This is a genomic window from Rossellomorea sp. KS-H15a, assembly GCF_024195245.1.
Taxonomy (GTDB): Bacteria; Bacillota; Bacilli; order Bacillales; family Bacillaceae_B; genus Rossellomorea; species Rossellomorea vietnamensis.
Map to the genome: position 1 here is coordinate 2319042 of NZ_CP096886.1, position 115343 is coordinate 2434384.

At 44.1% G+C, this 115343-nt stretch carries 110 protein-coding genes and 1 pseudogene (2 of these 111 cut by a window edge); 109 read left to right on the plus strand and 2 right to left on the minus strand.

The window, feature by feature from the left end:
- From M1J35_RS11895 to pyrE, 9 genes are all read left to right on the plus strand, one after another.
- Positions 1–995: the 3' portion of a solute carrier family 23 protein gene (locus M1J35_RS11895; RefSeq protein ID WP_254651301.1), read on the plus strand. Its footprint begins 334 nt before the window's first position; 995 of the gene's 1329 nt are visible here — the last part of the coding sequence; the start codon falls outside the window, past its left edge; the stop codon is at positions 993–995.
- A gap of 165 nt (positions 996–1160) precedes the next feature.
- Positions 1161–2039 carry an aspartate carbamoyltransferase catalytic subunit gene (locus tag M1J35_RS11900; RefSeq protein WP_254653745.1) on the plus strand — a complete coding sequence of 293 codons (879 nt, stop codon included), beginning with the start codon at positions 1161–1163 and terminating at the stop codon, positions 2037–2039.
- Between the two features lie 16 nt (positions 2040–2055).
- A complete protein-coding gene (locus M1J35_RS11905) occupies positions 2056–3342 on the plus strand; it encodes a dihydroorotase (protein ID WP_254651302.1) in 1287 nt (428 codons plus the stop codon).
- Positions 3339–4430, plus strand: a complete 1092-nt coding sequence (locus M1J35_RS11910; protein WP_254651303.1) for a carbamoyl phosphate synthase small subunit — start codon at positions 3339–3341, stop codon at positions 4428–4430. Before M1J35_RS11905 ends, M1J35_RS11910 begins: the two co-directional genes overlap by 4 nt.
- A complete protein-coding gene (gene carB / locus M1J35_RS11915; protein ID WP_159361850.1) occupies positions 4423–7635 on the plus strand; it encodes a carbamoyl-phosphate synthase large subunit in 3213 nt (1070 codons plus the stop codon). The genes M1J35_RS11910 and carB overlap by 8 nt, the downstream gene beginning before the upstream one ends.
- Complete coding sequence (locus tag M1J35_RS11920; protein ID WP_254651304.1) at positions 7632–8405, plus strand: dihydroorotate dehydrogenase electron transfer subunit; 774 nt, start codon at positions 7632–7634, stop codon at positions 8403–8405. The genes carB and M1J35_RS11920 overlap by 4 nt, the downstream gene beginning before the upstream one ends.
- On the plus strand, positions 8402–9343 hold the full coding sequence (locus tag M1J35_RS11925; protein ID WP_224520299.1) for a dihydroorotate dehydrogenase: 942 nt from the start codon (positions 8402–8404) through the stop codon (positions 9341–9343). The genes M1J35_RS11920 and M1J35_RS11925 overlap by 4 nt, the downstream gene beginning before the upstream one ends.
- The gene (pyrF, locus tag M1J35_RS11930; protein WP_159363243.1) at positions 9315–10025 is read left to right on the plus strand and encodes an orotidine-5'-phosphate decarboxylase; all 711 of its coding nucleotides are present in this window, start codon (positions 9315–9317) and stop codon (positions 10023–10025) included. The genes M1J35_RS11925 and pyrF overlap by 29 nt, the downstream gene beginning before the upstream one ends.
- The gene (pyrE, locus tag M1J35_RS11935; RefSeq protein ID WP_061809819.1) at positions 10022–10645 is read left to right on the plus strand and encodes an orotate phosphoribosyltransferase; all 624 of its coding nucleotides are present in this window, start codon (positions 10022–10024) and stop codon (positions 10643–10645) included. The genes pyrF and pyrE overlap by 4 nt, the downstream gene beginning before the upstream one ends.
- 103 nt (positions 10646–10748) lie before the next feature.
- Here the strand turns inward: pyrE and M1J35_RS11940 are convergent, their stop codons facing one another.
- The gene (locus M1J35_RS11940; protein ID WP_254651305.1) at positions 10749–12452 is read right to left on the minus strand and encodes an Rqc2 family fibronectin-binding protein; all 1704 of its coding nucleotides are present in this window, start codon (positions 12450–12452) and stop codon (positions 10749–10751) included.
- Between the two features lie 214 nt (positions 12453–12666).
- Here M1J35_RS11940 and M1J35_RS11945 point away from each other — a divergent pair, with 214 nt between their 5' ends.
- The 52 genes from M1J35_RS11945 to codY all read left to right on the plus strand — a co-directional run bounded on the left by M1J35_RS11945 (position 12667) and on the right by codY (position 66565).
- A complete protein-coding gene (locus M1J35_RS11945; protein ID WP_224520297.1) occupies positions 12667–15348 on the plus strand; it encodes a calcium-translocating P-type ATPase, SERCA-type in 2682 nt (893 codons plus the stop codon).
- A gap of 170 nt (positions 15349–15518) precedes the next feature.
- Positions 15519–16394, plus strand: coding sequence for a YicC/YloC family endoribonuclease (locus M1J35_RS11950; RefSeq protein WP_159363244.1), 876 nt, complete (start codon positions 15519–15521; stop codon positions 16392–16394).
- 56 nt (positions 16395–16450) lie between these two features.
- The gene (gene remA, locus M1J35_RS11955) at positions 16451–16723 is read left to right on the plus strand and encodes an extracellular matrix/biofilm regulator RemA (protein ID WP_034755776.1); all 273 of its coding nucleotides are present in this window, start codon (positions 16451–16453) and stop codon (positions 16721–16723) included.
- A complete protein-coding gene (gene gmk / locus M1J35_RS11960; protein ID WP_034755774.1) occupies positions 16724–17338 on the plus strand; it encodes a guanylate kinase in 615 nt (204 codons plus the stop codon).
- Positions 17339–17560 carry a DNA-directed RNA polymerase subunit omega gene (gene rpoZ, locus M1J35_RS11965; RefSeq protein ID WP_034755771.1) on the plus strand — a complete coding sequence of 74 codons (222 nt, stop codon included), beginning with the start codon at positions 17339–17341 and terminating at the stop codon, positions 17558–17560.
- A 134-nt stretch (positions 17561–17694) separates the two neighbouring features.
- A complete protein-coding gene (gene coaBC, locus M1J35_RS11970; RefSeq protein WP_254653746.1) occupies positions 17695–18924 on the plus strand; it encodes a bifunctional phosphopantothenoylcysteine decarboxylase/phosphopantothenate--cysteine ligase CoaBC in 1230 nt (409 codons plus the stop codon).
- Positions 18911–21334: a primosomal protein N' gene (gene priA / locus M1J35_RS11975; RefSeq protein ID WP_254651306.1), complete on the plus strand. Its 2424-nt coding sequence runs from the start codon at positions 18911–18913 to the stop codon at positions 21332–21334. Before coaBC ends, priA begins: the two co-directional genes overlap by 14 nt.
- A gap of 31 nt (positions 21335–21365) precedes the next feature.
- The gene (gene def, locus M1J35_RS11980) at positions 21366–21848 is read left to right on the plus strand and encodes a peptide deformylase (protein ID WP_254651307.1); all 483 of its coding nucleotides are present in this window, start codon (positions 21366–21368) and stop codon (positions 21846–21848) included.
- Positions 21848–22798: a methionyl-tRNA formyltransferase gene (gene fmt / locus M1J35_RS11985; protein ID WP_254651308.1), complete on the plus strand. Its 951-nt coding sequence runs from the start codon at positions 21848–21850 to the stop codon at positions 22796–22798. The genes def and fmt overlap by 1 nt, the downstream gene beginning before the upstream one ends.
- A complete protein-coding gene (gene rsmB / locus M1J35_RS11990; protein ID WP_061809814.1) occupies positions 22791–24128 on the plus strand; it encodes a 16S rRNA (cytosine(967)-C(5))-methyltransferase RsmB in 1338 nt (445 codons plus the stop codon). The genes fmt and rsmB overlap by 8 nt, the downstream gene beginning before the upstream one ends.
- A 138-nt stretch (positions 24129–24266) precedes the next feature.
- On the plus strand, positions 24267–25016 hold the full coding sequence (locus tag M1J35_RS11995; protein WP_034755754.1) for a Stp1/IreP family PP2C-type Ser/Thr phosphatase: 750 nt from the start codon (positions 24267–24269) through the stop codon (positions 25014–25016).
- A 4-nt stretch (positions 25017–25020) separates the two neighbouring features.
- Positions 25021–27033, plus strand: coding sequence for a Stk1 family PASTA domain-containing Ser/Thr kinase (gene pknB / locus M1J35_RS12000; RefSeq protein ID WP_254651309.1), 2013 nt, complete (start codon positions 25021–25023; stop codon positions 27031–27033).
- 128 nt (positions 27034–27161) lie between these two features.
- Positions 27162–28043: a ribosome small subunit-dependent GTPase A gene (gene rsgA / locus M1J35_RS12005; protein ID WP_034755749.1), complete on the plus strand. Its 882-nt coding sequence runs from the start codon at positions 27162–27164 to the stop codon at positions 28041–28043.
- A gap of 2 nt (positions 28044–28045) precedes the next feature.
- Positions 28046–28696 (plus strand): ribulose-phosphate 3-epimerase, encoded by a 651-nt coding sequence (rpe, locus tag M1J35_RS12010; RefSeq protein ID WP_159361859.1) that lies wholly within the window; start codon positions 28046–28048, stop codon positions 28694–28696.
- A gap of 57 nt (positions 28697–28753) precedes the next feature.
- On the plus strand, positions 28754–29413 hold the full coding sequence (locus M1J35_RS12015) for a thiamine diphosphokinase (RefSeq protein WP_254651310.1): 660 nt from the start codon (positions 28754–28756) through the stop codon (positions 29411–29413).
- Between the two features lie 101 nt (positions 29414–29514).
- Positions 29515–29595: a stage V sporulation protein SpoVM gene (spoVM, locus tag M1J35_RS12020; RefSeq protein WP_032088878.1), complete on the plus strand. Its 81-nt coding sequence runs from the start codon at positions 29515–29517 to the stop codon at positions 29593–29595.
- 1119 nt (positions 29596–30714) lie between these two features.
- Positions 30715–30903: a 50S ribosomal protein L28 gene (gene rpmB, locus M1J35_RS12025; RefSeq protein ID WP_034755741.1), complete on the plus strand. Its 189-nt coding sequence runs from the start codon at positions 30715–30717 to the stop codon at positions 30901–30903.
- A 223-nt stretch (positions 30904–31126) separates the two neighbouring features.
- Positions 31127–31489 (plus strand): Asp23/Gls24 family envelope stress response protein, encoded by a 363-nt coding sequence (locus tag M1J35_RS12030; RefSeq protein ID WP_034755738.1) that lies wholly within the window; start codon positions 31127–31129, stop codon positions 31487–31489.
- A 15-nt stretch (positions 31490–31504) separates the two neighbouring features.
- Positions 31505–33169 (plus strand): DAK2 domain-containing protein, encoded by a 1665-nt coding sequence (locus M1J35_RS12035; RefSeq protein WP_224520289.1) that lies wholly within the window; start codon positions 31505–31507, stop codon positions 33167–33169.
- Between the two features lie 96 nt (positions 33170–33265).
- Positions 33266–33928: an L-serine ammonia-lyase, iron-sulfur-dependent subunit beta gene (gene sdaAB / locus M1J35_RS12040; RefSeq protein WP_079531476.1), complete on the plus strand. Its 663-nt coding sequence runs from the start codon at positions 33266–33268 to the stop codon at positions 33926–33928.
- A gap of 46 nt (positions 33929–33974) precedes the next feature.
- Positions 33975–34868 (plus strand): L-serine ammonia-lyase, iron-sulfur-dependent, subunit alpha, encoded by an 894-nt coding sequence (gene sdaAA / locus M1J35_RS12045; RefSeq protein ID WP_034755730.1) that lies wholly within the window; start codon positions 33975–33977, stop codon positions 34866–34868.
- Entirely contained in the window at positions 34855–36906 is a 2052-nt protein-coding gene (recG, locus tag M1J35_RS12050) for an ATP-dependent DNA helicase RecG (RefSeq protein ID WP_371928664.1), read from the plus strand. Before sdaAA ends, recG begins: the two co-directional genes overlap by 14 nt.
- A 92-nt stretch (positions 36907–36998) precedes the next feature.
- Positions 36999–37580, plus strand: coding sequence for a transcription factor FapR (gene fapR, locus M1J35_RS12055; RefSeq protein WP_254651311.1), 582 nt, complete (start codon positions 36999–37001; stop codon positions 37578–37580).
- Positions 37581–38570 (plus strand): phosphate acyltransferase PlsX, encoded by a 990-nt coding sequence (plsX, locus tag M1J35_RS12060; protein ID WP_254651312.1) that lies wholly within the window; start codon positions 37581–37583, stop codon positions 38568–38570. It begins immediately after the preceding gene.
- Position 38571: 1 nt separating this feature from the next.
- On the plus strand, positions 38572–39516 hold the full coding sequence (gene fabD / locus M1J35_RS12065) for an ACP S-malonyltransferase (protein WP_254651313.1): 945 nt from the start codon (positions 38572–38574) through the stop codon (positions 39514–39516).
- Complete coding sequence (gene fabG, locus M1J35_RS12070) at positions 39517–40260, plus strand: 3-oxoacyl-[acyl-carrier-protein] reductase (RefSeq protein ID WP_224520284.1); 744 nt, start codon at positions 39517–39519, stop codon at positions 40258–40260.
- A gap of 94 nt (positions 40261–40354) precedes the next feature.
- Positions 40355–40588, plus strand: coding sequence for an acyl carrier protein (gene acpP / locus M1J35_RS12075; RefSeq protein ID WP_034755712.1), 234 nt, complete (start codon positions 40355–40357; stop codon positions 40586–40588).
- Positions 40589–40779: 191 nt separating this feature from the next.
- On the plus strand, positions 40780–41526 hold the full coding sequence (gene rnc, locus M1J35_RS12080; protein WP_254651314.1) for a ribonuclease III: 747 nt from the start codon (positions 40780–40782) through the stop codon (positions 41524–41526).
- Positions 41527–41537: 11 nt separating this feature from the next.
- Positions 41538–45104 (plus strand): chromosome segregation protein SMC, encoded by a 3567-nt coding sequence (gene smc / locus M1J35_RS12085; protein ID WP_224520283.1) that lies wholly within the window; start codon positions 41538–41540, stop codon positions 45102–45104.
- Between the two features lie 16 nt (positions 45105–45120).
- Positions 45121–46107: a signal recognition particle-docking protein FtsY gene (gene ftsY / locus M1J35_RS12090; RefSeq protein ID WP_159361863.1), complete on the plus strand. Its 987-nt coding sequence runs from the start codon at positions 45121–45123 to the stop codon at positions 46105–46107.
- 177 nt (positions 46108–46284) lie between these two features.
- Positions 46285–46596, plus strand: coding sequence for a putative DNA-binding protein (locus tag M1J35_RS12095; RefSeq protein ID WP_371928757.1), 312 nt, complete (start codon positions 46285–46287; stop codon positions 46594–46596).
- Positions 46597–46608: 12 nt separating this feature from the next.
- Positions 46609–47952: a signal recognition particle protein gene (gene ffh, locus M1J35_RS12100; RefSeq protein WP_254651315.1), complete on the plus strand. Its 1344-nt coding sequence runs from the start codon at positions 46609–46611 to the stop codon at positions 47950–47952.
- 118 nt (positions 47953–48070) lie between these two features.
- The gene (gene rpsP / locus M1J35_RS12105) at positions 48071–48343 is read left to right on the plus strand and encodes a 30S ribosomal protein S16 (protein WP_034755689.1); all 273 of its coding nucleotides are present in this window, start codon (positions 48071–48073) and stop codon (positions 48341–48343) included.
- 12 nt (positions 48344–48355) lie between these two features.
- Positions 48356–48589, plus strand: a complete 234-nt coding sequence (locus M1J35_RS12110; RefSeq protein WP_034755686.1) for a KH domain-containing protein — start codon at positions 48356–48358, stop codon at positions 48587–48589.
- Between the two features lie 231 nt (positions 48590–48820).
- Positions 48821–49207, plus strand: coding sequence for a YlqD family protein (locus M1J35_RS12115; RefSeq protein ID WP_224520281.1), 387 nt, complete (start codon positions 48821–48823; stop codon positions 49205–49207).
- A 17-nt stretch (positions 49208–49224) separates the two neighbouring features.
- Positions 49225–49740 carry a ribosome maturation factor RimM gene (rimM, locus tag M1J35_RS12120; RefSeq protein ID WP_224520280.1) on the plus strand — a complete coding sequence of 172 codons (516 nt, stop codon included), beginning with the start codon at positions 49225–49227 and terminating at the stop codon, positions 49738–49740.
- Positions 49740–50474, plus strand: a complete 735-nt coding sequence (trmD, locus tag M1J35_RS12125; RefSeq protein WP_254653748.1) for a tRNA (guanosine(37)-N1)-methyltransferase TrmD — start codon at positions 49740–49742, stop codon at positions 50472–50474. Before rimM ends, trmD begins: the two co-directional genes overlap by 1 nt.
- A 136-nt stretch (positions 50475–50610) precedes the next feature.
- A complete protein-coding gene (gene rplS / locus M1J35_RS12130; RefSeq protein ID WP_032088854.1) occupies positions 50611–50955 on the plus strand; it encodes a 50S ribosomal protein L19 in 345 nt (114 codons plus the stop codon).
- Between the two features lie 175 nt (positions 50956–51130).
- Complete coding sequence (gene lepB / locus M1J35_RS12135) at positions 51131–51670, plus strand: signal peptidase I (RefSeq protein WP_034755663.1); 540 nt, start codon at positions 51131–51133, stop codon at positions 51668–51670.
- A 27-nt stretch (positions 51671–51697) separates the two neighbouring features.
- Positions 51698–52564 carry a ribosome biogenesis GTPase YlqF gene (gene ylqF / locus M1J35_RS12140; protein WP_224520278.1) on the plus strand — a complete coding sequence of 289 codons (867 nt, stop codon included), beginning with the start codon at positions 51698–51700 and terminating at the stop codon, positions 52562–52564.
- 90 nt (positions 52565–52654) lie between these two features.
- Entirely contained in the window at positions 52655–53437 is a 783-nt protein-coding gene (locus tag M1J35_RS12145) for a ribonuclease HII (RefSeq protein WP_254651316.1), read from the plus strand.
- A 50-nt stretch (positions 53438–53487) separates the two neighbouring features.
- On the plus strand, positions 53488–55233 hold the full coding sequence (locus tag M1J35_RS12150; protein WP_254651317.1) for a hypothetical protein: 1746 nt from the start codon (positions 53488–53490) through the stop codon (positions 55231–55233).
- Positions 55230–55511, plus strand: a complete 282-nt coding sequence (locus tag M1J35_RS12155; protein WP_224520275.1) for an EscU/YscU/HrcU family type III secretion system export apparatus switch protein — start codon at positions 55230–55232, stop codon at positions 55509–55511. Before M1J35_RS12150 ends, M1J35_RS12155 begins: the two co-directional genes overlap by 4 nt.
- A 246-nt stretch (positions 55512–55757) precedes the next feature.
- Positions 55758–56918 (plus strand): ADP-forming succinate--CoA ligase subunit beta, encoded by a 1161-nt coding sequence (sucC, locus tag M1J35_RS12160; RefSeq protein ID WP_034755652.1) that lies wholly within the window; start codon positions 55758–55760, stop codon positions 56916–56918.
- 16 nt (positions 56919–56934) lie between these two features.
- Positions 56935–57837, plus strand: coding sequence for a succinate--CoA ligase subunit alpha (gene sucD, locus M1J35_RS12165; RefSeq protein ID WP_034755649.1), 903 nt, complete (start codon positions 56935–56937; stop codon positions 57835–57837).
- 73 nt (positions 57838–57910) lie between these two features.
- The gene (dprA, locus tag M1J35_RS12170; protein ID WP_254651318.1) at positions 57911–58786 is read left to right on the plus strand and encodes a DNA-processing protein DprA; all 876 of its coding nucleotides are present in this window, start codon (positions 57911–57913) and stop codon (positions 58784–58786) included.
- Positions 58787–59087: 301 nt separating this feature from the next.
- Positions 59088–61163: a type I DNA topoisomerase gene (gene topA / locus M1J35_RS12175; protein WP_034755646.1), complete on the plus strand. Its 2076-nt coding sequence runs from the start codon at positions 59088–59090 to the stop codon at positions 61161–61163.
- A 228-nt stretch (positions 61164–61391) separates the two neighbouring features.
- Positions 61392–62690: an FADH(2)-oxidizing methylenetetrahydrofolate--tRNA-(uracil(54)-C(5))-methyltransferase TrmFO gene (gene trmFO / locus M1J35_RS12180; protein ID WP_254651319.1), complete on the plus strand. Its 1299-nt coding sequence runs from the start codon at positions 61392–61394 to the stop codon at positions 62688–62690.
- A 61-nt stretch (positions 62691–62751) separates the two neighbouring features.
- Positions 62752–63651: a tyrosine recombinase XerC gene (xerC, locus tag M1J35_RS12185; RefSeq protein WP_061809806.1), complete on the plus strand. Its 900-nt coding sequence runs from the start codon at positions 62752–62754 to the stop codon at positions 63649–63651.
- 20 nt (positions 63652–63671) lie between these two features.
- Positions 63672–64214, plus strand: a complete 543-nt coding sequence (gene hslV, locus M1J35_RS12190; protein WP_034755638.1) for an ATP-dependent protease subunit HslV — start codon at positions 63672–63674, stop codon at positions 64212–64214.
- A 62-nt stretch (positions 64215–64276) separates the two neighbouring features.
- Positions 64277–65689 carry an ATP-dependent protease ATPase subunit HslU gene (gene hslU, locus M1J35_RS12195; protein WP_159363246.1) on the plus strand — a complete coding sequence of 471 codons (1413 nt, stop codon included), beginning with the start codon at positions 64277–64279 and terminating at the stop codon, positions 65687–65689.
- Between the two features lie 96 nt (positions 65690–65785).
- Complete coding sequence (gene codY / locus M1J35_RS12200; RefSeq protein WP_034755633.1) at positions 65786–66565, plus strand: GTP-sensing pleiotropic transcriptional regulator CodY; 780 nt, start codon at positions 65786–65788, stop codon at positions 66563–66565.
- 276 nt (positions 66566–66841) lie between these two features.
- Here codY and M1J35_RS12205 read toward each other — a convergent pair.
- A pseudogene (locus M1J35_RS12205) lies at positions 66842–68198 on the minus strand (IS3 family transposase).
- 1080 nt (positions 68199–69278) lie between these two features.
- On the opposite strand from M1J35_RS12205, the gene flgB reads away from it, so the two are divergent.
- From flgB to infB, 48 genes are all read left to right on the plus strand, one after another.
- Entirely contained in the window at positions 69279–69698 is a 420-nt protein-coding gene (gene flgB / locus M1J35_RS12210; RefSeq protein WP_263497557.1) for a flagellar basal body rod protein FlgB, read from the plus strand.
- 2 nt (positions 69699–69700) lie between these two features.
- Positions 69701–70162: a flagellar basal body rod protein FlgC gene (gene flgC / locus M1J35_RS12215; RefSeq protein ID WP_224520271.1), complete on the plus strand. Its 462-nt coding sequence runs from the start codon at positions 69701–69703 to the stop codon at positions 70160–70162.
- Between the two features lie 17 nt (positions 70163–70179).
- Entirely contained in the window at positions 70180–70485 is a 306-nt protein-coding gene (fliE, locus tag M1J35_RS12220) for a flagellar hook-basal body complex protein FliE (RefSeq protein WP_254651320.1), read from the plus strand.
- 33 nt (positions 70486–70518) lie between these two features.
- Positions 70519–72117, plus strand: coding sequence for a flagellar basal-body MS-ring/collar protein FliF (gene fliF, locus M1J35_RS12225; protein ID WP_254651321.1), 1599 nt, complete (start codon positions 70519–70521; stop codon positions 72115–72117).
- Between the two features lie 11 nt (positions 72118–72128).
- The gene (fliG, locus tag M1J35_RS12230; protein WP_224520268.1) at positions 72129–73142 is read left to right on the plus strand and encodes a flagellar motor switch protein FliG; all 1014 of its coding nucleotides are present in this window, start codon (positions 72129–72131) and stop codon (positions 73140–73142) included.
- Positions 73135–73908 carry a flagellar assembly protein FliH gene (gene fliH / locus M1J35_RS12235; RefSeq protein WP_254651322.1) on the plus strand — a complete coding sequence of 258 codons (774 nt, stop codon included), beginning with the start codon at positions 73135–73137 and terminating at the stop codon, positions 73906–73908. The genes fliG and fliH overlap by 8 nt, the downstream gene beginning before the upstream one ends.
- The gene (fliI, locus tag M1J35_RS12240; protein ID WP_254651323.1) at positions 73905–75224 is read left to right on the plus strand and encodes a flagellar protein export ATPase FliI; all 1320 of its coding nucleotides are present in this window, start codon (positions 73905–73907) and stop codon (positions 75222–75224) included. The genes fliH and fliI overlap by 4 nt, the downstream gene beginning before the upstream one ends.
- A gap of 5 nt (positions 75225–75229) precedes the next feature.
- Positions 75230–75676 (plus strand): flagellar export protein FliJ, encoded by a 447-nt coding sequence (gene fliJ, locus M1J35_RS12245; protein WP_254651324.1) that lies wholly within the window; start codon positions 75230–75232, stop codon positions 75674–75676.
- 4 nt (positions 75677–75680) lie between these two features.
- Positions 75681–76271, plus strand: coding sequence for a MotE family protein (locus tag M1J35_RS12250; protein WP_254651325.1), 591 nt, complete (start codon positions 75681–75683; stop codon positions 76269–76271).
- A 31-nt stretch (positions 76272–76302) separates the two neighbouring features.
- Positions 76303–77568 (plus strand): flagellar hook-length control protein FliK, encoded by a 1266-nt coding sequence (locus M1J35_RS12255; protein WP_254651326.1) that lies wholly within the window; start codon positions 76303–76305, stop codon positions 77566–77568.
- An 8-nt stretch (positions 77569–77576) separates the two neighbouring features.
- Positions 77577–78206, plus strand: coding sequence for a flagellar hook assembly protein FlgD (gene flgD / locus M1J35_RS12260; protein ID WP_254651327.1), 630 nt, complete (start codon positions 77577–77579; stop codon positions 78204–78206).
- An 11-nt stretch (positions 78207–78217) separates the two neighbouring features.
- Complete coding sequence (locus M1J35_RS12265) at positions 78218–78607, plus strand: TIGR02530 family flagellar biosynthesis protein (RefSeq protein ID WP_224520261.1); 390 nt, start codon at positions 78218–78220, stop codon at positions 78605–78607.
- A 72-nt stretch (positions 78608–78679) separates the two neighbouring features.
- Complete coding sequence (gene flgF, locus M1J35_RS12270) at positions 78680–79918, plus strand: flagellar basal-body rod protein FlgF (protein ID WP_254651328.1); 1239 nt, start codon at positions 78680–78682, stop codon at positions 79916–79918.
- Positions 79919–79974: 56 nt separating this feature from the next.
- Positions 79975–80190 (plus strand): flagellar FlbD family protein, encoded by a 216-nt coding sequence (locus M1J35_RS12275; RefSeq protein WP_034760220.1) that lies wholly within the window; start codon positions 79975–79977, stop codon positions 80188–80190.
- An 11-nt stretch (positions 80191–80201) separates the two neighbouring features.
- Positions 80202–80612, plus strand: a complete 411-nt coding sequence (gene fliL / locus M1J35_RS12280) for a flagellar basal body-associated protein FliL (RefSeq protein WP_034760815.1) — start codon at positions 80202–80204, stop codon at positions 80610–80612.
- Positions 80613–80640: 28 nt separating this feature from the next.
- Positions 80641–81639, plus strand: a complete 999-nt coding sequence (gene fliM, locus M1J35_RS12285) for a flagellar motor switch protein FliM (RefSeq protein ID WP_254651329.1) — start codon at positions 80641–80643, stop codon at positions 81637–81639.
- Positions 81632–82792 carry a flagellar motor switch phosphatase FliY gene (fliY, locus tag M1J35_RS12290; RefSeq protein WP_254651330.1) on the plus strand — a complete coding sequence of 387 codons (1161 nt, stop codon included), beginning with the start codon at positions 81632–81634 and terminating at the stop codon, positions 82790–82792. Before fliM ends, fliY begins: the two co-directional genes overlap by 8 nt.
- A gap of 38 nt (positions 82793–82830) precedes the next feature.
- Positions 82831–83193: a response regulator gene (locus M1J35_RS12295; RefSeq protein ID WP_034760212.1), complete on the plus strand. Its 363-nt coding sequence runs from the start codon at positions 82831–82833 to the stop codon at positions 83191–83193.
- Between the two features lie 23 nt (positions 83194–83216).
- The gene (locus M1J35_RS12300; RefSeq protein WP_254651331.1) at positions 83217–83855 is read left to right on the plus strand and encodes a flagellar biosynthetic protein FliO; all 639 of its coding nucleotides are present in this window, start codon (positions 83217–83219) and stop codon (positions 83853–83855) included.
- The gene (fliP, locus tag M1J35_RS12305) at positions 83848–84513 is read left to right on the plus strand and encodes a flagellar type III secretion system pore protein FliP (protein WP_254651332.1); all 666 of its coding nucleotides are present in this window, start codon (positions 83848–83850) and stop codon (positions 84511–84513) included. The genes M1J35_RS12300 and fliP overlap by 8 nt, the downstream gene beginning before the upstream one ends.
- 14 nt (positions 84514–84527) lie before the next feature.
- Positions 84528–84797, plus strand: a complete 270-nt coding sequence (gene fliQ / locus M1J35_RS12310; protein ID WP_034760208.1) for a flagellar biosynthesis protein FliQ — start codon at positions 84528–84530, stop codon at positions 84795–84797.
- A gap of 4 nt (positions 84798–84801) precedes the next feature.
- On the plus strand, positions 84802–85578 hold the full coding sequence (gene fliR / locus M1J35_RS12315; protein WP_034760206.1) for a flagellar biosynthetic protein FliR: 777 nt from the start codon (positions 84802–84804) through the stop codon (positions 85576–85578).
- A 1-nt stretch (position 85579) separates the two neighbouring features.
- Positions 85580–86662 carry a flagellar biosynthesis protein FlhB gene (flhB, locus tag M1J35_RS12320; RefSeq protein ID WP_034760205.1) on the plus strand — a complete coding sequence of 361 codons (1083 nt, stop codon included), beginning with the start codon at positions 85580–85582 and terminating at the stop codon, positions 86660–86662.
- An 18-nt stretch (positions 86663–86680) separates the two neighbouring features.
- Positions 86681–88717, plus strand: coding sequence for a flagellar biosynthesis protein FlhA (gene flhA / locus M1J35_RS12325; protein WP_034760203.1), 2037 nt, complete (start codon positions 86681–86683; stop codon positions 88715–88717).
- On the plus strand, positions 88714–89874 hold the full coding sequence (flhF, locus tag M1J35_RS12330; RefSeq protein ID WP_254651333.1) for a flagellar biosynthesis GTPase FlhF: 1161 nt from the start codon (positions 88714–88716) through the stop codon (positions 89872–89874). Before flhA ends, flhF begins: the two co-directional genes overlap by 4 nt.
- Positions 89855–90715: a MinD/ParA family protein gene (locus M1J35_RS12335; RefSeq protein ID WP_254651334.1), complete on the plus strand. Its 861-nt coding sequence runs from the start codon at positions 89855–89857 to the stop codon at positions 90713–90715. Before flhF ends, M1J35_RS12335 begins: the two co-directional genes overlap by 20 nt.
- Before the next feature lie 9 nt (positions 90716–90724).
- Positions 90725–91801 (plus strand): protein-glutamate methylesterase/protein-glutamine glutaminase, encoded by a 1077-nt coding sequence (locus M1J35_RS12340; protein ID WP_254651335.1) that lies wholly within the window; start codon positions 90725–90727, stop codon positions 91799–91801.
- A gap of 15 nt (positions 91802–91816) precedes the next feature.
- Positions 91817–93853, plus strand: coding sequence for a chemotaxis protein CheA (locus M1J35_RS12345; protein WP_254651336.1), 2037 nt, complete (start codon positions 91817–91819; stop codon positions 93851–93853).
- A 12-nt stretch (positions 93854–93865) separates the two neighbouring features.
- Positions 93866–94312: a chemotaxis protein CheW gene (locus tag M1J35_RS12350; protein ID WP_254651337.1), complete on the plus strand. Its 447-nt coding sequence runs from the start codon at positions 93866–93868 to the stop codon at positions 94310–94312.
- 14 nt (positions 94313–94326) lie between these two features.
- Complete coding sequence (locus M1J35_RS12355; RefSeq protein WP_224520251.1) at positions 94327–94962, plus strand: chemotaxis protein CheC; 636 nt, start codon at positions 94327–94329, stop codon at positions 94960–94962.
- Positions 94959–95456 carry a chemotaxis protein CheD gene (locus M1J35_RS12360; RefSeq protein WP_254651339.1) on the plus strand — a complete coding sequence of 166 codons (498 nt, stop codon included), beginning with the start codon at positions 94959–94961 and terminating at the stop codon, positions 95454–95456. Before M1J35_RS12355 ends, M1J35_RS12360 begins: the two co-directional genes overlap by 4 nt.
- A 75-nt stretch (positions 95457–95531) precedes the next feature.
- Positions 95532–96290 carry a FliA/WhiG family RNA polymerase sigma factor gene (locus M1J35_RS12365; protein WP_224520250.1) on the plus strand — a complete coding sequence of 253 codons (759 nt, stop codon included), beginning with the start codon at positions 95532–95534 and terminating at the stop codon, positions 96288–96290.
- Positions 96291–96440: 150 nt separating this feature from the next.
- A complete protein-coding gene (locus M1J35_RS12370) occupies positions 96441–96950 on the plus strand; it encodes a DUF6115 domain-containing protein (protein ID WP_254651340.1) in 510 nt (169 codons plus the stop codon).
- A gap of 160 nt (positions 96951–97110) precedes the next feature.
- Positions 97111–97818, plus strand: coding sequence for a 30S ribosomal protein S2 (gene rpsB, locus M1J35_RS12375; protein WP_034760179.1), 708 nt, complete (start codon positions 97111–97113; stop codon positions 97816–97818).
- 150 nt (positions 97819–97968) lie between these two features.
- Positions 97969–98850 (plus strand): translation elongation factor Ts, encoded by an 882-nt coding sequence (tsf, locus tag M1J35_RS12380; RefSeq protein WP_224520248.1) that lies wholly within the window; start codon positions 97969–97971, stop codon positions 98848–98850.
- 88 nt (positions 98851–98938) lie between these two features.
- Entirely contained in the window at positions 98939–99664 is a 726-nt protein-coding gene (pyrH, locus tag M1J35_RS12385) for a UMP kinase (RefSeq protein ID WP_034760174.1), read from the plus strand.
- A complete protein-coding gene (gene frr / locus M1J35_RS12390) occupies positions 99664–100221 on the plus strand; it encodes a ribosome recycling factor (RefSeq protein WP_034760171.1) in 558 nt (185 codons plus the stop codon). The genes pyrH and frr overlap by 1 nt, the downstream gene beginning before the upstream one ends.
- Positions 100222–100488: 267 nt before the next feature.
- The gene (locus M1J35_RS12395; RefSeq protein WP_224520247.1) at positions 100489–101280 is read left to right on the plus strand and encodes an undecaprenyl pyrophosphate synthase; all 792 of its coding nucleotides are present in this window, start codon (positions 100489–100491) and stop codon (positions 101278–101280) included.
- Positions 101280–102062: a phosphatidate cytidylyltransferase gene (locus M1J35_RS12400; protein WP_079531434.1), complete on the plus strand. Its 783-nt coding sequence runs from the start codon at positions 101280–101282 to the stop codon at positions 102060–102062. Before M1J35_RS12395 ends, M1J35_RS12400 begins: the two co-directional genes overlap by 1 nt.
- A gap of 46 nt (positions 102063–102108) precedes the next feature.
- Positions 102109–103251: a 1-deoxy-D-xylulose-5-phosphate reductoisomerase gene (gene dxr, locus M1J35_RS12405; protein ID WP_254653749.1), complete on the plus strand. Its 1143-nt coding sequence runs from the start codon at positions 102109–102111 to the stop codon at positions 103249–103251.
- Between the two features lie 121 nt (positions 103252–103372).
- On the plus strand, positions 103373–104629 hold the full coding sequence (rseP, locus tag M1J35_RS12410; protein ID WP_224520246.1) for an RIP metalloprotease RseP: 1257 nt from the start codon (positions 103373–103375) through the stop codon (positions 104627–104629).
- Positions 104630–104771: 142 nt separating this feature from the next.
- Complete coding sequence (locus tag M1J35_RS12415; protein ID WP_254651341.1) at positions 104772–106475, plus strand: proline--tRNA ligase; 1704 nt, start codon at positions 104772–104774, stop codon at positions 106473–106475.
- A gap of 100 nt (positions 106476–106575) precedes the next feature.
- Positions 106576–110895 carry a PolC-type DNA polymerase III gene (locus tag M1J35_RS12420; protein ID WP_159361879.1) on the plus strand — a complete coding sequence of 1440 codons (4320 nt, stop codon included), beginning with the start codon at positions 106576–106578 and terminating at the stop codon, positions 110893–110895.
- A gap of 187 nt (positions 110896–111082) precedes the next feature.
- On the plus strand, positions 111083–111553 hold the full coding sequence (rimP, locus tag M1J35_RS12425; RefSeq protein ID WP_034760152.1) for a ribosome maturation factor RimP: 471 nt from the start codon (positions 111083–111085) through the stop codon (positions 111551–111553).
- A 35-nt stretch (positions 111554–111588) separates the two neighbouring features.
- Positions 111589–112722, plus strand: coding sequence for a transcription termination factor NusA (gene nusA, locus M1J35_RS12430; protein WP_061809955.1), 1134 nt, complete (start codon positions 111589–111591; stop codon positions 112720–112722).
- Between the two features lie 12 nt (positions 112723–112734).
- Positions 112735–113004: an RNase P modulator RnpM gene (gene rnpM / locus M1J35_RS12435; RefSeq protein ID WP_034760146.1), complete on the plus strand. Its 270-nt coding sequence runs from the start codon at positions 112735–112737 to the stop codon at positions 113002–113004.
- 10 nt (positions 113005–113014) lie between these two features.
- Positions 113015–113317 carry a YlxQ family RNA-binding protein gene (locus M1J35_RS12440; RefSeq protein WP_061809956.1) on the plus strand — a complete coding sequence of 101 codons (303 nt, stop codon included), beginning with the start codon at positions 113015–113017 and terminating at the stop codon, positions 113315–113317.
- Between the two features lie 20 nt (positions 113318–113337).
- On the plus strand, positions 113338–115343 hold the 5' portion of the coding sequence (gene infB / locus M1J35_RS12445) for a translation initiation factor IF-2 (RefSeq protein ID WP_224520245.1). It continues 172 nt past the right edge of the window; only the first 2006 of its 2178 coding nucleotides appear in the window; the start codon lies at positions 113338–113340; its stop codon lies off the right edge, out of view.

Here is a 115343-nt window from a genome sequence, read left to right on the forward strand (position 1 = left end):
TATCAAAGCTTGGATTGAAATGGCTGATCAGGATCCTCCCTCCGGTTGTGGTAGGGCCCGTCATCATGGTGATCGGATTGGGGCTTGCCGGAACGGCCGTCAATATGGCCATGTATGAAAATCCCGGAGCAGAACAATTGGTTTACAGTAACACGCACTTCATGGTGGCTCTTGCCACATTGGGAATCACGGTCATCTGTTCGATTTACTTCAAAGGATTTCTCGGGATGGTCCCGATTCTTGCAGGTATCATCGGAGGATATGTCATCGCGGTTTTCGCAGGGCTGGTGGATTTTCAACAGGTAATCGATGCTCCATTCTTCCAGATGCCGGACTTCTTTGTACCGTTTGTGGACTACACGCCGAGCTTCTCATGGGAAATCGTATCGATCATGGTGCCTGTTGCACTTGTGACCCTGGCAGAACATACAGGGGACCAGATGGTATTAAGTAAGGTCGTAGGACGAAATTTCATTGAAAAGCCGGGTCTTCACCGCTCCATCCTTGGGGACGGGGTAGCGACTGTGATCGCCTCCATCCTGGGCGGACCGCCAAATACAACGTACGGTGAAAACATCGGGGTGCTTGCCATTACACGGGTGTTCAGCGTATTCGTCATCGGCGGCGCTGCGGTACTTGCCATCATGTTCGGATTTGTCGGCAAGATAACGGCCTTGATCGGTTCGATCCCATCAGCGGTCATGGGTGGGGTATCCATCCTGCTGTTCGGTATCATCGCTTCAAGTGGACTCCGTATGTTGATCGATAACAAAGTAGACTTAGGGAACAAGCGTAATTTAGTCATCTCGAGTGTCATCCTTGTCATCGGAGTCGGAGGAGCATTCGTAAAGATCAACGAGCAGGTTTCCCTATCGGGGATGGCCCTTGCAGCAATCGTTGGGGTGTTCCTGAATCTTGTCCTGCCAGGCAGGGAAGAAAGTGAAGGAAGTACCAACTTATTCGAGGAAGAGAAAGCTAAACAAGATGTTGCATAAATAGAAACACCTTTTAACATGGTCCAGAGAGTCTAGGAAGGGTGAATTTGAACAAGACATGCGGGATTATTCCGCACTGTCACTGTAAGTATGTTCAAAAACACCCTGTCGGTAAGATGACAGGGTGTTTTTTTGGAAGAGAAGAGAGGAAAGGGTTGTCTCATGATGAAGAACTTGTTGACGATGAATGACTTATCAAAAGAAGAAATCATTCACATACTGAATCAGGCGGAACGTTTTCAAAAGGGGGAAACCTGGGAGTCAGGGACCGGAAAATACGCGGCCAATCTTTTCTTCGAAGCAAGCACACGTACGAAATGCAGCTTTGAGATGGCGGAAAGGAAACTTGGTCTTGAAGTCATTCCTTTCGAAGCGCAAACATCAAGCATCCAAAAAGGTGAAAGCCTGTATGATACGGTGAAAACATTAGAGAGCATAGGAGTCGATACGGTCGTCATCCGTCATTCACTTGAACGCTACTTTGATCAACTGGCCCCTCTTAACATAAGTGTGATCAATGGCGGGGATGGGTGTGGAAATCATCCGACTCAATGTCTGTTAGATCTGTTGACCATCCATCAGGAATTTGGCCGATTCGAGGGAATCAAGGTATCCATAATCGGAGATATCGCCCATAGCAGGGTAGCCAGGTCGAATGCGGAAGCACTGACAAAACTCGGGGCAGAGGTCTATTTCTCAGGCCCAAAAGAATGGTTCAAAGCAACAGATCGAAAGCGCTATTTGCCTATAGATGAATGCATAACCGATTCTGATGTCATCATGCTTCTCCGTATCCAGCATGAACGTCACGCGATTACTTCGACCCTGACGAAAGAGGAATACCATGAAAGCTTTGGACTGACGGAATCCAGGAAAGACAGGATGAAACCATCCGCTATCATCCTTCATCCTGCACCTGTCAACCGCGGTGTGGAAATAGCCGACTCATTGGTCGAATGTGAGCAATCAAGGATCTTCAAGCAGATGGAAAATGGAGTATACGTGAGAATGGCCGTTTTAAAAAGAGCACTTGAAATCAACTGACTAGGGGGAATCTGAAATGAATTGGTTAATCCGGAATGCACGAATTGTAACAAAGAATGGTGATCTTGAGACTGTGGATGTAAAGGTGGAGGATAAGAAGATCATCGAGATCGGTTCAGGGCTGAAAGGGAAAGATCATGAGGAGTTTCAAGCAGAAGGGTCAGTGATTTCACCAGGCTTTGTCGACCTGCATGTCCACCTGAGAGAACCGGGCGGAGAACATAAGGAAACCATCGAAACGGGAACGAAATCAGCAGCTAAGGGTGGTTTCACCACCATCGCGGCAATGCCCAATACCCGACCTGTACCCGACTCAGTGGAAACTCTTCAGTCCCTGAATCAGAAGATCTCTGAAACAGCGAGTGTTCGGGTGTTACCGTATGCTGCCATCACGGAAAGACAAATCGGGAATACGCTTAATGACTTACCATCATTAAAAGAAAACGGGGCATTTGCATTCACAGACGACGGGGTAGGGGTACAATCAGCCGACATGATGTATCAAGCCATGAAGATGGCAGCCGGAATCAATGCCTCCATCGTCGCCCATTGTGAAGAGAACACCTTGATTTACGGAGGAGCGGTCCATGATGGGACATTCTCCAGAGAACATAATCTGCCAGGCATTCCTTCCATCTGTGAAGCTGTACATATATCCAGGGATGTGCTATTAGCTGAAGCAGCCGGTGTACACTACCACGTCTGCCATATATCAACAAAAGAATCTGTCCGGGTGGTCAGGGATGCGAAGAGGGCCGGTATCAACGTGACGGCTGAGGTGACACCTCATCATCTTCTGCTCTGTGAAGACGATATCCCGGGGCTTGACCCAAATTTCAAAATGAATCCTCCTCTCAGAAGTAAAGAGGATCGACAGGCTCTTATAGAGGGTCTTCTGGACGGAACGATCGATTTCATCGCCACCGACCATGCGCCCCATACGGAAGCCGAAAAGTCGGAAGGGATGCAGCTCGCTCCGTTCGGAATCGTCGGGTTGGAAACCGCCTTTCCGCTGCTTTATACAAACTTTGTGGAAAAAGGGATCTTCTCTCTGAAGCAGCTTATTGACTGGATGACCGTCAAACCAAGTGAAGCATTTAATCTTCCGTTTGGACTACTTGAAGTAGGAGGAGAAGCAGACTTTACGCTCATCGATTTGCATGAAAAAAAGGAAATCAATCCGGCTGAATTTATGTCCAAAGGGAAAAACACGCCATTCAAAGGATGGGAATGCAAAGGATGGCCGAAAGCAACTTTTTATCAAGGATCTCTTGTATGGAATGAAGGAGGAAACGAACAATGAAAAGACAACTCATTTTAGACGATGGAACGGTTTTCGTGGGAGAAGAATTCGGAGCAAATGAAGAAAGTATAGGTGAAGTGGTATTCAATACGAGCATGACCGGCTACCAGGAAATCCTTTCAGATCCATCCTACTGCGGCCAACTTGTCACCTTGACGTATCCCCTTGTAGGGAACTACGGCATCAACCGGGACGATTTTGAATCGATCACCCCGGCCATCAAAGCGTTCATTGTGAGAGAAGTGGCGGACTTCCCTTCTAACTGGAGAAATGAATCAACATTGGATGAATTATTAAAAATAAAAGGAATTCCCGGAATATCAGGGATCGATACGAGAAAGTTAACCAGGATCATCAGGAAGCATGGAGCCATGAAAGGCATCATTTGTTCAGCTGAACTGGATTCAGGGGCAATGCTTGATAAGCTCCATGGGACAGATTTACGAACAGATCAGGTCAAACAGGTTTCCACGAAGACGGCCTATGCAAGCCCTGGAAGAGGTTACCGTGTAGTGTTGATGGATTTCGGGATGAAGCACGGGATTCTAAGGGAATTGAACAAGCGGGATTGTGATGTGATTGTGGTTCCTTATGATACTTCAGCGGAAGAAATCAGACGCCTGCAGCCTGACGGGATCATGTTATCGAATGGTCCGGGGGATCCGAAAGATGTACCCCAAGCGATTGAAACGATCAAGGAATTGCTTGGTGAAATTCCACTCTTCGGTATTTGCCTCGGACATCAATTATTTGCCCTGGCGTGTGGAGGGGACTCTTTCAAAATGAAATTTGGACATCGTGGCGGCAACCATCCGGTCAAAGATTTAAAATCCGGAAAGGTCGCACTGACTTCACAGAACCACGGCTATGCAGTCGATGAAAAATCTTTAGCCGGGTCGAGATTACAGGTCACTCACCTGGCCATAAATGATGGAACGGTAGAAGGATTGAAACATTTGGACTTTCCGGCCTTTACGGTGCAGTATCACCCTGAAGCTTCTCCGGGACCCGAGGATTCCAACTACTTATTCGATGATTTCCTACAATTGATGAAAGAAGAGAAAAGAAAGGAGCTTCAACATGCCTAAACGTACAGACATTAAAAGCATCTTGGTTATCGGAAGCGGACCTATCATCATTGGACAAGCGGCGGAGTTTGACTACGCAGGAACACAAGCCTGCATCGCATTGAAAGAGGAAGGTTACAGGGTCATCCTCGTAAACTCCAATCCTGCCACGATCATGACAGACGCTGAAATGGCAGATAAAGTATACATCGAACCTTTGACACTTGAATTCGTCAGCAGGATCATCCGTAAAGAACGTCCTGATGCGCTGCTGCCTACATTAGGTGGCCAAACGGGATTAAACATGGCTGTTGAACTTGCCCAGTCCGGGGTCTTGGAAGAATGCGGAGTTGAAATCCTCGGGACGAAGCTTTCAGCCATCGAGAAAGCGGAAGACCGTGATTTGTTCAGGAACTTGATGAATGAAATGGGAGAACCGGTTCCGGACAGTGAAATCATCCATTCCCTGGATGAAGCCTATCAATTTGTGAATGAAATTGGATATCCGGTCATTGTCCGTCCTGCCTACACCTTGGGTGGAACCGGAGGGGGAATCTGTCACAACGAAGACGAATTGGTCGAGATTGTAAGTTCGGGACTGAAATACAGCCCTGTCACACAATGCCTTCTGGAAAAAAGCATTGCAGGCTTCAAAGAGGTAGAATACGAGGTTATGCGGGATGCAGCCGATAACGCAATCGTGGTATGTAATATGGAGAATATAGATCCGGTGGGGATCCATACGGGAGACTCCATCGTGGTAGCACCAAGTCAAACATTAAGCGACCGTGAATATCAAATGCTCCGGAATACAAGTCTGAATATCATCCGCGAGCTGGGAATCGAAGGAGGCTGTAATGTCCAGCTGGCCCTCGACCCTGACAGTTTCCAGTATTACATCATAGAAGTCAATCCCAGGGTGAGCCGTTCATCTGCACTGGCATCCAAAGCGACCGGCTATCCGATTGCAAAACTTGCAGCAAAGATCGCCGTCGGCCTGACATTGGATGAAATGATGAATCCTGTGACGGGTAAAACGTATGCATCATTCGAACCCGCACTGGATTATGTTGTGACGAAGATCCCAAGATGGCCATTTGATAAATTTGAAGCGGCCAAACGAAACCTTGGTACTCAGATGAAAGCAACCGGAGAAGTGATGGCAATCGGCCGGACCTTCGAAGAATCACTACTGAAAGCGATCCGCTCCCTTGAAAGCAATACGTATCATATGGAATTGAGTGACGCGGATCAATTTACGGACGAATGGATTGAGAAAAGGATCAGAAAAGCAGGGGATGAGCGCCTCTTCTATATCGGCGAAGCGCTGAGAAGAGGAGTGACAATCGAGACCATCCATGAATGGAGCAAAATCGACCTCTTCTTCTTATATAAGATGAATAGAATCATAGAGTTTGAAAAAGAACTGGCGTTGAACCCCTTCAACCCTGAGCTTGCACAAAAAGCGAAGCGCATGGGCTTCTCGGATATCACCATGGCACGTTTATGGGAAAGCTCTGAAGCTGATGTCTATACGTGGAGAAAAGAGCAGGACCTTATCCCGGTATATAAAATGGTAGATACCTGTGCAGCAGAGTTCGAATCTGAAACTCCCTACTTCTACGGCACTTATGAAGATGAGAATGAATCAAGGGTAACAGAACGTGAGAGTGTCATCGTCCTCGGTTCGGGACCGATCAGGATCGGACAGGGAGTGGAGTTTGATTATGCGACCGTTCACTCTGTTTGGGCCATTAAGGAAGCGGGTTATGAGGCCATCATCGTGAATAACAATCCCGAAACGGTCTCGACCGACTTCAGTATCTCGGACAAATTATATTTCGAGCCACTGACGGTGGAAGATGTCATGCACATCATCGACCTGGAAAAGCCAAAGGGAGTCGTCGTCCAGTTTGGTGGACAAACGGCCATCAATCTGGCAGATGAGCTGGTGAGAAGAGGCGTCAAGATTCTGGGTACTTCACTTGAGGATCTCGATCGCGCAGAGAATCGCGATAAATTCGAGCATACTCTGAATGAGCTTGGCATTCCTCAACCCGAAGGTAAAACGGCAGTTTCCGTAGAAGGGGCACTTGAAATAGCAAAAAGCATCGGTTACCCGGTATTGGTAAGACCTTCGTACGTACTCGGAGGACGGGCAATGGAGATTGTTTACAGGGAAGAAGAGCTTCTTCAATACATGAAAAATGCAGTAAAGGTCAATCCACAGCACCCGGTATTGATCGACCGTTATCTGATCGGCAAGGAAATCGAGGTGGATGCCATCTCAGACGGATCAGACGTAGTCATCCCGGGGATTATGGAGCATATCGAACGTGCGGGAGTTCATTCAGGGGATTCCATCGCCGTGTATCCTCCTCAGCAACTCACACAGGAGCAGAAACAAACCATTATCGATTATACGACGAGACTGGCAAAAGGGTTGAACATTATTGGATTACTGAACATCCAGTATGTTATTTCAAAAGGCGAAGTATACGTCCTGGAAGTGAATCCCCGTTCCAGCCGGACAGTGCCATTCATCAGTAAAATCACAAATGTCCCAATGGCGAATATTGCAACCAAGTCCATCCTTGGTATATCCCTGAAAGATCAAGGATATGAATCAGGACTGGTTCCTGAAAAACAGGGTGTGTACGTCAAAGTCCCGGTCTTCTCCTTTGCCAAACTTAGACGGGTGGACATAACTCTCGGACCTGAGATGAAATCTACTGGGGAAGTAATGGGAAAAGATCAGACATTGGAAAAGGCACTTTACAAGGGGATGGTCGCTGCAGGGATGCAAATGAAGGAATACGGTTCCGTACTCATGACCGTGGCAGATAAAGACAAGGATGAAGCAGTCCTCCTGGCACAACGGTTTATCGATATCGGCTATCAAATCCTCGCAACGAAGGGTACGGCAGAGCATCTGGCCAAGGCAGGTATCACGGTCCGTGAAGTGGATAAGATCGGATCCAGCGGTCCTACATTATTGGATATCATCCAAAGCGGTGAAACCCAGCTTGTCATCAATACATTGACAAAAGGAAAACAGCCTGCCCGGGATGGATTCAGAATTCGAAGGGAATCGGTCGAAAACGGCATTCCATGTCTTACGTCACTGGATACTGCTGAAGCCATCCTGAGAGTGATTGAATCTATGACTTTCTCAGCAGAGGCACTTGACTCACTACCGAAAGTGAAAGAGGCGGTTTATCAATGATCGTTAACGAAAACATGATTGTGCTTTCTCATGAACGGATAGCTGAAAACATTTATGAACTCGTTCTTCAAGGGAGCCTGGTGGATGAAATAAAGGCCCCGGGACAGTTCGTTCATGTGAAAGTCGGGACGGGAATAGACCCATTACTGAGAAGGCCGATTTCCATCGCCTCCCACGATCCTGAACAACATACCATGACCCTGATCTACCGGGCTGAAGGGAAGGGGACACGACTCCTTTCCCTGGTGGATCGTAGTGATAGGGTCGACGTGTTAGGACCTTTGGGTAATGGTTTCTCCGTGGAAGGCCAACGTAAGACCGCACTGTTAATAGGTGGAGGGATTGGCGTTCCTCCCCTCTACGGTCTTTCCAGGAAGCTTGTAGAAAGCGGTTGGGAAGTGAAGCACATTCTTGGTTTTCAAAATGAATCAGTCAGCTTTTATGAAGATAAGTTCGGGGAACTTGGGCTCACATATGTTGCCACTGTCGACGGCTCCCTTGGTAGTGTTGGATTTGTAACAGATGTCATCTCTGAAGAGAAGCCGGACTTTGATGTGTTTTATTCCTGTGGACCGACACCCATGCTGAAAGCTCTTGAAAGGCAATTGGAGGGCAAACGCGGTTTTATCTCATTAGAAGAGCGGATGGGATGCGGAATCGGGGCTTGTTTCGCCTGCGTATGTCATAAACAGGATGATCCTGAAGGGTCGAGTTACGTAAAGGTTTGCAGTGACGGACCGGTATTTCCAGTAGGGGCGGTGCTTTTATGAAATCATTACAAATCGAATTGCCAGGCTTGTCTTTAAAGAACCCGGTCATGCCGGCATCAGGCTGCTTTGGTTTCGGTCGTGAATATAGTCAGTTTTATGATTTGAGCGAGCTTGGAGCGATCATGATCAAAGCGACGACGGAAGAGGCCCGCTTTGGAAATCCTACACCAAGGGTTGCTGAAACAAACGGGGGTATGCTGAATGCAATCGGGTTACAAAACCCCGGACTCAAAGGTGTGATGGAAAACGAACTTCCATGGCTTTCACAATTTGATGTACCGATCATTGCAAACGTGGCAGGTTCCCAAGTGGAAGATTATGTGGAAGTGGCAAGGGTCATTTCTTCTGCTGAAAATGTAAAGGCACTTGAACTCAATATCTCCTGTCCCAATGTCAAAACGGGAGGAATCGCTTTTGGGACCATCCCTGAAGTGGCTAAGGAGTTGACTGAGAAGGTTAAAGAAGTCTCACAGGTCCCGCTGTATGTGAAATTATCTCCGAATGTCTCCAATATCGTCGACATGGCCAAGGCTGTAGAGGCAGGTGGGGCGGACGGCCTGACCATGATCAATACACTCCTTGGGATGAGACTGGATATGAAGACGGGCAAGCCGGTTCTTGCGAACAAGACCGGCGGATTATCCGGCCCAGCCATCAAACCGGTTGCCATCAGGATGATCTATGAAGTGAGCCAGCAGGTGGATCTCCCGATTATCGGGATGGGGGGAATACAATCAGCTGAAGATGTGATTGAATACTTTTATGCAGGAGCCAGTGCCATTGCAGTCGGGACGGCGAATTTCGTTGACCCATTCGTATGTCAGCGGATCATCAATGAATTACCGCCTCTACTTGAGGAGCTCGGAGTCGAACATATATCCGAATTAACCGGAAGGAGCTGGGGGAAACATGAATCGAGCACCGTTCATAGCACTTGATTTCCCTACATGGGAGATGACTTCAACCTTCCTGGATCAATTTTCAGAAAGTCTGAATGTGAAAGTCGGAATGGAGTTGTACCTTCAAAATGGTCCGGCGATCCTTGAGAAGATATTGAATAAAAATCATCGGATTTTCCTGGACCTAAAGCTTCATGATATCCCTCATACAGTATACGGAGCCATGAAAGGACTTGCAGGATTCGATTTGGAGCTAGTCAACGTCCATGCTGCAGGCGGCAGCATGATGATGGAAAAGGCGCTGGAGGGTCTCCATGCCGGAACCCCTGCCAATCATAAGCGCCCAAATCTGATCGCCGTCACACAACTGACCTCGACAACGGAAGAACAGATGCAAGAAGAACAGCTTATCCACACTACCATCAATGAGTCCGTCCTGCATTATGCCACTCTTGCAAAGCATGCGGGACTTGATGGAGTGGTATGTTCACCCCACGAATCGGGTCTGATAAAAGAACATTGCGGGAATGATTTTTTACGGGTCACTCCCGGGATCAGGTTAGCAGAAGATCACATAGGAGATCAAAAAAGAGTCACTACACCGCAAATGGCTAAAGAAATGGGTTCTTCCTACATCGTCGTTGGAAGAAGCATTACAGGTGCTGCGAATCCGGTCCTTGCTTATGAACGGATCGTACATGAATGGGAGGGCAAAGAATGAAACATGAAATCGCAAAGAAATTACTCGACATCGAAGCCGTATTTTTAAACCCGACGGAGCCATTTACTTGGTCATCCGGCATAAAGTCACCGATTTATTGTGATAATCGACTGACACTTTCGTATCCTTCAGTGCGGGACAGCATTTCAACAGGACTGTCCGAGTTGATCCGAAAGCACTTTCCGGAGGCGGAAGTCATCGCAGGAACAGCGACGGCGGGAATTCCACATGCCGCGTGGGTGAGCGAGAAATTAAATCTTCCCATGTGTTATGTCCGGTCAAAGCCTAAAGCCCATGGAAAAGGAAAGCAGATTGAAGGGATCGCGGCACCGGGACAAAAGGTTGTCGTCGTTGAAGATCTGATCTCCACGGGAGGCAGCTGTATAACTGCGGTTGACGCCTTAAGAGAAGCGGGATGTGACGTATTAGGGGTGGTTGCGATCTTCACATATGAATTGGAAAAAGGGAAAAGAATGCTTGAAGAACAAAACATTACATCCTATGCCCTCTCTGATTATTCAAGCTTACTTGAGGTAGCGGTCCAAAATGAGATCATCCGTGAAAGTGAATGGGAACAATTGAAGCTTTGGAGAAAAGACCCTGAGACATGGGGGATGTAAAGGGGAAAGCAACTCGTTTTTTGAGTTGCTTTTTGTCATTCTTCCAAATAAAAACACTTTCATCCGGTGGAATCATTACTGGATGAAAGTGCATCTTTGCTTATCAATCTTTCAACGATCGGACCAAATCGAGATCCGGTGTCACGTAAACGGTTTGCTGTCCTTCGTATATGACAAATCCGGGTTTGGCACCTTTAGGTTTCTTGACCTGTTTGACTTCGGTAAAATCAACGGGTACGGAGCTGGATTCACGGGCTTTACTGAAGTATGCGGCAATATTGGCCGCTTCCTTGATCGTTTCATCAGTTGGGTTGGAACTCTTGATGACAACGTGAGAACCTGGAATATCCTTCGTATGAAGCCAGACTTCATCTCTTCCAGCAACCCGGTTGGTCAAGTAGTCGTTTTGCTTATTGTTTTTACCGACCAGGATCTGTGTTCCGTCAGTTGACGTGTATTGTTCCAATACGGGCTTCATATTGGCCTTTTTCTTTTTAGTTTGCTTGCGGACCTTCAGGTAACCCTCTTCTTCGAGTTCCTCTCTGATTTCCTCCACATCTTTCGTTGAAGCAGATTCTAATTGTTGCAGTAATTGTTCGAGATACACGATCTCTTCCTGTGCTTTTTCAATTTGTTCATGGACGATCTTTATGGCATTCTTCGCTTTTTGATAACGTGAGAAATAATTCTGTGCATTATCCGAAGGCGACTTTTGAGGATTTAATGGAATCGTGATACTTTCCCCGTTTTCGTCATAATAATTGACTACGCTCACCTCCGTCATCCCACGTTCCACGGCATATAGATTCGAAGTAAGAAGTTCACCGAGCAGCTGATAGCGGTCAGCCTGTTGGGCATCGTCAAGCGTTCGCTCCAGTTTCGTTATTTTGTTGACGTTCTTATCCCTTTCATTTCGAATGAACCGCTCGAGGTCATTTCCTTGTTGCTTGACTCGATCACGTGCAGCCTTCTGATAAAAGAAACGGTCAATCAGTTCACTCAAGGAAGGGAATGTTTGTTTTTCACCCTGAAGATGTTGAAGGTCCATCCAGTAGAATGTTTCCTTATCTGCTGTGATCAGGGTCGGCGCTATATCAAAGTTTTTTGCATGAGCAATCAATGATAGGAATGACTCGGCAATGGCTGCCCCGCTGCCGATCCCTGCACGGTGTACGACTTCCTTCGCGTAAAGCGGTGAGATACCGGCGAAGGATTGGACGATCTGTTTATCAAGCTTCCCCGAATTGAAATCAAGGGCACGTAAAACATCTACAGTGTCTGCTTCAAGTGGATCGATTTTATCCTGTTGAGGCGGCAACACGTAGGTATGGCCAGGCAATACAGTACGATGGGTGTTCATGCTTGGTGAAATATGCTTGATGCTGTCAAGAATCATATTTCGTTCTTTATCTACCAGGATGATATTGCTGTGCCGGCCCATTATTTCAATGATCAGTTGTTTATAAGATATATCCCCGATCTCGTTTCTGCCCTTCACTTCGAATACAATCATCCGATCTAATTCAATCTGACTGATCCCTTCAATGATCGATCCTTCAAGATGTTTCCGCAAGAGCATACAAAACATCGGTGGAACCGAGGGGTTGTCATAATTCTCAGCCGTCAATTGAACACGTGAGTAACTTGGGTGAGCGGATAAGAGCACTTTATGGTTCTTTCCATTTGCCCGGATAACCAGAATGATTTCATTTTTATAAGGTTGGTGTATTTTGTTTATGCGTCCGTGTAATAGGTTTTCATTTAATTCTTTCGTCATGTTTCTTGTGAATAATCCATCAAATGACATATATAACATCCTCTGCTTCATGCGATTTCAGTATAGTTTGATTTCTTCCGACTAGGGAGTGGTTGAAAAGTGTATCAAATGTAACCGATTTTATCTCCCTGAAAGGGAAAATGCAAAACATACTTAAATCATATCATTTTTTAGGACGAGTCTGAATAAGAATGCTATGAGAAGGACAACTTTTCGTATCGTAGGAGGAGAGTGACATGGTTGCATGAAATTTCATGAGATGAGACAAGAGGACATAGAGCAGTCGTTAAATACCAATTATCAAGAAGGGCTTTCAACAGAAGAGGTTGCAATCAGACGGAAACAATTTGGGTACAATCAATTAGAAGAAGCTGAGAAGCAGTCAGCTTTATTGTTGTTTTTCAGTCAGTTCAAGGACTTTATGGTTCTTGTGTTATTGGCAGCCACGCTCATTTCAGGTTTACTCGGTGAATACATCGATGCCATCGCCATTATTGCCATTGTGTTCATTAACGGCTTTTTAGGCTTTTTCCAAGAGCGGAAAGCCGAGAGGTCGCTTCAGGCTTTAAAGGAGCTCTCTGCACCCCAGGTTTCAGTGTTAAGGGACGGTAAGTGGGTAAAAATCGTTTCGAAGGATGTCATCATTGGGGATGTCATCCGCTTTGCAAGTGGAGACCGGATCGGGGCGGATGTTCGTCTCATTGAAGCCAATAATCTTGAAATAGAAGAATCCGCCCTGACCGGGGAGTCTTTACCCGTCACCAAATCCACAAACCCTGTAAATGGAGAAAATATGAGTCTCGGGGACTTGGAGAACATGGCATTTATGGGAACGATGGTCACGAGGGGAAATGGAATTGGTGTCGTGACTTCGATCGGTATGAAAACGGCAATGGGGCAAATCGCCGATATGATCCAAAACGCAGAAACCATGACCACTCCTCTTCAGAGAAGACTGGAAGAGTTAGGAAAGATCCTCATTACGGTTGCTCTTGTACTGACAGGATTGGTTGTAGGAATCGGCGTGATCCAGGGCCATGATATGTATACGATGTTCTTAGCCGGGGTTTCATTGGCCGTAGCAGCCATACCTGAAGGGTTGCCTGCCATTGTGACGGTTGCCCTTTCCCTAGGTGTTCAAAGGATGATCAAGAAGAAAGCCATCGTCCGAAAGTTGCCGGCAGTGGAAACATTAGGCTGTGCATCGGTGATTTGTTCTGATAAAACCGGAACCTTGACCCAGAACAAGATGACGGTCACCCATCTGTGGAGTGGAGGAAGGACGTGGACCGTCACCGGCACCGGATATGAACCAGACGGCCAATTTTATACCGGGGAAAAACGGGTGACGCCTCACAGTGAGAATGCACTCCAGCAGCTGCTGACTTTCGGGATGCTGTGCAATCATGCAGAGCTTGTAACCCGTGATAAAACCTTTATCGTCGATGGTGACCCCACTGAAGGGGCTCTTCTTGTAGCAGGATTAAAGGCAGGGCTTTCCAGGGAATCATTGCAGAAAAAATTCACGATTGTCAAAGAGTTCCCTTTTGATTCCACAAGGAAGATGATGAGTATCATCGTGGTCGACCAGAATGGAAAGCACTTCTCTGTAACGAAAGGTGCTCCTGATGTATTGGTCGGGAAAAGCGAATCGATCCTGTGGGAGGGAAGGCTTCAACCGAAATCACCTGAGGTCACTGAAAAAGTAGAAGGGGCCATCAGTGAGATGTCATCCAACGCTTTACGAAACATTGCGATTGCGTATAAACCGATCAAGGAACGTGCTGTTGAAGCGTTGGTGGAAGAGGACGTGGAAGAAGGGGTTACCTTCATCGGTTTACAAGGAATGATCGACCCTCCGAGACCTGAAGTGAAGCAGGCGGTGAAAGAGTGTCGTGCTGCAGGGATCAAGACGGTCATGATCACCGGGGACCATGTTCTGACGGCGAAAGCCATTGCCAAACAGCTCGGCATCTTGAAAAATAAAGATCGCGTCATGGATGGGAAAGAATTAAACGCAATGGAAGTGCATGAACTGGAAGAAATAGTGGATGAAGTGTCAGTGTTTGCCCGGGTATCACCTGAGCATAAGCTAAAAATCGTCAAAGCCCTGCAAAACAGGGGGCATGTCGTGGCGATGACAGGGGATGGGGTCAACGATGCCCCTGCCATAAAATCCTCTGATATTGGAGTCGCCATGGGGATTACAGGCACGGATGTATCAAAGGAATCTTCTTCGCTAGTCTTGTTGGATGATAACTTCGCTACGATTAAATCAGCCATACAGGAAGGAAGGAACATCTATGAAAATATCCGCAAATTCATACGGTATCTGTTAGCTTCGAACGTAGGTGAAATTCTCGTCATGTTATTTGCCATGATTCTGGCGCTCCCGCTTCCATTGGTGCCGATCCAGATTTTATGGGTGAACCTGGTGACGGATGGCCTCCCTGCCATGGCACTGGGTCTTGATAAGCCGGAAGATGATGTCATGAGAAGAAAACCGAGACATCCAAAAGAAGGTGTGTTTGCAAGGGGGCTCGGGTGGAAAGTGGTATCCAGGGGATTCTTGATCGGCGGGGCGACGCTGCTTGCGTTCATGCTATCGTATAAGACCCATCCAGATCACCTGGCGTATGCCCAAACCGTCGCGTTCGCCACTTTGGTCATGGCACAACTGATCCATGTGTTCGACTGCCGAAGTGAAGTATCGGTGTTTTCAAGAAATCCGTTCGGGAACATGTATCTCGTTTTTGCCGTATTATCTTCACTCATATTAATGCTCTTAGTCATCTATATCCCTTCCCTGCAACCGATCTTCCATACAGTACCGATCGTATTGAAAGATTGGCTCTTGATCATTGGTTTAAGCTCCGTTCCAACCTTTTTACTGGCAGGGTCATTTTTTGCAAGAAAAAAACAGTGAAATGTGGTATAATCCAAAAGGTAATAGAGAAAATCCTCTATTACCTTTTTTATATAAAGCGATATGTTGTACATAAGTGAGGGCTTCCCTTCTCAATCTATCAGCACGAGATGATAGTGAATTCGGTTATCTTACATACGAATACCGTCAAAGGATTGGATGTGATCGTAATGGTTGTCAGTATGACAGGCTTTGGAAGAAGCAAATCAGACTCTGAACAACATACTGTAACGGTTGAAATGAAATCCGTGAATCACAGATTCAGTGAATGTTACATAAGAATGCCGCGACAATTAATGAAGCTAGAGGATAAAATCAAAAAGCAAGTATCCCACCATGTAAAAAGAGGAAAAGTTGATATTTTCATTACCATCACAGGGGACGGCCTTGTGCATAAAAATCTTCATATTGACTGGAAGCTCATTCAAGATTATTATCAGTTAGTAAATGAAGTGAAAGAAACCTTTTCATTAAAAGATGAAGTGCAATTATCCCATCTCCTGAACAGAGAAGAATTCATCATGATCGAAGAGATGGAGGAAGAAAATGAAGAGCTTGAGAATCTGGTTTTAAAAGCTGTGGATGAAGCAGCGCTGGACCTTAAAGTGATGAGGGAGAAAGAAGGGGAACTTCTCAAGAAAGATTTTCTCATCCATCTTAGTCAGTTTGAAAAGAATATCATTGAACTGTCCAGTCATGCTCCGGAAGTGGTCAATCAATATAGAGAACGACTAAGAAAGAGAATTTCCGAATACAACGAAACCTCTTTTGATGAAAGCCGTTTGCTTACGGAAGTGGCCATCTTTGCCGATAAGTCTGACATAACGGAAGAATTGACAAGACTTAAAAGTCATATTCAGTACTTTCACTCCACATTAATCGATTGTGGTCCTGTAGGCAGGAAACTGGATTTCATGATCCAGGAAATGAACAGGGAAGTGAATACGATTGGGTCGAAAGCAAATGATTCCCTCATCGCAACCATTGTAGTGGAACTCAAATCAACACTTGAGAAGCTGAGGGAACAAGTGCAAAATGTAGAATAAGAAGTTTAGTTTCCTATCATTCAGGCGAAACTAAACTATTGATTAGGAGGAGCGTTATGTCGATCAAGCTCATCAATATAGGTTTTGGAAATATCGTTTCAGCCAACCGGATCATTTCAATCGTAAGTCCGGAATCAGCCCCGATCAAACGCTTGATACAAGATGCAAGGGACCGGGGAACACTCGTTGATGCTACATACGGAAGAAGAACAAGAGCGGTCATCATTACGGATAGCGACCACGTTATTCTTTCAGCTGTTCAACCCGAAACCGTTGCTCATCGTTTGACAGATAAAGAGGATTTAGTAGAAGAAGGGCAGGGTAAATAAATGAAAGAAAAAGGATTGCTGATCGTTCTTTCCGGACCATCAGGTGTAGGGAAAGGAACAGTTCGTAAAGCGATTTTTTCCCAGGAAGATACAAGGTTTGAATATTCCATCTCCATGACTACGCGGAAACCCCGTGAAGGAGAAGTGGATGGTGTAGATTATTTCTTTAAATCAAGAGAGGATTTCGAAGTGCTGATCGAGCAGGGGAAACTGTTGGAGTATGCAGAGTTTGTAGGGAACTATTATGGAACCCCTGTAGATTATGTCCGGGAAACCCTGGATGCAGGAAGAGATGTCTTTCTTGAAATCGAGGTACAAGGTGCACAACAGGTCAGGGATAAATTCCCCGAAGGTTTATTTATCTTCCTGGCACCCCCAAGTCTTTCTGAACTTCAGAACCGCCTTGTGACAAGAGGCACTGAGACAGATGATTTGATCAGGGGCAGGATGAATACCGCAAGAAAAGAAATCGAAATGATGAATTTATACGATTACATTGTTGAAAATGACCAGATTGAACATGCGGTAGATAAGATTAAATCCATCGTTCAGGCAGAACACTGCAAACGGGAACGAGTGCAACAACGATACTTAAATATGCTGGAGGCTGAATAAATGTTAAACCCATCCATTGATTCATTAATGAAGAAGATTGATTCTAAATATTCGTTAGTCAGTATTGCGGCTAAGCGTGCAAGAAACCTGCAAGATACGGGGGATTACCGTTTGAACCGTTATGATTCTCATAAATTCGTAGGTAAGGCCCTTGAAGAAATTCATGCCGGTCAGCTATCTATGAAAGAAAGAGATGCCAAAGCCGTTTATTCTGATGAATAGGCCGGCGGATCTTATTGAATAACTCCAGGGGTTGACTCGGAAGATTTCATCATCTTTCGGGACAACCCTATTTTCTTTTTCTATCAATATCCTTCATAATATAAGAAGGATAAAGAATAATGGGGGAAAGTAGAATGATGCAGGGGAAAAGAATACTATTATGTGTATCTGGCGGAATAGCTGTATACAAAGCGGCAGCCTTGACCAGCAAGCTGGTGCAGGGCGGTGCTGAAGTGAAGGTGATCATGACGGAGTCGGCACGCAAATTTGTGGCCCCTCTCACCTTTCAGGCCCTATCCCGCCAAGATGTGTATTGGGACACCTTTGATGAAAAAGATTCATCAAAAATTGCTCATATCGACTTGGCGGATTGGGCTGACCTCGTACTGGTGGCACCTGCCACGGCAAACATCATCGGGAAGCTTGCAAATGGGATTGCAGATGACATGATTACAACGACGATTCTTGCAACGACGGCACAGGTGTGGATCGCCCCGGCCATGAATGTACATATGTATGATCATCCAGCAGTGAAAAGGAATATTGAAACCCTTTTTGGGTTCGGTTATCAATTTGTCGAACCAAGTGAAGGGTATTTAGCCTGTGGGTATATCGGCAAGGGAAGATTGGAAGAACCAGAGAAGGTAGTGGAGCTGGTTGATCGTTTTTTCCAGGAACGCGACAGTGATAAAAAGCTCCTTGAGGGGAGAAAAGTAGTGATCACGGCCGGTCCGACGAGGGAGATGGTGGATCCTGTGCGATTCTTTTCCAATCGTTCAACCGGAAAGATGGGATACGCCCTTGCTGAAGCGGCTGTTTCCCTTGGAGCTGATGTCGTTTTGATCTCCGGACCTTCTGTGTTACCGATTCCAGCAGGTGTTGAATTTGTCTCCGTGACGACTGCTGAAGAAATGTATCATAGGGTGCATGATCTATTTCCATCTGCAGATATCGTCGTAAAGAGTGCAGCAGTCGCCGATTACCGCCCTAAAGAAATATTTGAAGATAAGTTAAAGAAAAAAGATGGAAATCTAGTGATCGAATTTGAGCGTACAAAGGATATTTTAATGAGCCTTGGTGAAAGGAAAACTCACCAATACCTCATCGGATTTGCAGCAGAGACGACAAACGTCGAAGCATATGCCAAGGCGAAGCTTGTGAAAAAGAGGGCAGATATGATCGTCGCAAATAATGTGAAAGAAACGGGATCCGGGTTCGGAACAGATACAAATAAGGTATCGATTGTCACGAGCGGGGGAGACGCTCGCGAGCTGCCTTTATTATCAAAGTTTGAGGTAGCCAAAGAAATCTATAAAGAAGCCATCCGGCATATGAAGAAGGGTTCCTCACATGAACGTAGCTAGCGTCATTGTCGACGTTCCTGCCATGCAGACGGATCGAACGTATGATTACAGTATCCCGAATGAATGGAAGGGCAGCATCGTTCCTGGTATGAGGGTCGTCGTGCCTTTTGGTCCGAGGAAAATCCAAGGCTTTGTCATTGAATTAAAGGAAAAAGGGGAAGTCTCGAAACTCAAATCGATCGTCGAGCCGATGGATCTCGTACCCGTCCTGAATAAAGAGTTACTTGCACTCGGGAGCTGGTTGACCGAGAAGACCCTCTGCTTTAAAATTTCCGCCTTTCAAGCGATGCTTCCAGCAGCCATGAAAGCGAAGTATGAAAAATTCCTTCGACTGGAAGAAGGCAGGAATCCGGGGGAACTTCATCTCTCCCTCCAACGCTTTTTCAAGGATGGAAAAGAGGTCTCCTGGAATGCAATCGAAGAAAGCGGCATGCTCCCCCTCGTACATAAAGAGGTGAAAAAAGGCTCTGTCGAAGTCATCTATAGGGTGAAAGCCAAAGGGAATAAGAAAACAGTACGAAAGCTTTATCTGAACGTACCAATCGATCAAGTGGATGAAGTGAAAGATGGGTTGCCTCCCCAGGCCAGTAAGCAAAAACAAATCATCGAATATATGATGGATGCGGCTCCTGGTGGTGATGGGATACTCGCATCCACCCTGACGGAAGTGATGTCCACGACTTCAAGTACCGTAAAGTCTTTAGTCCATAAAGGGATCCTTGTTGAGAAAAACGTGGAAATGTACCGTGATCCTTTCGAAAATAGAACATTTGAGAAGACATTCCCCCTCTCATTGACTTCCCAACAGGAAGAGGCGATCGGTCCCATTTTGAGTACCATCGATCAAGAGAAGCATCATACATTTCTCCTTTACGGTGTTACAGGGAGCGGGAAGACAGAGATTTATCTGCAATCCATCCAACGGGTACTCGAGGAAGGGAAAGAAGCAATCGTGCTAGTCCCAGAGATTTCCCTTACCCCTCAGATGGTACACCGCTTTAAAGGAAGGTTTGGTGACGATGTCGCCGTCCTTCACAGTGGATTATCAGTCGGGGAAAAATATGATGAGTGGAGAAAGATTCAGCGCAAGGAAGTGAAAGTGGTGGTCGGAGCCCGCTCTGCCGTTTTTGCCCCTTTTGAAAATATCGGGATCATCATCATCGATGAAGAGCATGAAACCAGCTACAAACAAGAGGAAAATCCACGTTATCACGCACGGGACGTTGCCATCTATCGAGGGGAATTCCATCAATGCCCGGTGATCTTAGGCAGTGCGACGCCTTCCCTGGAATCCTTCGCCCGGTCTTCAAAAGGGGTGTACGGACTATTGACGCTTAATAAACGGATGAATGACGGGCCGCTTCCATCGGTAGATATCGTGGATATGAGAGAGGAACTCAGGAAGGGAAACCGTTCCATGTTTTCAACCAACCTGTTCGAAAAGCTCCAGGGCAGGCTTGAAAAGGGAGAGCAGACTGTCCTTTTTCTAAATCGCAGGGGGCACTCATCGTTCATCATGTGCAGAGATTGCGGCTTTGTCCTGCAATGCCCCAATTGCGATATCTCCTTGACCTATCATCGATTTTCCAATGGGATGAAATGCCATTATTGCGGGTATGAAGAAGGGGTCCCATCTACTTGTCCTGAATGCACAAGTGAGCATATCCGTTATTTTGGGACGGGTACACAGAAGGTTGAGGAGGAATTGACGAAGCTCCTCCCAGATGCAAGGATCATACGTATGGATGTCGATACCACAACCCGGAAAGGCTCACATGAAAAACTGTTAACGGCTTTCGGGGAAGGTAAGGCAGATATCCTACTCGGTACGCAAATGATCGCAAAGGGCCTGGACTTTCCGAATATCACCCTGGTAGGTGTACTCAGTGCGGATACGATGCTCCATCTGCCTGATTTCAGGGCAGCGGAAAAGACGTTCCAATTATTGACTCAAGTAAGTGGAAGGGCTGGCAGGCATACGCTGCCGGGGGAAGTGGTCATACAAACGTACACACCTGAGCACTACTCGATCGAATTAGCATCCAATCATGATTATAATCGTTTCTATCAGCAGGAAATGATGATGAGAAAAATGGGTTCCTATCCTCCTTTTTACTACATCACGCTGATCACATTAAGTCATGAAGATCTAATGAAGGTTGTGGATATTTCAGAGAAAATGACGGCTTTCATCCGTTCAAAGCTATCCGATACAACGATCATCCTTGGGCCGGTTGCATCGCCAATTCCCAGGATCAAGAATAGATACCGCTATCAATGTTTGATAAAATACAAGCGTGAACCAAATCTTGGGAGTACGTTAAAAACAGTACTGGATCAATTTCAGCAGCAATATGCATCACAGGGGTTAACCATCTCCATAGATGTGAACCCTTATATGATGATGTAACACTATTCATATAGAAAAATGGAGGACAGTTATGGCAATACTTCCAATCGTCATGCATCCGGATGCCATTCTCGAAAAAGAATGTGAGAAGGTAACGGATTTTGATAAAAAGTTAAAGAAATTACTTGTAAATATGTATGATACCATGATCGAGGCGGACGGAGTCGGGCTCGCAGCCCCTCAAGTGGGCCTCGACCTTCAGGTAGCGATCGTCGACATCGGCGATGACTCAGGGACGATCGAACTGATCAATCCTGAAATCATCGAGTCAGAAGGGTCTCAAACCGACCTCGAAGGATGCCTCAGCTTCCCGGGCCTCTATGGAGAAGTGACACGCCCATACTCGATCAGGGTTAAAACACAGGACCGTAAAGGAAGAACGGTTGAATTTCAAGCCCAGGATTTTCTGGCCAGGGCCATCCAGCATGAAATCGATCACCTGCACGGCATTTTATTTACAACAAAAGTAGAAAAGTATATTACAGAAGAAGAATTAGAAGGGTATGAAGCTTAATGACGAAAGTGATCTTTATGGGAACACCCGATTTCTCGGTTCCTGTTCTCCAATCTCTAATAGATGAAAAATATGATGTGATCGCCGTTGTGACACAACCGGATCGCCCCGTCGGAAGGAAAAGGATACTCACGCCACCACCTGTCAAAGTGGCCGCTGAAAAGCACGGCATCCCGGTCTACCAGCCCGAGAAGATAAAGAATGAAGATGAGCTAAACCAGGTCCTGGATTTAAAACCGGATCTTATCGTGACGGCTGCTTTCGGACAGATTCTTCCGAACGCTCTGCTTGAGGCACCTAAACATGGATGCATCAATGTTCATGCTTCCCTGCTACCTGAACTCCGTGGAGGCGCGCCAATCCATTATTCCATTCTCCAGGGAAAAGAGAAAACAGGCATCACCATTATGTACATGGTGGAAAAGCTGGACGCTGGGGATATCATCAGCCAAGTGGAAGTGGAGATCGAAGAGCGAGATCATGTAGGTACACTTCACGACAAACTGAGTGCAGCAGGTGCTAAATTACTGATCGACACCATCCCTCCATTACTGAAAGGGGAAATCTCCCCCGTAAAACAGGATGATTCAAAAGCTACATTTGCACGGAATATCAAGCGTGAACAAGAGAAGATAGACTGGACGCGTGACGGGGAAGAAATCTACAATCATATCAGGGGACTCCATCCGTGGCCGGTAGCGTATACCACATTGGACGGCTCGGTCATGAAAGTATGGTGGGGAGAGAAAGTGAGCGTGACCCCGTCATCACCCGGGAAAATCATCGGAATTGAAGAGGATGGTTTCGTTGTGTCCACGGGCAATTCAACAGGGATCAAAATCACCGATTTACAGCCTTCCGGCAAGAAAAGGATGAGTGCAAAGGACTACCTTCGGGGAGCGGGCTCACATTTAGAAGCTGGTCTGATGTTAGGAGAAGAACATGAGTAAACGAAATAAAACCGTACGGGAAGCAGCACTCGATGTCATCGAGGCAGTGGAGAAAAATCAATCATACAGCAATTTACTGCTTCATTCAGTGATCGAAAAAAACGAACTGCCGGGTAAGGATATCGGTTTATTGACAGAATTGACATACGGGACCATTCAACGCAAAATGACGCTGGATTTCTATTTAGCCCCATTCATCAAGGGGAAGCTGGATGATTGGGTTCGTCAATTGTTACGATTATCCCTTTATCAGCTGGTCTACTTAGATCGGATACCGGATCGCGCCGTATTCTATGAAGCAGTCGAAATCGCTAAAAAAAGAGGACATAAGGGAATCTCAGGATTAGTCAATGGGGTATTAAGGTCTGTACAGAGAAAAGGCCTTCCGACTCTTGATTCCATCAAGGACCCGGTTGAAAGGGTCGCCATCGAAACGAGTCATCCATACTGGCTTGTCAAGAGATGGTCAGAACAATTTGGTTTAGACAAGACGAAAGAAATGTGCGAAACCAACTTGATCGCTCCAAACCAAACGGCCCGTGTGAATACCACCAGGGTCAGCCGTGAAGAGCTCTTACAGCAATTGGCGGACAGCGGAAATGAAGTGAAGGAAAGTTCCATCGTGCCGGAAGCAGTCCAGTCTCTGCGGGGAAACCTTGCGAAAACAGATGCATACCGCAATGGGTTATGTACGATACAGGATGAAAGCTCGATGCTTGTTTCTTATGCTTTAAAGCTTGAAAAAGGGATGAAAGTGCTGGATGCGTGTGCAGCACCTGGAGGGAAAACGACGCATATCGCAGAGAAACTCTCCGGAACCGGCGAAGTCCATGCCTTGGATCTCCATAAGCATAAAGTCAAATTAATCGACGAGAATGCTTCCCGGCTCGGTCTTTCCAATGTACACACCGCTGCCCTTGATAGCAGGAAAGCAGGAGAGAAATTTGAAAAGGGAAGTTTCGATCGGATACTGGTCGATGCACCATGTTCAGGTTTAGGTGTTCTCAGGAGAAAACCGGATATTAAATATGCAAAGAAAGAGGCAGATCTTCAATCCCTTCAAAAGATCCAGCTCGATATCCTCTCGGCCGTTGCACCCTTGCTGAAAAAAGGTGGATTACTGGTTTATAGCACATGTACGGTCGACCGCAACGAAAACGAAGGAACCGTTTCGGCCTTTCTGAATGATCACCCTGACTTTGAGTTTCATCAACTCGATCAACTGCCGGAAACAGTGAGACCGTTCATTGACGGAAACCAAATGCAAATTTTCCCACAGGATTTCGGAGGGGATGGATTCTATATTTCGTGTTTCCTGAAAAAGGATTAAGTCGATATTCATCAAATGTTGAAAGTAAAGCAGGAAAATCCGTTGTAGAAGTCGTAAAAGTACAACAGACCTTTTAGTATGTTATGTGCAGAAGGAACTACTTGAAACAGGTGCAGAAGAAGAGAAGAGGTGACCTAAGTGAAGACGGTTTATTTTACGGACAAAGGGAAAGTGCGGCAGCTGAATGAAGATAGTGCCGGTGTATTCGTGAATCAGCATGGAGATCATTTAGCTGTTGTAGCAGATGGGATGGGCGGCCACAGAGCAGGGGACGTTGCCAGTGAACTTACCATTTCCATCTTAAAGGACTTATGGGAGAAAACCGAGAAATTTCACACCGCTGATGAAGCAGAAAATTGGTTAAAATCAACTATTAACGAAGTAAACAAAGAAGTATATACTTATTCTCAATCCAATTCCGAATGCGAAGGGATGGGTACGACTCTCGTCGGAGCCATCTGTACTTCTTTATTTGCAACCATAGTCAATATCGGTGACAGCAGAGGGTATATCCTGAATGAAAACGGATTTCATCAATTGACGGAAGATCATACGCTTGTCAATGAATTGGTGAGAAGCGGTGAAATTTCAAAGGAAGATGCAGAGCATCATCCGAGAAAAAATGTCATTTTAAGAGCGATCGGTACGGAAGCTTCAATTACGATGGATATTAAAACGATCATGTTCGAAGAGGAAGATGTCATTCTTCTATGTTCAGACGGCCTTTCAAATAAAGTCTCTGAAAAAGAAATGAAAGAGGTATTGGCCCGGGACCACTCCCTGGAAAACAAAGGGGAGTCGCTCGTTCATTTAGCCAATGAGTATGGCGGTGAAGATAATATTACCGTAGTAATTGTCGAGTTTGCCGCTGAAACGGAAAGCGGGTGATAGCATGATGGAAGGTAAGCGCATCAGTGGGCGTTACAGAATTATTAAACTCATTGGTGGAGGGGGAATGGCCAACGTTTATTTAGCTCACGATGTGATTCTTGATCGTGAAGTGGCCATTAAAATGCTCCGGATCGACTTTGCCAATGAAGAGGAATTCATTAAACGATTCCAACGGGAAGCCCAATCTGCTACTAGTCTTGCCCACCCTAATATTGTGAGCATTTATGATGTAGGAGAAGAGGATGATCTCTATTATATCGTCATGGAATATGTTCATGGCATGACGCTAAAGCAATACATACAGCAACACTCGCCTGTCAATGTTGACAAGGCGATCGATATTATGAAGCAACTGACAATCGCCATGTCTCATGCTCATCAGAATCATATCGTGCACCGGGACATCAAGCCTCATAATATCCTTCTTGATGAAGAAGGAAATGTGAAAATAACCGATTTCGGGATCGCGATGGCACTCAGTGCCACCTCGATCACACAGACCAATTCGGTTCTAGGGTCGGTACACTACCTTTCTCCTGAGCAGGCGAGAGGCGGGATGGCCACAAAGAAATCGGACATCTATTCTCTTGGGATCGTCATGTTCGAATTGTTGACGGGCAGATTGCCTTTCTCGGGGGAGTCGGCTGTTTCGATTGCCTTAAAGCATCTGCAATCGGAAACACCTTCCTTGAAAAGGTGGAACCCTGACATTCCACAAAGCGTGGAAAATATCGTACTGAAAGCAACGGCAAAGGATCCTTTCAGACGTTACGAAAGCCTGGAAGAAATGGATGAAGACTTGTCGACGGCCCTTGATGCCGATCGCATGAACGAACCTAAATTCGCCGTTCCTCTCGATGATGAAGCGACAAAAGCGATCCCTGTCATCACGGATCAAAAGGCCTACTCGAATTTAGATGATACAATCGTCCATCATCAGACAGACGACGTGCAAACGAAGCCGACCCCGCCAGTGAAAGAGGGCAAGAAGGGTAAAAAAGATAAAACAAAACCGCCTAAGGGTAAAAGTAAGAAGAAGTGGCCGATGGTGATCATTGGTTTATTCTTTTTATTGATTCTGTTAGGGGTCGCTGCTGTCACGATGGTACCTGGTTTATTGGGGCCGAAAGAGATAGAAGTACCGGATGTTTCTGAAATGGATCAAACCGAAGCGATTTCGACGATCATCTCGGCTGGCTTTGTGGTTGGTGAAACCAAGAAGGTACCCGATGAAGAAATTCCCGAAGAATATGTGATCAAGACCAATCCAAAATCAGGACGAATGGCAAATGAAGGATCGGCTGTCGATATCTATGTCAGTACAGGTAAAGAAAAAGTGGAAGTCGATGATTATGTCGGCAAGGACTTTGAAGAAGTATCTGCTGAATTGGAGGAAAAGGGATTCACTGTAGAGAAAGAAGAAGAGTTTAATGATGAAAAGGCCAAAGGGACGATCACGGATCAGGACCCGTCACCAGGGGACGAAGTCGTGGCTGAGGAGACGACGATAACCTTGACGGTTAGTAAGGGATCTGAGCCTTTTGATATGGATGATTTAGTTGGCTACGACAGATCGGCACTTGATCAATATGCAGCTTTAAAAGGGGTAAAGGTTGAAGTAAGGGAAGAAAAATACTCTGATAGTATCGAAGCTGGTAAAGTGATTTCACATGAACCGGAACAAGGCAGCCCGACGTTCCAAGGGGAAACAATTTATGTGATTATGTCTAAGGGTCCTGAACCGCCGAAGGAAGTACCGACTAAAGAAGTGACGCTAAAAGTGAAAGTTCCATATTCGAGAGATGACGGGACTCCACAAGCAGTGGATATTCAAATAGAAGACAAAAACAGGAGTTTTGATGATCCTGATTCATATGAAGTGGACGGTATTACTCAAGATAAAGAATACACTTTAACGTTCACCTTAGAAGAGGGGACTAAGGGGAAATATAGAATATTGAGGGACGGAGAGGTGTATGAAGAAGAAACTGTAGAGTATCCTAAAGAAGAATAACATTGCCAAGGGGCTGTACCCGGGTTTTTAAAGAACCTACGGGACAGTCCTCTTGTTTTCCTTTATAATGGGAATGATACATAATGAAGATAACGAGATAGATAAACGTATTGAATAGGAGGTTTCGAATGCCTGAAGGAAAAATCGTAAAAGCATTGAGTGGATTTTACTATGTGCTCTCAGAAGGCAGTGTGACGCAATGCAGGGGCAGGGGCAATTTCCGTAAAAATAAAATCACGCCCCTTGTTGGTGATTATGTCGAATTTCAAGCAGAGAACAAAACGGATGGGTACATTCTGAAGGTATTGGATCGGAAGAATGAATTGGTACGCCCACCGATCGCAAACGTCGATCAGGCGATTTTGGTCTTTTCAGCCAGTGAACCGGATTTCAGTCCTGCGCTCCTGGATCGTTTTCTTGTATTGGTGGAGAGCAAAGAAATCGAACCGCTTATCTGCGTGACCAAAATGGACTTAGTGACATCGGAAGAAGCAGAAAAAATAGAACAATATGTGAGTGAGTACCGCTCTTTTGGATATGAAGTTTTGATGACGTCTTCCAAAACAGAACATGGCCTTGAAGAGCTGACTCCGTATTTGAAAGATAAAATTTCGGTATTTGCCGGTCAGTCCGGAGTGGGGAAGTCGTCCCTTTTAAATGCATTGAACCCCGACCTGGAGCTGAAGACGGCCATGATTTCTTCCCATCTGGGCAGGGGGAAACATACGACCCGCCATGTGGAACTCATTGATATAAAGGATGGGCTGGTCGCAGATACCCCGGGATTCAGTTCACTGGAGTTTTCAGAGCTTGAAATAGAAGAACTGCCGCAGTGCTTCCCGGAAATGGTCGAGGTGGCAGAAGAATGTAAATTCAGGGGCTGCCTTCATATCAATGAACCAAAATGTGCCGTAAAATCCGCCGTTGAAGCAGGAAGGATTCCTGATTACCGCTACGATCACTATTTGACTTTCCATAAAGAAATAAAAGAAAGAAAGCCGAGGTACTAAATATGAAAATCGCACCATCCATTCTTTCAGCCAATTTTGCAGAGCTGGGCAATGAAATCAAAGATGTTGAAAAAGGGGGAGCAGACTATATCCATGTAGACGTCATGGATGGTCACTTCGTACCGAATATTACGCTCGGGCCGATGATCGTAAAAGCGATCCGTCCACTAACAACGTTGCCGTTGGACGTACATCTCATGATTGAAAACCCGAGTCAATACATCGAAGAGTTTGTCGATGCGGGAGCGGACTATATTACCGTCCATGTAGAAGCAGATCCCCATTTGCATAGGACCATTCAAATGATCAAAGATAAAGGAGTCAAGGCGGGTGTCGTCCTGAATCCGGGTACTCCGGCAGAATTGATCAGGCCTGTCCTGCAAGATGTCGATATGGTCCTCTTGATGACCGTTAACCCTGGATTCGGCGGGCAATCATTCATCCCGTCGGTCGTTCCGAAAATCAAGCAGATCCGTGAATGGGCCAATGAAGTCAATCCTTCACTCGAAATCGAAGTGGACGGTGGCATCAATCCTGAAACGGCTGCCGTATGTGCCGAAGCGGGAGCAGACGTATTTGTTGCTGGATCTGCCATCTACAATAAGAGTGACCGAGGGGCAGCAATCGAAGAGTTGAAGAAATCTCTCGTATAAGAGACGAAGGCTGATCCTTTAGGATCAGCCTATTTTTATAAGATGGGAGTGGAGGATATGGAAATCAATATCGTTGCCGGTGGACCGGATCGATACATACCGGCATTGAACAAATATTGTAGTGATGAAGTCAACTGGGTTGGCGTAGACCGTGGCGTATACACGTTATTAGAGCAGATGATCGAACCCTCCATTGCATTCGGGGATTTTGATTCAGTGAACACCGAAGAGTGGGAACTGATCCAGGAAAAAGTCCGGGAAGTCAATCGCTATCAGCCCGAAAAGGACGAGACCGACCTCGAGCTTGCCCTGAACTGGGCGATCGATCAGAAACCCGATAAAATTTCCATCTTCGGTGCCACCGGGGGAAGGCTTGATCACTTCATGGGTAACCTGCAGTTATTAATGACACCGAAACTTTTAGAAGCCTGCATCAAAGTGGAAATGATCGACGTGCAAAATCGATTATCCCTAGCTGAACCCGGGGAGCATAACGTTGAAAAAAGCCCGGAATTACAGTATATTTCCTTTGTTCCCGTTACCGAAAATGTCGATGGGATCACCCTCACCGGCTTTAAATATCCATTAAAAAATCGGAATATTTCTAGAGGATCCACACTATGTATTAGTAATGAACTTATACAATCATCTGGTACTTTTTCCTTTTCAAATGGCATATTAATGGTGATAAGAAGCAGTGATGAAAGCTTCTCGTGACCAGGCAGAAAAGAAGATGTACTTAACTGAAACTGCTTGAATAGACTGAACTGTTGTCAAGCGAAACATTACGTTCTTTAGATTGTGGGGAGGGACTTTAAATGCGCTTTTATACAATTAAATTACCGAAATTCTTGGGTGGACTTGTGAGGGCGATGTTAGGAACGTTTAAAAAAGAATAAATGGTTTGTTGGGGATGGCGTCGGTGCCATCTTCTTTTTTTTATTGATTTAGAGATGGAAGAGGGGCTTATTTCAAACGGGCAAAAAATAAGCGGAATTTTTCCGGTTACTTTCAGAATGAATCTTATTTTAGGGTCAATAAGGGTAGTTTTTCCGCTTAAGTACGGAAACATCATCCATTTTAGTATGATGTGAAGTAAATAAGCGGAATTTTTCCTGCTATTCCATCCATATTAAACAGTAATTTCAATATAAGCGGAATTTTTCCGGCTATTTATCGGCTCTGCTGCTTAACGTGTTCTCCCAACCAAGAATACCGCCTTCCGCTTTTCTGTGATGTCCAGCTCCGGCGGCTAGAGGCTCGAGGTCATAAGCTAAATTGACCCAAAAGGCAAAGAGCGCCTTTCCGGTGGGTTCGCCTTATGCTTGTCGCCCCAGTGCGAGCCCCTTCCGCTTTTCTGCGATGTCCAGCTCCGGCGGCTAGAGGCTCGAGGTCATAAGCTAAATTGACCCAAAAGGCAAAGAGCGCCTTTCCGGTGGGTTCGCCTTATGCTTGTCGCCCCAGTGCGAGCCCCTTCCGCTTTTCTGCGATGTCCAGCTCCGGCGGCTAGAGGCTCGAGGTCATAAGCTAAATTGACCCAAAAGGCAAAGAGCGCCTTTCCGGTGGGTTCGCCTTATGCTTGTCGCCCCAGTGCGAGCCCCTTCCGCTTTTCTGCGATGTCCAGCTCCGGCGGCTAGAGGCTCGAGGTCATAAGCTAAATTGACCCAAAAGGCAAAGAGCGCCTTTCCGGTGGGTTCGCCTTATGCTTGTCGCCCCAGTGCGAGCCCCTTCCGCTTTTCTGCGATGTCCAGCTCCGGCGGCTAGAAGCTCGAGGTCATAAGCTAAATTGACCAAAAAGGCAAAGAACGCCTTTCCGGTCAATTCATCTTATGCTTGTCGCCTCTGGGCGAGCCGCCTCCGCTTTTCTGGGTGTAAAGTATTTTTTCTTGAAAGGTTTTAATTGTAGTATTGCATTATGGAAAGTTGTGTGATAAATTATTAAAGTATCTTTATGATAATAAGCGAAATGTGGAACTGAAATTAACTTCAGCTTCTTGTTAGTGAGGAGGGAATATATTATGGCAAAACAATGCGTAGTAACAGGCCGTAAAGCCAGCTCAGGTAACGCTCGCTCTCACGCAATGAATGCGAACAAGCGTACTTGGGGTGCAAACCTGCAAAAAGTTCGAATTCTTGTGGACGGAAAGCCTAAGAAAGTATGGGTTTCTGCAAGAGCGTTGAAATCTGGTAAAGTAGAACGCGTATAATACTTAAAATGGGAAGGCGCCTAATCTAGGCGCCTTTTTTCATTAAAAGGCATTTCTTGTAAAGATCCTTATGTAAGCCGATGATTAATCTTTGAATAATAAGGAAAATATAGAGGGTAAACCCAACAAATGACGCTTGTGATAATAGTTTAGCTTTCAAAAACAGTATACTTATAGTAAAATGTTTTTAGCCAAGCATGTAATTAAAGGGGGAAAACATTCCATGTCCATCGAATTGAAAACGCAGTACGGACAAATTGATATTACGAATGATGTCATTGCAATGATTGCTGGAGGTGCAGCGGTGGATTGCTACGGAATTGTTGGAATGGCTTCAAAGAACCAAATTAAAGACGGTTTCACAGATATCTTACGTAAAGAAAATTTCACTCGCGGAGTGATCGTTCGTCAAGATGAAGAGGAAGTACATATTGATATGTATATTATTGTGAGTTATGGTACAAAAATTTCTGAGATTGCCCATAATGTACAATCCAAGGTTAAATATACTCTTGATAAGACCGTCGGCTTGGCGGTAGATTCAGTAAATATTTTTGTGCAGGGGGTTCGTGTCACGAACCCGTAGTGAGGAGGAAGATTCGTGTCGATTACATCTTTGGAAGGAAAACGTTTTGCCCAGATGGTGATACAAGGTGCCACCAAATTATCTGCCAATGCGCAGCTGGTTGACGCGCTGAACGTTTTTCCTGTTCCTGATGGTGATACTGGAACAAATATGAATTTATCAATGACTTCCGGTGCAAAGGAAGTTCAAAACCATATTCAAGATCATATTGGAAATGTGGCTACTGCCCTTTCAAAAGGCTTGTTGATGGGGGCAAGAGGTAACTCAGGTGTTATCTTATCCCAATTGTTCAGAGGCTTTGGTAAGGCGATTGAAGGGAAAGAATCCTTAACGAGTGCAGAGTTTGCCAATGCACTTCAAACAGGGGTGGAAACGGCTTATAAAGCGGTTATGAAACCTGTGGAAGGAACGATTCTAACGGTTGCGAAAGATGCTGCGAGAAAAGGTGTTTCTGTAGCTGAGACTGAAAGTGATTTCGTAAAGCTTATGCAGGCAATTGTCGACGAAGCGCAGGCTTCATTGAATCGTACACCTGATTTACTTCCTGTATTGAAGGAAGTGGGAGTAGTCGATAGTGGGGGTCAGGGACTTCTGTTCGTTTATGAAGGTTTCCTTGCTGAACTAAAAGGGGAAAAGGTTTCCGATCAGGCGTCACTGCCATCCATGAATGATCTTGTGAGTGCAGAGCATCATAAGGCGGCACAGGATTTCATGAGTACAGAAGATATTGAATTTGGATATTGTACAGAATTCATGGTCCGATTCGAAAATGATAAACAGTCATTTGTAGAAGAAGACTTTCGCCAGGATTTAAGCAAGTTCGGTGATTCCCTGCTTGTCATCAGTGACGATGAATTAGCCAAAGTACATATCCACTCCGAACAGCCGGGGGATGTATTGACATATGGACATCAATACGGAAGTCTCATCAATATTAAAATTGAAAACATGAGACAGCAGCACAGCAGCATTGTAGGAGAATCCAAGCCTGCTGTAGCAGAAGCTCCGACTCAGGCCAAGGAAGTCGACTTTGCCATCGTGACTGTATCAATGGGTGAAGGGATTGCCGAATTATTTAAGAGCATCGGCGCAACTTCTGTGATCGAAGGCGGTCAGACGATGAATCCGAGTACGGAGGATATCGTGAAAGCTGTAGAAGAAGTGAATGCGAAGAAAGTCATCATCATGCCGAATAACAAGAACATCATCATGGCTGCCGAACAAGCGGCTGAGGTTCTTGAAATGGAAGTAGCCGTTGTCCCGACGAAGACTGTACCGCAGGGAATGGCTGCGTTACTTGCCTTTAATCCATCAGCTTCTGTTGAAGACAATAAGCAGTTGATGACCGAGGCGTCTAAACAGGTGAAAACGGGTCAAGTCACATTTGCTGTGAGAGATACGTCCATCGATGGCGTTTCGATTTCAAAAGATGACTTTATGGGAATTGAAGAAGGCAAGATTGTCGTTTCGGATTCCGACCGTCAAAAGTCTGCTCAAACTCTGTTGGAGACTATGCTTGATGCTGACTCTGAGATCTTGACGATTCTATACGGTGAAGATGTGACCGAAGAGGATGTTGAGTCACTCAGAGAGTATGTGGAACAACACTATGAAGATGTAGAAGTGGAAGTTCATAATGGTAAACAACCACTTTACTCCTATATATTCTCAGTTGAATAAGGATTAAAGGAAGGGGGCAGCTCTAAAAGGAGTTTGTCCCCTTCAATTATGTTAGAATGGTAGTGTGAATCGGATGTTAGGTAAGGGGGAAAAGTCATGAAATACAAAAGTGTATTTGATATTATCGGTCCTGTGATGATTGGGCCATCCAGTTCTCATACGGCTGGTGCTGCCAGAATAGGAAGGATAGCGAGAAACCTGTTTCGCCGGGAACCCAAATGGGCGACGATCTCCTTTTATGGATCGTTTGCAAAAACATATAAGGGCCATGGAACAGACGTAGCCATTGTAGGCGGAATCCTTGATTATGATACATATGATGAACGGATTATCGAATCAATCAATGTAGCTAAGAAAAAAGGGATAAAGATCAAATTTCAAGAAGAAGATGCCATTACGGATCATCCGAATACAGCCCGCATCCGCATGGGGGATGATCAAGGTGAAATCGAATTGGTCGGTATTTCGATTGGTGGAGGGAAAGTGGAAATCATTGAACTTAACGGCTTTGAACTTAAACTCTCTGGCCATCATCCCGCCATACTTGTCGTCCATGATGACCGGTTCGGAGCGATTGCATCTGTCTCCAATGTCATTGCCAAGCATCAACTGAACATCGGGCATATGGATGTTTCCCGGAAAGAAAAAGGTCAAATGGCTTTGATGACCATCGAGGTCGATCAACCGATAGATGAAGCGGTGATAAACGAGTTGACTTCACTGCCGAACATTACACAAGTAACACGGATTTCCGATTAATCAATTACAATAATGATAGCGTTTACATAAAGAGGAGGGTATTTACATGTTTCGAAATGTTGCAGAGTTGGTTGAACTTGCAGAAAGTCAGAACAAGAAAATTTCTGACATTATGATCGAACAGGAAATCGAGTTTACGGGAAAGACATTTGAACAGGTTTATAGTCAGATGGAGAAAAACCTGGAAGTGATGGAGCAGGCAGTAGCCAGGGGTCTCGAAGGGGTCAAGTCCCATTCAGGACTTACTGGCGGCGATGCCGTGTTATTACAGAAATACATTGATTCAGGTCGTTCCCTGTGTGGTGATACGATTTTGGATGCAGTGAGTAAAGCAGTGGCAACGAACGAAGTGAATGCAGCGATGGGAACGATTTGTGCTACGCCTACTGCGGGATCTGCCGGAGTGGTACCCGGAACATTGTTTGCTGTAAAGAATAAGTTGAATCCAACGAAAGATGAGATGATCCGCTTCTTATTTGCATCCGGTGCCTTTGGTTTCGTGGTGGCGAATAACGCATCCATCTCAGGTGCGGCTGGCGGTTGTCAGGCAGAGGTGGGATCTGCAAGCGGTATGGCTGCGGCTGCCATCGTGGAGATGGCCGGGGGGACCCCTGGTCAATCGGCAGAAGCCATGGCGATCACATTGAAGAACATGCTGGGTCTCGTATGTGATCCTGTTGCTGGACTGGTGGAAGTACCTTGTGTGAAACGGAATGCTATGGGAGCTGCTAATGCCATGGTTGCGGCGGATATGGCCCTTGCAGGGATCACGAGCCGTATTCCGTGTGATGAAGTGATCGATGCTATGTACAAGATCGGTCAAACCATGCCGGTAGCTCTTCGTGAAACGGCTCAAGGGGGACTGGCGGCTACGCCGACAGGTAGAGAGCTTGAAGCGAAAATCTTTGGGGTTTCCCTGAATAAACGTGAAGACTCATAATGAAGGACTGACAATCCAGAACATTAAGGGGATTGGTGAAGAAACAGCTTTACAGCTGAATGCAATGGGGATTCATTCCGTTCTGGATCTGTTGGAATATCTGCCTTACCGCTATGAGGATTACCGTCTTAGGGACCTGGAAGAAGTAGCCCATGATGAACGCGTCACGGTTGAGGGGAAAGTTCACTCGGAACCCGCACTGATGTTTTATGGGAGAAAGAAATCCCGTTTGACCCTGCGGATTCTCGTAGGGAGGAATCTGGTTCAAGCGGTATTTTTTAATCAGCCTTATTTGAAAAAGAAAATCAATCTTCATGATACGGTGACGGTGACTGGGAAATGGGATAAAAACAGGCAAATAATTACGGTCCAGTATTTTCAGTCTGGCCCTCATGATAAACAGGGGGATTTTGAACCCGTATATTCTTTGAAAGGCTCGGTGAAAAACAATACACTCAGGAAATTCATCAAGAAGGCTTTTAGTGATTACGGTCATTTGATCCATGAAAACCTTCCGGGTCATTTAATGGAAAAGTATAAGCTTTCAAGTCGGAAAGATGCCCTGTATCATCTTCACTTTCCCGACTCCACCGAAGATATGAAGCAGGCAAGAAGACGATTTGTTTATGAGGAATTCCTGTTGTTTCAGTTGAAGATGCAGGCTTTGAGAAAGTTTGAACGGGAGCATTCAAGCGGCATGTCTCAACATTATGATTTGGAAAAAGTCAAATCGTTCATTGATTCTTTACCGTTCCCATTGACCGATGCGCAAAAACGGGTGGTGAATGAGATTTCAGCAGATATGAAATCTCCCTATCGCATGAATCGCCTTCTCCAGGGGGATGTGGGGTCCGGTAAGACAGTCGTTTCCGCCATAGCCTTGTATTCAAGTGTAACAGCGGGTTATCAGGGAGCATTAATGGTCCCGACGGAAATACTGGCTGAACAGCATGCGAATTCCCTCAGCGAACTGCTCGGGCCGATGGGGCTTTCCGTTGCCCTATTAACCAGCTCTGTGAAAGGGAAGAAGCGTCGTCTTTTATTGGATAAACTGAAAGAGGGCGAGATTGATATTCTCATTGGTACCCATGCCCTCATACAGGAAGAAGTCGAATTCAAGCACCTTGGCCTAGTCGTCACCGACGAACAGCACAGGTTTGGTGTCAACCAAAGAAGGGTCCTCAGGGAAAAAGGGGAAAGTCCTGATGTATTATTTATGACAGCGACTCCGATCCCGAGAACACTTGCCATCACCGTATTTGGTGAGATGGATGTGAGTATCATCGATCAGATGCCTGCAGGCAGGAAGTCGATAGAAACCTATTGGGCGAAAGCGGATATGCTATCCAGAGTCCTTTCGTTCATGGATAAGGAGTTAGACCAGGGACGCCAGGCTTATGTGATTTGTCCATTGATCGAGGAATCCGACAAACTGGATGTGCAAAATGCCATTGATGTCTATAATCAATTGGTCCACTATTTTGAAGGGCGTTACAAAGTCGGTCTGATGCACGGGAGACTTCATCCTGAGGATAAGGATGGAGTCATGAGGGAATTCAGTGCGAACCAACTTCAAGTACTTGTTTCCACCACTGTTGTCGAGGTCGGTGTGAACGTTCCGAATGCGACATTTATGCTCATCTATGATGCAGAACGTTTCGGTTTGAGTCAGCTTCACCAGTTGAGAGGACGGGTAGGACGGGGAGAACATCAATCGTATTGTATTCTCCTTGCTGAACCAAAGACCGAAGTCGGGAAAGAACGGATGAAGATCATGACCGAAACGAATGATGGATTTGTTCTTAGTGAGAAAGACCTTGAGCTGAGGGGACCTGGTGATTTCTTCGGCAGAAAGCAGAGTGGTATGCCGGAGTTTAAAGTGGCCGATATGGTGCATGATTACCGTGCGCTGGAAGTAGCAAGGGACGATGCTCAAGTGTTGATCGCATCCGCTCAATTCTGGAGTGATCCAGAGTTTGAACCGCTCAGGAAGTATTTATCCGGATCGGGAATCTTAGAGGGTGAAAAGCTGGACTAGAAAGGCAGATTGTGAGATTATTTCTTGCAATCTGCTTTTTTAGATTATATACTACTATTAGTACCTAGTACTAATACTGGACGGTGTTAAAATTGAGACTTTCGAAAAAAGAAAGACAGGGAAACCTTACGGACACAATCAAAGTGAATCCTTTTATAACAGATGAAGAATTGGCTGAACGGTTTCGTGTAAGCGTCCAGACAATCCGGCTGGATCGAATGGAATTATCGATACCCGAGCTTCGTGAACGAATTAAGTACGTGGCAGAGAAATCGTTTGAAGACGAAGTGAAATCGTTGCCTATTGAAGAGATTATTGGAGAAATTATTGATATAGAGCTGGATCAAAGTGCGATATCCATTTTTGATGTGAAGCGGGAGCATGTGTTCATCAGGAATGGGATTGCGAGGGGGCACCACTTGTTTGCTCAGGCGAATTCCCTTGCAGTGGCTGTCATAAATGACGACTTGGCATTAACTGCGAAGTCAAACATCCGTTTTACCCGCCCTGTAAAGGAAGGCGATCGGGTGGTGGCGAAAGCGAAAGTGATACATATGAAAGATCAAAAAGACCGAACAACGGTAGAAGTTCAAAGTTTAGTCGGTGGTGAGCTCGTGTTTACCGGTGAATTTGAAATGTATCGCTCTAAAAAATCTGTAGAGGATGAAGAGTAGATGAAATTAGCCGTTGATGCAATGGGCGGAGACCACGCCCCGAAAGAAATCGTTCTTGGAGTGAAGCGCGCATTACGTGAATTCAATGATATTGAAGTACTTTTATACGGGGATGAAAAGCAGATCAAACAGTATGTCACCCCGGAAGATCGCCTGACGATCGTCCACACCGATGAAGTGATTGAAGGGACGGATGAACCTGTCAGAGCGGTGAAACGTAAGAAGAATGCTTCGATGGTACTGATGGCTCAAGCCGTGAAAAATGGGGAAGCCGATGCCTGCATTTCAGCAGGAAATACAGGTGCCCTTATGACGGCGGGATTGTTCATTGTAGGGAGAATTGATGGGATTGAGCGGCCTGCATTGGCACCGACCCTTCCGACCCTTGATGGTAAAGGATTCCTCATGCTTGACCTTGGGGCGAATGTCGATGCGAAACCCGAGCATCTTGCACAATACGCAGTCATGGGAAGCATTTATTCCGAGAAAGTAAGAGGGATCAATCACCCGCGTGTGGGCTTATTGAACATCGGAACGGAAGATAAAAAGGGAAATGAATTAACAAAGAAAACCTTCCAGTTATTAAAGGAACTCCCTATCAATTTTGTAGGGAATGTGGAATCCAGAGACCTGCTGGACGGGCCGGCCGATGTTGTCGTGACGGATGGGTTTACCGGGAATATGGTATTGAAGACGATTGAAGGGACTGCCCTGTCCGTCTTCTCCATGTTGAAAAAAACGTTCACGTCCTCAACGAAAAACAAACTTGCCGCAGGACTTGTGAAGAATGACCTGAAGCAATTAAAGAATATGCTCGATTATACAGAGTACGGCGGGGCCGGCCTGTTCGGCCTGAAGGCACCCGTCATCAAAGCTCATGGTTCTTCCAATGAAGTGGCCCTGTATAATGCCATGAGACAAGCAAGGGAAATGGTGAAGCACGACGTTTCCAATACGATAAAAGATGCTATTAATGGGAGTGTGGAATAATATGAGTAAAATCGCGTTTATCTTTCCCGGGCAAGGTTCCCAAACGGTGGGGATGGGGAAAGAATTAGCCGGGCAATATCCTGATGTGCAATCCTATTTCAGTAAAGCCGATGAACGATTGGATACCAAACTTTCAACGATCATCTTTGAAGGTCCCCAGGAAGAGCTTACCCAGACAACGAACGCTCAGCCGGCTCTCCTGACGACGAGCATGGCCATCCTTGCGCGCTTGAAAGCCGAGGGGATTACGGCAGATTACACAGCAGGTCACAGCTTAGGGGAATATTCTGCCCTGGTGGCTGCAGGTGCCATCGGATTTGAAGATGCTGTGTATACCGTTCGTAAAAGAGGGGAATTCATGGAAGAAGCAGTACCAAGCGGAGAAGGAACGATGGCGGCCGTCCTTGGTTTGGGCCGGGAACCATTGAAAGAAGTGACAGACCTTGTAACCGAGGAGGGCCATCCCGTTGGGCTCGCGAACTTGAATTGTCCGGGTCAGATTGTCATTTCAGGTACCGTAAAGGGAGTGGAGCTCTCTTCAGACAAAGCGAAGGAAGCCGGAGCGAAGCGGGTCATCCCACTTCAGGTAAGCGGGCCTTTCCATTCCCAATTGATGAAACCTGCTGCCGAACAGTTCGTTTCAATCCTGGATTCAATCACGATCAAAGACGCAGACGTACCCGTCATTGCGAATGTGACTGCAGAGCCTGTAACAGGACATGAAGAGATCAAGCGTTTATTAATTGAACAATTGTACTCGCCTGTACAATGGGAAGATACAGTCGAGAAGCTTCTTGAACTGGGTGTGGATACATTCATCGAAGTGGGACCAGGTAAAGTCCTTTCAGGTTTAGTGAAAAAAGTGAACAGACGTGTGAAGACTTATGCTGTTCAAGATGAAGCGTCCTTACAACAAACCATTCAAGCGCTGAAGGAGGAAGCTTAAATGAATTTAGAAGGTAAAGTGGCACTTGTGACAGGAGCATCCCGTGGAATCGGACGGGAGATCGCTCTTGAACTTGCCCGTGAAGGTTGTAATGTCGCCGTGAATTACGCCGGTAGTGAAGCGAAAGCAAACGAAGTCGTGGATGAAATCAAGAGTTTGGGCAGAGAAGCAATCGCCGTACAATGTAATGTATCGGATGCTGAAGGTGTTCAGGCTATGGTTAAGGAAACGATCGGTGAATTTGGGTCCATCGATATCCTTGTGAACAATGCCGGCATCACCAAAGATAATCTGTTGATGAGAATGAAAGAAACAGAATGGGATGATGTCATCAACATCAATCTGAAAGGTGTATTCCTGTGTACGAAGGCCGTTACACGTCAAATGATGAAACAAAGAAGTGGTCGAATCATCAATATTTCATCCATTGTCGGAGTGAGCGGGAATCCGGGACAAGCAAATTATGTAGCAGCCAAATCAGGTGTGATCGGTTTGACGAAAACGACAGCGAGAGAACTTGCTCCCCGTGGAATCACAGTGAATGCCGTTGCCCCTGGCTTCATCTCGACGGATATGACCGATCAGCTTCCTGAAGATGTACGTAGTGAAATGTTAAAACAAATCCCGTTAAGCCGTTTTGGCGCTCCCGGGGATATTGCGAAAGTAGTGACATTTGTTGCATCCGATTCCGCATCGTATATGACGGGGCAAACGCTTCATATTGACGGCGGAATGGTCATGTAATGGGAAGAATGAAATAATTTATTCATCGTTTTCATGTATACTCTTTTCATTAGAGGTGGAAATGCTCTATAATACTTGAGGGGAGGTGACAAAAATGGCAGAAGTATTAGATCGTGTAACAAAAATTATCGTTGATCGTCTAGGTGTAGATGAATCTCAAGTAACTCTTGAAGCTTCTTTCAAAGAAGATCTAGGAGCTGACTCCCTTGATGTAGTTGAGCTGGTTATGGAACTTGAAGATGAATTCGATATGGAAATTTCTGACGATGATGCTGAAAAAATCGGCACAGTAGGTGATGCTGTGAACTACATACAAGCAAAGGCTTAATCGTTAGATTGAATAGAGGGATGGGTGACCCATCTTATATTCTAACCATTTGAAACTTGGTAGGGGTTGAACCCCTACCAAGTTTATTTGTGTTCTAACATCATTGTTTAAGAAATTTTTGCGTAAATGATTTTTTTAGAATAAACTTGATTAGTATACAATGAGAACATATTAGCAAGGTGGAGTGCCTGATGCGGAAGCAAAACAGAAGTAATGGATTATCTAAACATAAAAATGATTTGAAATTCAAGACATTTCAAAATCAAATGGGAATTCAATTTAAAGATGAAAAACTCCTTAAACAAGCTTTTACTCATTCATCCTATGTGAATGAGCATCGTCGAAAACCATATGAAGATAATGAACGCTTAGAATTTCTCGGGGACGCCGTTCTGGAACTTACGGTATCTCAATTTCTTTTCAAGAAATACCCCATGATGAGTGAAGGGGAACTTACCAAGTTAAGGGCGGCCATCGTATGTGAACCTTCCCTGGTGAAGTTCTCAATTGAACTGAATTTCGGTGAACTCATCCTATTGGGTAAAGGTGAAGAAATGACGGGGGGACGTGAGAGACCGGCTTTACTCGCCGATGTCTTTGAAGCGTTTATCGGGGCAGTATACTTAGATCAAGGATTAGAAACAGTCATCTCTGTCCTTGAAAAAGTGGTCTACCCAAAAATCAATGTCGGTGCTTTTTCTCATGTGATGGATTATAAGAGTCAGTTACAAGAGCTGGTTCAAAGGGGCAGTGCAGGAATGATCGAATATAGTATCCTGGAAGAAAGCGGCCCTGCCCACAATCGTCAGTTTATTTCAAGGGTGAGTTTAAATGATGAAGAGTTGGGCATTGGAAATGGCCGGTCAAAAAAAGAGGCTGAACAAAAAGCCGCACAGAAAGCTCTGGAAAAGTTAAAACAAAAGCTGGACGAGAAATAGGGGGAAAGAAGATGTTCCTCAAACAACTAGAAGTAATGGGGTTTAAATCTTTTGCAGAAAGAATATCCGTGGAGTTTGTCCCGGGTGTCACGGCTGTCGTTGGACCAAATGGCAGCGGAAAAAGCAATATTATAGACGCAATCAGGTGGGTGCTTGGTGAACAATCAGCAAAAAGCCTGCGCGGGTCGAAAATGGAAGACGTCATTTTTGCCGGAAGCGATTCAAGGAAAGCCCTCAATATAGCGGAAGTGACCCTTGTCTTGGACAACGAAGACGGCGCACTGCCCATCGATTATAGTGAGGTCAGTGTCACAAGGAGAGTCTACCGTTCTGGAGATAGTGAATATCTACTGAATAAACAGCCGTGCAGGTTGAAGGATATCATTGAACTGTTTATGGATTCAGGGTTAGGAAAAGAAGCTTTCTCGATTATCAGTCAGGGCAAAGTGGAAGAGATCCTGAACAGTAAGCCGGAAGAAAGAAGAACCATCTTCGAAGAGGCTGCCGGGGTATTGAAGTATAAATCACGGAAGAAAAAAGCTGAAAATAAGCTATTTGAAACACAAGAAAATCTTAATCGTGTCAATGACATCCTTCATGAATTGGAAGGACAGGTAGAACCCCTGAAGCTCCAGGCTTCCATGGCCCGTGATTATCTGGAGAAGAAAGAGGAGCTGGAGAAGTTCGAAGTCGCCTTGACTGTGTATGATATTGAGGACTTACATAAGCAGTGGGAGAAGCTGAGCGGAGAATTCGAACAGCATGGACAGGAAGAATTGGTCCTTTCCTCCCGCATTCAGAAGAAAGAAGCCGTCCTGACACAAACAAGGGATAAAATTGCCGCTCTCGATGAGTCGATTTCAAACTTACAGGAAGTGCTCCTATCTACAAGTGAAGAATTAGAGAAACTTGAGGGCAGGAAGCAAGTACTGGTTGAGCGGAAGAAAAATTCGTCCACCAATGAATCACAGTTGAAGCAATCGATTGAAGAAGCTGAAAATCAAATCGAACGTTTAGTTTCTGAAAAAGAAAAAGCAAACCGCGACTTCAAGAGGATCGATTCTGAAGTGTCCGGTTTAAAAGAACTCCTTGTCACGAAGCAGAATCAATTCAAGCACTATAACGAAAATATTGAAGATGTGATTGAATCGTTTAAAAGTGATTACATTGAAAAGCTCAATCAACAGGCCTCTGCAAAAAATGAGATTCAGTATCTCAAACAGCAGCTGGAACAGCAGTCCAGTCGCAGTGGTCGATTAGAAGCGGAAAATGAAAAGTATGTTTCTCAACGTGAAGAACTACACTTGCGTCACAGGGAACGATCGAAAGAACTTCAAGGACAAAAAGAACAGATCGATGAGCACATCTTCTTGTATCGTGAGGAACAAAAGAAGCTTGAATCCGTGAAATCCAAGTATGAAAAGCAGGAGAAGACGCTTTATCAGGCGTTCCAATTCCTGCAACAAGCGAAGTCCAGGAAAGAGATGCTCGAAGAAATGGAAGAAGACTATTCAGGTTTCTTCCAGGGGGTAAAAGAAGTCCTGAAAGAGCGGTCGGGTCAATTAACCGGTATTCAAGGGGCGGTAGCGGAGCTAATAACGGTTCCTAAATCATATGAAACGGCTATGGAAACGGCTCTTGCTGCTTCGATGCAGCATATCGTAGTCGATACAGAAGAAGATGGACGTAAAGCCATTGCCTTTTTGAAGAAACATCAATATGGCCGTGCCACGTTCCTGCCGATGAACGTAATCAAAGGGAAATCCATACCTGAAAGCCAAAAGAATATGCTGAAAGGACATCCTTCCTTTGTAGGCGTGGGAGCTGATCTATTGCATTTTGATGATCGCTTTCAATTGGTGATTTCAAGCCTTGTGGGAAATGTCATCATCACAAAGGATCTAAAGGGTGCAAATGAAATTGCAAAGCTTGTTCAATATCGCTATCGATTGGTTACGCTGGATGGAGATGTTGTCAATCCCGGGGGATCCATGTCCGGGGGTACGGTGAAACAGAAGAAAAATTCCCTTCTATCAAGAAAAGGGGAGCTGGAAGAGATGAAAGAAAAGCTTTCCAGTATGGAAGTTCAGACAGAACAGCTTCAATCCCAAGTAAAATCTCTTAAAGAAGAAAGCAGTTTTCGCGAGAAGAAACTGGAAGAATTGAGAGTGAAGGGGGAGAGATTGCGTCTCAAAGAACAGGAACTCCTCTCCCAACTTCGTGAAATTGAACTTTCCCAGCAGAACCTGGATGAAAGACTGTCCCTGTATGACCTGGAGAAAAAGGATTTTACGTCAATCAAAGAAAAGCATGATTCCAGAACAAAAGAATTGGAAGCTTCTCTCAGGAAGATAGGGGAAGAGGTTACTCAGCTTGATCAAAAGATCAATGAGCTGACTCTACAGAAAAATAGTGAACGGACGTCCAAAGACGCTTTGTTGAATGAAATCAGTGACATTAAAGCGAATCTTGCCGCACGGAATGAACAGTTGGTGAACAGCCGACAGCAACTGAACCGGGTGCAGGATACGATGGCTGAGACAAACAGGCGAAAGATAAGTCTCCAGGAAGACCTGGAATGGTTGCAGACAGAAATGAAGGATAACTTCTCGGGTGAAGAGCAGCTTGGAATAAAAGCAGACGAGTGTGCCGTGCAAAAGGAAGAAACGTCCAAGTTGATTGCTGTCCGCAGGGACGAGCGCTCCAAGCTTCAGCAGATTGTCGATGATGAGGAGATGGAGTTAAAAGAATTGAAGCGTCTTCATAAAGGTTTGGTCGGTGCTCTCCGGGATGAGGAAGTGAAAATCAATCGTCTTGATGTAGAACTTGAGAACCGTCTTGATCATTTACGGGATGAATACATGCTTTCATTTGAAGCGGCAAAAGAGGACTACCCCCTCTCCATCGAAGTGGAAGAGGCAAGGAAAAAAGTGAAACTTGTGAAATTAGCACTGGAAGAGCTCGGGACCGTCAATCTGGGTGCGATCGATGAATATGAACGAGTGAAGGAAAGATACGAATTCTTGGTTGATCAGAAGAATGATCTGACGGAAGCGAAGGACACTCTGTACCTGGTCATTAATGAAATGGATACCGAAATGATCAAACGTTTCGATCAAACCTTCACGAGTATTCAAGAGGAATTTGAAGGTGTATTCAAAGCCTTGTTCGGCGGTGGAAGAGCAGAGTTGAAGCTGACCGATCCGTCTGATCTGCTTCATACTGGTGTGGATATCGTAGCCCAGCCGCCCGGGAAGAAGCTGCAGAACCTGGGGCTTATGTCAGGTGGGGAACGGGCTTTGACGGCCATTGCCCTACTGTTTTCCATTTTGAAGATCCGCCCTGTCCCATTCTGTATACTGGATGAAGTGGAAGCGGCCCTGGACGAAGCGAATGTGCAGAGATTCAGTCAATATTTAAAGAAATTCAGTGATGAAACACAATTCATTGTCATCACCCACCGTAAAGGTACCATGGAAGAAGCCCATGTATTGTACGGGGTTACGATGCAGGAATCCGGAGTGTCTAAACTGGTATCAGTAAGGCTACAGGAAACAAAGGAACTACTTGAAACTTAAATAAGGGTGTGGAAAAGTGAGTTTTTTTAAGAAGCTTAAAGATAAATTTACGCAGTCCAGTGATAATGTCACTGAGAAATTTAAAGATGGGTTGAGTAAAACAAGAAACAACTTCACGTCAAAGGTGAATGACCTGGTGGCGAGATACCGTAAAGTCGATGAAGAATTCTTTGAAGAGCTGGAAGAAATCCTGATCGGAGCGGATGTCGGATTTGATACCGTCATGGAGCTCATTGATGAACTTAAACTTGAAGTGAAGCGAAAGAATATTCAAGATACGGAAGATGTCCAATCCGTCATTTCAGAGAAGCTTGTTGAGATCTACCAGGGCGATCGCGAAGAGGACAGTACCCTGAATATCCAAAACGATCAACTGACGGTATTGCTATTTGTCGGTGTGAACGGGGTAGGGAAGACGACCACCATCGGGAAAATGGCTCATATGTTCAAGGAACAGGGCAAAAATGTGGTTCTTGCTGCAGGGGATACGTTCCGTGCAGGAGCCATCGAGCAGCTTGAAGTATGGGGTGAACGTGTCGGGGTCCCGGTCATTAAGCAGGCGGCGGGAAGCGATCCTGCGGCTGTGATGTTCGATGCCGTCCAATCTGCCAAAGCGAAAAAGGCGGACATACTCATTTGTGATACGGCAGGAAGATTGCAAAACAAAGTGAATTTGATGAAAGAGCTTGAAAAGGTGAAACGGGTCATTGAACGAGAAATTCCAGGAGCCCCTCACGAAGTATTACTCGTTCTTGACGCCACCACAGGTCAAAATGCCATGGTGCAGGCGAAAACCTTTAAAGAAGCCACAAACGTCTCAGGTATCGTCCTGACGAAGCTTGATGGGACCGCTAAAGGCGGAATCGTGCTCGCCATCCGGAACGAGCTCGAAATCCCCGTGAAATATGTGGGTCTGGGAGAAAAAATGGATGACCTCCAACCGTTCGATGCTGAAAAGTATGTATATGGTTTATTCTCAACCCTCGTTGATGAAGAAGAATAGATCATGATCCACAAGAGAGCCTGCCAGACTATTCGTTTAGTCTGGCAGGCTGCTCTACTTTTCTCTATGAAAAATCCGCTACTAACCTTGACAATCGCCCGTAAACACTGTATTCTTCATATGTAAAGGTTTTTCACTTAACAAGGAGGGATATCCGTGCTGGAGAAAACGACCAGAATGAATTATCTCTACGATTTTTATCAATCTTTGTTAACTCCCAAGCAGAGAAGCTATATGTCCCTCTATTATCTGGATGATTTCTCTTTAGGTGAAATCGCTGAGGAATATAATGTCAGCCGTCAGGCAGTGTACGATAACATCAAGCGGACAGAGGCCATGATCGAGGAGTACGAAGAAAAGCTTTTATTATTTAAGAAATTTCAAGAACGCAACGAGATTCTTGATCAACTCAGACAAAAAATAGAAGAGCCATCAATCGATTCTTCTCATTGTTTAAAACTCATTGATGATCTTGAAATATTGGATTAGGAGGCGGCATGAATGGCATTTGAAGGATTAGCCGACCGACTGCAAGGTACAATACAAAAAATCCGTGGAAAAGGAAAGATCTCAGAAGCGGATGTTAAAGAAATGATGCGTGAAGTTCGTCTTGCTCTTTTAGAAGCAGACGTTAATTTTAAAGTGGTGAAGCAATTCGTCAAGAAAGTAAGTGAACGGGCTGTCGGACAAGAAGTCATGAAGAGCCTTACACCGGGTCAACAGGTCATTAAAGTTGTTCAGGAAGAGCTTACGAACTTGATGGGTGGCGAACAAAGTCAGATTGCCGTCGCTAAACGTCCACCGACTGTCATTATGATGGTAGGTTTACAAGGTGCAGGTAAAACGACGACCACTGGTAAGCTTGCGAACCTGCTTCGAAAGAAACATAACCGCAAACCGCTGTTGGTGGCGGCTGATATTTACCGTCCCGCTGCCATTAAACAGCTGGAAACGATCGGAAAGCAATTAAGCCTTCCCGTGTTTTCACTTGGGGATCAGGTAAGCCCGGTTGAAATTGCGAAAAAAGCAATCGAAAAGGCAAAAGAAGAACATCACGATTATGTTCTGATTGATACGGCAGGTCGACTTCACATTGATGAAAACCTGATGGGAGAACTGAAGGAAATCAAAGAACTCTCCAATCCGGACGAGATTTTCCTCGTGGTGGATGCCATGACCGGTCAAGATGCAGTAAATGTCGCTCAAAGCTTCGATGATGCTCTTGGCATTTCGGGTGTTGTCCTGACAAAACTCGACGGTGACACCCGGGGTGGTGCAGCGTTATCCATCCGTTCCGTCACTGAAAAGCCTATTAAATTTGTAGGTATGGGTGAGAAAATGGATGCCTTGGAAGCCTTCCATCCTGAGCGTATGGCATCACGGATCCTTGGTATGGGAGATGTGTTATCTCTCATTGAAAAGGCTCAGGCCAACGTGGATGAAGAGAAGGCCAAAGAATTGGAACAAAAAATGCGCACCATGTCTTTCACCTTTGATGATTTCCTTGATCAACTAGGTCAAGTGAGGCAGATGGGGCCATTGGACGAGCTTCTCAAAATGATGCCTGGAGCAAACAAGATGAAGGGTCTGGATAAGATTCAAGTCGATGACAAGCAGATCAGTCACGTAGAGGCCATCATCCAATCCATGACAGGTGATGAAAAAACCCACCCGGAAACAATCAATGCTTCTCGTCGTAAACGGATTGCAAAAGGGAGCGGTACATCCATTCAAGAGGTGAACCGTCTTCTGAAACAATTCGAGGACATGAAGAAAATGATGAAACAGATGAGTGGGATGCAAGGAAAAGGCAAGAAAAAAGGGATGAAATTCCCATTTATGTAAGCAATCCGTTCGGTTTTTCGAAAGAAAAATTGAACTGTTAAGAAAAAACACTTTACAAACAAAATACACATTTGATATTATACTAACTTGTGTGAAACTATTCGGAGGTGCTTTAATTATGGCAGTAAAAATCAGATTAAAACGTATGGGAGCAAAAAAATCTCCTTTCTATCGTATCGTAGTTGCAGATTCTCGTTCACCACGTGATGGACGTCAAATCGAAACAGTTGGAACTTACAACCCGGTTGCTAAACCAGCTGAAGTGAAAATCGATGAAGAGTTAGCTCTTAAATGGTTATCAAATGGTGCTAAGCCATCTGACACAGTTCGTAACCTATTCTCAAACCAAGGCATTATGGAAAAATTCCACAATGCTAAAAACAGCAAGTAATCGATTAGATCGATGAAAGATCTTATTCTAACGATTGTGAAACCCTTGGTTGACCATCCGGACTCTGTCCGCGTCGATTTGGATGAAGGAACGAACGGGTTAACTTATAAGTTATCTGTTCACCCCGAGGATATGGGTAAGGTCATTGGGAAACAGGGGCGAGTAGCTAAATCGATTCGAACTGTGGTATACGCTGCAGCAGGATCTTCACAACAGAAGAAAATTTTCTTAGAGATAGTGGAGTAAGAAAGCTTCCTTAAGCTCATTACAACAAGCTCTAAGAATCAGGGGACTGACCCACAAAGGTTACTACTTAGCCTTAAGACGTCAGTCCCCTTTTTCATAGGGTTGACCGCCGTGTAATGGTATACTATCGTCAGAAGGGTTCTGAAAGCCCCCATACAAGCCGTTTCTCCCCTAAGGACACCCTTAAGACGATACATCAGTGAGGGGTGAATAAAAGGAGGAGGAAAGACGTTGAACGTGATACATACGATAACCATAAAACAAGTCCTCACAAAAAAGAGTAAGGACCTGTTAATGAAACGCTATGAAAATCAAAAGTTTCATCTAAAAAAGGAAAGTGATCAGCTCCAGTTCGAAATGAAAAAGATTGAACGCGGCAAGAAATACCCCACTCATAAATTAAATCAGCATTTTGAAAGAGAATTGAATGAACGGGCAGAAAAAATCAAGCTGTTGGATTTTCAAATGGAACAGCTGAATATCCTCCCGATCGGCAGCGAGCTGAAGGAAAAGGAAGTCCAGGGTATGATGGAGATTCAAGTTGGTGACAATTGGGAGGAAGAAACCCTTTCAAAGACGATTGTCATAGAAGACGGCATAGTGAAAGAAATACGTTAATGCAAGAGGTGAATGCGATGGAAAAGTGGTTTAATGTAGGTAAGATTGTCAACACTCATGGAGTGAAAGGGGAAGTGAAGGTCGTTTCGACGACAGATTTCCCCGAAGAGCGTTATCAGAAAGGGAACACTCTTTATTTGTTCCGGAATGGCCAGGAACCCCTCGGTCTCGTGATCAAATCTCACAGAAACCATAAAAGTTTTGATTTGCTTACGTTTGAAGGGTATGAAAATATCAATGATGTCGAGAAGTTTAAAGAAGGCATCCTGAAGGTGCAGGAAGACCAGTTACAGGAACTGGACGAAGGAGAATACTATCTCCATGAAATCGTCGGCTGTAGGGTAGTGACGACTGCAGGAGAAGAGCTGGGTACCGTCAAGGAGATTTTAAGTCCGGGTGCGAATGACGTATGGGTAGTGAAGGGTGAGCGAGGGAAAGAGTACCTCATCCCCTACATAGAGGATATCGTGAAAATGGTTGATATTGAAGATCAGCTTATTACCATTGAGCCGATGGAAGGTCTCTTGTCATGATGAGAATTGACGTGCTCTCTTTATTCCCTGGTATGTTCGAAGGGATCTTTGGTGATTCCATCTTAAAAAAGGCCACTGAGAAAGCAGCCGTTACGTATAATGTGATTAACTTCCGTGAGTACGCTGATAACAAACATAATCAAGTGGATGATTACCCTTACGGCGGGGGGGCTGGAATGGTGTTGAAGCCTCAGCCCATATTCGATGCAGTCGATGCCTTGAAAAAAGAAGAGGAATCTACGCCGCGGGTCATCCTCATGTGCCCACAGGGAGAACGATATACCCAGCAAAAGGCTGAGGAACTGTCGAAAGAAGATCACCTCGTGTTTATTTGCGGTCATTATGAAGGATATGATGAACGAATCAGAGAGCACGTGGTAACCGACGAAATCTCCATTGGTGACTATGTGTTGACCGGTGGGGAACTCGGTGCGATGGTAGTCATAGATAGTGTTGTCCGTCTGCTTCCGGGAGTCCTTGGGAATGTGGATTCCCCCATACTGGATTCGTTCTCTTCAGGTCTCTTAGAGCATCCTCATTACACCCGACCTTCCGATTTCAGAGGGATGAAGGTACCTGGAGAGCTGATTTCTGGAAACCATCGTCTGATTGATGAATGGAGAGAGAAAGAGAGCCTGAGAAGGACCTATGAGAGAAGACCGGATCTATTAGAGAGTTATCCCCTCACAGATCGACAGAGGGCGTGGATAGAGGAATGGAGAAACTCTAAATAGGCTATTGCATCCTGAATGCCTGTATGATATTATATTCTTTGTGGCTTGAGGAGTTAATTCCTGAAGTCATGGATCCCGATGTTCCGCTGCAATCAATCGCTTTTGTAAGAGCATCTGTTGGAAGGAGTTGAATAAGATGCACAAATTAATCGAAGATATTACGAAAGAACAACTTCGCTCTGATCTACCATCTTTCCGTCCTGGTGATACAGTACGTGTACACGTTAACATCGTTGAGGGTACTCGTGAACGTATTCAGGTATACGAAGGAGTAGTAATCAAACGCCGTGGTGGCGGTATCAGCGAAACATTTACTGTTCGTAAAATTTCTTACGGTGTAGGTGTTGAGCGTACTTTCCCAGTACACACACCTAAAATCGCTAAATTAGAAGTTATTCGTCGCGGTAAAGTCCGTCGTGCGAAACTTTACTACCTACGTAATCTACGTGGTAAAGCGGCTCGTATTAAAGAAATTCGATAAGAACGTAAGAAAAGGAGCTTGGAGACAAGCTCCTTTTCCTTTTTCTAAAACCCTTCGTTCAAGGGAAAGAAAAGAGAATATCGACTATTTTCGGGAAACCACCAATTTTTAATGAGAATTAGAAGAATTTCTAGTAGAATAGAAAAAGATAGAAAAAATCATGGGTGGTGGAGATGTGGTTAAAGAAAAAAACGAGTGGTGGGAATGGATGAAGGCCCTGTTAATCGCAGTTGGATTAGCAGCTATCATCAGATTCTTTTTATTTGCCCCCATCGTAGTTGACGGATTATCAATGATGCCTACTTTACATAATGGTGACCGAATGATTGTAAGTAAACTGGGGGAGCCTGAGCGCTTCGATATCGTCGTTTTCCATGCCCCTGAGCAAAAGGATTATATCAAACGGGTCATCGGCCTGCCGGGGGATAAAGTAGAGTATAAAAATGATACATTATATATAAATGGAAAAGCCTATACTGAACCATATCTCAAGGAATACAAAGATCAATTGGACGGCGGTGTCTTAACCGAAGATTTCTCATTAAAGGATATAACCGGTGAAGAAAGAGTACCGGATGGAGAAATTTTTGTTATGGGGGATAACCGTCGATTCAGTAAAGATAGCCGTCATATCGGGACGGTCTCGACCGATGAGGTAATCGGGGACACGAAAGTGATCTATTGGCCTGTTAAAGATTTCGGTTTGGTGAAATAATAGAAAAAAGTGTTTGGAGGTGGTCATATGACGATACAATGGTTTCCAGGGCATATGGCTAAAGCTCGTAGACAAGTTACTGAGAAATTAAAACTTGTAGACATAGTGATTGAATTAGTAGATGCAAGAATACCGTTATCATCGAGAAATCCGATGATTGAAGAAATCATCGGTCAAAAGCCGCGACTCGTCTTATTAAATAAGGCAGACATGGCAGACGCAAACAGGACCAATCAGTGGATTGCCTACTTTAAAGAACAGGGGATCACCGCACTTGCGGTCAATGCACAAGCCGGCAAAGGACTTCAAGTCATCGTGCAGGCTGCTAAAGAGATCCTGAAAGATAAATTCGATCGCATGAAGTCCAGGGGAATGAGACCCCGGGCGATCAGGGCAATGATCGTGGGGATTCCAAACGTGGGTAAATCCACCTTGATCAACAGGTTGGCGAAGAAGAACATCGCCAAAACAGGAAATACACCTGGTGTGACGAAAGCCCAGCAATGGATCAAGGTCGGTAAAGAGCTTGAACTGCTCGACACCCCCGGCATTTTATGGCCGAAGTTCGAGGATCCCAAAGTAGGCTATAAACTTGCATTGACGGGAGCAATCAAAGATACCATCCTGAATTTGCAGGACATTGCCGTATATGGCCTTCGTTTTCTTGCAGAGCATTATCCAGAGCGATTAGAGGAGCGTTACGGCCTCGAAGGGATATCTGAAGAGGTAGTGGATAGCTTTGATAAGATCGGGGCTAAAAGAGGCTGTCTGATGGCGGGTGGAGAAGTCAATTATGACAAGACTTCTGAAATCATCGTCAGGGATATACGGAATGTTCAGTTAGGACCCATGACATTTGATTTTATTGGTGAAGCTGAAACAGATAGTGAATAATGGCAGAGGCTGTATAAAGGGAATGGATCTCTTTGACACAGCCTCTTTATTTTTGTGCGGGATATCCGATATAGATGAGGAGGAACATACGTGACGAAAGTACATAGAACGATCAGTGAAATCAAACAATTGATCGGGACACTGAAAGAGTCTGATCCGATTTTGGAAGAATTGAAACTGGACGAGAGAAAAGGTGTTCAGAAACTGCTGCTTCAGATCGAAAGGGAACGAAAGAAACAGGCTAAGGAGAAAAAGGAGTTTCAAGACCTCACACGATATGAGCAGGAGCTACGTCTTCAAGGGTTTACCCGTATCGCCGGGATAGACGAAGTGGGAAGGGGACCTCTTGCAGGGCCGGTCGTAACGGCGGCCGTCATCCTTCCCCAAGACTTCTACCTGGCAGGATTGAATGACAGCAAGAAACTTTCAGAAGGTAAAAGAGAAGAGTATTATGAATACATCCAACATCATGCGATTTCAATTGGAGTTGGAATGGTCCACGCGGAGGAGATCGATTCCATCAATATTTATCAAGCAACGAAAAAAGCGATGAATGAAGCAATCGTAAAGCTACCGGTTCAGCCTGATTACTTATTGATCGACGCAATGAAGATTGTATCGCCGTATCCGAGTCAGTCAATCATCAAAGGGGATTCGAAAAGCATATCCATTGCGGCAGCTTCCATTATCGCAAAGGTTACGAGAGACAGGATGATGAAGGAATATGCGAAAAAATATCCCGGCTATGCTTTCGAGAAAAATGCAGGGTATGGAACAAGAGACCATTTAATTGGGCTTGAGCAATTAGGAGTGACTCCACTTCACCGGAAAAGCTTCGCACCGGTAAAGGAGCTTCTGCAGACAAAGGGATAAGCGTTTTTAACAAATTGTAGGATGAATACCATGGGACAGGGGATGAGAGAATGACCCACATTCACGGTACTGCAAGGAATCAGACACTGTCCTCCCTTGGTGGAAAACCATTTTCGGTCCAGGGAGGAAAGATTATCTATATAAAGGTACATAAGTTGATGGGTGACGATCTGGCAGAAGTTTCTGCAAACGGCCAGCGGTTCTTGGCAAAGCTTGAATCTCCTTTGAAAGAAGGAGAGCGTCAATGGGTGGAAGTGAAGCAGACAGAGACAGGAATCAGCCTCAAATTGATCCCGTCTCCTCAAAGCGATGGTGAGGGTATGGCTTCTAAGCTCCTGAATCATCTATCCGTTTCGGACGATGAGAAAGAAATGACTTCTTTGGTCAAGGAGCTTGTGAAGGATAAGATACCGATCCATAAAGAGATGCTGGCGTTTGCAGGGAAGCATGTGACAGGGAAAGATGCACCTCTTCATTCAAAGATCATTGTGGAAATGGCTAAGAGGAACATGCCATTTACAGACAGGGTATTCCTTTCGATGAAAGCCGGGGAAAAGGGTGATTTTATTTCCATGCTTGACACTCTTTCTTCAAGGTTAAAAGAAGCGGGAGGAGATGGAGGAACTCTTCAAATGATTCAAAGGCTTCAGGAACCGTTGAGAAGAAATATATCTGAAAATATTCTCATCAAAGCCTTGACGGGTTTAGCGGATTCCTCCCAGACCTACGCTACCCGTTTGGGACATTTCGATGTATTGAAGTCCCTTGGATTCATCCCGGGCGAAACGGTCATGAATCAATGGAAGGAAGGATTATCGGGTATGATCCTTGATAGGGTGACATCAGATATGGGGGTCGAGCTGTCGTCATCTGAAGGGCTTCGAAGCGTTCGTAACCAGGCTTCAGGATCCGGTCAGGAATCCACAAAGCAAGCTTCCTCCCTTGTGCATAAATGGATGAACGTCCTTACAGGCTCACAAACCCGCCTGGAGGGAATCGAAGAGGAGACGCCTGAAGCAGCGGCGAGACAGCTCATCGAATTAGCAGGGAAAGAAAGGCTAGTGGAAGTGAACGTTAGCAGGCTTGAACAGATATGGGGGAAAGGTGCCCCTTCCTCCAATCAGGCAAAAATCTTTCAGATGCTTCACCACCAGACGGTATCGGACCTGACGGAACAAATTCAGGGAGATGAATTGGTCAAAGTGTTAAAAAGGGTGATCGGTGACTTTGGAATCAACTATGAAGCTCAGGTCCATAAAGGATATGACGTCCAGGGCCAGACACTGAAGGAGCATCTTATCGGGCTAAGCCAGAACCATCCGGCGTCGGACATTCGCCAATTAGCCGATGACATTGTTCTGAGAATGAACCATCAAGTGCTTCATTCCCAGGATCCATCCCCTCTCCTAACAATCGTGCAACAGTTTCCAATGTACCTGTTTGGACGAAACACGGATATCACCTTACAATGGACAGGAAAAGAGAAAGAAAAGGGAGTCATTGACGGTGACTATTGTCGAGTTTTATTTTACCTGAATATGAAGGAAATGGATGAAACCCTGATCGATATGCAGGTTCAGCACCGTGTCATTTCACTTACCGTTTGGAATGACCATCCCGCAGCATTAGCGTTGTCCCAACCTCTCATTCCTGATTTGAAACATGCTCTCGAGAAATTGGACTATCAGTTATCCGCCGTAAAGGTGAAGAAACCCGATAAACACGAAAGCCTCTCAGAAAGAATCTTAGGGGATGAGTTCAATCAGACATTTTCCGGAGTTGATGTTAGGATATGAAAAGCCGGCACGAGAGAAAAGAAGCGATCGCTCTGGGGTATAATCAGCAGGACGGGTCGGCCCCGAAAGTCGTGGCAAAAGGAAAAGGGATGATCGCTGAAAACATCCTGTCAAAAGCGGGGGAGCATGGAGTGCCTGTTCAAGAGGATAAGAGCCTGTTATCCCTGCTCGGCAACCTGGATATCGGTGAATCCATCCCGGAGGAATTATACGGGGCCGTAGCGGAAGTGTTTGCGTTTATCTACCGTTTGGACAGAGACATATCCAGGAAAGAATAACCGGATAGAAGTCACCGTGAAGATGAAGGCTGCTAGATTGATTAGGTGAAATATATTTTTTGAGTATAATAATTTATGTGCGTTTCTCCCAGTGAAAATGGCTTGATATGGATGGATTCTATCAAAATATGTTCAGAATTTTTAAATTAATATAATATTTTTAGCATAATGGTAGACATATATACTGTCATTTTATACAATGAAAGCGCAGTCTATTTTTTGAAGAGTTTGATAGGAGGATGGAAAATGAATATCCATGAATATCAAGGTAAAGAAATCCTCAGAAATTACGGGGTATCCGTACCAAATGGTAAAGTGGCTTTTACAGCTGAAGAGGCAGTAGAAGCGGCGAAGACGTTAGATTCTAGCGTATATGTTGTAAAGGCGCAAATCCACGCAGGTGGCCGGGGTAAAGCTGGCGGAGTCAAAATCGCCAAGAGCCTTGACGAAGTGCGTACATATGCAGAGGAATTAATCGGAAAAACTTTAGTTACTCACCAAACGGGTCCTGAAGGTAAGGAAGTAAAGCGCTTACTTATCGAAGAAGGCTGTGATATTAAGAAAGAGTACTATGTAGGTCTTGTACTCGACCGCGCAACTTCACAGGTTGTCCTGATGGCTTCTGAAGAAGGCGGAACGGAAATCGAAGAAGTAGCGGAACAAACACCTGAGAAAATCTTTAAAGAGTACATTGATCCAGTGGTTGGATTAACAGGTTTCCAAGCGAGACGTATTGCATTCAATATCAATATCCCTCAAAAACTTGTAGGGAAAGCAGCTAAGTTCATGATGGGTCTTTACAATGTGTACATCCAAAAGGATGCTTCCATAGTTGAAATCAACCCGTTAGTCGTGACAGGTGATGGAGACGTCATGGCACTTGATGCGAAGTTCAACTTCGATTCAAATGCATTATACCGTCAAAAGGATGTCATCGAATTACGAGATCTAGAAGAAGAAGATGCAAAAGAAATCGAAGCTTCCAAATATGACCTGAGCTATATTTCCCTTGATGGTAATATCGGCTGTATGGTTAACGGAGCAGGACTTGCCATGGCAACGATGGACATCGTGAAGCATTATGGCGGAGATCCCGCTAACTTCCTGGACGTTGGGGGCGGTGCAACGGCAGAGAAGGTAACGGAAGCATTCAAAATCATCCTTTCTGATGAAAACGTTAAAGGTATATTCGTCAATATCTTCGGTGGAATCATGAAGTGTGACGTCATTGCAACAGGTGTAGTTGAAGCCGCTAAACAAATCGGTCTTCAAGTACCACTGGTGGTTCGTCTTGAAGGGACGAATGTTGACTTAGGAAAAGAAATCCTTAATGAGTCAGGATTGAATATTATTGCAGCTGAATCCATGGCAGACGGCGCACAAAAAATCGTTGAGCAAGTAGGCTGAGAAAGGCGGGGGACTAATGAGCGTATTTATTAATAAAGATACCAAGGTTGTTGTACAAGGAATTACAGGATCAACAGCTCTTTTCCATACAAAGCAAATGCTTGAATACGGTACACAGATCGTGGCAGGTGTTACACCTGGAAAAGGCGGAACAGAGGTTGAAGGCGTACCTGTTTTCAATACTGTGGAAGAAGCGAAGAAAGCAACTGGCGTAAATGCTTCCGTTATTTATGTTCCTGCTCCATTTGCAGCAGATGCAATCATGGAAGCGGTAGATGCCGAGCTTGATTTGGCCATTTGTATCACAGAGCATATCCCTGTATTGGATATGGTGAAGGTAAAGCGTTATATGGAAGGCAAGAAAACACGCCTTGTCGGGCCTAACTGTCCTGGAGTCATCACTCCTGATGAGTGTAAGATCGGAATCATGCCTGGCTACATCCATACAAAAGGCCACGTTGGGGTTGTTTCCCGTTCTGGTACACTGACGTATGAAGCCGTTCACCAACTTTCACAAGCTGGAATCGGACAGTCTACGGCAGTAGGTATCGGTGGAGATCCTGTAAACGGTACAGATTTCATCGACGTATTGAAAGCATTCAATGAAGATGAGGATACGTATGCCGTGATCATGATCGGTGAAATCGGAGGTACTGCAGAGGAAGAAGCCGCTGAGTGGATCAAGGCTAACATGACGAAGCCAGTAGTAGGCTTCATCGGTGGACGTACGGCCCCTCCAGGGAAACGTATGGGTCATGCCGGTGCGATTATTTCAGGTGGTAAAGGGACGGCAGATGAGAAAATCCGCGTCATGAACGAATGTGGAATTCAAGTTGCGCCGACTCCATCTGATATGGGTGAAACATTGATTACGGTTCTTAAAGAAGAAGGAATCCTCGATAAATGTAAAACGCATTAATCTTTTACTGAGACTGACGGCTTGGCTGTCAGTCTCAGTTTTATCTATATAAATGATCGTTAGGAGGCTTTTAATGGAAGGAAACCGTCACCTTGTCTTTCATATTCATCACTGCCGAGGAATCGGCTTAAAAGGAATCAAACGATTGGTTCAAACCCATCAGGATCTTTACTCTGTCCTTCGACTCCCTAAATCAAAGCTCCAACAAATAACCCATGCTACTACTACGAATCTAGAAACCTTCTATAAAGACCTCCATTCCTTTCCTTCAAAGCGCTATATGAAGCTCTATGCCGAGAACCATATAGAGTGGATCACCGTGTTTGATGAAGATTATCCCGCCTTGTTGAAAAATGTATATGATCCGCCATTTCTACTCTTTTTAAAAGGGGACAGGAAACTTCTCCACGCTTCTCCAAAATTGGCTGTCATAGGCTCCAGAAACGCCACTTCCTACACAGAAAAAGTACTTCACACCATGATTCCACAACTGGTCAAACGTGAAGTTGTGATCGTAAGCGGACTGGCTAAAGGGGCTGACACAATCGCTCATAAAGAAGCGATAAGGTCAGGTGGCAGAACGATCGGTGTGCTCGGAGGAGGATTCCAGCATATTTATCCTAAGCAAAATGTTGATTTGGCCAATCATATGATGGACCATCACCTCCTCCTTTCGGAATATCCCCCTTATATCAAACCTGAAAGATGGCATTTTCCATTTAGAAATCGAATCATCAGTGGCCTCAGTGATGCGGTACTTGTCACCGAAGCGACAAAAAAGAGCGGTACGTTCATCACGGCTGATTATGCATTGAATGAAGGGAGAGAAGTCCTGTGTTTACCAGGGTCCATACACGATCCGTTGGCAGAAGGAACAAACACCCTGATACAAGAAGGTGCCAAAATGGTTCTGTCAATAGAAGACATATTCTCAGAGCTCAGTGTATAAACTTCAAAAATATGATGTAAAATCTATTAATAAAGGGTTTTTGTGAACATGAAACAGCGAATATCACATGTAATTCATACAAAATGGTTGCATTTATGGTAAAACTGTTATACATTTTGCAACAGGTATCAAAAACTGTATATAAGAGAAATAAATAGATAAGAGCAGTACTTCTCTACACTGAATTCATTCTTACACCTATGTGAATGGAAGTGTAAACGTTTCCGTTTGTACTTGTAGAAAGAACATTCCAAGGTGCTATAAAACAGTGATTATTTTCCTCTTTAAGGAGGCTAATTGGATGGCAGATTATTTAGTAATAGTGGAATCGCCGGCTAAGGCGAAAACGATTGAACGTTATTTAGGTAAAAAATATAAGGTCAGGGCATCAATGGGACACGTCAGGGACTTGCCAAAAAGTCAGATGGGCGTCGATGTCGAAAATGAATTCGAACCAAAGTATATCACCATACGCGGTAAAGGACCCGTATTAAAAGAATTAAAAACCGCTGCGAAAAAAGTGAAAAGAATCTTTCTAGCTGCCGACCCCGACAGAGAAGGGGAAGCAATCGCTTGGCACTTGGCTCATAGCCTTGATATGGATACCACGTCAGAATGCCGGGTCGTATTCAACGAAATCACGAAGGATGCGATCAAAGAATCATTCAAGCATCCACGTGCAATCAATATGGACCTAGTGGATGCCCAGCAGGCAAGAAGGATCCTGGACCGGTTAGTTGGTTACAACATCAGCCCATTATTATGGAAAAAGGTGAAAAAGGGACTAAGTGCAGGTCGGGTCCAGTCCGTTGCGGTCCGGTTGATCATCGACAGGGAAAATGAAATCAAAGCCTTCACTCCGGAAGAGTATTGGTCCATCGAAGCGGAATTCACAAAAGGTAACGATACATTTCAGGCATCATTTTATGGCATTGACGGTAAAAAGGTGGAATTGAAAAACGAAGAAGAAGTAAAGGATGTTCTTGGTAAGGTGAAAGGGAAGTCTTTCGAAGTGAATAAAGTCACAAAGAAAGAAAGAAAGAGAAATCCTGCACCACCGTTTACTACTTCATCACTCCAGCAGGAGGCAGCCCGTAAATTGAATTTCCGGGCAAAGAAGACGATGATGCTTGCACAGCAGTTATACGAAGGAATCGAAATGGGGAAACAAGGAACTGTCGGATTTATCACATACATGAGAACGGACTCCACCCGGATTTCTGAAGTAGCTCAGAAAGAAGCCAATGAATATATCGTGAATAAATATGGCGAGGATTTTATCAAGCAGTCTGAGCGTAAAGAGAAAAAACAGCAAAAAGCCCAGGATGCCCATGAAGCCGTCCGGCCGACCAGTACCCTGAGGGATCCGTCATCGGTTAAGCAGTTCCTTTCAAGAGACCAGTATCGCCTGTATAAATTGATTTGGGAACGTTTCGTAGCGAGTGAGATGGCACCTGCGATCATGGATACGATGAGTGTAGATCTCGTAAACGGCTCCGTCATGTTCAGGGCATCAGGTTCGAAAGTGAAATTCCCCGGTTTTATGAAAGTATACGTCGAGGGGTCGGATGATCAAAAAGAAGAAAAGGACAATTTCCTTCCAGCACTTGAAGAAAACGATAAGGTGAAAAGTGAAAACATTGATCCAAATCAGCATTTCACACAGCCGCCGCCAAGATACACCGAGGCAAGACTCGTGAAAACATTGGAAGAACTCGGTATCGGAAGACCGTCCACATACGCTCCTACACTTGATACGATTCAAAGGAGAGGGTACGTTACTCTGGATAACAAGCGATTTATCCCGACGGAACTTGGAGAAATCGTGTTAGAGTTAGTGAGGGAATTCTTTCCTGATATCATCGATGTCGAGTTCACGGCTAACATGGAACGGAGCCTGGATGACATTGAGGATGGCAATGTGAAGTGGGAAAGAATCATTGACCGGTTTTATCAGGATTTTGAAAAGCATCTCGAAAAAGCGGAAAATGAAATGGAGAAAATTGAAATCCGTGATGAACCTGCCGGTGAAGACTGTGAAGAATGCGGTCACGCAATGGTATTCAAGATGGGACGATACGGCAAGTTCATGGCATGCAGCAATTTTCCTGATTGTCGTAATACCAAGCCGATCGTGAAAGAAATCGGTGTGAAATGTCCTAAATGTGAAAAAGGGAATATCATCGAGCGTAAAAGCAAGAAAAAGCGTATTTTCTACGGGTGTGACCAGTATCCTGAATGTGATTTCTTATCATGGGATAAACCGATTGAACGGAAATGTCCGAAATGTTCAGAGCTGCTCGTGGAGAAGAAGCTTAAAAAGGGTAATCAAATTCAATGTACGAATTGTGATTATAAAGAAGAACCTCAGAAATAGTGATCAAAAACGATTGATTGTTGAACAATGAAGGAATACAATGGAACGAGGGACTGTCCCAACAGGTGATTTCTCTATTACCTGGTGGGTCAGCCCTTTTATGTTTTCTCTGAATCTTTGTAACAAATGATACATATTTTCAATATACAATTATCTTTCTTATCATTGTCCCTTGGTGTACAATGCAAATTGGATAAAGCGTTCGGAATGTAGGAGGTCAACAGATAAATGTCAGTAAATGTTATTGGAGCAGGGTTAGCAGGAAGTGAAGCGGCTTGGCAGATTGCGAAAAGGGGAATAAAGGTCAACCTTTTCGAAATGAGACCCATCATTAAAACCCCTGCCCACCATACAGATAAATTTGCAGAACTGGTGTGTAGTAATTCGCTTAGAGCGAATACACTTACGAATGCAGTCGGTGTATTAAAAGAAGAAATGAGACGGTTGGATTCAGTCATCATGTCAGCAGCGGATGCCTGCTCTGTACCGGCTGGTGGCGCACTCGCCGTTGATCGTCATGAATTTGCAGCACTTGTCACAAACAAAGTGAAGAACCACCCGAATGTTACCGTGTTTAATGAGGAAGTAACGGATCTACCGGAGGGGATCACCATTGTTGCTACCGGGCCGCTGACGAGTGAAGGTCTTTCAAATCAAATCAAACGACTGACAGGGGAAGAACATTTATACTTCTATGACGCGGCTGCCCCGATCATAGAGAAGGACTCCATCAATATGGACAAAGTATATTTAAAGTCCCGGTATGACAAAGGGGAAGCTGCATATTTGAACTGCCCCATGACCGAGAGTGAGTTCAATCGATTCTATGAAGCCCTTATTTCTGCTGAGACGGTTCCGTTGAAAGAATTTGAGAAAGAGGTTTTCTTTGAAGGATGCATGCCCATCGAGGTAATGGCTTCCCGCGGGAAGAAGACGATGTTATTCGGCCCCCTTAAGCCGGTCGGACTTGAGGATCCTAAAACAGGTAAACGTCCATATGCTGTTGTACAATTAAGACAGGATGATGCAGCGGGGACCCTTTACAATATTGTGGGATTCCAAACCCATTTAAAGTGGGGACCTCAGAAAGAAGTTCTTCAATTGATCCCTGGCCTGGAGAATGCCGATATTGTACGGTACGGCGTCATGCACAGGAATACCTTCATCAATTCACCCAATGTTCTGAAGGATACGTATCAATTAAAGAATCATGAGAACCTGTTTTTCGCAGGGCAAATGACAGGTGTGGAAGGATATGTGGAATCTGCTGCCAGCGGCTTGATTGCAGGTATCAATGCAGCCAAACTCGCAGCTCGAGAAGAACCCGTCGTGTTTCCATACGAAACCGCCATGGGAAGTATGGCAAGATATATCACTACAGCGAATAAACATAACTTTCAACCGATGAATGCCAATTTCGGTCTTTTCTCGGAATTGCCCAAAAAGGTAAAAGGGAAAAAAGAACGCAATGAGCAGCATGCAAGCAGGGCCTTGGAAACAATTCAGAACTTTGTGAAAAAAGTGTAAAATTCGTTGCAAGGGTCCCCCGGTTGTGTTACTATTTAGTAGCCCTTGTGAGGTGTTAAACATGAATAAGCAATTAGATGAACAATTACATTCCTTTACTGAATATTTACAAATAGAAAAACATTATTCTGTTCATACATTTGAACAATATCGTCATGATATCGAAGAGTTTTACGTATTTATGAAAGAACAAGGTTTACGTTCATTAAAAGATGTCGAGTATTCTGATGCACGACTTTTTTTAACTAAGCTGCATGATCACGGTTTAAAGAGGTCTTCCGTCTCAAGGAAGGTTTCGAGCATTAGAAGCTTTTACCGTTATTTAAATCGGGAAAAGCAACTACTCGATAACCCCTTTTCGTTTGTTAATCTTCCGAAGAAGGAACAGCGATTGCCGGCCTTTTTTTATGAGGAGGAAATACAGGCGTTGCTGGATGCTTGTAATGGGGAGACCCCATTAGAGATGCGTAACCTGGCCATATTCGAACTTCTTTATGCGACGGGGATCCGTGTAAGTGAGTGTACGAATATACAGTTAGGTGACGTGGACCTTGGGATGTCCACGCTGCTGGTCAAAGGGAAAGGGAAAAAAGAAAGGTATGTGCCATTTGGGAGCTTTGCCCATGATGCCTTAGAACAATACATATTACATTCCCGGCCTAAGCTTGCGAAGGATGTTTCCCATACTCAATTGCTGGTCAACCATCGTGGTGGAGCATTAACCCAAAGAGGCATCCGTCTCATCTTAAATAAGATGATCGAGAAAGCATCTTTGACGGGGAAGATACATCCCCATAAGCTGCGTCACACATTTGCAACCCATTTATTAAATAATGGTGCCGATTTAAGGACGGTTCAGGAACTTCTTGGACACGCTCAGCTTTCATCCACCCAGCTGTATACCCATGTATCCAAGGATCAGTTACGAAAAACGTATTTAGCACATCACCCACGTGCTTAGAAGAGTTGGAGGTTTAGGAAATGGATCAATTCCACGCAACCACTATATTTGCCGTGCAGCATAATGGCAAGTGTGCGATGTCCGGTGACGGGCAGGTTACATTCGGTAATTCAGTTGTCATGAAGCATACGGCAAAAAAAGTACGAAAGCTTTTTAATGGAAAAGTATTGGCTGGATTCGCGGGATCTGTTGCCGATGCGTTTACTTTGTCTGAAATGTTTGAAGGGAAGCTTCAGGAGTTTAACGGAAATCTTCCAAGAGCTGCAGTCGAGCTCGCGAAACAGTGGAGGAGCGATAAAGTACTGAGAAAGCTTGAAGCGATGTTGATTGTCATGGATGAAAGCCACCTCCTGTTGATTTCAGGGACAGGTGAAGTGATCGAACCGGATGATGGGATTCTGGCAATCGGTTCCGGTGGGAATTATGCATTATCCGCCGGGAGGGCATTAAAACAGTATGCCGGAGACCACTTGACTGCTAAGGAAATCGCCCGTTCTTCCCTTCAGATCGCTGCCGATATATGTGTATATACGAATAACCAAATTATCGTTGAAGAGCTTTAAGATACTTCAGATAAGAATTGATATTCTCTCACACTATAAGAAAGTAAGGAGTGTGCCATTTGATGAAGAGTACTGATCACTTAACCCCAAGGCAAATAGTTGAACGATTGGATCAATATATTGTAGGCCAGAAGGACGCCAAAAGAGCGGTTGCCGTAGCCCTGAGAAATCGTTATAGACGGAGCCTTCTGTCCGATGTATTGAAAGATGAAGTGATTCCAAAGAATATCCTAATGATGGGTCCGACAGGTGTCGGTAAAACGGAAATAGCCAGAAGGATCGCAAAATTGGTCCGTGCCCCATTTGTAAAAGTGGAGGCAACCAAATTTACGGAAGTGGGTTATGTTGGACGTGATGTTGAATCGATGGTCAGAGATCTGGTGGAGACATCTGTCCGTCTGGTGAAAGAGGAGAAAATGGTCGGTGTCCGGGAAAGGGCAGCTGAAAATGCAAGTCGCCGTCTGGTAGAGCTTGTGGTGCCGTCCAAAAAGAAATCATCGTCTTATAAGAACCCATTCGAAATGATCTTCGGAGGTAACGGGGCACAAGGGACATCTGAAGAAGAGGAAGAAAAGCAGGAAGAGATTTCTCTCCAAGAGCAAAGAAGAAGAATGGAAAAAAGACTTGAAAATGGTGAATTGGAAGAAGAATTCATCACGATTGAAGTCGAGGAGCAGCAAGCATCCATGTTTGATATGCTTCAAGGATCGGGAATGGAACAAATGGGGATGAATATGCAGGATGCCCTGAGTAATTTCATGCCGAAGAAAAAGAAAAAGCGTAAACTGAAGGTGAAAGAAGCAAGAGTGGTGCTGACAAATGAGGAAGCTCAAAAGCTTATTGACATGGATGAAGTAACCCAGGAGGCAATCATTCGTGCAGAGCAATCCGGGATCATCTTCATCGATGAAATCGATAAAATTGCCAGCAAGAGCTCAGGACAATCTTCTGCTGATGTATCCAGGGAAGGTGTTCAACGTGACATCCTTCCGGTTGTGGAAGGATCGACCATTGTCACGAAATATGGATCAGTGAAGACGGATCATGTCCTGTTCATTGCAGCCGGTGCCTTCCACATGAGTAAACCTTCCGATCTCATCCCTGAATTGCAGGGACGTTTCCCGATCAGGGTTGAACTTCAGAAGTTGTCTACAGACGACTTCGTGCGGATCCTTATCGAACCGGATAATGCCATCATTAAACAATATATCGCTTTAATGGAAACAGAAGGTATACAAATTGAATTTTCTGACGATGCTATTCGTAGACTTGCTGAAATCGCTTATGATGTGAATCAGAATACTGATAATATCGGGGCCAGAAGACTTCATACAATCATGGAAAAACTACTTGAAGACCTATCCTTTGAAGCGCCTGATATCACCCTGGAGACGGTAAAGATCACACCGCAATATGTGGATGATAAGCTTGGCGCCATTTCAAAAGATAAAGATCTGAGTCAGTTCATCCTTTAAGTTTTTCCTTACCCTTTATGGGGTATAGGTAGATGGATTAAGGATCATATAAAATTAAATAATAGATACACTTTAGTTGTAGTAGGAGGAAACGTAATGAATTTATTAGGTAAAACAAGAACGATCAATGCCATGTTGCAAAAAGCTGCTGGGAAACCGGTGAACTTCAAAGAAATGTCCGAAACATTAAGTCAGGTGATCGAGGCGAACGTCTTCGTGGTTAGCCGTCGTGGAAAACTACTTGGCTACGCCATCAATCAACAAATCGAAAATGAGCGAATGAAGCAGATGCTTGCTGACCGTCAATTCCCTGAGGAGTATACTCAAAATTTATTTAATGTACAAGAAACATCTCCCAACTTGGATGTGAATAGCGAATATACCGCTTTCCCTGTTGAAAATAGAGAGTTCTTCAAAAATGGTTTAACGACCATCGTCCCTATCATCGGTGGGGGGGAAAGATTAGGAACATTAATCCTTGCTCGTCTTGAAGCAAGCTTTGAAGATGATGATCTTATTCTCGCTGAATATGGTGCAACGGTAGTAGGAATGGAGATCCTTCGTGAAAAAGCGGAAGAAATCGAAGTGGAAGCGAGAAGCAAGGCTGTCGTCCAAATGGCAATCAGCTCCCTTTCATACAGTGAGTTAGAAGCCATTGAACACATCTTTGAAGAGCTAAATGGAAATGAAGGACTTCTGGTTGCTTCTAAAATCGCAGATAGAGTCGGAATTACGCGCTCAGTGATCGTCAACGCCCTTCGCAAGCTGGAAAGTGCAGGCGTGATCGAATCCCGTTCCCTTGGAATGAAAGGTACTTACATCAAGGTATTAAATAATAAATTCTTGGTGGAATTAGATAAATTACGTACAAACTAATACAAAAAAGCTGTTTCCCCCTCGGGGAAGCAGCTTTTTTTTGTATTAATTGATGCTGGGACAAGAGTGCTTTGTTAAAAGAAAATCCGAACGTATCCGAAATTCATTATTAAAATCGAAATCGTTCTATCATTTGGCTATTTTCGTAAATACTGTTGCTATTGAATGAAGTGAGTAGTGGTTGATTTCCGCTCCAGGTGCTCGCTTTCCGCGGGGCTGGCGGTGAGCCTCCTCGGGCTAAATGCACTGGCCCCATAATGTTGGACACTTAAATTTCTAAGCAGCTAATTCAGTACTTACTCGATAAGCTACCGGACTTTTTCGTTTTAACCTTGATTTGATTCTCAGGTGATTGTAGTAATACATGTATTCTTTCAGTTCTTCTTTAAAGTGCTCGATACTATCAAATTCCTGTAAGTAAAGGAACTCAGACTTCATTATCCCAAAAAAGTTCTCCATGACCGAGTTGTCGTAACAGTTTCCTTTACGAGACATACTTTGGGTGATGTTATGTTTTTTCAGTGTCCTTCGGTACTGAGCCATTTGATAATGCCACCCTTGATCTGAATGGATTAAGAGCTCATCGCCTTCATTTACATGTTTTAATCCTTGTTCTAACATCTTCTCGACCAAGTCAAATGTCGGCCTTGATTGGAGCGTATAGGTAATGATCTCTCCGTTAAATAGGTCTAGAATGGGGGACAGATAGAGCTTTTGACCGAACAGTTTGAACTCCGTTACGTCTGTCACCCATTTTTGATTAGGTTTATCGGCTCTAAAATTACGATTTAGGATGTTGGGAGCCACTTTGCCAACTTTCCCTTTGTAGGATTTATATTTTTTCATTCGCACAATGCATTTAAGGCCCAATTCTCTCATGATCCGAAGAACTTTCTTTTTGTTAATATCGTGACCTTTTTCTTGAAGAACGTCCGTAATGCGACGGTACCCAAGACGTCCTGAGTGTCTATGTAGATGAAATTAATTCTTCTTTTCCATTTACGATCAGGATCTGGTTGGTCTAATTTTTTTGTGATGTGATAGTAAGTACTTTTAGGAAGCTTAGCTACTTTTATCATTCTAGTCACCGGGAATTCGTTCCTTAGTTCAAATACTACTTTCGCTTTGATTTCGTTGGTGATGGTTCTTCCTGAACTAAGGTGTTTAGCTTTTTTAAATACGCATTCTCCATACGTAGGTATTCCAGTTCTTTTTTCATATCTTCCATCGTTTGGTTAGAAGAGTTATCTTTGATCTTCTTATTCTTATGGTTAGATGTCATTGTAGAAGGCCTCATTTCTAATGATCCGAAGGCATCTTCTCCAGCTCTTTCCCACTTTTTCACCCACCTACGAACCATACAGGGGTCTGGGATATGAAAAATGGCTGATGCCTCTCGAATGGAGCAATTCTTCTCCGTAATAAATTGAATTACCCTCAGTTTAAAGGCAGAAGGATAGTTTGTATAGGGAAAGGTAAAGGCTTGGTCCCCGTGGTGACGAACTAACATCACCCAATAGCGCAGAACAGATTGATCAACCCCCACTTGATTGGCAAGATCTCGATAACTAACGAGTTCATTAAGATAACGTTTAGCAGCTTTCAGTTTAGATTCTTGAGTAAACTTGGCCATACGTGCTGGCACCTCCTATTGTTGGTTGGGGTGTCCAACAATAGGGGGGCAACTCAAAAGCCCTGCGGGGTCTCACCTGTCCAGCGTTTCCCGCAGGAGTCGAGCACCTTCCGCTACAATCAACTTTACAAGTGTAAGTGTCACTATAACTTTGTAATGGCGTGGTGGCTACAACATTGCTTACACCAACTCTTAATCTGTCTTACCTTAATGACAGAACGTTCGAAAACTATTGTCCGAGTATGAATAACAAAAGCCTTGGTGAAACGAGCATTTTACTATTGTTGCTAAAGCATATTCAATATATAGCAGGGTCTAGCTATTGATTGGAGTGCAAGACGAAGACTCCTGCGAGAAAAGCGGAATAGGTAAGACCCCCGCAGGAGCGTCAGCTGTGAGGAGGCTTGCCTTCCGCCCGAGGAAAGCGAAGTTCTTGCACGGAAATCAATGGCGTTGTAACAAGTGATCCTAATTATTAATTTGATTATTCGTCAATAGAGGAAATGGATTTAGTTAAGTCCCAGCCTATTTTTAAATTATATTGAAATGATTAATGCCAGTCCGATGCCTTCTCACCTTATATAGGTGGTTTGTAGTGAAATGTCAGATTGTTTAGGGAAAATAAGTCGAATGGACTACCGGCAATTGTTCTTTTCGTATTGTCATCTATGATGGTGATAGTACAATAAAGTTACAACAATGTTACGACCAGATTCGACATCATTCCAAGATGAGTGACAAATATAGAGGTTTATGGATTCACCTGACTTTAGGTGAAGTTTTCTTATGTAGTTTGCGAAAAAATTTTCTCAATGGAGCGCTGAATGACGGATATGTATGGTATCTTGCTTCTTACTTATCTCTATCTCTGTAATATGAATGTAACAAACTGAGAAAAAAACCACATTTATTTGTAAAAATATCCATGGGAATATTAGGTTTAAACATGGATGAAAAGTCACGAATTCGATGAATATCGCCATCTTTCTTTAAAATTTACGGAATATTCATAGACACTAATCTTGCTAAACATTACAATAAATACTGTTGCATGATAAATATGTCAAAAATAGTTGAAACATGTCAAAAAAACGGATAGAGGTGCCTAAAGTGAAACTTTTTTCCAACACCTTCTCAACACTCGAAAACGGGCTGAACTACGCCTCGTTAAATCAGAAAGTGATTTCTCAAAATATTGCGAATGTCGATACACCAAATTATAAAGCGAAAAAAGTAGAGTTTAAGTCGTTATTGGATCAATCTACTCAACAATTGGAAGGGAAAAGAACGAATCAACGTCATTTTACCTTTGGACCTTATAGTCAACACCCTGCGGTAAGGACGGAATCCTCTTTTCAATACAATCATAATGGAAATGGTGTGGATCTGGATCAGGAAATGTCAGAGATGGCAACCAATCAAATTTATTTTAATGCCCTGTCAGACCGAATAAATGGGAAGTTTAACAGTCTGCAATCAGTCATAAGGGGTGGCAAGTAAGAATGGGATTATTTACAGGGATGAACACAACGGCTTCTGCATTAACCGCCCAGCGTTTGAGGATGGACGTCATTTCGTCCAACATGGCCAATGTGGATACAACGAGAGGGAAAATGGTGGATGGTGAATGGCAGCCTTATCAACGCAAGTCTGTCGTGATGGCACCAAAGGAAGATCAGTTTTCTTCTTTTTTAAACCAGGCCATGAACAAAAGGGGCAACCACTCAATTGGAAGCGGAGTGAAAGTTTCACGGATTGAAGAGGACGATAAAACGCCATTTAAAATGGTGTATGACCCTCAGCACCCCGATGCAAATGATGATGGATATGTACGCCTGCCGAATGTAGATCCCTTGAGGGAAATGGTAGACCTCATTTCAGCTACACGGTCCTATGAAGCAAATGTGACAGTATTTAATGCAAATAAAGCAATGTTAATGAAGTCATTAGAAATTGGTAAATAAAGAAAGGTTGTAGTTCTATGGCCATACACAATATAAGTTCGGTAACTCCTGCAGTTATAAGTCCGTCATTTGATAAAAAAAATAGTTCTCCTTCAGATGCAACGGAAAACTTCAGTCAATTACTTAAAAAGTCCATCGACGAAGTCAATAAGATGCAAGTCCAGTCAGATCAATTAACGGAAAAACTTGTCCGGGGTGAAAACGTTGATCTTCATCAGGTGATGATCGCTTCACAAAAGGCAAGCATCACCCTGCAAACGACAATGGAAGTCCGTAACAAAGTAGTGGAAGCATATCAAGAGATAATGAGAATGCCAATGTAGTAGGCTCATGCAGTCGAGTACCGGAGGATTGTAATGAATGAATCGTTTAAGAAATATACAGAGCAAATAAAGACTTATTGGACAAGTAGAACAAAAAAACAAAAAATCAGCATGGGAGCCATCTTTCTGATTACCGTCATCCTGATCGGTGCGGTTAGTTATTTTTCAACGCGGACGACTCTCGAACCCTTATATAGTAATTTGTCACCTTCAGAAACGGGAACCATCAAAGAGAATCTGGATGGCAGGGGAATCCCTTCAGAAATTACCGATAGTGGATCGACCATCATGGTCCCTAAAGAGCAGGTGGATACACTGAAAGTTGAACTGGCTGCAGAAGGGATACCTAACTCTGGGAGCATCGACTATTCTTTCTTCAGTCAAAATGCCGGATTCGGTATGACCGATAATGAGTTCAACGTCATGAAATTGGACGCCATGCAAACGGAATTAGCCAATTTGATGAAGGGGATAGACGGGATCCAGGATGCAAAAGTCATGATCAATCTTCCTGAAAAACAGATTTTCCTAAATGATGATGTGCAAAATGCATCTGCCTCCATTGTCCTGGATACGAAGCCGGGTTTCACATTCGATCAAAAGCAAATTAAATCACTTTATCATCTTGTTTCGAAAAGTGTTCCAGACCTTCCTACTGAGAATATCGCCATCATGAATCAATATTTTGAGTATTTTGATTTAGAATCTCAAAATAATTCTACGGGAAGCGGAAATTTTGCCCAGCAAATGAATGTAAAGAAAGAAGTCGAGCGTGATATTCAACGTCAGGTTCAAAACATGCTCGGTACGCTGATCGGCTTTAATAAAGTAGTGGTTTCCGTGACCACTGATATTGACTTTACCCAGGAAAACCGCGAAGAAAACATTGTGACACCTGTCGATGAAGAAAATATGGAAGGAATCGCAGTCAGTGCTCAGCGTATTACGGAAACGTTCTCCGGTGAAGGTGCCGCTCCTGGAGGGACACCAGGGGCCGGTGATGCCAATGAGCCGACGAACAGCGGTGTTACATACGGCTCCAGTTCAGAATCGAATGGTGATTATGAACGGATGGAAGAAACCATTAATAATGAAGTCAACCGAATCAAAAAAGAGATTGTAGAAAGTCCATACAAGATTAGGGACCTTGGGATACAGGTCATGGTGGAACCGCCTGATCCCGAAAAAGAATCGTCCTTACCACAGAACAGGGTCGATGATATACGCCAAGTTTTATCCACGATCGTACGCACGTCCATTGATAAGGAAGCGAATCCTGAACTCACGGATGACGCGATTGCAGAAAAGGTAGTCGTCTCAGTTCAGCCGTTCAATGGGAAAGTGGATGTCGCATCTGAAGAGAAGCCTGTCCTGCCTTGGTGGACCTATGTTGTAGGAGGCGTACTCCTTGTAGTGATTCTTCTCTTAGTATTTTTCTTATTACGTTCAAGAAAGAAAGAATCGATCGAAGAAATGGAATATGAAGAAACAAGAGAGCCAGTCCAGATCCCGGATATTGAACCTAAAGAAGAGACAGAAGGGTCGATTCGCCGTAAACAGCTGGAAAAAATGGCTAAAGATAAACCGGAAGAATTTGCGAAACTGTTACGCACCTGGTTAGCAGAGGATTAGGAGGAATGAACATGGTTAGAAGAGAGAAAGGTTTAACAGGTAAACAAAAGGCGGCCATCCTTCTGATCTCTCTTGGTCCAGATGTATCAGCATCCGTTTACAAGCATTTGTCGGAAGAAGATATCGAGAAATTAACATTAGAGATTTCCGGAGTGAAAAAGGTGGAAACGGAAGCGAAAGAAGACATCTTAGAGGAGTTTCATCAAATTGCCATTGCACAGGACTATATCTCACAGGGTGGGATCGGCTATGCGAAGACGGTACTGGAGAAGGCTCTTGGATCTGAGCAGGCAACGGCGATCATTAATCGCCTGACCTCTTCCTTACAGGTCAAACCCTTTGACTTTGCAAGAAGAGCCGATGCAGCTCAAATTCTTAACTTCATCCAGAATGAACATCCTCAGACGATTGCATTGATTCTATCCTATCTTGACCCTCAACAAGCAGGTCAGATACTTTCTGAGCTTCCACAGGAAGTCCAGGCGGATATCGCGAGAAGGATTGCGGTGATGGATGGAACCTCTCCTGAAGTGATCAGCGAGGTGGAAGCCATTCTTGAAAGGAAGCTTTCAGCGACCGTCACACAGGATTATACACAAACCGGCGGAGTGGAAGCGGTAGTGGAAGTATTGAACGGGGTAGATCGTTCAACAGAGAAAACGATACTTGATGCCTTGGAAATCCAAGACCCGGAACTAGCCGAAGAAATCAAGAAGAGGATGTTTGTATTTGAAGATATTGTCACACTCGATGGCCGTTCCATCCAGCGTGTGATCAGGGATTGTGATAATGAAGATCTGCTTCTCTCTCTTAAAGTGTCGAGTGAAGAAGTGAAAGAAGTGGTATTCAGGAACATGTCGAACCGGATGGTTGAGACCCTTAAAGAAGAAATGGAATTCATGGGTCCTGTCCGATTACGGGATGTTGAAGAAGCACAGTCACGGATTGTAGCAGTCATAAGAAGGTTAGAGGATTCAGGTGAAATCATCATCGCCCGTGGTGGAGGAGACGATATCATTGTCTAGGATCATAAAGTCTACCGTAGCCCAATCTATTGAAGACAAGGGGAAAGTGATCTCTCTTAAGAGAATGAAGAGGGTGGAAGACGCATCCCCAGAGGAAGATAGGTTAATAGGGAATGCCTCGTTTCGAAGGGATCAAATCATAGAGCAAGCAAGCATTGAAGCAGAACGAATCATCCGAGAAGCAAATGAGGAGATTCGTCGCGAGGAAGAAAGGTTGTTACTTGATAAAGAAAGATGGATAACTGAACGGGAGCAGCTTATGCAAGAGGCATATAATGCCGGATTCCTGCAAGGAGAGGAAGAAGGCAGAAAGAAAGGCTACCAGGAATATGAGAACAAATTGCAAGAAGCAAACGAGATCACTGAGAACAACAGGGCTCAGTATGACGCTTACATCCAAAGAGCAGAGAAAGTCATTATAGATCTTGGGATAGCATGTGCCGGGAAAATCATGAATCAAAAATTGAAGGATGAACCTGATCTATTCCTTTCCATCGTGGAACGGGGGCTAAAGGAAGTGAGGGATCTGCCTCATATCCAGATACATGTGCATCCAACGAGACATAAGCTCCTTGCCGAGAACAAGTCTGAACTGGAAGTCATGTTCCCAACTGATATTCAATGCTTCATCTATGCAAACGATGACCTTCTCCCTGAAGAATGCTACATTGAAACGAATCAAGGACGGGTCATTGTCAGTGTGGATTCTCAATTGAAAGAATTGAAGCTGAAGCTCCACCATCTTCTTGAAGGTGATGTCGAATGAAAGCAGCAGATCTTATCACTCAGATTCCCCATATCCCAACATTCAAAAAGTTCGGGAAAGTGAAACGGGTAGTCGGATTGATGATCGAATCCCAAGGTCCTGAAAGCTCAGTAGGTGAAGTGTGTCATATCCATATTCTCTCCCGAGGTAAAAAGAAGGTGATACAAGCAGAGGTCGTCGGGTTTAATGATGATTTGGTCATCCTTATGCCATATACCAATATGCAGGATATATCACCAGGCAGTTTAGTAGAAGCAACGGCAAAGCCATTGGAAATCAAAATCGGGCCATCTCTAATCGGTAAGGTGATAGACTCCTTGGGTCATCCCCTTGATGGAAGTCAATTACCTTCTGGATTAAGCACTGCCTATACAGAACAGGAACCACCCAATCCGCTATCAAGACCTCCCATTGATGAAAAAATGGAAGTTGGCGTAAAAGCCATCGACAGCATGCTGACCGTCGGTAAGGGCCAAAGGGTAGGAATCTTTGCCGGAAGTGGTGTGGGGAAAAGCACATTACTTGGAATGATCGCAAGAAACACGAAAGCCGATTTAAACGTCATCGCATTGGTAGGGGAACGCGGCCGGGAAGTAAGAGAATTCATTGAAAGAGATTTAGGTGAAGAAGGATTGCAGAGAACGATTGTAGTGGCTGCCACATCCGACCAGCCTGCTCTTATGAGAATTAAAGGTGCCTTTACGGCAACAGCGATTGCGGAATACTTCCGTGATAAAGGAATGAACGTCATGCTGATGATGGATTCTGCCACCCGGGTAGCCATGGCACAGAGGGAAATCGGGTTGGCGGTTGGGGAACCGCCGACAACCAAAGGCTATACTCCTTCCGTTTTCGCTATTTTACCCAAGCTGCTCGAGAGAACCGGAACAAACCTCCATGGAAGCATTACGGCGTTTTATACCGTTCTCGTAGATGGTGATGATTTGAATGAACCTATTTCAGATACAGTGAGGGGGATACTCGATGGTCATATCGTTCTCGACCGTCAGATTTCGAATCGTGGCCAATACCCTGCCATCAATATTCTTAAGAGTGTCAGCCGGTTAATGAATCACCTTGCCTCTAAAGAACATTTACAAGCTGCCACTAGAATAAGAGAGTTATTGAGTACCTATATGAACTCAGAAGACTTGATTCAAATAGGGGCATACAAAAAGGGGACTTCCCGTGAAGTGGATGAAGCCATCAACTATTATCCGGGAATCATCTCCTTCCTGAAGCAAGGTGTATATGAACAGATCTCTCTAGCCTCTAGTGTTGATGAGCTTATCAAGCTATCGGAAAAAGGTGGATGATCCGAATGAGTTATCACTATAAATTCCAACGAATTCTAACCTTGAAAGAAAAAGAAAAAGATGAAGTCCAGGAAATGTACAGGGGTTCCATTGAAAAGTTTGAAACTGTTGCAGGGAAGCTATATGAATGTTTGAAAAAGAAAGAAACCCTGGAGCTTCATCAGGAGAGCAAATTACAGGGTGGATTATCTGTACAGGATATCCGTCATCATCAACAATTCATCACCAATCTTGAAAAGACTATCTCTTATTACCAGGATCTAGTGATACAAGCGAGAAATCGGATGAATTGGTATGAAGAAAAACTGGTGGATATGAATGTGGAAGTGAAAAAATACGAAAAAATGAAGGAAAAAGATTTAGAGCGGTTTCTTCAAAACATCCAATCGATGGAAGATAAGCAATTAGACGAAGTGTCGGTTGTTCAATATTTGAAACGGGGAGTTAGGTGATTTCATGGCAAAGGTAATCGAAGAGGAAAAGAAAGACTCGCATAATCGGTTTCAAAGATTCATTTTTATCATCGTCATTCCTCTCTTGTTTGCTATCACTTTTGCTCTGGTCATCATGACATTTGCGGGAATCAATATCTTTGAAAAAGCGCAATCACTGGGATCGGACATTCCTTTTTTGGCAAAGGTCATCCCTTCAGATGATGAAGAGGACAGGAAACAATTACAAGAGAGAATCATTTCATTAAACGCGTCGATGGAAGATCAAGAGGCCAAAATTGCCCAGCTTCAAAGTGAAATAGATAAAAAAGACAGTGATAACGAACAACTTCAGGCAACCATCCAGCAACAGAATGAGGAAATGAATGAATTAAGGCAGATTGGTGAAGACAACAAACGGGCTTTTAAGGAGGTAGTCAATACCTTTGAAGCAATGTCTGCGAAAAGCGCCGCTCCGGTTCTCATGAACATGGATGATGAAGAGGCGATGAAGATCCTTTCAACTATAAAGCCAGATACGCTGGCAGACATTTTAGAAAAGATGCCTGCTGTGGATGCTGCAAGATACACAAGTCTTCTATCTGCAGAGGAATGATCTGTTTTAATTCTTTAAAGGAGGTGAATGAATGGAAATCGGAATCGCTACACAAAGGGTAAGCACTGTATCACCTGTGAATAAGGAAGCGAATCTTCCCAAAAAAGAAACGGGCTTTTCACAGCATCTTTTGGGGTTTGTCGCCAACCAAAGCAGTGAATTGAAGGAAGTCAAGTCAGTGGATGCTCCGTCATTTCTCGTAAATCTTGAAGCGATCCTGGCAGCTAGTAAACTGGAGGATCTCGGCCTCACACAAGAGCAGTTGGATCAACTATCAAAAGTGAAAGAACTTGATGTTAATCAGATTGCAGACTTTCTTGGCGTAAGTACTGATGGAATCAAAACACTTTTTTCTGAATTGAAGTCAGTCATGTTGGGAACGGGATCACCTGTCGATCCGGAGCAGGTTGAGGATGTTTATGAGGACCTTCTTGGAACACTTCAGCTATTACAGTCCGCTCTTTCAAAGGATACCAAGGCCGGGAAGTCTTCTGTAGAAAATTCTTTGAAAGAATTAAATGGCCAGGGGCAAATAGAAGGCGTCGTCAAATTGGCAAAGATATTGGACCTTTTTGCTCGTAATCGGGATATGCATGTCACAGATTCATCGAAAGCAGCAGAATTAAAAGAAGTGGTGAAGAATATTCAATTCGGGATAGAGGGTACCATACCAAAACTGCAACAAACGTCAGGTGACTGGTCAAGGATTCTGCGAGAAGCCTATACGCGTCGGGTACCTGAAGAAACGATGGATCAGAATCCTGATATGCATAGCTCCACGGCCGAAAAGAAAGGAATTCAACCGGTTCAAGGAACGAATCTTCATTTTGTTCTGCCTAAGGCTGAAACCTTTTCAATGAATCTGCCATCGACCGGCCGCTCCCTTCAATACGAGCAATTTGTTAAAGAATTTCAGAACATCCTGGGTAAATCGAATATGATAACCCAACCAAATATGAGTAAGCTGCTGATTAAACTGTATCCAGAGCAATTGGGTTCTTTAAGGATTGAATTATTGCAGCAGAATGGGGTCATGACAGCGAAAATCCTTGCTTCTACCTCAGGTGCGAAAGAAATGCTGGATTCACAGATTCATGGATTGAAACATGCTTTCAGTGCACAGAACCTGAACGTTGAGAAGATTGAAATCTCACAGGCGTTCACGGAAACTGAGCGTCAGCATAAAGGGCAATCCGGTCAGGGGTCCCATCAGCATAAACAATCCGATCAACCCCAAACGACCCATGAAGAGGAGACTCAATCCTTCAAAGATTATCTCGTAAATACTGAAATATAGGTGATGACATGACGAAAATAGATCCCAGTTTACTATATTCCAACGTTCAGGCTAAGCGTGAAACAGGGGGGGATATTTTAGGGAAAGATGATTTCCTTAAAATCCTCATGACTCAATTGCAAAATCAAGACCCGATGAATCCCATGCAGGACAAGGATTTCATCGCACAAATGGCGACATTTTCTTCTCTGGAGCAAATGACCAATCTGACCAAGACGATGGAGAAGTTCGTGGATACACAAAGTCAGACCCAACTGATTTCTTATAATCAATTTGTAGGGAAAGAAGTGACATGGCATAAGGTTGTTGAATCAGAATCAGATGAAGTACCTGAAATTCAAGAAGGACAAGGACTCGTTAAGGGTGTCCGTTTTAAAGGTGATTCGGTTGAATTCATCATGGAAGATGGAACGATCCTGAATCCGGGGAATATTTCTCAAGTCAATACCTCAGGAAGCGGGGAGTCATCTCTCGTAAGCGCATCCCTCTTAATAGGCAAGAAGGTGACATGGAGTGGGGAAGATGGGGAACTAAGCGGAGTGGTTCAATCCGTTTCGAAGAAGGATTCCCAAATATGGATACATACCGATTCAGGTGAAAAAATCTCCAGTAAAGCATTGTTAAAAATTGAATCCTAGGGAGTGGTTTTATGGAAAAAACGTTCTTTCACCGCTCACCGCAACCTATCACGTCTAATTATCATAATAAAGCAGTTAATCGATCTGCCCGCTCTTCTACATCATTTGCGACTCAATTGGATAAGGCGATCAAAGGTGTCTCTCCATTGCAAATCAGTAAACATGCGAAAATAAGGATGGAACAAAGGGGAATCTCGATTCCTTCTGAAACCTGGGAAAAGATTGGGGAAAAAGTGAAAGAAGCAAAGAATAAGGGTGTACAGGACTCACTGGTTATTCTGAAAGATGCCGCATTGATTGTAAGTGCCAAGAACCAAACGGTGATCACCGCTTTGGACCGTGAAGAGGCACATTCTCAAATATTCACCAACATTAATGGAACCATATTAATCGATTCATAGGCCGGACCTCGAAAAGGAAGCCTATATGCTGTGGAATGACTGAAACAGCACATACGAAAGGGGAAAACATTCATGCTACGTTCAATGTATTCAGGTATAAGTGGAATGAAAAACTTTCAAACCAAATTAGATGTAATCGGTAATAATATCGCCAATGTCAATACGTACGGATATAAAAAGGGCCGGGTCACATTCCAGGATCTCATGAATCAAACCGTGTCCGGTGCCAGCAGGGCAACAGACAACCGGGGCGGGCAAAATGCAAAGCAAGTAGGGCTTGGATCGTCATTATCCTCCATCGATACAATCCAGACACAGGGAAGTCTTCAAACTACCGGACGTTCATTGGATGTCGCCATATCAGGAGATGGATACTTCGTTGTGAGACAAGGAAATAACGAAATGTACACTCGTGCCGGGAACTTTTACCTGGATTCAAACGGAAATCTAGTAACGGGTCAGGGGAATTTGGTGCAGGGGTATCCCGTTGATGCAAGTGGTGTAGTCAATAAGAGTGGTACGGCTGATATTAAGATTGATACGAATACAACGATGGCGCCGCAGGCTACAACTAAAGCTACTTATAATGGGAATTTGAAGTCCAGTGCCGCTGATGGGACGAAAGTGGAATTGGAGACCAAAATTAAGGATTCACTTGGTAAGGATATCAGTTTGAAACTGATTATGGAAAAAACGGGAATGAACGAGTGGAGTGTTGACATCTCAAGTTTAACAGATGACGTTTCTGTTAATACCGCCACCACTTCTGCAGTTATTAAATTTGATAATGAAGGAAAAGTTATTGCGCCTCCGACAGGATATGTTCCTTTCAAGTTGAGTCTTGATAACAGTACAGGTGCCAGTACAACCCAAACGATCGATCTTGATTTCTCCAAGATCACTCAGTTCGACAGCTCTTCCTCTGCAAATGTAGATACGGTTAATGGAAACTCAGAAGGATATCTTGAAAGTTTCAACATTGGTTCTTCAGGAGAAGTGAACGGAGTATTTTCAAACGGAGAAGTGAGAGTGTTGAGTCAGCTGTCTCTTGCTACATTCTCTAATCCCGGCGGATTAACAAAGGCAGGTAATAATCTGTTCCAGGCTTCCAATAATTCGGGACTTCCAAACCAGGGTGTAGCAGGGGAAGGACGGGGAGCCCTTCAGTCAGGATCACTTGAAATGTCCAATGTAGACCTTTCCGAAGAATTCACCGAGATGATTACAGCTCAACGTGGATTCCAGGCAAATACACGGATCATCACAACGTCTGATGAAATCCTGCAGGAACTTGTAAACTTGAAACGTTAATTCCTTGAAAGGGAGGAAGGGAGTGGCTGAGGAGATCAGTCCCTCCCAATAAATGAATGATTACATTGACCAGGCTGAATGGTAAATCGTTTACGTTGAATGCCCTATACATAGAAACAGTCGAAGCATTTCCCGATACTACCATTCTATTAACAAATGGTAGACGGTATGTTGTGAAAGAATCAGTGGATGAGGTCAATTCCCGCTCACTTACCTTTTTTCAAAAAGTGAATCTGCTTCATCTGCCCCAGGAGGGAGGTAATACAAATTGAAGAGTAAAACAATGACGATCATGATGATTTCATTGGTGACCATTACCCTCGTCGGTGTCATAGCACTGGTGGTATTGCTGAAGTTTTCCGGGGATGAGGAAGCAAAAGGTCCCTCCATTGAAGAAGTGATTGAAAACTCGGTGGACATACCTGAAATGACCACGAATTTAATGAGCAACGACTTTATTCGTATCTCTTTTAAGATTCAAACGGATAGTAAGAAAGCGAAGAAAGAATTAGCGAAAAGGGATTTTCAAGTGAATAATATCATCATAGAAGAGCTTTCAGAATTGAAAGCAGAAGAACTGCAAGGGAAAAAAGGGAAAGAATTGGTCGAGACAAAGGTGAAAGACAAAGTGAACTCCCTCATGCAGGAAGGCGCGGTTGAAAGAGTATATATCACCTCTATGATGATTCAATAAATTGGCCTGAAGGTTTGGAGGTGAAGGGATGGCTAGTGAAATATTGTCTCAAAGTGAAATTGATGCCCTGCTATCAGCCCTCAATACCGGGGAGATGAGTGCGGATGATTTCAAGAAAGAAGAAGAAGAGAAGAAAGTCAAAGTTTATGATTTTAAGAGAGCCCTGCGCTTTTCGAAAGACCAGATCAGAAGCTTAACGAGGATCCATGAGAATTTTGCAAGGATTTTAACGACCTACTTCTCTGCCCAGCTAAGAACGTACGTTCAAATCAATGTAGCGTCTGCTGATCAGATCCCTTATGAGGAGTTTATTCGTTCCGTACCGAAAATGACGATTTTGAATGTATATGAACTGCCGCCATTGGATGGTAGGATCCTCATGGAAATCAACCCGAATATTGCTTATTCAATGATGGATCGTGTCATGGGAGGCAGAGGGATCAGTGTCAATAAAGTGGAAAGTTTAACGGAAATTGAAACGAGGATCATGAGTCAACTATTTGAAAAGGCGTTTGAAAATCTCAGGGAAGCCTGGAGCACAGTGGTGGACGTCGATCCTTTGTTTACTGAATTCGAAGTGAATCCACAGTTTCTGCAAATGGTCTCTCCCAATGAAACTGTAGTGGTCATTTCTTTGAATACAACGATTGGTGAGACCAGTGGAATGATCAATATTTGCATTCCTCACGTTGTATTGGAACCGATCCTTCCGAAACTATCCGGCAGTTATTGGATGGAATCAAAGCGTAAAGAAAGCAACCCTGAAGAAACCGCTCAGCTGGAGAGAAGAATCAAGGGGGCACAAGTTCCGATCGTAGCTGAATTGGGACAATCAGACATCACCATCGAGGAGTTCCTTATGCTTTCGATTGGTGATGTGATTGAAATGAACACACGAATCGATGATCCTTTAACTATAAAAATAGGTGAGATTCCTAAATTCACTGCACAGCCTGGTAAATCAAATAAAAAAATGGCCGTGCAAATTTTAGATTCGTTGAAAGGGGGAGACGACGAAGATGAGTGATATGTTATCGCAAGATGAAATAGATGCGTTACTTCGTGGTTCTGCGGAGCCAGAAGAGAAAGTAGAAGAACGCAAAGAAATTAAGATGAGTGATTATATCAGCTCCATAGAAGAAGATGCTTTGGGTGAAATCGGGAACATTTCGTTTGGAAGTTCTGCAACCGCACTTTCCACCTTATTAAATCAGAAGGTGGAAATTACGACCCCTAAAGTGACGATCATCGATAAGAACTATTTAGAAGAGGAATTTCCTCATCCTTATGTAGCCATTCAGGTTCAGTATACGGAAGGGTTCTCCGGTGTGAATTTGCTCGTCATCAAACAATCGGATGCGTCCATCATTGCCGACTTGATGCTTGGCGGGGATGGAAGAAACCCATCCGGGGATCTCGGTGAAATCCAGCTCAGCGCTGTACAGGAGGCCATGAATCAGATGATGGGTTCAGCTGCTACATCCATGTCGACTGTATTCAGTAAGAAAGTGGATATTTCACCTCCATCCATTGATCTCATGTACATTCCCCGGGGAGAAGGGGAAGAAAACATCCCGGATCAAGACCTGCTTGTTAAAGTATCGTTTTCGTTGAAAATTGGAGATCTGATTGATTCTAATATCATGCAGCTCCTTCCGCTATCCTTTGCCAGAAGCTTAGTGGATGAATTAATGAATGGCGGTGCGACAGAGGAAGTGGCGGCTACATCGGCGTCAAGTATGGTGGAAGCACAGGATTCCGTTCCTGAACCGGTATATAGCGGGATCCATGAAAGCACGAACCCACCCCATCAGTCCCACTCTCAGCATTTGGGTGGACAAAGCGGACATTCTGAGCCCGTACATGTACAGCCGGCTACATTCAGCAGTTTCGAGCCTGCTCCACTGGGACAGCAGGAAAGTAACAATCTAAATATGCTGTTGGATATACCACTTCAAGTGACGGTGGAGCTCGGAAGGACGAATCGATCAGTCAGAGACATCCTTGAGTTGTCATCTGGTTCGATCATCGAACTGGATAAGTTAGCGGGAGAGCCGGTCGATATCCTTGTGAACAGCCAGTTGATGGCCAAAGGGGAAGTCGTTGTTATCGATGAGAACTTCGGTGTCAGGATCACCGACATTGTTAGTCAGAGTGATCGAATTAAAAAACTAAAATAAAAGAAGAATTTTATTAGAGATAATGGAGGATGAGGGTAATGGCGAATAAGATTCTAATTGTAGATGATGCAGCCTTTATGAGAATGATGATCAAAGATATTTTAACGAAAAATGGATTTGACGTAGTAGGGGAAGCAGCAGATGGAAGTCAGGCTGTGGATAAATATAAAGAGTTAAAACCCGATCTTGTGACGATGGATATTACAATGCCTGAAAAAGATGGTATCGCGGCCTTAAAGGAAATCAAGTCGATTGATGCTTCTGCGAAAATCATCATGTGTTCTGCCATGGGCCAACAAGCCATGGTCATCGATGCGATTCAAGCTGGTGCGAAGGATTTCATCGTAAAGCCGTTCCAGGCTGATCGTGTAATCGAAGCGATCCAGAAAGCGTTAAGCTAACAGTTAATAAGAAGGTGCATGTATTGAAAAAGTTTCAAATTCTATTTGCAATTGTGCTTTTCATTTTCACGGTAGCCGCCGGGGATATGAAAGCATTTGCTGAAGTGAATAATGTGAAAGACTGCATAGAGCATCCAGATACATGCGAGGGGCAGCAAACGGATGGAGTGGAAGGTTCTGAGTCAGGGCTTGCCACTTCCGTTACGTTTTTAGATTACCTTAAGATGATCGTTGCCCTTATCTTTGTAGTGGCACTCATATATTTTTTATTAAAGTTCATTAATCAAAAAGGAAGATCATTTCAGCAAACAAAATTAATCAACCATTTAGGGGGGACCCCACTTGGGGGGAACCGTTCCGTACAGATCGTAAAAGTAGGCAAACAGGTACTGGTCTTGGGTGTGGGTGAAGATATTCAGCTTTTGAAAGAGGTAAGGGACGAAAAGGAGAAAGAAGAGATCCTTTCTTATTATGAAGAATCCCAATTTCCGGATACCAAATATGCCGTTTCTAGCTTGATGAACAGAGTCAAAGGATCTTCGCCGAATAAACCGGACAGGTCATTTCAAGCTCAGTTGAAATCACAGCTTGAGGAAATGAACAAGGGTAGGAAAAAGATGCTCGAGGAGTTAAAGAATAAGGGGAAACAGTCTGATGAATGAATTCATGGAGTTTTTCAATAGTAGCTCAGCAGATGATGTGTCGACCAGTGTAAAGCTGCTGTTACTCTTTACCGTCTTATCCCTTGCACCCAGTATCCTGATATTGATGACATCTTTTACCCGGATCATGATCGTCCTGTCTTTCGTCCGTACGTCCCTTGCCACTCAGCAAATGCCACCGAATCAGGTGTTGATCGGACTTTCTTTATTTCTTACTTTCTTTATCATGGCTCCTACTTTCCAAGAGGTGAATGATGAAGCGTTGACACCTCTATTTAATGAAGAGATCAATCTGGATGAAGCATACACGAAAGCTTCGATTCCTTTTAAAGAATTTATGAGTAAGCAGACGAGACAGAAGGATCTGGAATTGTTTCTGGAATATTCAGGGGCTGATCGCCCGGAATCAGTGAAAGATATTCCTCTCACATCCTTAGTGCCGGCTTTCGCATTGAGTGAGATCAAGACGGCTTTTCAGATAGGATTTATGATCTTCATCCCATTTTTGGTCATCGATATGGTCGTAGCGAGTGTCTTGATGTCTATGGGTATGATGATGCTGCCACCTGTCATGATTTCATTGCCGTTCAAAATTTTACTGTTTGTTTTAGTGGATGGCTGGTATTTAGTAATAAAATCTCTTTTACAAAGCTTTTAAGTAGGTGAGTTACCATGAATGCTGAATCCGTAATTGCCATAGCAGAGAGGGGTATCTACGTTACTCTCGTTGTATCAGGCCCATTACTGCTATTGGCCCTGGTTGTCGGCTTGATTGTCAGTATTTTTCAAGCGACAACCCAAATTCAAGAACAGACACTTGCATTCATTCCGAAAATTGTTGCCGTACTGATCGGCATCGTTTTCTTTGGGCCTTGGATGTTAACGAAGCTTGTGACGTATACTTCGCAGATTTTTTCAGATTTAACAAGGTTCGTAGGGTAGTAGAATGAAAGAGCTCGTACCTATACTATCGGTATATCTACTCGTTTTTGTGAGGGTTTCGGCATTTTTTGTCACGATGCCGCTGTTTTCATATCGAAATATACCAGCACAGCATCGAATCGCCTTTTCAGTGGTACTATCATGGGTCATGTACTATACAATCGACTCAAAGGCATTTGAAATCAACGGACAATACTTCCTTTTGATTATGAAAGAGGCCATGATCGGTCTTTTGATCGGTTTTGTAGCTTATATGATTGTAACGGCTATTCAAATAGCGGGGGGCTTCATTGATTTTCAAATGGGGTTTGCCATTGCGAACGTGATCGACCCTCAAACGGGAGCCCAAAGTCCTTTGACGGGGCAATATTTGTACACATTCGCCCTTTTGTTATTGCTCGCCCTAAATGGTCATCATTTACTGCTCGATGGGATTTTTTACAGTTATCAATTGATTCCGATCGATTCCCCTTGGATTCCGTTTGGAAATGAGAACTTAATCGAATATGTCATTACGTCCTTTAATTCTATGTTCATCATCGCTTTTCAGATGTCCATTCCTGTGGTTGCGACTCTTTTCCTTGTAGATGTGGCATTAGGCATCGTAGCGAGGACCGTGCCACAGTTAAATATCTTTGTGGTTGGGTTCCCCATTAAAATCGGGGTTGCCTTCATCGTGCTATTCATAGTCATGGGAGTCACATTTACGGTCATGCAGAAATTGTTTGAAATGATGTTTGTAACCATGAGGGATTTAATGAAAATCATTGGAGGCACATAAATTGCAGTGGCTATCATTAGACCTACAGTATTTCAGTGGGGAAAAGACAGAGAAAGCAACTCCCAAAAAAAGGGATGACGCCAGAAAAAAAGGTCAAACAGCGAAAAGTCAGGATGTCAATACGGCCATCATTCTGCTGGCTGTCTTTTTATTTCTGACTTTCAGTGCTTCCTATATAGGGGACATTGTGTTTGATTTATTTAATCAAACGTTTCAAGAATACATGCTCATGGATCTGACTGAAAATACCGTGCAAGTCATTACCATGGACCTGATGAAGGAGATCGCTCTGCTGCTTGGTCCGATTATGCTCGTCGCCCTTGTTGCCGGCTTGATCTCCAATTATATACAAGTCGGTGTCATGTTCACGACAGAGCCCTTGCAGCCTAAGCTGGAGAAAATCGATCCCATTAAGGGATTTAAGCGAATTTTTTCCCTGCGTGCCATTGTCGAATTATTAAAATCCATCCTGAAAATTTCATTTGTAGGGGCCATTACCTTTGTCGTTCTATGGATGAACATTGACCGGGTGTTGAGTCTGTCCTTTAAATCGGTGGGGGATTCCTTGACGACCATGGCAAGTCTGACGATCCAGATGGGGATTGCAGCATCCCTTGCGTTATTATTCTTATCCCTCTTTGATTTTCTATATCAGAAATACGATTTTGAGAAGAACATACGGATGTCGAAACAGGACCTGAAAGACGAACATAAAAACGTTGAAGGGGACCCCCTCATCAAGTCTAAAATTAAGCAAAGACAGCGTGAAATGGCCATGCGGCGCATGATGCAGGAAGTACCCGAGGCAGATGTTGTGATCACCAATCCGACCCACTTTGCCATTGCCCTTAAATATGATGAGGATAAAATGGATGCCCCATACGTCGTGGCAAAGGGTGTTGATTACCTGGCACAGAAAATAAAATACATCGCAGGTGAAAATGACGTCGTCATGGTAGAAAACCGGCCGCTCGCCCGTTCGCTCTATGACTCGGCAGAAATCGGCGATAGCGTACCAGAAGAATTTTTCAAGGCAGTAGCAGAAATTTTAGCTTATGTTTACCGAATCAAAAACCAGATGTAAGCAGTTAGGAGAGAAACAATGTCAGCAAGAGATTTATCCGTTTTAGCAAGTGTCATACTAATCGTTGCCATGCTTATTATTCCATTCCCATCCTGGTTATTGAGCTTATTGATCATCATGAATATTTCACTTGCATTACTTGTCCTCCTAATCTCCATGAATATGAATGAACCGTTACAGTTTTCTATATTTCCTTCCCTATTATTATTATTGACGCTTTTCAGATTGGGTCTAAATGTTTCCACAACGAGATCGATCCTTAGTAAGGGTGAAGCGGGGGACGTTGTGGAAACCTTTGGAACATTCGTTGTAGGTGGGAATATCCTTGTAGGACTTGTTGTATTCATCATATTGATCGTCATACAATTTATTGTCATCACGAAAGGTTCCGAGCGGGTGTCTGAGGTTGCCGCCCGTTTTACACTCGATGCCATGCCCGGGAAACAAATGAGTATCGATGCTGATTTGAATGCCGGGATGATTTCTGAGCACGATGCAAGAAACCGCCGTGAAAAAGTAGGGAGAGAAGCGGATTTCTACGGAGCGATGGACGGAGCATCCAAATTTGTAAAAGGTGATGCCATCGCAGGGATCGTCATCGTCTTGATCAACCTGATATTTGGGATCATCATCGGAATGACCCAACAAGGGCTCCCTATCGCAGAGGCAGCAACCCGTTACTCACTTCTGACAGTCGGCGACGGAATCGTCAGTCAAATCCCGGCTCTGTTAATATCGACAGCAACAGGAATTGTCGTGACGAGGGCTGCGTCTGAAGGAAATCTGGGACAGGATATCATGAATCAGCTTCTGGCATATCCTGTCATGCTCTATGTTTCAGGGTTCACCATTTTCATGCTGGGCATAGCCACGCCAATCAACGATATTTTGACGATACCGGTAGCAGCCCTACTCGGGATCGGTGGCTATATGTTGTCAAGGACGCCTAAAGAAAGTGAAACGGACATGATGGAAATGGAGGAAGAGGTGGAGCAGGACGAAATGAAGAGTCCTGAAAGCGTCGTAAACCTTCTCAATGTCGATCCGATTGAATTTGAGTTCGGATATGGATTGATTCCACTTGCAGATACAAACCAGGGGGGAGACCTTCTTGACAGGATCGTGATGATCAGACGACAATTGGCCATCGAGCTTGGCCTGGTCATCCCTGTTGTCAGGATCCGGGATAATATCCAGCTTCAGCCGAACGAATACCGGTTGAAGATCAAAGGAAATGAAATGGCCCGTGGGGAACTTCTCTTAGATCATTATTTAGCGATGAGTCCAGGGGTGGAAGATGAATCCATTGAAGGGATCGATACAATCGAGCCGTCTTTCGGTCTCCCAGCTAAATGGATAGCAGAAGATATGAAGGAACAGGCAGAGATATTCGGATATACCGTAGTAGATCCTCCTTCTGTGGTGTCAACCCACATCACGGAGATGATCAAGAATAATGCACACGAACTTCTTGGCAGGCAGGAAACGAAGCAGCTCATCGATCATCTGCAGGAATCTTATCCGATACTTGTGGAGGAAGTGACACCGAATCCATTGACCGTAGGGGAAGTGCAAAAAGTACTCTCCAAGCTATTAAAAGAAAATGTTTCCATCCGGAATTTACCGATCATCTTCGAGACACTTGCCGATTACGGGAAGATGAGTTCAGATACAGATCTGTTAGCAGAGTATGTAAGACAGTCACTCGCAAGACAAATCACGAACCAATATGTTCAAGGGGACACTACTTTAAAAGTCGTCACCATGAGCGGCAAGGTGGAGAAAATGATTGCCGATGCCATTCAGCAGACAGAGCACGGCAACTATTTATCCATGGATCCCAATGACTCGCAGGGCATTCTGGAAGCTGTCGCCTCTCAAGTGGAACAGCTTTCCCTTATGGAGGAATCCCCCGTCATTCTCTGTTCTCCTGCTGTGAGAATGTATGTAAGACAGTTAACGGAAAGATATTTTCCTCAGGTCCCAATCATTTCGTATAACGAATTAGAAGCAAATGTTGAAGTACAAAGTTTAGGGGTGGTGAATGTAGGATGAAAGTAAAGAAGTACACGGCTCCATCCATGAATGAAGCAATGAAGAAGGTCAGGGCTGAACTTGGTGAAGATGCAGTCATTTTAAATTCCAAAGTCTCATACACAGGAGGCTTTATCGGATTGTTCAAGAAAAAAATGATTCAAGTCATCGCAGCCATTGACCCGGAGGTTGAAAATGAAAAGCTTGAAATCAGCCGGGTGAAAACGAAGCAAGCTTCAACTGGGGGCATTCAACCTGCCTTGGAAAAAGAGCAGCACGATTCCAATCGTTTGGTAGAAACGGAATTAAAGGAATTAAAGCAAATGATTTCTTCCATGAATTCCAGGAACCATTTTGAGAAATTCAGTGATGATGTAAAGGAAGTTCTGCTTCACCTGAAGAAACAGGACGTTAGTGACGCTACCCTGTTTCAATTAGGAGATGCGATGGAAGAGAAAATCAAAAGTGAATCGGTTCAAACAGTCAATAAGGATGAATGGGCTTATAAAGAAGTGAAACGCTTTTTTTATCAATTTTTAAAAGAAATCACCTTTGGCGGCATAAGTTATAACCGGAAATATATCAATGTCATTGGCCCTACGGGTGTGGGGAAAACGACGACGCTTGCCAAAATGGCCGCTGAAGCCGTGATAGAGAAACGCATGAAAATAGCCTTTATCACTACGGACACCTACCGGATTGCTGCGATCGAACAATTGAAAACTTATGCGGGCCTACTAAACGTCCCTGTTGAAGTGGTCTATAAAATGGAAGACTTCAAAAAAGCAATCGAGAAGTTCGTGGACTACGATCATGTATTCATTGATACAGCAGGTCGTAACTTCAGGGAAAGGAAATACGTAGAGGATTTGCAAAAAATCATCGATTTCGATCATCATATGGAAACCTACCTGGTTCTGTCATTGACAAGTAAAGAGCGGGATATGAGGGAAATCATTTCTCAATTTTCTTCTATTGATATTGACCGTTTCATCTTTACTAAATCAGACGAGACATCAAGCTACGGTTCCATGATCAATATGATGTCTGAGGCGAAGATCGGTGCAGCATATGTAACGAATGGTCAGGATGTCCCCGAGGATATTACCGAGGTGAAAGAGGATGAGATCGTAAGTATGCTCATGAAAGGATTCAGCTATGAAAGATCAAGCATATAACCTGAGGAGGAAAATGCTCCACACGGGTTCTGAACCTGCTAAAACGATTGCGATCGTTAGTGGAAAGGGAGGGGTCGGGAAATCGAATATATCTACAAACCTCTCCATCCTCCTTGGTAAAGAGAATAAGAAGGTACTATTATTTGATATGGATATAGGGATGGGAAATATTCATATTTTACTTGGAAGTCATCATTCATACTCCATCATGGATTACGTTGAGGAAAAAGAACTAGATATCGACACGATTATATGTGAAAATATTCATGGTATCTCTTACATAAGTGGGGGTAATGGCCTAAAAAATATTGTGGAGTGGAAAGAAAAACAGATGGAACGCTTTTTCGAAGTAATGGAATATGCGATTCATAAGTATGATTATATTCTATTCGATATGGGGGCGGGTGCAACGAAGGAAACTCTTGAATTTCTCCTCGCCATGGATGAAATCATTGTTGTCACCACTCCAGAACCGACCTCCATTACCGATGCCTATTCTATGATGAAATACATCTACATGAAGGACGGGGAAAAACCATTCTATCTCTTATGTAATCGGGCGGAATTCAAGAATGAAGGGCTTCAAACCATTACTAGATTACAAGAAACAGTGAGGAAATTCCTTCACAAGGAAATCGTATCCCTGGGGGTACTTCCAGAGGATTCAGCTGTCAGGAAGGCCGTCGTTCACCAAACGCCGATCGTTGTGGGATATCCTGCATCAGCCATGACACTGAGCCTGCATACGATGGTTCATAGCCTGACAGGTACGAGGGAGTCTAAGGAACGTAAAGGGACGGGATTTGTAAGGACAATTCGAAAATTATTTTTTGGGAGGTAAAAGCCCTGAATGAAAAAGGTTCTAGTTGTAGATGATTCAGCATTTATGAGGAAACTTATCAGTGAATTTTTAACGAGCAGCAAACAGCTAGAAGTGATAGGGATTGCAAGGAATGGAGAAGACGCGATTGCTAAGATTATGAGACTTCGACCCGATGTCGTAACCCTTGATGTAGAAATGCCGAAGATGAATGGGATAGATGCGTTAAAGAGAATTATGGAAGAGTGTCCTGTCCCTGTCGTCATGCTCTCTTCCACTACCATTGACGGTGCGGATGAGACTGTTAAGGCCATGGAACTTGGAGCTGTTGATTTCGTTGCGAAACCATCAGGGACCATTTCATTGGATCTTCATAAGATTCAAGATGAAATGGTGGAAAAAGTAGTGGCTGCAAGCAAGGTGAATGTGGCGAAAATAACCAGGGCGTTTCAGAGGGAGTCAGCAATTGACGCTGGAATCGGCTCAGTTGAAAGGACAGGAAAATTACCGGTTGATCGTACATGGGGTGTGAATTCCCCTAAGATGATTCTGATAGGAACTTCGACGGGCGGCCCCCGGGCATTACAAAACGTATTAACAGGATTACCCCGTCAGCTGGATGCGCCAATCGTTGTCGTTCAGCATATGCCGCCGGGATTTACAAGATCACTCGCCAACCGTTTGGATGGTCAAGCCTCGATCCATGTGAAGGAAGCCGAACACGGTGAAATCCTTGAGAAGGGAACGGCCTATATTGCCCCGGGTGGTGTACATACAAAGGTGGTTGAAAACGGAGGGCAATTATCGATCCAACTGTCGAAAGAGGAACCGAAAAATGGTCATAGACCTTCGGTTGACATCTTGTTCGAGTCTGCAAGCCTGATTCGAAACTATGCCAAAATAGCTGTGGTTTTGACTGGGATGGGAGCGGATGGTTCAGAAGGACTGGTCAAGCTTAAAGAGCAAGGCGAAGTGAAAGCCATTGCAGAATCAAGGGAGACTTGTATTGTGTTCGGTATGCCGAAATCGGCTATCGCTACAGAGTTAGTGGACAGGGTGGAGCATATCGGGGATATCCCCCGATCAATAATGACGTACATGGTGTAGAGAGGTGTGGAGCACATGGAGCTGAGTCAATACTTAGAAGTGTTTATAGAAGAAAGTAAAGAAAATCTGCAAACCTGCAATGAGCAATTGCTTGAATTGGAGAAAAACCCTGAAGATCTTACGATTGTCAATGAAATTTTTCGATCTGCACATACACTTAAAGGAATGTCTGCCACTATGGGATATGAGGATTTAGCAAATTTAACCCATAAAATGGAAAATGTTCTTGATGCCATCCGTAATGAAAAAATAAAGGTGTCACCTGAAATACTGGATGTTGTGTTTAAATCCGTGGATGATCTTGAAGCTATGGTGCTCTCCATTGCCGATGGAGGAGATGGTAAGCGGAATGTCACAGAAGTGGTAGCGATGCTTGAGTCCATAGAAAAAGGGGAAAGTCTACACGCAGCACTTGTAGAGAGTGAGGTGGCTGCTACTGCGGAAGTGGTTGAAAGACAGACATTATCCATGCAATATGAAGCCTTTGAGCAAACGGTCATCCAACAATCACAAGAACAAGGATTCCGCTGTTTTGAAATTTCCGTTTCACTCCGGGAGGATTGCCTGCTTAAAGCTGCACGGGTGTATATGGTCTTTGAGGTGTTGGGGAAATTAGGTGAAGTCATCAAGTCCCTTCCGACAGTAGATCAACTTGAGGAGGAGCAGTTCGACCATTCCTTCGTTATTGCCGTTGTGTCGAAAGAGGATGCCGTCCATATAGAGAATGCGGTGCGTAAAGTTTCTGAAGTGGACGAAGTCTCTGTTGTGGAACTCACGAGCCAGCATCTCGAGAATCAGAATCAAGTAGAGGCTGCCGATACAGAACCTGCTCAGAAAGAAGCGGAAGTAAAAGGACAGGAGACTTCTAAACCTGCCGGCAATGTGACGAAGCATTCGAATCCTTCCAATAAAACGATCCGTGTCAACATTGAACGACTGGATGTCCTTATGAACCTTTTTGAGGAGCTGGTCATTGATAGAGGGAGATTAGAACAAATCTCCAAGGATTTGAATAATCCTGAGTTAAATGAAACTGTGGAAAGAATGACAAGAATATCAGGAGATTTGCAGAATATCATCCTGAATATGCGTATGGTTCCTGTTGAAACTGTATTCAATCGTTTTCCACGAATGGTCAGACAGCTTGCACGGGATTTGAATAAAAAAATCGAATTAGAAATCATCGGTGCAGAAACGGAACTTGACCGAACGGTAATAGATGAAATAGGGGATCCCCTTGTTCACTTGATACGAAATGCATTGGATCATGGTATCGAAATGCCGGAACTCCGTGTGAAAAATGGAAAGCCTGAACAGGGAACCGTCAAGCTGAAAGCGTATCATAGTGGGAATCATGTCTTTATCGAACTGGAAGACGATGGAGCAGGCATAAACAAAGAGAGGGTCCTCGAGAAAGCAATCCAGAAAGGAATCGTCGCAGAGGAAGCCGCTCATACATTAACCGATCGACAAATTTATGAACTGATACTTGCTTCAGGGTTCTCTACAGCCGAACAAATTTCGGATATCTCGGGAAGAGGAGTCGGATTGGATGTAGTAAAAGCGACGATCGAGTCATTAGGCGGCTCCATTACGATTGATTCAACGGTGGGGCAGGGGTCATTGTTTTCTATTCAATTGCCACTCACTCTATCCATTATTTCCGTCATGCTGGTAGAAATCCAGGAAGAAAAGTATGCCATTCCTCTTTCTTCGATCATTGAGACGGCAATTGTGAAAAAGGAAGAAATCATGAAAGCTCACAATCAGAGAGTGATCGATTTCAGAGGAAAAGTCGTACCATTGCTGTTTCTTGAGGATGTATTTGAGGTACCGAAACATGCCAAGGATGAAGAATTGTATTCTGTTGTCATAGTGCGAAAAGGTGAAAAAATGGCCGGGTTAGTCGTCGATTCCTTTATTGGTCAGCAGGAAGTTGTATTGAAATCGTTAGGGAATTATTTAAACGATGTATTTGCGATCTCTGGTGCCACCATTTTAGGAGACGGGCAAGTAGCGCTGATCGTTGATTGCAATGCGTTAATAAAATAGGAGGTAAGGATAATGAGTGAAATCATAGATGCCGTGGAAGATCTAAAGCTTATCGTATTTCAATTGGTGGATAAGGAATACGCCATTCCAGTGCACCAGGTGCGATCCATCGAGAAGCTCGAACATATTACAAGAGTTCCGAGAACCGCTTCCTATGTTAGAGGCGTGATCAACCTGCGCGGGGTTGTGACTCCTATCATCGACTTAAGGAGCCGATTCGATTTACCGGTTTCAGAGCCGACTGACAGTACACGTGTGATCATTGCAGGATTAGAAGACAAAGAAGTTGGTCTGATCGTGGATGCTGCCAATGATGTACTGGACGTTGCGAGAGAATCGATTGAACCCTCCCCGGAAGTTGTGGGAGTCGTCGAAGCAGAGTACATCGGTGGAGTCGTAAAGCAAAACAAACGCCTGCTGATCATCCTCCATTTAGATAAAATACTTCAATCCATCTAAGGGGAGAGAATCGTTTGGGCTATGAAAAAAAGATAACATCGATGCATTTAGATATATTGAAAGAAATCGGTAATATAGGGGCGGGGCATGCTGCGACTGCCCTTTCCACCCTGCTTGATAAAAAGATTGATATGAAAGTACCGAGCGTTCAAATCGTATCATTTGATCAAATGATGGACATGGCAGGTGGTCCTGACAATGTGGTCGTAAGCGTATTCTTACGGATTGAAGGGGAGGCGCCGGGAAGCATGTTCTTCCTATTGCCACTTGAACAGGCTTCCATGTATATCCGAAGCATGATCCAGGACCGTTCCTTCTCGTTCAATGCCCCCCCTTATTCAGAACTGGGGCTGTCTGCCATGCAGGAACTTGGAAATATTCTTTCTGGTTCATATTTGTCCTCCCTGTCGGACTTTACAAATCTTAAGCTTCTCCCATCTGTTCCTGCTCTATCCGTTGACATGGCAGGTGCGATCATCGGGTTTGGATTACTGGAAATATCCCAGGTGAGCGATTATGCAATCGTCATAGACACTGCCCTGAAAGAAGAGGAAGGTGAGGAATCGGAAAGTGTGAAGGGTCATTTCTTCCTCCTGCCGGATCCCGATTCCTTTGAAATCATTTTTCAATCATTGGGTGTAAGCCTATGATGGGTACAAGCACTGTTGTAAGGGTCGGAATTGCGGATATGAATATCGTCGAAGACGGAGGCTCGATCCGCACCTCTGGCCTTGGGTCGTGCGTAGGGGTCGTTTTATACGATGAACATCTTAAGCTTGCCGGGATGGTTCATGTGATGCTCCCTCACTCCTCGATCGGAAATGAAATCAAACCGAATCCCGCTAAATACGCCGACACGGGAATCGAAGAACTCATAAGACTGCTAAGAAACCGTGGGGCATGTGTTAAACGGCTTCAATGCAAATTGGCCGGTGGTGCGCAAATGTTTCAATTTCAATCGAAGAGTGACGTTATGAGGATCGGCCCAAGGAATGCGGAAGCTGTAAAAGTGGCCCTTTCAAAGCATGGAGTGCCTGTGGTTTCCGAGGATTTAGGCGGCAACAAAGGAAGAACGATCGAATTCTTTACGTCCACCGGGATTCTACAGGTGCGAACAGTAAATGAAGGTACAAAGGAATTGTGAGGTCATTCATTCTGCTCAGGTAAAATCAATCACTAAGCGGTTCCATGAAAGAATTAGTCAGCAAGGAGGATTCTTATGTCTCAACATTCCACTCGAACAGATGAACAACAATATTGGGAGAAATGGATCAACAGTCGTGATACAGAAGCCGGAGATATGTTGGTGAAAAAGTACATGCCACTTGTGTCGTATCATGTGCAGCGGATTTCCGTTGGCCTGCCAAGGAACGTCTCGAGAGAAGATATTAAGAGTCTTGGTTTGATGGGGTTGCTGGATGCACTTCAGAAGTTTGATCCTTCAAGGGATTTAAAGTTTGATACATATGCGTCGTTCCGGGTCAGAGGCGCCATCCTTGATGGGCTGAGAAAGGAAGACTGGCTTCCCCGGTCTACAAGGGACCGGGCAAAGAAGATCGAGGCCAGGACCGTGGAGCTTGAACAAACGCTATTACGCCACGTGACCGCAGAGGAAGTGGCCGCTTCATTGGAAATGACACCTGATGAAGTGTACCAGACCACAAATGAGCATTTCTTTGCCAATGTCCTTTCCATGGATGAGCAATTGACGGATGACGATCACGAATCTCAAAACTATTCCATCAAAGATCATAAAACGATTTCACCCGAAGAGGAAGTATTGAAAGGTGAAAAACTGAATGAATTAGAGAAAACGATCTTGACCCTTTCAGAGAAAGAACAGCTTGTGTTAAGTTTATTCTATAAGGAAGAACTGACGCTGACGGAAATCGGTGAAGTCATGAGCTTGTCTACATCCAGAATTTCTCAGATCCATTCAAAATCCATTTTCAAATTACGAAATCTCCTGGGCTCATAAATGCTGTGAAAAATGAGGTTGCTATAACCCAAAAAAGATTACACACGGATGGACTGTCCCTGCAACATGCGCATATGGGAGCAGTCCTTTTACTTGCAGGGAAAATCAAGCTGAAAGAATGAATTAAATCAAACTAAATAGGGTGAGGACATGGTTACGTTTCTACTTTTTATATCTTTTCTTCTAAATATTGTTTCCCTGCTTTCAATCGTCATTTTATACTCCAGGCAAAACCGATTTGTAAACATGGAAAGAGAGCAAAAGAAGATCATCAGTGAAATGGAAGATATCATTTCAGCTTATCTGATTGAAATGAAAGAAGAAAATGATGAATTCATGCGTAAGATTAATACACAAGTACATAACGACAAAGAAAACATCCTTCACACCGAAGAAAATAAACAAGGGGATCCCGGGACATCTGAAAAGGTCACAAAGTGGACAGGTGCCGGATATAAGCGTGCCTCACAAGCTTATACACAGATGAAGGACCATGGACCGGACCCCGATGATCAAACCAAAGAGTCGGAACAAGACCCCCTCCTGAAAAAAGTACTGACTTTAAAGGAAAAGGGGATGTCAATTGAAGAAATTGCTGAATCTCTTGGAAAAGGTCAAACAGAAATCGAGCTCCTGCTGAAATTTCGTCAAATTATGTAGGAAGTCCTTGCCTGTCCGGGATAGGTATGCTATAGTATTCATGGTGTGATTACACACGTTTCCCGAGTGGGGTAGATGGTGCTATTCTGTAGAATAGTTTCTACTTTCCAGATGACGGAAACGGAGGAGAAAAACAAAAACCATTTAGGAGGAAACACACATGTCAGTAATTTCTATGAAACAATTGCTTGAAGCTGGTGTACATTTCGGACACCAAACTCGCCGTTGGAACCCAAAAATGAAGAGATACATCTTCACTGAGCGTAACGGCATCTACATCATCGACCTTCAAAAAACAGTTAAAAAGGTTGAAGAAGCTTATAACTTCGTGAAAGAGCTAGCTGGTAACGGCGGTAAAGTTCTTTTCGTAGGAACAAAGAAACAAGCACAGGAGTCTGTTAAAGAAGAAGCAGAACGTGCAGGTATGTACTACATCAACCAACGTTGGTTAGGTGGAACACTTACAAACTTCGAAACAATCCAAAAACGTATTACACGTCTTAAAAACATCGAAAAGATGGAAGAAGACGGTACGTTTGAAGTACTTCCGAAGAAAGAAGTTGTACAACTTAAAAAAGAACATGAGCGCTTAGTTAAATTCTTAGGCGGAATCAAAGATATGAACACGCTACCTGATGCATTATTCATCATCGACCCTCGTAAAGAGCGTATCGCAGTAGCAGAAGCTCGTAAACTTCATATCCCTATCGTGGGTATCGTTGATACAAACTGTGATCCGGATGAAATCGATGTTGTCATTCCTGCGAATGATGATGCGATCCGCGCGGTTAAGCTTCTAACAGGTAAAATGGCGGATGCTATTTTAGAAGCTAAACAAGGTGAAGAAGCAGCTGTAGCAGCTGAGTAATCAACGAAAGGTGATAAGAGGGCTTACCCTTATCACCTTTTTTTAAAGAATATTCACATGTACCGCACTCTAAAAGAGCGTTGGTACGTTTATGACTCATACCTATTGGTCCCTGAAGTCTACATAGTCAAACTAAGGAGGAAACCCACTATGGCAATTACTGCACAAATGGTTAAAGAACTTCGTGAAAAAACTGGCGCTGGAATGATGGATTGTAAAAAAGCGTTAACAGAAACTGACGGAGATATGGACAAAGCAATTGACTTCCTGCGTGAAAAAGGAATCGCGAAAGCAGCTAAAAAAGCGGACCGTATCGCAGCTGAAGGAACTACTTACATTGCAAGCGAAGGAAACACTGCAATCATTCTTGAAGTGAACGCAGAAACAGATTTCGTTGCGAAAAACGAAAACTTCCAAAACCTTGTTAAAGAACTATCTGATCACCTTCTTGCTAACAAGCCGGCATCTGTTGAAGAAGCCCTTGAGCAAAAAATGGCAAATGGTTCAACTGTAAATGAATTCATCAATGCTGCCATCGCTAAAATCGGTGAAAAGATCACTCTTCGCCGTTTTGAGATCCGCACGAAAGATGATAACGCTGCATTCGGTGAATACCTGCACATGGGTGGCCGCATTGCTGTTCTTACAGTAGTGGAAGGTACGACTGATGCAAGTGTAGCGAAAGATGTTGCCATGCACGCTGCAGCACTAAATCCTAAGTATGTTTCCCGCGACCAGGTTTCTGCTGAAGAAGTAGAACGTGAGCGTGAAGTACTTAAACAACAAGCACTAAACGAAGGAAAGCCTGAAAACATCGTTGAAAAAATGGTAGAAGGCCGCCTTGGTAAATACTTTGAAGATATCTGCATCCTGGATCAAACATTCGTTAAGAATCCAGACCAAAAAGTACGTCAATACCTGGAAGCAAACAAAGCTACTTTAACTGATTTCACTCGTTACGAAGTAGGAGAAGGTCTTGAGAAGCGTCAAGAAAACTTCGCTGAAGAAGTAATGAACCAAGTTAACAAATAAGATCAGCTAAAGTTGAACATTATTTAGTAGGGAACACCTAGTGTGTTCCCTATTTTTCAAGAAAAATTCTATTTTTATGGAGGTTCCCATGAGCGTTCCAAAATACAAACGTGTCGTTCTTAAACTTAGTGGAGAAGCATTAGCTGGTGATGATGGCTTCGGAATTAATCCTTCTGTCATAAAAAATGTAGCAGAAGAAGTAAAAGAAATCGCTGAACTTGATGTAGAAGTAGCAGTTGTCGTTGGCGGAGGAAATATCTGGCGTGGTAAAATAGGTAGTGAAATGGGTATGGATCGTGCATCTGCAGACTATATGGGGATGCTTGCGACCGTCATGAACTCTTTGGCTCTTCAAGACAGCCTTGAACAGCTGGGCATCGAGACAAGGGTTCAAACATCCATTGATATGCGCCAAGTGGCAGAGCCATACATTAGACGCAGAGCCATCCGTCATCTAGAGAAGAAACGGGTTGTCATCTTTGCGGCTGGCACAGGTAATCCATACTTCTCGACGGATACTACAGCTGCGCTCCGAGCGGCGGAAATCGAAGCAGAAGTGATTCTTATGGCTAAGAACAACGTAGATGGTGTATACTCAGCAGATCCTAAGAAGGACGAAACGGCTGTTAAATATGAAGAACTCTCCTATTTGGATGTTCTGAAGGAAGGCTTGGCCGTCATGGATTCAACAGCGTCTTCTCTATGTATGGACAATGATATTCCGCTTATTGTATTCTCCATCATGGAGAATGGGAATATCAAGAGAGCCATCACTGGTGAAAATATAGGTACAATCGTAAGGGGGAAATCATAATGCCAAACACGATCATCACAAATGCAAAAGAAAGAATGTCCAAAGCCATTCAAACATTTTCTCGTGAATTAGCGAGCATCCGTGCGGGAAGAGCTAATGCTTCCCTGCTCGATAAGATCTCGGTTGATTACTATGGTGCACCTACACCAGTCAATCAATTAGCCGGAATCTCCATTCCTGAAGCCCGTATGCTTGTCATACAGCCTTATGACAAATCAGCTTTAGGGGACATCGAAAAGGCAATCCTGAAGTCGGATCTTGGGATTACGCCTACAAGTGACGGAAACATCATCCGTATCGTCGTTCCTGCTTTAACGGAAGAGCGACGCAAGGAACTTGTGAAGCTTGTCAAAAAAGAAGCGGAAGAGGCCAAGGTTGCCATCCGTAATATTCGCCGTGATGCTAACGATGAATTGAAGAAAAAAGAGAAGAACGGTGACATCACTGAAGATGATCTTCGTGGTTACTCTGATGATGTTCAAAAAGCGACGGATGAAAGTATCGTCAAAATTGATAACATTGCAAAAGATAAAGAACAAGAAATGCTGGAAGTGTAATCTCTCATAAACGAATCATTAGGGGCTGTCCTGTAAGTGAACTCATATTCCTTATGGGCCGGTCCCTTTGTTTTAATAGAAGGCCATACATAGCTTTCCTTTTCTCTGAGGAGCGTTTTGTTCCGGGCGTGTTTGGGCGAACGACCTGGAAAAACGACATGAATATTTATAGAATATACATAATCTATTTTCTTAAAGATATCTTCCTTGTTTTTTGATATGATAGTAAAGGTAAATATTTTTTGGATTGTTGGTGGAGGATTTTTTATGCTAAACAAGCTTAAGCAATGGAAACGACAGCAAACTTCCGAGGAAGTGGATGATCGATTTCAGGAATTACTAAAACACCCGATTCCGGGTCATATAGCGATCATAATGGACGGTAATGGACGATGGGCCAAAAAAAGGGCGTTGCCAAGGGTTGCAGGACACCATGAAGGCATGAAGTGTGTCCGCAGGATTACCAAATTGGCAAATGAACTTGGACTAGAAGCCTTGACTCTATATGCTTTTTCTACAGAGAACTGGAAACGCCCTAAAATGGAAGTCGAGTTCCTTATGAAATTACCAGAGGAATTTCTCGGGACGTTTCTTCCCGAATTGGTTGAAGAAAATGTACAGGTGAAGATGATGGGGTCTCCGGATGCCTTGCCAGTCCATACGAAAACAGCCGTTAAAAAGGCCATGGATGCAACTAAGCACAATGACGGGCTTATCCTTAACTTTGCATTGAACTACGGCAGCCGGTCAGAAATCATCGATTCTATGAAGCATGTCTTAAAAGATGTCCAGAATGGAATACTAGATGAGAGTGATTTAAACGAAGAATTATTTTCAAGTTATTTAATGACAAAAGATTTAAAAGATCCAGACCTGCTTATTCGAACGAGTGGAGAAATCCGTTTAAGTAACTTTATGCTTTGGCAATTAGCTTATACGGAATTCTTTTTTACAGATGTACTGTGGCCGGATTTCGGTAAGGAACATTTAGTTGAAGCCATCGAGGCTTATCAAGGTCGTTCAAGAAGATTTGGTGGGTTACAAAGCGAGGAATCCTAATGAAACAAAGAATTATTACAGCAGTGGTAGCGGCAGCAATATTTTTACCAATCATCATTTTTGGCGAAACGCCATTCATCATTTTAATGTATCTGATTGCTTCCATAAGTTTATACGAGGCTTTAAAGATGAGGGGCCGATGGATTTTCAGCATCCCGGGCTTGTTGTCCCTTGCTCTTTTATGGGTGTTCCTCATTCCGACGGAAACGATCGGAATCATTGAAGATTTCGGTTACTCCAAGATTGAGCTTGCCTTTCTTGCCGTGTTATTATTTTTAACGTATACAGTGGCGACCAAGAATCGTTTCAATTTTGATGATGTGGCGTTTTCACTTTTAAGCGTTTTATATGTTGGGATCGGTTTCTATTATTTCATGGAAATCCGTCTGGAAGGCGTGCAATTTGTTTTTTATGCGTTATTTATCATTTGGGCAACCGACTCGGGTGCTTATTTCATCGGCAGGGCAATGGGGAAAAAGAAGCTATGGCCGGAAATCAGCCCGAATAAGACCGTTGAAGGCTTCGTTGGAGGCATCATTTGTGCCGTCATCGTGGGCGTCATCATGACGTTCTTCACCGATCTTGAAATGTCCCTCCCTAAACTGGTGATCGTGACAGCGATTCTATCTATTTTTGGGCAAGTGGGGGACTTGGTGGAGTCTGCTCTCAAAAGGCATTACAAAGTGAAGGATTCAGGACATTTACTGCCGGGCCACGGTGGTATGCTGGATCGATTCGATAGCTTGTTATTTGTTTTACCCCTCCTTCACTTTCTGTTATAGAGTGGAATGAAGGTGAGGAAGGTCGTAATCGGGAGGAGTGTAGTTGTTGAAGAAAATCAGCTTAATGGGTGCTACAGGGTCGATCGGGACACAAACCCTGGCTGTCATTCGGGAACATCCTGAAGAATTTAGACTGACAGCTATGTCTGTCGGCAAAAATATAGAAGAAGCCAGGAAGATGATCACTGAATTTAATCCCAGGCTCGTATCTGTCCAGCGTAAAGAAGATGCTGAAACCTTATCGAGAGAGTTTCCTTCTTCTGTAAAAGTCCTTCATGGTGATGAAGGATTAGTGGAGGTAGCTTGTCACCAGGATGCCGATATCCTTGTGAATGCGGTACTTGGGAGTGTAGGATTATATCCTACCCTTCAAGCCATTGAGGCCGGTAAAACGATTGCGATTGCCAACAAAGAAACCCTGGTGACAGCCGGTCATCTGGTTATGGAAGCGGCAAGGGCCAAAGGGACGTCCCTGCTGCCTGTCGATAGTGAACATTCCGCAATCTTCCAGGCCCTTCAGGGTGAGCATGAAAAGAATATAGAAAAGTTAATCATTACGGCGTCTGGTGGAAGTTTCAGAGATCGTACGAGGGAAGAATTGGTCGGTGTCACGGTACATGAAGCGTTGAATCATCCAAATTGGTCAATGGGGGCTAAGATCACCATCGACTCGGCGTCCATGATGAATAAAGGGTTAGAGGTCATCGAAGCTCATTGGTTGTTCGATATCCCATATGACCGGATAGACGTTGTGCAACACAGGGAAAGCATCATTCACTCGATGATTCAATTTCATGACTCATCTGTCATGGCCCAACTGGGTACACCGGATATGCGTGTTCCCATTCAATACGCCCTTACCTATCCGGACAGGCTTCAAAGACCCGGTAAAAGGCTGGACCTTGTAGAAATAGGAAAACTCCATTTTGAAAAAATGGATTTAGATCGTTTCCGGTGCCTGGCTTTTGCATATGAAGCGGGAAGGATCGGCGGAAGTATGACGACGGTTCTGAATGCCGCAAATGAAGCAAGCGTAGCGCTGTTCCTGGATAATAAAATATCCTTCCTCGACATAGAAACATATATCGAAAAGGCTATGAATGCCCACCAGGTTATACATAGACCTGACCTTGAAACCATACATGAAATAGATCTCGAGACCCGTCGACTCGTTTCAGGTTGGGTGTAGGCAACGGTCTTTAGCATGTTTACACAGTCTGTTACGTAGAATGATAGTGGACATGTTTCTTACTGGATACTTTAACATTTAAATCTGTTACCAACAGGTTATAAAAAAGGTGGTTTTTTATTTGCAAACGGTGATTGCCTTTATTGTTATATTTGGGGCTTTAGTATTTTTTCATGAACTTGGGCATTTAATCTTCGCTAAACGTGCAGGGATCCTATGCCGTGAATTTGCCATAGGGTTTGGTCCTAAAATATTCTCTTATAAAAAGGATGAAACAACCTATACCATTCGTTTACTGCCTCTGGGGGGCTTTGTACGGATGGCGGGAGAAGATCCGGAAATGGTGGAGCTTAAGGCCGGTCATCGTGTGGGGCTTGTACTCGATCAGCATGAAAAGATCGTTAAAATTGTCATGAATAATAAAGATCGCTATCCTAATATTCGTGTCATCGAAGTGGAAGAAGCAGATCTCGAACATAGACTGCATATCCGTGGATACGAGGAAGACGAGGAAGAATTGAAAACCTTCCCGATTTCACGAGATGCGGTATTCATTGAAGATGGTGTGGAAACGCAAATAGCCCCATGGGATCGACAGTTCGCTTCCAAGACCCTTCCCCAAAGGGCATTGGCCATCTTTGCCGGACCATTATTTAATTTCATTTTGGCTTTCTTTATCTTTATCCTGGTCGGTCTATTACAGGGTGTACCTACAAACGACCCAGTACTTGGGGAATTGACCGAAGACGGGGCAGCGAAAGAGGCAGGTCTTCAAAAGAATGACATCGTCATGAGTATCGACGGGAAAGAAATATCCACCTGGGATGATATCGTGACGATTATTCAGAAGCATCCGGGGGATGAACTGAGATTCAATGTTGACCGGGATGGCTCCGATACTGAAATCCCTGTCACTCCAAAACCTCAGGAAATCGAGGGGAAAGAGATCGGGATCATCGGCGTTCACAGCCCCGTGGAGAAGTCGCCACTCAAGGTCGTCTCCAATAGTGCCCAACAAACCTATGAATGGACCAAAATGATTTTTGTCCTATTAGGGAAGCTTGTATCTGGAGAATTTTCCATTGATGCATTATCAGGACCTGTCGGAATCTATCAATCGACAGATGTCGTAGCGAAATCAGGAATATACTATCTGATGAGATGGGCGGCCATCCTTAGCATCAACCTGGGAATCATGAATCTACTACCGATCCCTGCCCTTGATGGAGGCAGACTACTATTCTTCGCCGTAGAAGCGGTCAGAGGAAAACCTGTAGATCGTCAAATGGAAGGAATGGTCCACTTCGTGGGATTTGCCCTTCTCATGGTACTCATGCTCGTCGTCACATGGAATGACATACAAAGATTTTTCCTTTAGAATTCAACGAATGAACCAAAACAGGCAGTTTCTCCCTTTGCAATCAAAAAATGAGGGTGTTACTGCCTGTTCATTTAAGTTAAAATAGTGAGAAGGAAATTCTTACACTACATAAATAATTTACGGTATGAGGTGCTAGTAAATGAAGCAACAAAATACATTCATCCCGACACTGAGGGAAACACCTGCTGATGCAGAAATCAAAAGTCATCAGCTTCTCATGCGTGCGGGATTCATCAGACAAAATGCCAGCGGGATCTATAGCTTTCTGCCACTGGGAAATAAAGTGTTGAAAAAAGTAGAACAAATCATCCGTGAGGAATTGGATGCAGCAGGTGCTGTTGAACTGCTTATGCCTGCCCTTCAACCTTCCGAACTCTGGAAGGAATCCGGGCGCTGGGGAACATACGGACCGGAATTGATGCGTATGAATGATCGTCATGATCGTGAGTTTGCCCTGGGAGCCACCCATGAGGAAGTCATCACCAGCTTAGTGAGGGATGAAATTAAATCGTACAAACGCCTGCCCCTTACCATGTATCAGATCCAAACGAAATTCCGGGATGAGAAACGTCCCCGCTTTGGACTATTGAGGGGAAGGGAATTCATCATGAAGGATGCGTACTCTTTCCATTCATCATTTGAAAGTCTGGACGAGACGTATAATGCATTATTCAAAGCGTATTCCAACATATTCAGCCGGTGCGGTTTGAATTTCAGGGCGGTCATTGCTGATTCAGGTGCCATGGGCGGTAAAGATACACATGAATTCATGGTGCTATCAGAAGTTGGTGAAGATACGATCGCCTATTCCGATTCATCTGATTATGCCGCCAACATCGAGATGGCTGAAGTGGTGGATGCCTACACCCAATCCACAGAAGAGATGCATAAAATGGAAAAGGTATCAACACCTGACGTCAAATCCATTGAAGAAGTATCCTCTTTCTTATCCGTAGAGAAAGATCAATGTATTAAGTCGCTTTTATTTAAAGTGGATGATGAATTTGTTTTGGTATTATCCCGTGGTGATCACGAAATCAATGATATTAAAGTGAAGAATCTTCTACATGCAAGCGTGGTTGAGCTTGCTTCAGCTGAAGAAACGAAAGAGGTCACAGGTTGCGAAATTGGATCTGTCGGTCCCTGCTCGTCAAATGTGAAGATTGTAGCTGATCAGGCAGTCAAATACATTCGTAATGGTGTTACAGGAGCGAATGAGACAGGATATCATCTTACCAATGTGAATCCTGAACGTGATTTCGAGGTATCCCAGTATGCAGACCTGCGTTTCATTCAAGAAGGGGATCCTTCTCCTGACGGAAATGGGACTATCATGTTCGCAAAGGGAATAGAAGTGGGACATGTTTTCAAACTTGGAACCAGGTATTCAGATGCATTAGGAAGCTCATTCCTTGATGAAAATGGCCGTTCTCAATCCGTCATTATGGGCTGTTACGGTATAGGAGTCTCCCGTACCTTAGCTGCGGTTGCAGAACAATTCAACGATGACAGGGGTCTTTTATGGCCAACGAATCTGGCTCCATACGACCTTCATTTAATCCCAATCAATATGAAGGATGAAGCACAGGCCGCACTATCGAACGAACTTTATGACACATTTAAAGAAAACAGATATGATGTATTAATGGATGATCGGGCTGAACGTCCTGGAGTGAAGTTTGCCGATTCAGACTTGATCGGCCTGCCGATCCGCGTAACAGTCGGGAAGAAAGCCGGAGAAGGAATCGTTGAAGTGAAAGTTAGAAAAACCGGTGAAATGCTGGAGGTTCATAAAGATGAACTTCTCGCCAAGCTACAAGAACTATTCAAGACTCTTTCTTAAATCTAAAAGGGCTCGACTTTAAAGGAGGCCATCCTTTTGCTGTCAGCCCTTTTTATTCTGTAAACAAAATGATCCAAGAGTAGAAATGGGGGAAAGGAATATGGAAGAAAAGCCCCTGGGCAAAAGGGAAAGGTTTCAATTGCTGCTGCAACAGTTAGGCTTAACAGAGGATGCCTTTGTGCAGTACTTCAGACATGCTGAGATTGAGAAATTGGCAGTGTACCGCAAGGAAAAGAAATGGCATTTTTACTTCACGTTTGAAGAAATCATCCCTTGTAACGTGTGGAGTAAATTTTCCATTGCACTGCAGACATCCTTTAAGCATATTGCCAATGTAGGCTATTCGATTAAAGTGTTGAATCCCAATGTGACGGATCAGCATATTTTAGATTATTGGCAGGACTGCGTAAAAGAAATTCAAGGGATCTCACCACCCTTATTAAAATTATTAAATACCCAAAAGCCGAAGATCAATGGAAACAAAATCATTGTTCAGGCTTCAAATGATACAGAAGCAACACAGCTTAAAAGAAAATACGGAGATATCATCACCTCCACTTTCGAAAACTTCGGGTTTCCCAGATTCGTTCTGGATGCCGAGGTAAGTCAAGTGGAAGAACAAAGCAATGAATATGAGAAATTTTTGGAAGAAAAGCTAAAAGAGGATCAGGAACGAGCAAAACAGGCACTTATTGAAATGGAAAAAGCAGAAAAAGAGGGTCCAAGTGATGCACCGAGTGGGCCATTCATGCTTGGTCTTACGATCAAGGACGATGCTGACTTCCGAAAAATCGAAGAAATTTATGACGAAGAGCGCCGTATCGCCATTGAGGGTTATGTGTTCGACTGTGAAACAAGAGAACTCAGAAGCGGACGCACCCTGCTTACTTTTAAGGTGACCGATTACTCAAGCTCGATACTGGTCAAAATGTTCTCCAGGGATAAAGAGGACGCAGCAGTCATGAACAACATGAAAAAAGGTATGTGGGTCCGCTGCCGCGGAAGCATACAAAACGATACATTTGTTCGGGACCTTGTGATGATTGCCAATGATGTGAATGAAATCAAGCCGGTTCTTAGACTTGATACTGCCCCGGCCGATGAAAAAAGAGTGGAGCTGCACATGCATACTCCAATGAGTCAAATGGATGCCGTCTCTTCTGTTGCTAGTCTTGTATCCCAAGCGAAGAAATGGGGTCATAAAGCGGTTGCGATAACAGATCATGCCGTTGCGCAATCCTTCCCGGAAGCATATAACGCAAGTAAGAAAAACGATATTAAACTGTTATATGGTGTGGAAGCCAATCTTGTGGATGATGGGGTACCGATCGCCTACAATGATCGCGACCTTCCCCTCGAAGACAGCACCTATATTGTATTTGACGTGGAAACGACGGGGCTTTCCGCAGTATACGACACCATCATTGAACTCGCCGCGGTGAAAATTAAAGATGGAGAGGTCATAGATAAATTCGAGTCATTTGCGAACCCTCACCACCCTTTGTCTGCCACGACGATTGAATTGACGGGTATTACGGACGACATGGTACAGACTGCTCCAGAGATAAATGATGTCCTCATCAGATATCATAAATGGGTAGGGGATGATATTCTGGTCGCCCATAATGCTTCCTTTGATATGGGGTTCTTGAATGCCGGGTATCAAAAAGCCGGTATCGAGAAAGCTTCCAACCCCGTCATTGATACATTGGAGCTAGCAAGACTGCTTTATCCGCAATTTAAGAATCACCGTCTGAATACACTGGCGAAGAAATTCGATATCGAACTGACCCAGCATCACCGGGCCATCTATGATGCAGAAACAACTGGGTATCTCCTTTTGAAGATGTTGAAAGATGCAGTCGAAAAAGGGATCACGAACCATAATCAATTCAATGATTATATGGGGAAGGGTGATGCGTACAAACGCTCAAGGCCATATCACTGTACATTGATTGCCCAGACGGAAGAAGGGTTGAAAAATCTTTATAAACTTGTTTCCATTTCTCACATGAATTATTTCTTCCGGGTACCACGCATTCCGCGTTCCCAACTGCAAAAGTACCGTACGGGAATCCTCGTAGGTTCAGGTTGTGACAAGGGAGAAGTATTCGAAGGGATGATGCAGAAAGGGAAAGAAGAGGTAGAGGAAAAGGCCCATTTCTACGATTACCTGGAAGTTCATCCTAAAGAAGTGTACCAGCATTTGATTGAATTAGATCTCGTGCAAAGTCAGAAGAACCTGGAAGATATCATCCAAAACATCGTTGAGCTGGGAAGGAAACTGGATAAGCCTGTTGTGGCGACTGGTAACGTTCATTACTTAAATGAAACGGATAAAATATACCGGAAGATCCTCGTGGGATCACAAGGTGGAGCCAATCCACTGAATCGCCATGAACTTCCTGATGTCCACTTTAGGACAACGAATGAAATGCTCGATGCTTTCTCTTTCCTTGGTAAAGAGACGGCTAAAGAAATCGTAGTGGATAATTCGAATAAGATCGCCGATATGGTAGATGTCATTAAGCCGATCAGGGACGATCTCTATACACCGAAAATCGAAGGTGCCGACGAGGAAATGCGCCGGATGAGTTATGCCATGGCGAAAAGCATCTATGGAGAAGATCTTCCGGAAATCGTCGAAGCCAGGATCGAAAAAGAGTTAAAAAGTATCATCGGACACGGTTTCGCGGTCATCTATCTGATCTCTCATAAGCTGGTTAAGAAATCGTTGGACGATGGTTATCTCGTTGGTTCACGTGGATCGGTCGGATCTTCTTTCGTAGCGACGATGACAGAGATCACCGAAGTGAATCCACTGCCTCCTCATTACGTCTGTCCGTCCTGTAAGAAATCTGAGTTCTTCGATGATGGTTCAGTCGGATCGGGCTTCGATCTGCCGAACAAGGACTGTCCGGATTGCGGGGTTCCTTATAAGAAAGACGGTCATGATATACCTTTTGAAACCTTCCTGGGATTCAAAGGAGACAAGGTTCCGGATATCGATCTGAACTTCTCAGGGGAATATCAGCCGAACGCCCATAATTATACAAAGGTTCTTTTCGGGGAAGATAATGTATATCGAGCAGGTACGATCGGGACTGTGGCAGAAAAGACGGCCTACGGGTATGTAAAAGGATATGCGAATGATCATCAGCTTCAGATCCGTGGAGCCGAAATTGACCGTTTGGTAAGTGGATGCACGGGTGTCAAGAGAACAACCGGGCAGCATCCTGGAGGAATAATCGTTGTACCTGATTATATGGATATCTTTGATTTCTCACCTATCCAATTTCCTGCGGATGATTCGAATTCCGAATGGAAAACGACGCATTTTGATTTCCATTCCATCCATGACAATCTACTGAAGCTGGATATTCTGGGACATGATGACCCTACTGTCATCCGTATGCTTCAAGATTTATCCGGGATCGATCCCAAGACGATCCCTACCGACGACCCTGAAGTGATGAAGATCTTCAGCGGTACCGAATCCCTTGGTGTGACGGAAGATCAAATCATGTGTAAGACCGGTACACTCGGAATCCCTGAATTCGGTACAAGATTCGTCCGACAGATGCTTGAAGATACAAAGCCGACAACGTTCTCCGAGCTGGTCCAGATTTCAGGTCTTTCCCACGGTACCGACGTATGGCTGGGGAATGCACAAGAGCTCATCCATAACAACATCTGTAATCTGAGCGAAGTAATCGGGTGTCGTGATGATATCATGGTATACCTGATCTATCAGGGACTCGAGCCTTCACTTGCCTTTAAGATCATGGAATTTGTTCGTAAAGGTAAAGGTTTGCAGGATGAATGGGTAGAGGAAATGAAGAAGAACGGGGTACCGGATTGGTATATCGATTCCTGCCTGAAGATCAAGTATATGTTCCCGAAAGCTCATGCTGCCGCCTATGTATTAATGGCTGTTCGTATTGCGTACTTTAAGGTGCATCATGCACTACTTTATTACGCCGCTTATTTTACCGTTCGAGCGGAAGATTTCGATATCGAAGCGATGGTAAGAGGATCGCAGGCTGTAAGGGCCAAGATAGAGGAAATCAATAGTAAAGGTCTTGACGCATCACCGAAAGAAAAGAACACTTTAACGGTTCTGGAGTTGGCACTTGAAATGTGCGAAAGGGGCTATAAGTTCCAGAAAGTAGATCTCTACCGTTCAGAGGCTGCTGAATTTGTCATTGATGGAGATACTTTGATCCCGCCATTCAACTCCATCCCGGGACTTGGAACGAATGCCGCCATCAATATTGTTAATGCGAGGCAGGCCGGTGAATTCCTCTCGAAAGAAGATCTGCAGCAAAGGGGACGTGTATCCAAGACGATCATTGAATATCTGGATAATCACGGCTGCCTTGAAGCCTTGCCGGATAAGAACCAATTATCCCTCTTTTAAGAGCGATACGACGGGAATTGTTTGCATAAAAATGTTGATTATGGTATATTTTTATTGGAAATACTAAAGATAGCTCTAAAGGTAGAAGAGTGGGGTCGCACCCCACTCTTTCGTTATTACATGGACATTTTTTGAACTATCATTTCTAGTCTTGGTGCAAGATTTTCATATAGACCAGGAGGTAAGTATGAGCAAAATAACAACACTAGTAGAAGAAATTGTGACACCAATCTTAGATGACATGTCTTTGGAACTCATCGATATGGAATATGTTAAAGAAGGATCCAACTGGTTTCTTCGGATATTCATCGACAAAGATTCCGGTGTTGACATTGAAGAATGTGGAATAGTAAGTGAAAGACTTAGTGAAAAGTTAGATGAAATTGACCCAATTCCTCATAATTACTTTTTAGAAGTTTCTTCACCGGGTGCTGAACGTCCTTTAAAGAAAGACAAGGACTTCGAGAAAGCCATCGGCAAAAATGTTTATGTGAAGACATATGAGCCATTGAACGGCGAAAAGGCATTCGAGGGAACACTTCTTTCCTATACTTCAGACCAATTATCATTAGAAGTAACCATTAAGACTCGAAAAAAGAAGGTTGAAATTCCAACAGATAAGATAGCCATCGCACGATTGGCTGTTACATTTTCATAGGAACTAACCGCACTATAAAGGGGGATGAAACCACCATGAGCACTCAGTTATTAGATGCTCTAACTGTTTTAGAGAAAGAAAAAGGCATTGCAAGAGATGTCATCATTGAAGCCATTGAAGCGGCACTTGTGTCAGCTTACAAACGAAATTTCAACCAGGCACAAAATGTCCGTGTAGACCTTAACCTCGATACGGGGACGATGAGAGTATTCGCCCGTAAGGAAGTCGTGGATGAAGTGTTCGATTCCCGTCTTGAGATCTCGGTCGAAGACGCCGGGGAAATCAACCCAAGCTACGAAGTGGGAGACGTTGTTGAACTTGAAGTGACTCCTAAGGATTTCGGGCGCATTGCTGCTCAGACGGCAAAGCAGGTTGTGACTCAGCGAGTGAGGGAAGCAGAGAGAGGAATTATCTATTCTGAATTTGTGGACCGTGAAGAAGACATCATGACAGGTATCGTTCAACGTCAGGATAACCGATTCATCTATGTGGCATTAGGGAAGATTGAAGCCCTCCTGCCGGTCAGTGAGCAAATGCCTAACGAAACATACAAACCTCATGACCGGATCAAGGTATTCATCACAAAGGTGGAAAAGACGACCAAAGGCCCTCAAATCTTTGTTTCACGAACACACCCGGGCTTATTGAAGCGACTATTTGAAATCGAGGTTCCTGAAATCTTTGACGGAACGGTAGAAATCAAATCGGTTGCACGCGAAGCCGGGGACCGATCTAAGATTTCGGTTCACGCTGAAAATCCTGAAGTGGATCCTGTAGGTGCATGTGTGGGAACCAAAGGTGCCCGTGTACAGGCGATCGTGAACGAATTAAAAGGTGAAAAGATCGATATCGTCCAGTGGTCGGAAGATCCCGTGACATTCGTAGCCAATGCTCTAAGTCCATCTAAAGTACTGGATGTACAGGTGAATGAAGAAGATAAGGCAACCAGGGTCGTGGTTCCTGACTATCAACTTTCCCTTGCAATCGGCAAACGTGGTCAAAACGCTCGTCTTGCAGCTAAATTGACAAACTGGAAGATTGATATCAAGAGTGAAACAGATGCACGCGAATTAGGATTATATCCTCGTGAAGAGGCCTTTTTGCCTCAGGATGAAGAGGAAGAGTATGACAACGAGCCTTTAAATATTGATTTCGAAAATCAAGATTAAGAGGTGGACATGATGGGTGTAAATAAGAAGATCCCCTTGCGCAAATGTGTGGCAACGGGTGAAATGAAGCCGAAAAAAGAAATGATACGTATTGTCAGATCTAAAGAAGGGGAGGTTTCCATCGATCCTACCGGTAAGAAATCAGGACGTGGAGCCTATCTCTCGAAGGATAAAGACGTCATTTTATTAGCTAAAAAGAAAAATACTTTAGCCAATCAATTACAAGCGAAAATAGATGAATCTCTTTACGATGAATTGATTAGCCTTGTAGAGAAGGAGTAACGTTTAGCGTATGAATCAGAATCGTTGGATGTCACTTTTAGGATTGGCGAATCGGGCACGTAAGATTATTTCAGGTGAAGAGCTTGTTATTAAAGAAGTTCGTAGTGGACGAGCGAAACTTGTCATTCTTTCCAAAGATGCTTCTGCTAATACAAACAAGAAGATCACGGACAAATGTAAATCGTATCATGTCCCGGTATGCTTAGTGGAAAACAGGCATGACTTAGGTCAAGCCATTGGAAAAGAAGCCAGGGTGGTCGTCGCCGTAATGGATGCCGGCTTTGCTAAAAAATTATCCGAACTGCTCGATTGAATCTCAGTGGGGGTGAACATATGAGCAAGATGCGTGTATATGAATATGCAAAGAAATACAACGTTTCAAGTAAAGATGTGATCGAAAAATTAAAGCAACTGAATATTGAGGTATCAAACCATATGGCAACTATAGAAGATGACGCAGTAACAAAATTAGATGCAATGTATAAAGGTGATTCAAAAGGGCAGGGAAATAAAGCCGCGAAAGAATCTAAATCAAGTGCATCCAAGTCAGACGAAGCTCCAAACAAGGAAAAAGTAAAGACAGCACCGAAAAGTCGTGAAGGAAAAAAACACGATCAACAGAACCAATCAAAGGAGAAGAAGGTCTTCAATAATAATAACAACAACAACAAAAACAGAAACAACAAACAAAATAATAAGCAGAACAAAAACTTCAAACAGGCTCCTCAACAGCAAACGCCTGCGAAGAAAAAAGAACTTCCATCAAAGATCACTTTCTCAGAATCATTGACGGTTTCAGAACTTGCCAAAAAGCTTCACAAAGAACCATCTGAAATCATCAAAAAACTGTTCATGCTTGGTGTCATGGCAACCATCAATCAGGAACTGGATAAAGATTCGATTGAATTGATCGCAGGTGAATACGGAGTCGAAGTGGAAGAAGAAATCAAGGTAGACGCTACGGATCTTGAAGTGTATTTCACTGAAGATACAGAAGAGCAAACAGTGGAACGTCCATCTGTCGTAACTATCATGGGTCACGTCGATCATGGTAAAACAACGCTTCTTGACTCAATCCGAAACACGAAAGTGACAGCTGGGGAAGCTGGCGGAATCACCCAGCATATCGGGGCTTATCAAGTAGAAGTGGACGGAAAGAAAATCACATTCCTTGATACTCCTGGGCATGCTGCCTTCACGACTATGCGTGCACGCGGTGCCAAAGTGACGGATATTGCTATCATTGTAGTAGCTGCCGATGACGGTGTCATGCCTCAAACGGTTGAAGCAATCAACCATGCGAAAGCGGCTGAAGTTCCGATCATCATTGCTGTCAATAAAATGGATAAAGAAGCTGCCAACCCGGATCGTGTCATGCAGGAGCTTACAGAATATGAATTGGTTCCTGAAGCATGGGGTGGAGATACAATCTTCGTTCCATTATCCGCATTATCTGGAGAAGGAATCGACAATCTACTTGAAATGATCGTTCTTGTAAGTGAAGTGGAAGAGCTTAAAGCAAATCCGGATCGTCTTGCACAAGGAACAGTCATTGAAGCTCAATTGGATAAAGGCCGTGGATCGGTTGCGACTTTACTCGTTCAAAACGGAACGTTAAAAGTAGGAGATCCAATTGTAGTAGGTAATACATTCGGGCGTGTCCGTGCTATGGTCAATGACCTTGGTCGCCGTGTGAAAGAAGCTGGCCCTTCTGCTCCTGTAGAAATCACGGGATTGAATGATGTTCCCCAAGCAGGGGATCGCTTCGTCGTATTCGAGGATGAGAAAACAGCTCGTTCCGTTGGGGAAGCCCGTGCATCCCAGGCGCTTCAAGCCCAGCGTGGAGAGAAATCTAAGGTCAGTCTTGAGAACCTGTTCGAACAAATGAAACAGGGAGAAATGAAGGATCTTAACCTTGTACTTAAAGCGGATGTTCAAGGATCGGTTGAGGCACTGGCCGCTTCATTAATGAAGATTGAAGTGGAAGGTGTTAATATCCGGATCATCCATACAGGCGTAGGGGCGATTAATGAATCAGATATTACACTGGCGTCCGCTTCAAATGCTATCGTAATAGGATTTAATGTGCGACCTGACGTCAATGCCAAGCGTACTGCCGAAGCAGAGGGTGTAGAAATTCGATTGCACCGCATTATCTATAAGGTAATGGAAGAGATCGAAGCAGCCATGCAAGGGATGCTTGACCCTGAGTTTGAAGAGAAGATCATCGGTCAGGCGGAAGTGCGTCAAACATTTAAAGTGTCTAAAGTCGGTACGATTGCGGGAAGCTATGTAACAGAAGGTAAGATTTCACGCGATAGTGGAGTTCGTCTGATTCG

Bases quoted from the DNA above. Each gene is read 5' to 3' on its own strand.
- M1J35_RS11900 (WP_254653745.1), top strand. From the start codon at position 1,161: ATGAAGAACTTGTTGACGATGAATGACTTATCAAAAGAAGAAATCATT.
- M1J35_RS11905 (WP_254651302.1), top strand. From the start codon at position 2,056: ATGAATTGGTTAATCCGGAATGCACGAATTGTAACAAAGAATGGTGAT.
- M1J35_RS11910 (WP_254651303.1), top strand. From the start codon at position 3,339: ATGAAAAGACAACTCATTTTAGACGATGGAACGGTTTTCGTGGGAGAA.
- carB (WP_159361850.1), top strand. From the start codon at position 4,423: ATGCCTAAACGTACAGACATTAAAAGCATCTTGGTTATCGGAAGCGGA.
- M1J35_RS11920 (WP_254651304.1), top strand. From the start codon at position 7,632: ATGATCGTTAACGAAAACATGATTGTGCTTTCTCATGAACGGATAGCT.
- M1J35_RS11925 (WP_224520299.1), top strand. From the start codon at position 8,402: ATGAAATCATTACAAATCGAATTGCCAGGCTTGTCTTTAAAGAACCCG.
- pyrF (WP_159363243.1), top strand. From the start codon at position 9,315: ATGAATCGAGCACCGTTCATAGCACTTGATTTCCCTACATGGGAGATG.
- pyrE (WP_061809819.1), top strand. From the start codon at position 10,022: ATGAAACATGAAATCGCAAAGAAATTACTCGACATCGAAGCCGTATTT.
- M1J35_RS11940 (WP_254651305.1), bottom strand. From the start codon at position 12,452: ATGTCATTTGATGGATTATTCACAAGAAACATGACGAAAGAATTAAAT.
- M1J35_RS11945 (WP_224520297.1), top strand. From the start codon at position 12,667: ATGAAATTTCATGAGATGAGACAAGAGGACATAGAGCAGTCGTTAAAT.
- M1J35_RS11950 (WP_159363244.1), top strand. From the start codon at position 15,519: ATGGTTGTCAGTATGACAGGCTTTGGAAGAAGCAAATCAGACTCTGAA.
- remA (WP_034755776.1), top strand. From the start codon at position 16,451: ATGTCGATCAAGCTCATCAATATAGGTTTTGGAAATATCGTTTCAGCC.
- gmk (WP_034755774.1), top strand. From the start codon at position 16,724: ATGAAAGAAAAAGGATTGCTGATCGTTCTTTCCGGACCATCAGGTGTA.
- rpoZ (WP_034755771.1), top strand. From the start codon at position 17,339: ATGTTAAACCCATCCATTGATTCATTAATGAAGAAGATTGATTCTAAA.
- coaBC (WP_254653746.1), top strand. From the start codon at position 17,695: ATGATGCAGGGGAAAAGAATACTATTATGTGTATCTGGCGGAATAGCT.
- priA (WP_254651306.1), top strand. From the start codon at position 18,911: ATGAACGTAGCTAGCGTCATTGTCGACGTTCCTGCCATGCAGACGGAT.
- def (WP_254651307.1), top strand. From the start codon at position 21,366: ATGGCAATACTTCCAATCGTCATGCATCCGGATGCCATTCTCGAAAAA.
- fmt (WP_254651308.1), top strand. From the start codon at position 21,848: ATGACGAAAGTGATCTTTATGGGAACACCCGATTTCTCGGTTCCTGTT.
- rsmB (WP_061809814.1), top strand. From the start codon at position 22,791: ATGAGTAAACGAAATAAAACCGTACGGGAAGCAGCACTCGATGTCATC.
- pknB (WP_254651309.1), top strand. From the start codon at position 25,021: ATGATGGAAGGTAAGCGCATCAGTGGGCGTTACAGAATTATTAAACTC.
- rsgA (WP_034755749.1), top strand. From the start codon at position 27,162: ATGCCTGAAGGAAAAATCGTAAAAGCATTGAGTGGATTTTACTATGTG.
- rpe (WP_159361859.1), top strand. From the start codon at position 28,046: ATGAAAATCGCACCATCCATTCTTTCAGCCAATTTTGCAGAGCTGGGC.
- M1J35_RS12015 (WP_254651310.1), top strand. From the start codon at position 28,754: ATGGAAATCAATATCGTTGCCGGTGGACCGGATCGATACATACCGGCA.
- spoVM (WP_032088878.1), top strand. From the start codon at position 29,515: ATGCGCTTTTATACAATTAAATTACCGAAATTCTTGGGTGGACTTGTG.
- rpmB (WP_034755741.1), top strand. From the start codon at position 30,715: ATGGCAAAACAATGCGTAGTAACAGGCCGTAAAGCCAGCTCAGGTAAC.
- M1J35_RS12030 (WP_034755738.1), top strand. From the start codon at position 31,127: ATGTCCATCGAATTGAAAACGCAGTACGGACAAATTGATATTACGAAT.
- sdaAB (WP_079531476.1), top strand. From the start codon at position 33,266: ATGAAATACAAAAGTGTATTTGATATTATCGGTCCTGTGATGATTGGG.
- sdaAA (WP_034755730.1), top strand. From the start codon at position 33,975: ATGTTTCGAAATGTTGCAGAGTTGGTTGAACTTGCAGAAAGTCAGAAC.
- plsX (WP_254651312.1), top strand. From the start codon at position 37,581: ATGAAATTAGCCGTTGATGCAATGGGCGGAGACCACGCCCCGAAAGAA.
- fabD (WP_254651313.1), top strand. From the start codon at position 38,572: ATGAGTAAAATCGCGTTTATCTTTCCCGGGCAAGGTTCCCAAACGGTG.
- fabG (WP_224520284.1), top strand. From the start codon at position 39,517: ATGAATTTAGAAGGTAAAGTGGCACTTGTGACAGGAGCATCCCGTGGA.
- acpP (WP_034755712.1), top strand. From the start codon at position 40,355: ATGGCAGAAGTATTAGATCGTGTAACAAAAATTATCGTTGATCGTCTA.
- rnc (WP_254651314.1), top strand. From the start codon at position 40,780: ATGCGGAAGCAAAACAGAAGTAATGGATTATCTAAACATAAAAATGAT.
- smc (WP_224520283.1), top strand. From the start codon at position 41,538: ATGTTCCTCAAACAACTAGAAGTAATGGGGTTTAAATCTTTTGCAGAA.
- M1J35_RS12095 (WP_371928757.1), top strand. From the start codon at position 46,285: ATGAATTATCTCTACGATTTTTATCAATCTTTGTTAACTCCCAAGCAG.
- ffh (WP_254651315.1), top strand. From the start codon at position 46,609: ATGGCATTTGAAGGATTAGCCGACCGACTGCAAGGTACAATACAAAAA.
- rpsP (WP_034755689.1), top strand. From the start codon at position 48,071: ATGGCAGTAAAAATCAGATTAAAACGTATGGGAGCAAAAAAATCTCCT.
- M1J35_RS12110 (WP_034755686.1), top strand. From the start codon at position 48,356: ATGAAAGATCTTATTCTAACGATTGTGAAACCCTTGGTTGACCATCCG.
- rimM (WP_224520280.1), top strand. From the start codon at position 49,225: ATGGAAAAGTGGTTTAATGTAGGTAAGATTGTCAACACTCATGGAGTG.
- trmD (WP_254653748.1), top strand. From the start codon at position 49,740: ATGAGAATTGACGTGCTCTCTTTATTCCCTGGTATGTTCGAAGGGATC.
- rplS (WP_032088854.1), top strand. From the start codon at position 50,611: ATGCACAAATTAATCGAAGATATTACGAAAGAACAACTTCGCTCTGAT.
- ylqF (WP_224520278.1), top strand. From the start codon at position 51,698: ATGACGATACAATGGTTTCCAGGGCATATGGCTAAAGCTCGTAGACAA.
- M1J35_RS12150 (WP_254651317.1), top strand. From the start codon at position 53,488: ATGACCCACATTCACGGTACTGCAAGGAATCAGACACTGTCCTCCCTT.
- M1J35_RS12155 (WP_224520275.1), top strand. From the start codon at position 55,230: ATGAAAAGCCGGCACGAGAGAAAAGAAGCGATCGCTCTGGGGTATAAT.
- sucC (WP_034755652.1), top strand. From the start codon at position 55,758: ATGAATATCCATGAATATCAAGGTAAAGAAATCCTCAGAAATTACGGG.
- sucD (WP_034755649.1), top strand. From the start codon at position 56,935: ATGAGCGTATTTATTAATAAAGATACCAAGGTTGTTGTACAAGGAATT.
- dprA (WP_254651318.1), top strand. From the start codon at position 57,911: ATGGAAGGAAACCGTCACCTTGTCTTTCATATTCATCACTGCCGAGGA.
- topA (WP_034755646.1), top strand. From the start codon at position 59,088: ATGGCAGATTATTTAGTAATAGTGGAATCGCCGGCTAAGGCGAAAACG.
- trmFO (WP_254651319.1), top strand. From the start codon at position 61,392: ATGTCAGTAAATGTTATTGGAGCAGGGTTAGCAGGAAGTGAAGCGGCT.
- xerC (WP_061809806.1), top strand. From the start codon at position 62,752: ATGAATAAGCAATTAGATGAACAATTACATTCCTTTACTGAATATTTA.
- hslV (WP_034755638.1), top strand. From the start codon at position 63,672: ATGGATCAATTCCACGCAACCACTATATTTGCCGTGCAGCATAATGGC.
- hslU (WP_159363246.1), top strand. From the start codon at position 64,277: ATGAAGAGTACTGATCACTTAACCCCAAGGCAAATAGTTGAACGATTG.
- codY (WP_034755633.1), top strand. From the start codon at position 65,786: ATGAATTTATTAGGTAAAACAAGAACGATCAATGCCATGTTGCAAAAA.
- flgB (WP_263497557.1), top strand. From the start codon at position 69,279: ATGTCAAAAAAACGGATAGAGGTGCCTAAAGTGAAACTTTTTTCCAAC.
- flgC (WP_224520271.1), top strand. From the start codon at position 69,701: ATGGGATTATTTACAGGGATGAACACAACGGCTTCTGCATTAACCGCC.
- fliE (WP_254651320.1), top strand. From the start codon at position 70,180: ATGGCCATACACAATATAAGTTCGGTAACTCCTGCAGTTATAAGTCCG.
- fliF (WP_254651321.1), top strand. From the start codon at position 70,519: ATGAATGAATCGTTTAAGAAATATACAGAGCAAATAAAGACTTATTGG.
- fliG (WP_224520268.1), top strand. From the start codon at position 72,129: ATGGTTAGAAGAGAGAAAGGTTTAACAGGTAAACAAAAGGCGGCCATC.
- fliI (WP_254651323.1), top strand. From the start codon at position 73,905: ATGAAAGCAGCAGATCTTATCACTCAGATTCCCCATATCCCAACATTC.
- fliJ (WP_254651324.1), top strand. From the start codon at position 75,230: ATGAGTTATCACTATAAATTCCAACGAATTCTAACCTTGAAAGAAAAA.
- M1J35_RS12250 (WP_254651325.1), top strand. From the start codon at position 75,681: ATGGCAAAGGTAATCGAAGAGGAAAAGAAAGACTCGCATAATCGGTTT.
- M1J35_RS12255 (WP_254651326.1), top strand. From the start codon at position 76,303: ATGGAAATCGGAATCGCTACACAAAGGGTAAGCACTGTATCACCTGTG.
- flgD (WP_254651327.1), top strand. From the start codon at position 77,577: ATGACGAAAATAGATCCCAGTTTACTATATTCCAACGTTCAGGCTAAG.
- M1J35_RS12265 (WP_224520261.1), top strand. From the start codon at position 78,218: ATGGAAAAAACGTTCTTTCACCGCTCACCGCAACCTATCACGTCTAAT.
- flgF (WP_254651328.1), top strand. From the start codon at position 78,680: ATGCTACGTTCAATGTATTCAGGTATAAGTGGAATGAAAAACTTTCAA.
- M1J35_RS12275 (WP_034760220.1), top strand. From the start codon at position 79,975: ATGATTACATTGACCAGGCTGAATGGTAAATCGTTTACGTTGAATGCC.
- fliL (WP_034760815.1), top strand. From the start codon at position 80,202: ATGACGATCATGATGATTTCATTGGTGACCATTACCCTCGTCGGTGTC.
- fliM (WP_254651329.1), top strand. From the start codon at position 80,641: ATGGCTAGTGAAATATTGTCTCAAAGTGAAATTGATGCCCTGCTATCA.
- fliY (WP_254651330.1), top strand. From the start codon at position 81,632: ATGAGTGATATGTTATCGCAAGATGAAATAGATGCGTTACTTCGTGGT.
- M1J35_RS12295 (WP_034760212.1), top strand. From the start codon at position 82,831: ATGGCGAATAAGATTCTAATTGTAGATGATGCAGCCTTTATGAGAATG.
- fliP (WP_254651332.1), top strand. From the start codon at position 83,848: ATGAATGAATTCATGGAGTTTTTCAATAGTAGCTCAGCAGATGATGTG.
- fliQ (WP_034760208.1), top strand. From the start codon at position 84,528: ATGAATGCTGAATCCGTAATTGCCATAGCAGAGAGGGGTATCTACGTT.
- fliR (WP_034760206.1), top strand. From the start codon at position 84,802: ATGAAAGAGCTCGTACCTATACTATCGGTATATCTACTCGTTTTTGTG.
- flhA (WP_034760203.1), top strand. From the start codon at position 86,681: ATGTCAGCAAGAGATTTATCCGTTTTAGCAAGTGTCATACTAATCGTT.
- flhF (WP_254651333.1), top strand. From the start codon at position 88,714: ATGAAAGTAAAGAAGTACACGGCTCCATCCATGAATGAAGCAATGAAG.
- M1J35_RS12335 (WP_254651334.1), top strand. From the start codon at position 89,855: ATGAAAGATCAAGCATATAACCTGAGGAGGAAAATGCTCCACACGGGT.
- M1J35_RS12340 (WP_254651335.1), top strand. From the start codon at position 90,725: ATGAAAAAGGTTCTAGTTGTAGATGATTCAGCATTTATGAGGAAACTT.
- M1J35_RS12345 (WP_254651336.1), top strand. From the start codon at position 91,817: ATGGAGCTGAGTCAATACTTAGAAGTGTTTATAGAAGAAAGTAAAGAA.
- M1J35_RS12350 (WP_254651337.1), top strand. From the start codon at position 93,866: ATGAGTGAAATCATAGATGCCGTGGAAGATCTAAAGCTTATCGTATTT.
- M1J35_RS12360 (WP_254651339.1), top strand. From the start codon at position 94,959: ATGATGGGTACAAGCACTGTTGTAAGGGTCGGAATTGCGGATATGAAT.
- M1J35_RS12365 (WP_224520250.1), top strand. From the start codon at position 95,532: ATGTCTCAACATTCCACTCGAACAGATGAACAACAATATTGGGAGAAA.
- M1J35_RS12370 (WP_254651340.1), top strand. From the start codon at position 96,441: ATGGTTACGTTTCTACTTTTTATATCTTTTCTTCTAAATATTGTTTCC.
- rpsB (WP_034760179.1), top strand. From the start codon at position 97,111: ATGTCAGTAATTTCTATGAAACAATTGCTTGAAGCTGGTGTACATTTC.
- tsf (WP_224520248.1), top strand. From the start codon at position 97,969: ATGGCAATTACTGCACAAATGGTTAAAGAACTTCGTGAAAAAACTGGC.
- pyrH (WP_034760174.1), top strand. From the start codon at position 98,939: ATGAGCGTTCCAAAATACAAACGTGTCGTTCTTAAACTTAGTGGAGAA.
- frr (WP_034760171.1), top strand. From the start codon at position 99,664: ATGCCAAACACGATCATCACAAATGCAAAAGAAAGAATGTCCAAAGCC.
- M1J35_RS12395 (WP_224520247.1), top strand. From the start codon at position 100,489: ATGCTAAACAAGCTTAAGCAATGGAAACGACAGCAAACTTCCGAGGAA.
- M1J35_RS12400 (WP_079531434.1), top strand. From the start codon at position 101,280: ATGAAACAAAGAATTATTACAGCAGTGGTAGCGGCAGCAATATTTTTA.
- M1J35_RS12415 (WP_254651341.1), top strand. From the start codon at position 104,772: ATGAAGCAACAAAATACATTCATCCCGACACTGAGGGAAACACCTGCT.
- M1J35_RS12420 (WP_159361879.1), top strand. From the start codon at position 106,576: ATGGAAGAAAAGCCCCTGGGCAAAAGGGAAAGGTTTCAATTGCTGCTG.
- rimP (WP_034760152.1), top strand. From the start codon at position 111,083: ATGAGCAAAATAACAACACTAGTAGAAGAAATTGTGACACCAATCTTA.
- nusA (WP_061809955.1), top strand. From the start codon at position 111,589: ATGAGCACTCAGTTATTAGATGCTCTAACTGTTTTAGAGAAAGAAAAA.
- rnpM (WP_034760146.1), top strand. From the start codon at position 112,735: ATGGGTGTAAATAAGAAGATCCCCTTGCGCAAATGTGTGGCAACGGGT.
- M1J35_RS12440 (WP_061809956.1), top strand. From the start codon at position 113,015: ATGAATCAGAATCGTTGGATGTCACTTTTAGGATTGGCGAATCGGGCA.